Raw genomic sequence first — 113511 nt, forward strand, 5'->3', positions numbered from 1 at the left:
GGTGCGCAATGACGCCGTCGAACTTCTCCGGCGCTATCTGTAAAAACCTGGCCGCATGCCGGGAGACGTATTCGTGACTCGTCCCATGGAACCCGTAACGCCGAATGCCGTGTTTCCGGTACAACTCGTCGGTTAGCGTGTACCGCCAGGCTTCTTCCGGCAGGCTCCGATGAAAAGCCGTGTCAAACACCGCAACCTGTGGCAGATCTGGCCATTTAGCCGCAATAGCCCGGATTCCTAGTACATTGGCTGGATTATGCAGCGGCGCCAAAGGGTTGAGTCGTTCGATTGCCCGGGTAATTTCATTGTCAATAAGAACCGGCGCACTGAAACGCTCGCCACCATGAACTACCCGATGCCCCACCGCGTCGATTCGCAGCTGACCAATTTCGGTAGCCACCAATTCCAACGCCTCAGCATGGTCAGCAACTTCGGATTGACCAATCTTTTCAATTAGCCCCTCAAGCAAGACTTCACCAGCTTCGCTCGCAATCTCCGAATAGATCGCGACGCAACGAGCGTCGATTTCCTCGCGCTGGCCAGCGGCGAGCAAAGAGCGAGCTTCTTTTGCCGTAATGCCACCTCTGCAAGCATTCGGCGAAAGATCAAAAGTCCGCGCCATCATGGCAACCATCGGATCATTCGCGGTGTCTTCTTCGGCCACGATCGGTCTGAAGAAGCCAATCCGGTCTGCACGGCGGTGCATGGCATCAGCCAAACCCAAGGTAATGAGCGATTTACCGGATCCCGGCATGGTGGCACTGACGTAAATCCCCTGAGTCATGTAACCATCCTGCCAAACTCAAGGCTCAGATAGCTCGGATTGTGAGCAAATACTCGTCAATCAACCGATGCCCTTCAGCCACGAAATAGCTCAGCCGGGCGTGCAGTTACCGTTATTCGCTAGCAGGCTAACCAATGAATCGCTATTTCCGTTCCGCGCCAGCTGCTGCAAATACTGTTCGGTGACCGGTGGCGTAGAGGAGCTATTCGATCCACCTGGGGCCTGAGAAGTCGGCGGAACAGCCGGAGTCGAGGAAGCTCCGCCTGAGGCCTGCTGCGTAGGAGCACCCGATGCTGGCGTTGAATCTGCTGGCGGCGTCTTGCCTAGCAACGCTGAAACGCGGCTCTTGATCTGGGCAAAATCAGGATAGGTGGAAAACTCAATTCCGAAATCTGGTGGACCCAGGGTCAGTTTCTTGACCTCTTGGCCCTGAGATTTTAGAGCCAGCCCAACAAAGGTTCCGAGCTGTTCGGTAGTGATATCCGATTCCATGATCTGAGTACCGGCCTTGGCTAGCTCGCCGAATTTGGTGAGCACCTTGAGCGGGTCCATTTGCTTCACTAGCGCCTGAACCACGCACTGCTGCCGCGAGCTGCGTGCATAATCAGTGGTCCACTCACGGGAGCGCGCGTACCAAAGCGCGTGGTACCCGTCCAGAGTCTGAGCACCGGGCGCAATCCAACCCTCAGGCGGCAAATGCAAGCCGTTGATACCGATAGCCTCACCACTGATAGGTACCCAACCGCCAGCATTGATCTTGACGCCACCGAACAGATCCACAAGTTGCGAGAAATTGTCCATGTCCACAATGACAAACGCCTGCATGGTCAGGCCCAGGATTTCTCCGACGGTTTCCATCATTGCTTTAGCACTAGGATCAGCAGCTCCCGGGTACAACGAAGCATAGTTCTCAGAGACCTTGGAGTAGAGATTGCCAATGATGCATTCGTCGCCACAGCTAAATCCAGTGGGAAAAACCTTCTTCAGCGGCGAAGAAGCCGGGAAAGGGGCTCCTTGGAAATTACGCGGCAGGCTGATCGTTGCTGCGGCGCCAGTGGTCGCGTCCACGCTAATCGCCATGATGCTGTCCGGCCGACGACCGACCCGGTCTTCTCCGGCGTCGCCGCCCATAACCAAGAAGTTGTACCGGCCATCAATGGGATTCAAGAAGGGAGTAACCGGTTTATCGTCGGCACCTCCGGCAACAGGTCCGCTAAAAATATCCGCGAGCGCATTACGACTGAGATTGACCAGATAGGCCGCATAGCCGGTGCCGCCAGCGGTAAACAGCAGTAGTGGAACAAGCACGACGACGGTCCCGACTTTAAGCGCGGATCGCAGCCTGGGGAATCGGACTAAGCCGAAGATATCCAGATAAGTAATCACGTACCAGAGTGATAGCGAGGCCAGACCAACCAGAACGGCCATCGAGCGACCCGGGTGTGTGATGCGCGAAATTGCCGAGGTCTTGTCAACAAGTACCGAAACGCCAACGTACGCAGCCGCTGCCCAAAATATCGCGGGAATGACCAAAAAGAGCCAGCGTAACCAGGTGTTGCCACCGCGGATGAATCTCGGCGCACCAGGGAAAACTGCATTGAGCAAAAGTAACCCGAAGGTTGGTCCCGGCCTGGTGGGACCTTCCAGCGGTACCAGGTGGCGCGGTGATTCGCGCCGTCTGGATTGACGGCTCATATTGGCTTCCCTCACTGATCATTCCCCCGGAGTGGCTTAAGGGTTGAGAATACGCCATCGCATCAGTCCATCAAGCAGGCCTTTGTTTGGGCTGAGCAAAATGTCTCGGTCTTGACACAGTCCGATGAACAGGATTACCTAATGAACATTCAGTCAGTAAATAACCTGCTTGTTCAGCCTCCGGAGGCCACTATGACGCATCCAATGCTTGAAGGCGAGGCCGCCTCCGACTGGCTTGGTATCACTATCGACAAGATCAGCGACGGCCACGCAACGTTGTCGATGACGTTACGGCCCGAGATGATGAACGGTTTTGGCGTAAGCCACGGCGGCATGATCTTTGCCTTTGCCGACTCGGCATTTGCTTTTGCTTGCAATCCTGCGGATTCCGACGGCTCGACTCAAACAGTGGCGGCTGGCGTCGATATCAATTTTCTGGCACCAAGCCGGGCGGGCCAAAGACTGACAGCGGTAGCCAACAGACGGGCGCAGACCGGCCGTAGCGGTATTTACGATGTGCAAGTTTTTGCTGAATCTGATGCCAGCCCGGAACTCATTGCCGAGTTCCGCGGACGTTCCCGAACCATTCCTACTCGAGGGAGCAATGCATGAATAACGCTGAAGACCCGCAGTTTTTTGACCGCGAGCGCATTGAAGAACTGCAATTGGCCAGGCTCCAACAAACTGTTCATTATGCCTATGACCGCGTTCCGCTCTACCAACGAAAATTTGATGCCGCAGGGGTTAAGCCATCAGATTTGCGCACTCTAGATGATTTGGCGCTCTTCCCTTACACGACCAAGGAAGATCTACGAGCTGAGTATCCCTTTGGCATGTTTGCCGTTCCGCAGTCCGAAGTGGCCCGGATTCATGCCTCCTCTGGTACCACCGGCAAACCTACCGTGGTGGGCTATACCGCGCAGGATCTAAAAAACTGGGCTTCCCTAGTGGCTCGGTCAATAAGCGCTTCTGGGGCACGACCAGGCCACAAGGTGCACATTGCTTACGGCTACGGGCTCTTTACTGGCGGCCTAGGCGCGCATTACGGTGCCGAAGCGCTGGGCTGCACCGTGATTCCGATGTCTGGCGGGCAGACTGAAAAACAGATTCAACTGATCCAGGACTTTGAGCCGGATGTCATCATGTGTACGCCAACCTATTTATTGACCATCATGGATGCGATGGTGCGACGCGGCATCGAGCCACAGTCAACTTCGCTCAAATTCGCGGTCTGCGGTGCTGAGCCCTGGACCGAAGAAATGCGGCACGAGCTGGAAGCGGGGCTTGGGCTCAAAGCCAGTGACATTTATGGCCTTTCCGAAGTGATTGGGCCTGGAGTCGCCGGCGAATTCGTCGAAACACAGGATGGATCTCACATTTGGGAAGATCACTTTCGACCCGAGATTGTTGACCCATACACCTTGGATAATGTGCTGCCGGACGGTGAAACGGGTGAGCTAGTTTTCACCACGTTGACCAAAAAAGCCCTACCCATAATTCGATACCGCACGAAAGATCTGACCCGATTATTGCCCGGTACCGCACGGCCTGGCATGCGTCGAATGGCTCGGATTGGCGGCCGCACGGACGACATGATTATTTTGCGCGGCGTCAATCTTTTCCCTTCTCAAATCGAGGAAATCGCACTGCGCATCCCCGATCTCAGCCCACACTTCCAGCTTGAGATCACTCGCAGTCCCGGGCAACAGATGGATGAATTGACCGTCAAAGTTGAACCGCGAGAAGGCACTTCCGTAGCGCAACGAGACGCGGCGGTAGCCCTGCTGCGGAAGGAGATCAAAGTGCACATTGGCTCTTCGGCCGCGATCGTCGTCGTCGATCCTGGCACTTTGGAACGCTCCAATGGCAAACTTCGCCGCGTTTACGATCTGCGGGAGAAGCCATGACGGTCAACGCGGCGCGGCGCGGCAGACCCGGTTATGACCAAGAGACTGTCCTTCGAATAGCTGTTGAGGCGTTCAACCAGCACGGATATGAAGCAACCTCAATGGGGCTTCTGGCTGAACGGCTAGGTGTCTCAAAATCTGCTATCTACCACCACGTAGATTCCAAAGAGGCGCTATTGGAGCTCGCTTTGGATCAGGCACTTGGCGGTCTTGAAGCAGTTTTAGCGGCTTCTTCTGCAGCAGAAAAGCCTGACGCCAGATTAGAGCGAGTGCTTCGTGGCACGGTTGCGGTGCTCGTGGAGAAGCTGCCCTATGTCACGTTGCTGCTGAGGTTGCGCGGGAACACGGCGATGGAGCGCGAGGCGCTGCGCCGTCGTCGTGATTTTGACCGTGAAGTCTCAATATTGGTTTCGGCAGCTCAGGCCGGTGGTTCGCTTCGTTCAGACACTGATGCTCGAACGGCAGAGCGGCTGCTCGTCGGCACGATCAACTCAATAGTCGGATGGTACCGACCAGGCGGATCCCTGAGTGCGGCCAAATTAGCTGACCAGGTGATTGCCATGGTGTTTGACGGACTCCGACTCTAATCCGAAAGTCATGTCCCCGCTCAGACCGCTGTGCGGGGACATAAGTACTTATGTCCCCTCTTCGCCCCTATCGCTGGGACATAACTTTGGTCATTGCGCTGCTTACTAGTTGCAGAAACTCTTCGGGGTGGTAGAAAACGGTGCTGTACTTGACGCGGAGGGTTGGAATCCCGTTGACCACGTAGTAGTTATTCCGACGCCGGTCCTCATCAAAGGCGGTCTCCGTCGAATGGTGCTCGCGGCCGTCAAGTTCCAAGCCCAGAACGCCGTCCAGCAGCATGTCTAGCCGGCCCAGTCCTGGGAAATATTTTTGAATTTGCACCTGATAACCGGCGCTCTCAAGTTCGTAGCGGGCCACCGTTTCCAAAATTGACTCTGACGCCGGGTTGATTCGGGCAACAATCGCGTTGATTTTGGCATTTATTACGGCCCAAAGTCGCCGCGCGCAATTGCGCCAAAGTCAGTTGCCGGAGCACTACACTCGATTCCGCCACGGCGAATGCCTCGCGCTCCGGCAAACAGCGTAGACATTGAAGTACAACGTCGAGCACAGAAGGACGCCCTCGGCTTCGGTGCCGGATAAATGGCCCTGAGATCCGACTGTTCGGCGCACAAACATGCCACTTCTCGGGCTTACTGACAACCCATAATCCGCGGGTAACCGCTGCTGAGATACAGCCGAGCTCAGCACCCCGACGACGAGCGTCGATCCACCAGCTTGGTGTTCCGGTCACGGCATAAACGCCCCGCGGAAACAGCGCTATCTGACTAGATTCAACAGCATGCGCCATCATTTTCGGCGTCACCCCGGCACGCAACAGCTCAACCCGACGCACCGCGCCACCTTGCAACAATGCCAGTTGGACAATTTTTCGATCCACCATCTCATCCTGGCGTAATAAGCCCACGCCGTCAGGAGTTAAATCCGGACTGTGGATAACTTATGTCCCAGACAAAATGTCTGCGCGGGGACATAAGTAGTTATGTCCCCGCGCAGAGCCCAAAGATGGGACTCTACGAAACTTTGCAGCAGGCTAATTGGACACCGCTTGGCTAAGCTGCCTCACCAATGAATGCTTGCCTTGGGTAGCCATTGTTTTCGACGGACTCCCGGAGTAAGTTGCTGATGAGGCGGGGCTAATGACCGACGACGCCGTGCCAGGACTCAAGGAGGAGTACCGTGAGCAACGCGCTCAGCGAGACACCGAAGCCGATCCGGAGTGTGGTTGCGGCCCGGATGGACAGACTGCCGTGGACTAAATTCCATTGGACGGTGGTGATTGGCCTTGGTGTCTCCTGGATATTGGATGGCCTGGAAGTCCAAATCGTGGCTCAAAATGGCTTCCAACAAGCACTTGGTATGGACAGCGCTCAGATCGGTTTGACCGGCACGATTTACTTGATTTGGCAGGTCGCGGGGTCTCTAGTCTTCGGCCGCATGGCTGACCGATTAGGCCGTAAGCGGCTCTTCATCCTGACGCTGGCAATCTACCTGGTTGGCAGCGGCATTGCTGGTTTTTCACCGAATATGGAATTCCTCTGGGTCTTCAGATTCATCGCAGGGATGGGTATTGGCGGCGAAAATACCGCGATCAACTCGGCGATCGACGAATTGATCCCTTCGCACTACCGGGGGCGGGTTGATATTGCGATCAACGGAACATATTGGGCCGGTGCTGCCCTGGGCGCCACTGCCAATATCTTCCTCCTACCTGGCGGTTCTGAGGCAGCTGATTCATTTGCCAACGGTTGGGGCTGGCGCATCGGGTTCTTCGTTGGCCCCGTCTTGGGATTTATCATCATCTATCTGCGACGGCATATTCCGGAAAGTCCGCGCTGGCTGGTCACTCATGGTCATCAAGCCGAAGCCGAAGCCACGGTCGACAAAATCGAGGCGGACATTAGAGCTTCTGGCTGCGAGCTCAGTGAAGTTTCTGATGACCAGGCGATGCTGATAGCTCCGATGAAGAGCGTGCCCTTTGGAAAGGTGTTTCGAGTATTCGTCTTCCAATATCCAAAACGCACCTTCCTGAGCTTGAGCATGATGATTACGCAATCCTTTCTCTACAACGCAATCTTTTTCAGTTATGCGCTAGTCCTGGAAAACTTTTACGCCGTGCCTAAAGGCACAACTGGGTTCTATATTTTTCCTTTCGCCATTGGCAATTTGCTCGGACCATTGCTGCTTGGACCGCTCTTCGACACCATTGGCAGACGGAAAATGATTTTCACTACCTATGGTTTGGCTGGCGTGGTGCTCGCGGTGTCCGCCGCACTTTTCCAAGCGAACGTTCTGAACGCCACCACCCACGTCATCTTGTGGTGTATCGCGTTTTTCTTCGCCTCGGCGGGAGCATCCTCGGCTTACCTGACCGTCAGCGAAATCTTCCCTTTGGAACTTCGCGGCCAAGCAATCTCGTATTTCTTCGCTGTCGCGCAAATAGTTGGCGCGCTTGGCCCGGTTATTTTCGGCGCCTTGGTGGGCGACGGCACTAGCCGCGGCCCAATCACCGGCGGTTTCTATCTTGGCTCCGCGATTATGTTTGCCGGCGGGATCATTGCTTTGATCTTCGGCGTCAACGCGGAGCGACAATCATTGGAAATGATCGCGGATCCGCTGTCTAAAGTCAGCGAACCGAGCGATTCGAAGGGAGCATAAGGTGGGATTCGTCGTCGTTGGTGTCAGCGCGTCAAGTGGCTCGCCCGGTGCATTGCGAATGGCCGCACACGAGGCGCAGCTTCGCGAAGCGCAGCTAATCGCAGTTCAAGCCTGGTCTGCGCCTAGAGCTCCGTCAGCTTCAGCTGGCAGACCATCTGCGCTAACCGTCAACCCAGAGCGCCTTTTCCAAGCAGCGGAAAAGGCATTGCGAGATCAGGTTCTTGCGGTCCTCAAGTCTGAGGTTGAATGTCGCTTGGTGCGAGGCACGCCAGGCAAAGTACTCCTGAGCGAATCGGCCCATGCCGAGCTGCTAGTAGTCGATGCACCGCGCAGAAAGATCACTTCTACCTCACCGTTACTGGCGCACAAGTTGGTCTACCGAGCTAGATGCCCGGTGTTAATCATGCCGCCGTCGCAAGCAAATTGATCAGCGCAGTGCATCGCTAGCTAGGAGCGAGCGGGTTACTGGCTCAAAACAGCATTCTGCGAGCCGTCAACGCCGTCTTGAGTCTTGGCTGCCAGAGTCAATACGTCATAACTGGCGACGATCTCGTCGTGCTGATTGTGCAAAATCGCATCCCAGCAAACCTCGCCGTATTCCTGGTCCTCGCGCGGGGTAATTTTCTTTGCGGTCAGCGTTACCCGGAAGGAATCACCCGCGGCTAGCGGGGTGATGAAGCGCAGATTCTCTAGCCCGTAATTTGCCAGCACTGGACCCGGAGCCGGCTCCACAAACAACCAGGCGGCCCAGGACAACAACAAGTAGCCATGCGCTACGATGCCCGGGAAGAAGGGGTTTGCCGCTGCCGCAGCCTCATTGGTGTGCGCGTAAAACGTGTCTCCCGTTGAGTTCGCAAAATCGGTAACGTCCTGGAGCGAAACTTCACGCAGTTCGGAGCCAAAGGCGTCACCAATGCGCAACTCCGCCAAGGAATTTCTGAACGAGTGTACAGAGTCGAAATTTCGGTCCGCACCCGGATGCCAGACACCAGTAACTGCGGTGAGCATATTGGGCGAGCCTTGAAGCGCAGTGCGTTGCATGTGGTGGTGGACTGAACGAATACCTCCCAGCTCTTCACCGCCACCGGCCCGGCCCGCCGTGTACCAAATGCGGCACGGGTGAACCATGCCCGGTCGATGAACGCGCATCTTCTCGGTTGAGCACCAGCACTCGGCCATGGTGCGCGGCAATCCCCGTCACCAGCTGTTGCACGATGAGCGGGTCGTTGGAACATACCGACGCCACTAAGGAGCCTGCGCCCATAGCTGCCAGTTGAATCGCTTCGTCAAGGCTTTCATAACCAATAACCGAAGTCACCGGGCCAAAAACTTCCAGCTCATGGACTTCTTTTGCCCGAGAATCAGCCCATCTCAGCAATATCGGCGACATGAATGCACCTTGTTCCACGACGCCGACGGAGCCGTCGCGGCGGGTAACTTGTGGCGAATCCAGCGTGCCATAGACCAGCTCGCCGCCGGCATCAAGCATGGTTTGGACCGCGGCACGCACATCGGCCAATTGGTCCAGTGACGCTAGCGCACCCATGGTGACACCTTCAGCACGAGGGTCGCCGAGCACTACCTTTTCAGCAAGTCGCGCGGAAATCGCGGCAACGACGTCGCCCTTGAGCGCGTTCGGCACGATGGTGCGGCGGATGCTGGTGCACTTCTGCCCCGCTTTAACCGTGCGCTCGGTGGCCACCGAGCGCACAAACGCCTCGAACTCAGGGGTTCCAGGCCCGGCATCAGGGCCCAAAATCGCGGCATTGAGCGAATCGGTTTCCGAGGTGAATCGCACACCACCGAAGACCACGTTCGGGTGCCCTTTGAGCTTTTTTGAGGTCGAAGCGGAGCCAGTAAAGGCCGCCAAATCACGGTAGTCCAGGTGATCAAGGAGGTCGCGGGCAGAGCCGGAAATCAGCTGAATCGAACCTGCCGGCAGAATCCCGGAATCTACCATCAGCCGAACCATCGCCTCAGTGACGTAGCCGGTTGGCGTGGCAGGTTTGACGATGCTTGGTACACCCGCCAAAAAAGCTGGCGCAAATTTTTCCAGCATGCCCCAGACCGGAAAATTGAAGGCGTTGATCTGCACGGCAACGCCGGGGATTCGGGTATAGATGTGTTCACCCAGGAATGAACCGTCTCGGGAAAGCACTTCAAGTGGGCCGTCAATCACGACATTCGAGTTTGGCAATTCCCTACGACCTTTAGAGCCAAAGGTGAACAGCACGCCGATGCCACCATCAATATCGACCAAATTGTCGACTTTAGTGGCTCCCGTTTGGGCAGAAATTCGGTACAGCTCTTCGCGTCGCTCATTGAGGAACTGGGCAAGCTCTTTGAGCTTGAGCGCGCGCTGGTGATATAGTGAAGTCACCCAAATTGCGCTGGCCAGTTTCACGACCGTAACGCACGACGGCGGCCAAGTCCACGCCGTCGGAACTCACGGTGGCCAAGGCCTCACCAGTGTTAGCATCCCGAGCGATTGGCGCATTCGCGGGCGCAGTTTCCGGGGCCCACCAAGAACCCTCAAGGTAACTGGGAACAATGTTCAAGGCTGTAGCCGTGCTGGTCATCGTTGACATTCCTTCAGCTGGTTCTGGGAGCTTGCGTCCGTCACTGACGGCATTCTTCAGCTCTTTCTGGCGCTAATTACTGAACGAGTGGTCAGTAATTAGGATCAGCTTAGCGCACTGGGCTGAGTGCGATCCAGCCCTAACGCTCGCTGACAATCAGCACTAAAGAACCCTCAAAGAACGGCTGTGTTCGCAAGGCCTGATTTTTTTCGTCCCAGCGGCCAGATTTCAAGTCAGCGGCCAAGCTCGCTACCGCATCATGCCGTTCAGCTTCGGTAACAAAACTCCAGGCAGAATTTGCCGTGACAGCACCGGGATCTAGGAACATTTCTGGCCGGCTATAATAGGCTTCGCCAAAACCGTCACGGCAGTTGGGTGGAATCTACACCGGCTCGATCCGAGCGTTGCCAAGTATCGCAGCGATTCGCGCCGGATCCGGATAACGACGGGCTTCGGTGGCAATGACCGTCGGAGCGTACTCCGCCAGCCAAAAACGGTCTAGCAGCACCGGATCACAGCTCAGAATCGCAACCGGCCCTCGAGCGACCCTGCGCATTTCCGCTAAACCCGATTCCAGGTCTTGCCATTGGTGCACGGTGAAAGTAGCCATTGCCGCATCAAAATAATTGTCCTCAAACGGCAGGCTTTCTGCACTGCCTTCAAGAGCTCGACTCAAGTAATCAGGGCGCTGCGCACGCATAGTTTCGCTTGGTTCCACCGCGGTGACTAGCCGGTCTACTGGCTCGTAGGACCCGGCACCGGCCCCAAGGTTGAGAACAGATTCCGCATTACCAAGGGCGGCAAGAATTCGCTCAGCGATATATGGCTCGGGCTGGCGATAATCTGCGTAACCACGACCTATTGAACCGTAGTTTGCATCCCCGGCACTGCCATCGTCATAACCCATACTTCGATCCTATTAGGCTAACCACATGTGGAAAATAGTGTTGGGTGAGCTCGACGAAAAAATGGGCGTGCAGATTGTTGAAGAATCCGTGCAGCGCGTCGTCGCGACGATGCCGGTCGAAGGAAATCGACAATCATTCGGTCTATTACACGGTGGCGCCTCACTGGCGGTGGGCGAGGCAGTTGGCTCCTGGGCTGCGGTAATTTACGCCTCGACTTTGGGTCGCACCGCCGTCGGCGTGGATGTCTCCGCCACGCACCACAAATCCGCTCGAGAAGGCATAGTCACCATCACGGCGACTCCCCTGCAGCTGGGCCGCACCATGACCAGCCACGAAGTCTTGATCACGAATGAGGCTGGCGAAAGGCTTTGCACACTGCGGATCAGCAATTTATTGCTTGAGAAACGCTGAACCGACCTAGCGCTGCTTGGTTATCCGGTATTCCAGGCCTAATTTAACGCTTTCCCATTCGTTCGGCAGAATCGAAAAAACCACGGTATCTCGCAACATCCCGTTGACCTTGGACTGGTTGCGCAGCACGCCGTCTTGTTTTGCGCCCAAACGCGCAATCGCCGCGCGGGATTGATGATTGTGCCAGGACGTGCGGAACTCTACCGAGTTGCATTGCAGGGTTTCGAAAGCATGTTGGAGCAGTAAGAGTTTCGAATCAGGATTGTTTCCGGTTCCGGTTCCGTGCACGCTTGCGGAATTCCAGGTGGATCCAATTTCCACCCTGGGCACTGAGACGTCAATGTTCATATAGGTGGTCATGCCAATAATCTTGCCGTCGCTCAGCCGTCGAGCTGTGAACGGCAGCATGGCGCCCTGTTCTTGAAGCGCTAGCCGACGGTCGATTTCAGCGGCCATGCCCTGCGGCGTCGGAATTGAGGTGTACCAAATATTCCACATCTCGCCATCGGCTACCGCGGCCACCAGCCCGTCATGGTGCTCCTGGCTCAGCGGCTCTAGCTGAACGAACTTTCCGGTCAAGGTAATGGGCAAAATCGAAGTCATAAGCACATTTTAGGCGTCGATCAGTAGCCTGCGAATAGAGCCAATTTCACCTTTGCTGACCTTATTTCGCAAAAGATAGCTCTCGACGTCGTCGGTAGCCAAGGACGCCAACATGGCTTGTCTTGTGTGAATCACCCAGGCCTCAAGGCTCAGGTCATAGCCCTCCGGGCTATCAGTAAATTTCGGATCATAACTGGTGATACCTCGCACCGCTAGCTCATAGTCAGCCACGATCTGCTCCGCCGGAACACCCGCCAGTTGTAAAAGACCCATCACGATCATGCCAGTACGATCTCGGCCCGCCGCACAATGGATCAATACTCCACCCGGTTCAGTGGCCGCCTGGGCAATCGCCCGGTACACAGCAACCAGCTTCTCTGGCCACAATCGCATAGTTGGCCAGAAGCACTCCGGCGAGTTATGCGTGGGATAAATCTCCTGAAACTCCGGCACCGATTGGTCTTCAATCGGAACTGAAATCACCCGAATTCGTGCGTCCTCAACAACGTCAGTCGGATCGCTTTCTCGGCGGCCGTGCTCGTCGACATTGCGTAAATCAATGATGGTCCGCACGCCCGAGTCATACATTTGCTGCCAGCCCGCCTGGCTCAGGTATTCGCGTCGCGCGCTACGAAAGACTCGCCCAGGTTGCACCCGCACCAATCCACCCAAATCACGCGCGTTGACGGCACCGGACCAGGCCATTTCGCGATTGCTGGTTTCCTCGTCCATAGCGGGAACCACGCTTACCAGCTGAAGAAGCCTTGGCCGGATTTACGTCCTAGTTCGCCACGAGCAACTTTGTCCCGCAAAATCTGCGGCGGTTCAAAGCGCGGTCCCAGAGTGGAAGCCAGGTACTCCGCTATACCTAACCGCACGTCCAAAACCACCACATCAGTCGTCCGCAAGGGGCCCATCGGATGCTTGTAGCCAAGCTCCATTGCGGTATCAATGTCCTCCGGTGACGCCACACCTTCCTCGACCATTCGCATCGCTTCCAAAGCAATGGCCCCGCCTAACCGTGAAGAGGCGAATCCCGGCGCGTCTTTAACTACGATGGCGCGTTTGCCTAATGCTGTCACCCAAGCCTTGGCATCGGAAACCAGAGCGTCCGGGCTAAGCTCGCCGCGGACCAATTCGACCATCGTGGAAGCCGGGACCGGATTGAAGAAGTGCAGGCCAAGGAACCGTTCGGGCCGAGCCAAGACTGCGGCCAAACCGTTTACCGAAAGCGAGGAGGTGTTGGTTGCCAACACCGTACCCTCAGCTAACACTGCTTCTGCCCTTTGCAAGGCCGAGACCTTGAGCTCAAATACCTCAGGAACCGCCTCGACAACCAAATCAGAACCGGAGAGTTCCTCTACCGACGTAACTACGGTCAGACAGCTAAGGCACGCCTCCACTGATTCGGTGATTGAGCCGCGAGCTGCAGATTTTTCCACGGCCTCACTCACCCGCTCACGAGCCGCGGCCACAAACTCCGCAGAGGCCTCCGCGATAGTGACGACGGATCCTTTGGTCAAAAAAGCGTGTGCAATTCCAGCACCCATCCGGCCGCCGCCGATCACACCAACGGCCTTTGGCAACTCGGTCATTTCTGCTTCCTTTCCAAGAACGCCGTCATTCGTTCGAACTTTGCTGGTGACTCGAAAAGTACCGCCTGCGCGTCCATATCCGCTTGCGGGTGTGCTTCTGGCGACGCATGAAAAACGGACTTTGTGTACTGGATTGCTAACGCATCTTGTGCCGCAATTCGGTTCGCCAGGGCTTCCGCCGCCGCCAAAAGCTCATCAGCTGGATGCAATGAGGATACAAGTCGCACAGCGAGTGATTCCTCAGCGTTGAGTACTCTGCCCGCTAACAAAATTTCTTTCGCCAGCGGCTCCCCCACCAACTCGCGTAGCCGCCAGGAAGCACCCGCGGCAGCCAGAATTCCCAGCGAAGTCTCTGGATTACCGATTCGAATCGATGGCGTTCCAATCCGGAAATCTGCCGCGAAAGCCAGCTCCGCGCCGCCGCCCAAAACATAACCGTCCAAGGCCGCGATGACCGGCATGGGAAGCTTGGCGATTCGAATGAAAAGTTTGATGTTTATGCCGGCCAAAGCATCATCGCGACGGCGCTCCCATAGCTGAGCGATATCTGCACCCGAGGCAAAAACTCCTCCTTTGGCCGTTTGTGCGCCAGTCAAGATCAAAATTCGTGGCGTTTTTTCAAGCAGCTCGCAGAGCAAATGCAATTCGTCGACCATCTGCTGATCGATTGCATTGCGCACTTCGGGGCGATTGCGCCGCCGTCGGCATTGACGATCTCTGGATCTAGGCCAAGCCGCCGAATACAGGCGAGCGACTGGGTAGCAAATGCTTCATTGAGCTCCACCGCACCAATCGCAGAAATTTCGACGCCGGTACGCGCCAAAATCTTTTCGGTCGCCGGAACTGGGCCCAAGCCCATAATCGCCGGCTCCAGAGCAGCTGCAACGCCGTCGATAATCCGCGCTCGTGGCGTCAGACCAAAGCGTTCAAGCGCCGCCTCCGAAACCACCAGAACCGCCGAAGCACCATCATTCAGCGGTGAAGCATTTCCCGCCGTGACAATGCCACCGGCGCGAACCACCGGTTTCAACGCAGCCAGCGTCGCCAAATAAGAGTCCCGGCGAGGGCCTTCATCCGCGGTTACCTCGATAATGTTTCGGCCAGATTTTGCTTGAACGGGCACTATCTCGGCATCGAACTTACCTGCATCAATTGCCGCAATGGCCCGCTGATGCGAAAGCAAGGCAAAAGCGTCCGCATCTTCGCGGCTAATCCCGTCTAAGGCCGCGACCTCTTCAGCTGTTTCTGGCATCGAGAAGGTATCCCGTGCCGAGAAGCGCGGGTTCGTGAAGCGCCATCCGATTGAAGTGTCCAAGATGTCACCAGGTCGCGCAAAGGCTTTTTCTGGTTTCGCCATCACCCACGGCGCCCGGCTCATCGATTCAACACCGCCGGCGATCACCACATCGGCGGCGCCAGACTTCACCATTTGCGAGGCCAAAGTAATCGCGGACATACCCGAGGCGCAGAGCCGATTAACCGTTATGCCGGGAACCGTGTTGGGTAGTCCTGCCAACAGCAGGGCCATCCGGGCCACATTGCGATTGTCCTCACCGGACTGATTCGCATTGCCCAGGATCACCTCGTCAACCGTAGCGGGATCAATTCCGGTCCGCGCCATTAGGGCAGCCAAGGCCACCGCGGCAAGGTCATCTGGACGAACCGAAGACAGTGCGCCGCCATAGCGGCCTACTGGCGTCCGGACTCCATCGACAAGAAATGCTTGCGCCATTGCCACACCTTACTTTTGAGGACGAAGACCATTTACTGACCAATCGTTCAATAATTCCTGCTCCAATATTTCACAGCCTCGCGAGCACGGTCAATCGTCGGTCGAAGAACGCGTATGTTGGATGCGTGGCTTCAGTACCCCGATCAAGCATGCGCTTTACCGCGCTCGATCTGGTTGTTGCCGGGCTTTATCTGGCTAGCGTGCTGCTATTTAGCTCCGGACTCTTTAGTCTCGACAAAAGCGTAGGGTCCTGGCTACTCAGCATCTTTCCCAACCCAGAGGTTGCACAATTCGCGCTCAACGCAACACTTTCGGGCACATTTTTTATCCTTGCCTTGATTGCGGCTTGGCCAACACTGCGCAACAACACTGTTCTCTACCGAACCAAGCCATTACTGGCTGTAGGCATGATTCCGCTGGCTTTAGTGGCGATGGTGATTGTCACGGCCGCCCTAGTTTTGGTCACCGGCGTCAACCCACAGACCTCAGTCAATCAAAACGAGCTACAGGCCTTGGTACAGGTTTTACCGCCAGAGGCGATGGTTCTACTGGTTGTGATCGCCGGGCCATTCGTTGAGGAGTTTCTTTTTCGCCACCTCCTGATCGGCAAACTCAGTAAATACCTCAACGTCTGGGTTTGCGCTGCGATCTCGGTACTGGCGTTCGCCATGTTGCATTTAGTCGGAAAAGAAACGATTAGCTTTGCCGCGCTGAGCCCATATTTAGGTTTGGGGCTGGTGCTTGTTCTCGCCTATGTCTTGTGCGGCAAAAATCTGCTCTTGAACTACACCCTGCATTTAGCCAAAAACCTGCTCGCCTTGCTGGTCCTCTATGCGGCATCTTGAGTTTGGCGGACGGCATTTATTCGCCCCGAGACTAATTCAAGTTGGCGAGAATCAGCTAGACCAGAAAACCATTGCCGCAGCGCTCGATCGTGGCTAACCATGATCAGACACCCATGGTAATCGCTAAAAAGCTCTTGTAACTCATCGACTAATTTCGGTGCCAAATGGTTTGTTGGCTCATCAAGCATCAGCACTTCGAAGCCGCCCAATAGCAAACGGGCCAAGGCCAGCCTGCGGCTCTGACCCACGGACAACGTGCCAACTGGCAGGGCAAAATCGGCGCTCCGAAACAGCCCTAAGCGCAACAACGCCTCCGCCTGCTCATCGATCTCTCCCACACGTCCAGCGGCAAAAGCGGGCAACAAACGTTGCTCCGGTCGAGCCGGCGCAGGTAATTCTTGCGGAAGATAACCGATCCGAGCACGACGGCGAACCTCACCCCGGGTGAGCTCCGCACCGACGCCGGCCAAGAGGTTAAGTAGCGTGGTCTTCCCCGCTCCATTCGGACCGGTGATCAGCAGTTTGTCATTGGCAGCAACGCCTAGTTCCGGCACATCCAGCCGGTCCAAAACTGTGACCCTGGTGGCTTCAATGACCGTGTCAATTGCGCTCGGCACACCTAGATTGGCCGAAAGTCGCAACGGCACCGGTGGCCGATCAATGGGTTGCGCTTGCAACCGGCGAAGTCGTTCCTGGGCATTACGAATCTGCGAGCGGACTGCGGCTTCAACTAAGCCGGTGTACCGATCGTAGGACATCTTATTTTTGTCGGTCATCCGGCCATAAGCCACCCGCCCTTCAACCGCTAATGCCTTCTGCCGCTCGTGCTCCATGGCATCGAGCCATTGGTGGTACGCCTGTTCCCAACGCGCGCGCTCGGCTCGCTTCTGCGATATGTAGCCGTCATACCCGTTGCCGTAGCGGCGCACTTCGGTGCGATCCGCGTCAACTTCAATGACGGTTTGGGCAAGTCGCGAAAGCAGCACGCGATCGTGCGAGACCACAACAACCGTTCCACGGTGTGCTGATAATCTGGCTTCCAACCAGTCCAGGCCAGCAGCGTCCAGATGATTTGTCGGCTCGTCCAACAGCAGAACTGCGGCCGGGTCAGCAAGCAGACAAGCCAAACCAAGCCGCCCGGCTTCACCCCCGGAAAGCGTGTCTACTAGCCGAGAGTTGGCAATACCAGCCAGACCTAAGCGATCTAAGGCAGCGTCCATCAATGAGTCCACCTGAAAGCCGCCGCGCAGTGCAAAACGGGTAGCCAATTCGTCGTAACGATCAACAAGCTGCTCACTCGCGTCTGCTAATTGATGCCGCAATAACTCAAGTTCAGCCGCTATGGCCCGAATCTCCGCAAGCGCGGAATCAATCGCCTCCTGGATGGTGAATCCACTGGGCCAATGTTGTTCTTGGCCAAGATAGCCAAAGTTGGCGGCCAGGGTCACCGCCCCGGCATCCGGGGTTTCGATACCGGCGAAAAGACGCAGCAGCGTTGATTTTCCAGCACCGTTTTCACCAATGATCACGACGTGCTCGCTCGGTGCAATCGTCAAGTCAATTGTGTCGAGTAGGAGCCTGTCGCCATAACCGTGCGAAACGCCACGGAGCACTATTGGGCTGGCTAAATGTGTCGAAAAAGAATTTTCAGAAGATAAGGGAAAAGTCATACTGAACCTCGCAATCAAACGTGAAAAAGGACGTTTCGATGGGATTGCGATCAGTTATTCATGTTTCTAAGGTAGCAGGATGATGGCGCGTTAGTCCATCGTTTACTGAACCGCTGTAGTCCGGACCATCACGACTGATTCATTGGGTAGGCACCGGCAGAGTTCGCTGAGAACCCACTGAATTCCGGCCGGCTTTCCTCGATCCACAGATAGAGGTCCAGACTGCGTTCCAGCTCCAATCGGGTTCCCCAATCGATAGCTTCTGCTGGACGTTTACGCAGCTCGGCAACGATCCGGCCATCAACGAGCGAGGCCATCTCATTATTTTTGTCGTCAAGCGCCATCAGCGTGGCCTGTTGAAGAGCGCTCGTGTAACCAGGATGGTGAGTAGCCGGATAATAATTTTTTCTTCTCTGCAAAACTCGCTCCGGAACCTTATCGGCAGCCACCGCGCGGAGAATGCTCTTCTCGCGATTATCGAAGCGAATGAGTGGCCACGGCACCTGATACAGAAACGACACTAGGTCCGGATCACAAAACGGCACACGCACTTCTAAACTATTGGCCATGCTGAGTCGATCTGTTCGATTCAGCATGGCCAAGCCAACGCTTGAGCGAAATATATTGCAGCTGACGGCGCTTGGTGTTTTCGGAGTTATCGCCGTAGACCGTTGGTGCTTGCGACTCATCAAGCTTTTTTGCTGATTCTTGAATTTCCTGGATCGCCAACTGAGGCAAAAGCCCTTCAGCGAGGGGCAACGCTGCTTGATTCTTTCGAATCATTGTCCAGGGAAATCTTGAAAATTCTTGGGCGGCTGTGGAATTGAACCAAGGATAACCGGCAAAAATCTCATCGGCCCCTTCCCCGGAAAGGAAAACTTTATTTTGTTGGGCAATGTGTCTGAATAGGAGAAATAGGGAAGTGTTCATATCACCAACGCCAATCGGCGAATCTCTGGAGCGAACAACGGCCCGGCGATATTCGCCGTCCATCAGTTGCTCTGGATCCATCATCAACACATCGTGATTGGTAGCCAAAAAGGCTGCTGTTTCCGCGGCAAAGGGCGTATCGTGGTCCACCCGAAGTTCATCACCAGTAAATTCGTGGGCTTGATCAATGTAGTCGATGGTGAAAGTACTCAGTGGAAAATGCTTTGCGGCTACTGCACTGACCAACGATGAATCGAGCCCGCCAGAAAGCATCGATCCGACGGGCACGTCGGCATATAACTGCGCTTCGAGAGCTGAGATGGTCAGCCGCTCTGCTTCACTGACCGTCTGTTCTGTTGAAAGTTTCCAAGGCTGTTGAGTACCCTCGACTTCCCAATACTTCCGCCTGCTGATCTTGGCTTCAGAGATCACCACGACTTCAGCGGCAGCCACTTCGTCAACATTCGCCCAAATATCGCTGCCCGTGTTGAAGACCAGCGCCATCGAAGTGGCAAAGCTCTCAGCGGAGACTGTATTTCTTAACTCCCGGATGCCGAAAGATGGCTTTGGGCTCGGACCCAAATACCGCACCCGAGCCGACTTTACTGAAGAACAAAGGTTTGACCCCACCGCGTGTAAGCCGCCGCTATCACTGCTGCTTCTGAGATGACGGACAGGCTTAGTTCTGCTGCAAGCGCTTTGAAGTTGACTATCTCGCCAGTAAAAACGAGTTCAAGGGGGCTATTTGGAACCTTGAACGGCTGCCTACCGTCAAGAAGGTCCACGATGCTTAGTCTGCGATGGCCTAGGGCATAGTTCTGCCCGATTGAGGATCCGCTGCCGTCCGGTCCGCGAAAACGAAGGGTTTCTAATCATTTCCATGATCGTTTTTTGGGAATCTTGTCCGTCAATAAACGCCCACCCTACAAGTCCGCACATGAGTAAGACCCTACTGGGGATCTAGCCTTCCAGCTGAAACCAACTGGCTAAGCTGTCACGCCAAATCAAACAATGATGATCATCTTCAGGTCAGGCTCAGCTTGCCAGCCGGATCGCCGAAACGATTGAGGACCAAAAATGTCCGCAATCACATTTCGCTTCGCTCGCAGCGCGCGTACCGTGATGCCCATGACGTACTCAATTCAAATTGCGATAGATACCCGATTTCCGCACGAGCAGGCCGATTGGTGGGCTGAGACTCTTGGCTGGCAAGTGGAGCCAAGCGACGAGGGATTCATTCGTTCCATGATTTCGAAAGGCTTCGCTACGCAGGAGCAAACTAGCCTCCACAACGGGGTTCTGGTCTGGAAAGATGGCGCGGCGATTCGGAAAGCAGGCGATGACGGTCCCAGCCCCCGGGAGCGAATTCTCTTCCAAGCCGCCCTGGAAGCCAAAACGGTAAAAAATCGCGTCCATCTTGACGTTCGACTGGGCGAAGACTCAAAAGATGAGCTCCGCGCCCGGCTTGAAGCTCGCGGTGCGACTTTTCTTTGGGAAGCCAGTCAAGGTCCACACAACTGGTTCACGATGGCCGATCCAGAGGGTAACGAGTTTTGCATTAGCTAGCACCGGAGGCAATACATCAGATTAAAATTCGTGATTTAGCCCACATTCACGGGTTAATCGGATAACATCAGCAGAAATTTTATTAAACATCTGATGATTGGAATCTTCCGTGCATGATCAGAGTCTTTCCCAGCCCGCGCCAAATCGGCGGACCTTCCTTCGACTCGGTTCGATGGTCGCGGTAGCGCCGCTCATTGCGAGCGTGCTACCCGAATCGGCCTACGCAACGGGCACGCAAAGCGAAGCTTCCAACTCGCTGGCGTTGAACGTCGCAGCGGGCGCCGCTGAAGACAAGATTCTGATGGAAGGACTAGCACTGGGCAATGGCCGTTTGGGTGCGCTGGTCGGCGGCGCGGTAAATCGCGAAGTCTTAGAACTCAACCTGGACTCGTTGTGGAGCGGCGGCACCAATCCCGGCGGGGTCTTCGAGCAGATGGGCGAGTACCTCTCGCTCGCCAAGTTTTCTATTGACTTCAACCAGGATGCCAGTAAAGCGAGCGGCTACGCCAGAACACTCGACCTTAACACTGCGGTTGCCGTCGTCGACTACTCGCTCAATGGCGTCAACTACCGCAGACAAACTATCGCCAGTTACCCCGCGCAAGCCGTGCGCTCCGCTTACACCGCCTCTGCAAAAGGCAGCTATAGCGGCCGCTGGTAGATTGTTGATGGCGGCGCGGGCAAGAATCGCGGCGGCACGGCGCAGATTGCCTCTGGGATGCACAGTAATGGCCGCTCTTGCTGGATTACCTTGGCAAACAAACTTCCCAATGGCCGACTTTTTGCGGTCAACGTGCGCATTGAGCCGCAAGGTGGCACGGTTACCCCGTCCAACGGCTGGCTAGATTTCAACAATGTCGATTCATTCCTGTTGATCATCACGGCTGGCACGGACTATCTACCTGATGCGCAACGAAGTTTTCGCACTGGAATCAACCCGGCCGCCGATTGCAAAGCCCGCGGCGATGGCCTTTCCTGGAGCTCCTTCGACACGCTCAAGGCTGCACCCGTCAAGGACTACCAGCGGCTCTTCAATCGACAGAGCATTGACTTGGGCAGTTCAACCGATGTGCAATTGGCAAAAGACACTTTCCAACGAGTCACCGACAATAAGACCACGCCGGACCTCGCCTTATATGGCCTGTACTACCAGTTCGGTCGATATTTGATGATCTCCAGTTCCCGGCCAGGCTCCTTGCCAGCCAATTTGCAAGGGATCTGGAACAACTCAAATACTCCGCCCTGGAACAGGGACTATCACACCGATATCAACGTGCAGATGTGTTACTGGCTCAACGATCCAGCCGGACTTGGCGAGACCTTCGAACCTCTGCTTACCCTGTTAGAAAGCCAGATTCCCTCCTGGCGGACCTTGACCCAGGCGAAAGTGCGCAAGCCTCGCACCAGCACGCCGGTGCGAGGCTGGACGGTGCGCGTCTCGCACAATATCGACGGCGGTATGGGCTGGGAATGGGTGCCCAGCGGATCGGCCTGGTACGCCTGGCACCTCTGGGATCACTACACCTATACCTTGGACCAAGAATATCTAAAGCGGGTCTACCCGCTTTAGATTGAGGTTTGCCAGTATCTAGAAGACATCTTGGTAGATGACGGCAAAGGCAAGCTAGTGGTAACCGATTCCTGGTCACCTGAACAGACAATCGGGCAGGCTTGGCGGAACACCAAAGTTGGCTTCGAGACCGTGGCGTTTTATCACGAAGACGGCGTCAGCATGGATCAAGAATTCGCTTGGATGGCCTTCAACAACTACGTCCAAGCCGCGCAGATCCTAGGCCGAGACGCCGCCTATCAAAGCACCGCAGCAGCCCTTCGCGATCAGCTCCACACACCGTCAATAGGCTCTTGGGGGCAGCTCCAAGAGTGGTACAACGACAAGGACGTCAAAACCAACACGCATCGCCATCTGTCGCATTTAGTCGGGCTGTTTCCCGGCGACCGAATTTCCCTAGGAACCACGCCAGAATTAGCGGCAGCGGCAAGGGTTTCGCTCGCTGCCCGCGGCATCGGACCCACCGGCTGGTCCGCAGCGTGGGGTGCCAATTGCTGGGCGACTCTTGGTGATTCGCAAAAGGCGATGGCGGGGCTGAAAAATCTACTAAATCCGGTCCCTTCCAGCCGGGACAAAATCGAGATGTCCGGCGGTGGCTGCGTCTACCCGAATCTCTTTGACGCACACCCACCATTCCAAATTGACGGCAACTTTGGCGGCGCACATGCAATCATCCAGATGCTCATGCAAAGCACGTTGAACACCATCGATGTACTGCCCGCGATACCAGCCGAATGGCCAGCTGGCTCATTTACCGGTTTGCGCGCCCGAGGCGGATTCTCCTTGGACTTCAGGTGGAACGCGGGCAAACTGACTCAGCTGAAAGTAACTTCGCTAGCTGGCGGGGCCACAACCGTCCGCTACGCCGGGCTCAGCAAGACGCTCACTCTGACCAAGGGTGAAACGGTGATGTTAGATGGTTCGCTCAAAACCTTTTGATTGCGTCATTTGCACTGAGACGGCGTCAATTGCGTTGAGACGAAGCACCCCTCGTAGTCAGTAAACTAACCGAGTGAGCGAATCAAGCACCGAATCAATGTCAGACATCTTCGACGCAACCCGTTGGCGGGTTGTCAGTGGCTTCGGCGACTTCCAAGACCTGACTTACCACCGGCAACACGAGAACGGCGTTGATCTGCCCACTGTGCGGATAGCTTTTGACCGTCCGGAGGTGCGCAACGCCTTCCGTCCCGGCACCGTGGACGAGCTTTATCGCGCGCTCGACCACGCCCGGATGACGCCAGATGTGGCAACGGTATTGATCACCGGTAACGGGCCCAGTCCCAAAGACGGTGGCCACTCGTTCTGCTCAGGTGGCGATCAACGCATCCGCGGTCGCGATGGGTACCGGTATGCGCAAGGGGATACCCAGGAAACCATTGATCCGGCCCGCGCGGGCCGGCTGCACATTTTGGAAGTCCAACGTCTCATCCGAACCATGCCCAAAGTGGTTATTGCCGTGGTCAATGGTTGGGCAGCAGGTGGCGGGCATTCGCTGCACGTGGTGGCGGACCTCACGATCGCGTCGAAAGAACATGGCAAGTTCAAACAGACAGATGCCACGGTGGGAAGTTTCGACGCCGGCTATGGCTCGGCATTACTGGCTCGGCAAATCGGGCAAAAACGCGCCCGCGAAATCTTCTTTTTGGCCCGCGAGTACTCGGCGGATGACATGGTCGCCATGGGCGCAGTGAATGAAGCTGTTCCGCATGCTGAACTGGAAAACGTTGCACTGCAATATGCCGCAGATATTGCCAGGCAGTCACCGCAAGCGATTCGGATGCTCAAATTCGCTTTCAATCTGGCCGACGACGGCTTGGCCGGTCAACAGGTCTTCGCCGGCGAAGCAACTCGCCTGGCTTATATGACCGATGAAGCGGTAGAAGGCCGAGATGCGTTCTTGGAAAAGCGAGATCCGGACTGGCAAAACTTCCCGTATTACTTCTAAACGGGCGACTTCTAAGTGAGCATCACCATGCATACCGACGAAATACTCAAAGCCCTCGCAGCGGCGCTAGCTGGCGAAGGCCCTGCCGTCCGCTTCAGCCCAGAAGTCGCCGAACTCGTGCCCGCGCCCGAGGGCATCGCCGCAGTCGTCGGAACTTCTGGTTCAACAGGTCAGCCGAAACAAACCATGCTCAGCGTCGAAGCCCTTGCGGCTTCGAGCATGGGCACTGCAATTGCGCTGCGCGGCGAAGGACAATGGCTTTTGGCTTTGCCAACACATTATGTCGCTGGCGTCCAGGTTCTGGTCCGTTCGTTATTCGCCGGTACCCGGCCGGAAGTGATGTGTGGTGCGTTCAGCCCAAAGGCATTCATTACCGCCGCGCAGGAAATGATTGACCCCTTCCGTATTACCTCCTTGGTACCAACGCAATTGCAGCGACTGTTAGACGTACCCGAAGCGCTGCCGGTACTGCGACGTTTCAATGCGATTCTGCTCGGTGGCGCACCCGCTAGTGAGCGACTTTTAGCCCAGGCCCGGGAATTTGGGCTGAACGTAGTGACCACCTATGGCAGCGCGGAGACCTGCGGCGGTTGCGTTTACGACGGCGAACCGCTGGACGGCGTCGAAGTAGCGGTACGCGAGGGGCTACACGGCCACAACACGGTATGGCTCGGCGGCGCGACCATTGCCGATGGTTATCTAGGCGATCCCGAGCGCAGCGCCGAAGTGTTTGAGACGATCGAAGGCGCCCGGTGGTACCGCACCGGTGACCTTGGCTCCTTTGACGACGACGGCGCGCTGCGGATCCTGGGCCGGGCCGACGACGTGCTCATTTCCGGCGGGTTAAAGATTTCCGCGCGTTCAGTGGCGCAGGCTCTTCAGGCGATTGACGGCGTCCGCGATGTTTTCGTCGCCGGCGTCGCCGATCGGGACTGGGGGCAGAAGGTTGTAGCCGCCGTCGTCCTTGAAGAACACCTTAATATTCTCGCCTTGAAAACTCAAGCCGCTGACGTCCTCGCACGCCATGCAATACCGAAAACGTTCCTCGTCCTTGAGCAACTACCGCTGCTCCCACAAGGCAAAGTGGACAGGCTGAGCTTGCTATCGCAACTCGAAGCAGAAAATCAGCGAGAATAGAAGCCGATATTCTCCAGCAACACCAAGCAATCCGCTTAGATCTCAAGCAGTCTAAGAAAGGACTCCCGTGGCCAGCGCACAACGTCGACCAACTTTCGGCCAATGGATCGAGGGCGCTCGACTGCGCACGCTGCCAATGGCTGTGGCTCCAGTCATCATCGGCTCCGCAGCGGCCTACCATTTGGGCTCGTTCTTGCTCCTCAACGCGATTTTGGCCGCCGTCGTAGCGCTGTTCCTGCAAATTGGCGTCAACTACGCCAATGACTATTCCGACGGTATTCGCGGTACTGATGACGTTCGAGTCGGACCACTCCGGCTGGTTGGCTCCGGCGTCGCTTCGCCAAAGCAAGTCAAATATGCGGCTTTTAGCACCTTTGCTGTGGCCATGGTTGCCGGTCTGGGATTAGTGCTGCTCTCGCAAGCTTGGTGGCTTTTGTTGATCGGCGCAGGCTGTGCGCTCGCCGCTTGGGGCTACACTGGCGGTAAGAACCCTTACGGTTACCTCGGCTTGGGCGATGTATTTGTTTTCGTCTTCTTCGGTCTGGTCGCCACCTTGGGCACTACCTACACGCAGGCGGGTCGGCTTGGCTGGGAAGCGGTCATCGGCGCAGTGGGCACTGGTCTGATTGCGGTAGCGCTTTTGATGGCCAACAACGTCCGAGATATTCCTACCGACCAAGAAGCCGGCAAACGTACCTTAGCGGTCCGCCTAGGCGATCGAAACGCGCGCAGGTCTTATGTGCTCTTTTTAGCCATCGCGATCTTGCTACCACTGGTGATGCTGGGCGAGCATCCGTGGTTGCTCATCGTGCTGCTCTTAGTCCCAGCAACCTTGTTGCCCAGCTGGATTATGCTCTCTGGAAAAACTCGCAAGGCGCTTATTCCAGTTCTTAAACAGACCGGTCTGATCAATTTGGGTTTCAGCGTGCTTTACGGCTTGGCTCTGGTGCTCAGCAAAGGTTTCTGAACACGGTATAGCGCCGATTAGGCGAGGAAATCCTTTGGAATTCGGCCGGTTTGATCAGTATTTTTTGCCGGTTTCTTATCGGCATCGATCGTGAGGCCGGGATTTTCGGCAATCAACGAATCCTCAGCTGCGCCGTCTTTACTGCGCTTAAGGGCACGTTCTTTACGTGCGTCTGCTGAGAAGGCGTAGTTGATTGAGGCTGCTGCCGCATCACGCTGTTTGCGGAAGAAAAGATACGCCACGCAAAAAGCAATCAAGGCCCCGGCGATCGCTGAGAAGATCGCGCCCAAGCCAAAAATATAGAAGATGATGAAGAGCGGTACGAAGACCGCCACCCTGATCAGAAAATATTTCCAAAACGCCACCTGGCTATTCTACCCGCCTTCGCTGAGTAACGGCTTTGGCCGCTTGCTGCCGACTAGCGGTTAGCTCGAAGTGTCTGGAGTTTCAGCCAGCTCGGCTAGAATAGAGCATGCTCCGTTACTTGCCGCTCCTGATCGTCGTGGGAATCCAGCTCTATGCCCTGATCGATTGCATCCGCAGCGAAGCGTCCCATATTCGCAGCTTGCCCAAGCCCGCGTGGGCGCTGATTATCATCATCTTGCCGATCATCGGCTTTGTGCTGTGGTTTTTCCTGGGCCGCCTGCAATACGGTACTGCTTCTGCCGTTCGGAGCCAGCCCACCATAGTGGCACCCGATGACGACGCCGAGTTCCTGCGGAACCTAGACGTCACGCGCAAGCAAAAAGCCGAAGAAGCCCGACTCAAGCAACTCCGCGACGAACTCGAAGAACGCGAGCGGCAACTCCGCGACCAAGATTCCTAACGTTTAGCTGGGCGCGACGCCACCATACGAGTGCAAGCCCTGGAAGAAAATATTCACCACGGTGAAGTTGAACACCACGCAGGCCCAACCGACGATGGAAAGCCAGGCAGCACGGGTGCCCGTCCAGCCACGCGTAGCCCGGGCGTGCAGGTAACCGGCGTAAACGACCCAAATCACAAAGGTCCAGACCTCTTTGGTGTCCCAGCCCCAGTACCGACCCCAGGCCTTTTCAGCCCAGATTGCGCCAAAGATCAACGTCAGGGTCCAGCCCACAAAGGCGACGGCGTTGAGTCGGTAGGAGAGGTTCTCAAGGCTCAAAGCCGAGGGCGAAAGCCGCATGAACGGCAGCGAATCACGCCGACCGGAAGCCAGCGCAATTTCGCGGCGGGACTGAATCAGCTGCAACACACTCATGGCAAAGGTCAGCGTAAATAGTGCGGCAGAAAGTACCGCAATTGAAACGTGGATGACCAACCAGTAACTCTGCAGTGCGGGAACTAAGTGCCCCACCGGAACCCAGAATGCCACTGAGGCAGCAACCACCATGACCAGCACAAGACCAATAACGAAGGTGCCTAAGAAGCGCAGATCACGCCAGAGCAGTGCAATGAGGAAAACCGCGGCTACCAAAAACCCGCCGGTAGTACAGAACTCGTACATATTGCCCCACGGCACTCGACCAGCAGCAACACCACGGGTGATCACGCCAGCACCGTGAATGACTACTGCCAAGATCGTCAGCGCAACCGCTACCCGAGCAGCAGCTCGACGCTCGCCGCCGTACCGCATTGACTCATCAGCGAGTTGGCCGGCTTTTTCGGCTGAGCCGGTATTGCCATGGCTGGTGGGGCGCTCTGCCAGGTCCGTCGTCGTGCCGTTAACGGTCCTTGACTCGGCTGCGGCTAGCATAGTCGCTCTAGGCGCCGCAACTACCGATGCGCGAGCGTCTTCGGTACGCGTCTCAATTGCCCGGGTCGTCCGGCTTGAAACCACCAGATCCCAGGCAAAGGCGCAGAACGCCACCGCGTAGGTTACGCCGGCCAACAGCACAAAAAGCTCGCTGTACTGGCCCAATGATTCGTTAATCTCTGGCATTAGTCTTCCTTCGTTCCCGGGGCTTCAGCTGCTGTTTTCTCCGCCGAAGCCGCGTTGCCCTGTTCGCTATTCTCCGAGATATTCCACGCCTTGACCAGTTGAGTGCGTAGGCTGGCCGATTCTGCAGCTAGTCGATAGTCCTCGCCCCGAGCCAAAAAGCCGTACTCCACCATTACTCGACCGTCGCTGTGGGTACCGGTACGGACCCACACTCGGCGCCGAGACAAGAACAGCGAAACCAGCAAGCCGAGCAACGCCGTCATGGCAAAAACCAGCGCATACGACTGTCCGGGGTTGTCTCGAACTTCGATGCCGATGTACCGAGTCAAGTTGTCGAAAGTGATTGAACCTTTGCCATCCGGAAGTTGATACGTCTGCCCACCAGTCAGGCTGATCCCACCAGTCGGGAGTTTTCGGTCGTTCAACGGGGTGAGCTTTGAGGCGTCCAAGATGAAAACGTTCTGCGGTGTACCAGAATCTAAGCCCAAGTCGCCGAAATACGAGTTGAGCAACACCTTGGGATTACCAGGATCAGGATCCATTGAGATGTCTAGACCGTCAGCGTTTTTGAAAGCCGTGGGCAAAAACAAACCTGAGAAGGCAAGCTGATCAGGTTTCGCGTCTGGCGCTTTGATGGTGAGCGATGAGGTGTAATCCGGATCTTGGAGCTTTCCGACGACCCAGTCTGAAAATGCCACATTGCCATTGCCATCTTTGACCGTGAAGTGCGGTGCGTAGCCATTGCCCAGCAAGTAGATCGAGGTGCTGCCAATCTCGATTGGCTCATTGACCTTGAGCTCCTGCTTCTCGGCCGGTGCAGTGGGTGAATCTTTGACCGTCACCGCAGCGGTGAAGTCCAAGGGCTGCACCTTTTTCGATGCCGCATTGCGGTCAAATTGAATATTGAAACTATCCAACTGAACCGAGAACGGCTTGAGCCAATCCGGGTTGAAGTTGGTGCCCTTAGTGAATGAGTCGATCGAGGTCAGGTTATTGACGAAAGTATCTCCCACCGCCAGAACCCGCTGATAGGAAAAACCAAAAAGCCCCCCAACAGCAACCGCGACCAATACACCGATAAGGGAAACGTGGAAAAGCAGGTTTCCTACTTCTTTCAAAAAGCCGCGCTCGGCACCAACACTAGGCCGCTCACCAGCTCGGATATCCACCCGATAACCACGCTTCTTCAGCGCGGCTGCGGCTTGTTCAATCGCTTCTTGCGCGTTGAGGCCGGTAGCGGCTGGGATCTGCAGCGTGCCATATTCAGGCAGCCTAGAAAGCCTGGCTGGCGTGCGCGGCGGTACGGAGCGTATCGCTTTGTAGTGTTGCCTTGCCCGCGGTACCACGCAGCCGATAAGTGAAATGAAAAGCAGGATGTAGATGGCAGAGAACCACGGCGAAGAGAAGACGTCGAAGAGTTTGAACCAATCCATAATCGGCCCAGAGACCGGATTGTCCTTAATGTACTTCGTCACCACCGAGGCGCCCTGAACCCGTTGCGGGAAGAGCGATCCTGGCACAGCCGCCACGGCCAATAGGAGCAGTAAGAACAACGCTGTTCGCATGCTCGTCAGCTGGGTCCAGACCCAACGCAGCGTACCCCACAAGCCCAATTTTGGCAGTGCGACGTTGTCCTGAGTTTTCTCCGTTGACGGCTCAGTCTTTTTCGAACTCAATGCCCTACCCATCAGATCGGAAACTTAACTACGATGATCCAGCCTTGCAGCTGGTTGATCAGGTAGTTCCAAATTCCACTCAACATCAATGCCCCCACGAGGATGAGCATGCCACCACCGATTCGTTGCAGCAGCAGCTTATGTTTGCGGAAGAAATCCAACGCCCCCATGCCGCGCCGGAAGCCAAGTGCAATAAGCAAAAAGGGTAGTCCCAGGCCCAGGCAGTAGACAAAGGTCAACAATGCACCTTGTGCCGCCGTAGTTCCACCCGAGTAGGACAGCAATTGCACGGCGCTCAACGTTGGCCCGATGCACGGCACCCACCCTAGACCAAAGGTCAGACCCAAGATGGGCGCACCCCATAGCCCGGCGCGCGGCTTGGCATGAATTCGCGCTTCACGTTGAAAAAGGCCGAATCCACCGATAAACACAATGCCCAAGACGATGACGACGGCGCCCATCGCCTGAGTGATCCAGCCAGCATTAGTGGAAAACCAGACGCCGATCGCACCAAGCGCGGTGCCAAGCGCCACAAACACCACAGTGAATCCCAAGACAAATAGGGATATTCCGAGCAGCATCCGGCCACGACGTTGTTGTGCCAAGTCGACGCCGGTCAGTCCCGTGACATATCCGAGGTAACCGGGGACCAGCGGCAGAACACAGGGTGAGAGGAAAGAAACTAGGCCGGCAAGTAACGCAACGGGCAAGGCTAAAAGCAAGGAACCGCTTTGAATCGCTTCAGCGAAAGGGTTATTCACTTTTTTCCGTTGGCGAGGCAGCGCCGCTTTCAGTAGCCCCGGACTCTGCAAGCGTGCTGGTGATAAGGGCTTTGAGCGTGCTCTTGTCAGCTAAGCCTAAGATCCTGGCCGCAACGCGACGGTCCTTATCTAGCACCAACGTCGTGGGCACTGCGGCTGGTGGAACTTGCGCTGCAACAGCTAGTAATACCGCGCCGTCTTTATCGTTGAAGCTTGGGTAGCTCAAGTTGAAGGTACGCATAAACGGCGTCGCAGTTCCTTCAGAATCGCGAATATTGACGCCATAAAACTCTGCCCCCTGAGGGCTCAGTTCTTTGTTTAGCGCTTCAAGATCTGGCGCTTCTACTCGACAGGGGGCACATGCTGCATACCAGAAATTGAGTACGGTAACTTTGCCCTCAAAGCTCTTCGAGGCAATTTCCGTGCCGTCATAAAGTTTTCCGGTGAAGTCAACCGGATCGGTCCGCTTGCCTAGCGCGTATTCGGTCACGGAGCCATCGCCGGCTATGTAGTTTTTGTCATAGCCAGCTTTGGCTTGTTGCGCCAACGGATCGTTCGCGGTGCAGGCGCTCAAAACCAGAGCCGCTGAGACCGCCGCCGCGGCAAAAATGGCACGGCGTCTCAGGGTGCCGCGCCTACGCGAGGTCGTGGTTTTCGAAGTTTCGGCCACCGGGTCCTGCCCATCCAAGTTCATCGGTCTATCGAGTATTCTACAACGCGTCGAAATTCAATTGTCCCGCATGGCTAGACCGAGCCCAAACCCTGAGTCATTTGCGCAGACCGGCAACCGAAACGGGGTACAAGGCGGCCGCGGGCTCCTGGTAACGCACCGTCACAATGCGATCGCCGTCGAAATCGATCGAGGTGACCGAGGCCAGATTGCACTCACGCCGGCGCGGATCGTGAAAGAGCCTGCGACGTTCGGCGCTGAGCCTACTGACCAAAATCGGCAGTTGATGACTGACCAAAATCGATTGTGCCCCCGATCCACCGAGGGTCAGCGCCCGGTCGCGAGCGGCGTCGATCGCCAACCGCATCCGATGTGCTTGCTCTGTATAGGGCTCGCCCCATGACGGCTTGAAAGGATTGACGAGTTGCTTCCAATGAACAGGCTTCAGCAACTCGGACGGCGAAACCTTAAGGCCTTCAAAGTTATTTCCGGCCTCAATCAAGTTCTGGTCGGTACCAATTTCTAGGCCAAGCGCCGTGGCCGTTGGCTGCGCCGTCTCTTGTGCTCTGGTCAGCGGCGAGGCAGCAAGATCGACAATCTTGGCACCTTTTTTTCTTTGCGCTTGAAAAAATTCGGCGGCGAGCACCGCCATGGCTACGCCACGATCGGAGAGATGAAATTCGGGAAGTCTGCCGTAGAGCACACCGTGCGGATTGAAAACTTCGCCGTGGCGCAACAGATGGACGGTGGCAAGGGGCATGTTTCTAGTATCGCAAACCAGTTGCACCTCATCTTGCCGTTCAGCACCTAGTTTACTGAGAACTTTCTCAGACACTGGAATAAAAGATGCGTTTGCATGATTCTAGTAAGCAATGAAGGCGAATCCGTCGGCACAGAAAGCTTCGATCGCCCGCGATTGAACACTGTCAAGGAGTTATTGCATGACTATCGAAAGCATCCCCGCAGGCCTAAACACCGGCGTTTGGAACTTGGACAACTCACACAGCGAAGTGGGCTTCTCCGTTCGGCACGCTGGAATTTCAAAAGTTCGTGGAAAATTTGGCGAGGTCACGGCAACGGCAACCGTAGGCGAAACCCTGGGCGACTCCTCCGTTACCGTGAGCATCAAGGCGGAGAGCTTCTCCTCCGGCGATGCAAACCGGGACGCGCACGTGCGCAGCGGCGACTTCTTGGACTCCGAGCAGTTCCCTGAGCTAACTTTTACCTCCACCTCAATTTCCTGCCAGGGTGAAACCTACGCCCTCAACGGTGACCTCACCATTCGCGGCGTAAGCCACCCGGTGACCTTTGAAACTGAATTCAACGGCGCAGTGGTAGATCAGTTCGGCACCAGCCGGGCAGGATTCAGCGGCCAGACCACCATTAGCCGGAAAGAATTCGGCCTGACTTGGAATGCTGCGCTGGAAGCTGGCGGCGTACTAGTCGGCGATAAAGTCACCATTAGCATCGAAGCGGAATTCGTCGCGGACTAATTCGAAATATTTCGCGACTTTTTTGTCAACCGTGCGTCGAATCCTGGCCTACCGGGGTTCGACGCACGGTTTTCTAGCCTGAAGCAACGGAATTTGCCAGATTCGTGCCAGTTGAGGCATATTTTCGGGGCGCCACGTCAGTAAATGAATGCCATTCCAGTCAATATTCGAGCAATGGCCGGAGATAATTTCGGGAAAACCCCGTAAATTAGCGAAAATTTTTTGCGCTAATGCGGCTCCCGGACTCTATGCAAAAGCTACATTGCGCAATACAGTAATTGCCATGAGTACAACCCCAGAAAACCCTAACGAAGGCCAACCGGCTTACCAGCCTCCTCAACAGCCAGGCGAGGGCGCTCCGGCGTACAACCCCAAACCGCAGGCGCCGCAAGCCCCCGGGTACGGGACGCCCGAGCAACCTGGTCAAGCTGCTCCGCCACCACCGCAATACCAGCAACCTGTTTACGGTACTCCGCAGCAGCCCCAGTATCAGCAGCCGGGTCAGCAGGGCCAGCCAGCAACCCAGGGCAGCGAGTTCAAGTTTGAAATGCCTGCTGATGCACCGAAGTCCATTAATGATGTGATGCCAAAGGGCGGATTCTCCGGAATCTTTAATGTCAATGGACTACCGACGATGCTCAAGGTCTCGTATCTGATCTGGATCATTGGCGCGGGCATTTGGCTCCTCACCACGATCTTCGGCTTGATCTTTTCCTTCGCGCTATTGGGTAGAGGAACAGACACCATCTTTGGCGCCTCATTCAACTACACCGCAGAAGGCATTAAAGGCATCATTGTTTCGATCATCGCCGTGGTGGTGATCGCGGCAATTGTGGTCAGCGCGATGAAGCTCAAAGAAGGCTTGCAGTGGCCCCGGATGGCATTGACCATCTTGGCCGTAGTCTCCTTCATCATGTTGTTCTTCGGCGCAGGACTTGGCCTGATTGGCATTGTCGCTACCGTCTTCATGTGGCTTCCGGAATCCACCGCCTGGTTCAACGCCCGAAAGGGAACTGCAGCCTAACGGCAGCACCTCTAGTACTTGAGCGGGTCGAGGTAAGGTTGAATAACCTGCCTCGGCCCGCTTTTTGTTGCCCGGAAGGTGCAAAGCAGCCAGCAAGCGAACAAGCAAGGACAAGCTATGAGTACGCCTCCACAGCAGCCCCAAGTACCTGAGTCACACGAGCCAGAATCCCAGCGTCCTGCCGCCGAAGATTCGGGTACTACAGCAGCTACGCCATCCGTTCGCGGTCATTACGCAGAAATTGCCCCTGGTGTGCCAAAATACGGCCAGTATGCTCCGGAAGGCTTCGTGCCGCCGAACCAACAACAAGTATCGAGCCAACAGCAAGTGCCTGCTCAGCAGCCGAGCCAAGCCGCGCCGTTCAATCAGCCGAATTACACCCCGCAAGCTGGCCAATTCAACCAAAGTTCGGCTCCGACCGGCTACCCGAACTACCCGCAACCGAATGCCCAGCCAAAGGTGGCTCCGCGTTTGGTGCAACGTGCTTTCGTCATGATTTTGCTTGCCGGGGTTATCCAGTTCGCTGCGGCATTGTTCGCCGTGCTTAATATTTCGCAGCTTCGCGACATTGCGAAACAAACAATGGTCCAGTACGGCGAATCAGGGCTTGGTGATTCTGTTGTCAACATGGCTATAGCGTTCAGCTTTGTTTTTTACGCGATCAGCATTGGCCTCTACATCTGGATTGCGGTCAAGATCAGGGCTGGACGGAACTGGGCCAGAGTTCTTGGCACCGTGATGGCTGTTTTGTCGCTGCTCATGTTGATCTCGCTAAGCCCGTTGTCGATTGTGCAAGTAGCCTTAGGCGCAATTGGCATCGGTTACTGCTGGATGGCCGCGAGTAGCGAGTACTTTAAGCGCTAGTCGCGCTGCTTTCGCCCGGCTCCGGGAGGCTTTGGGCGTGATACGCCAAAATCTGTAGCTCGGTAGCCATATCGACCTTGCGCAAATTCACATAGTCCGGAACTTGCAACATCACCGGCGCAAAGCTGAGTATGCTGTGCACGCCAGCGGCTATGACCCGATCACACATCTCTTGGGCGACTTGCGCCGGTAAGGCTAGCACCACCATATTGGCTTTGGTACGAGCAAATACTGACTCCAAATCGGTCACATCGCTCACCCCCAGCCAGCCAACTTCCTGGCCAACAACCATTTGGTCCGCGTCGAAAAGTGCGACGACGTCGAACCCTCGGGTTTCAAATCCTGCGTAGCGTGCCAAGGCTCGCCCCAAGTTACCGGCACCGACAATGGCAACTCGCCAATCCTGGCTCAAGCCCAGCGCTCCAGAAATCCGTCGACTCAAATATGGAACTTCGTAGCCCACTCCCCTGGTCCCATAAGAGCCTAAGTACGAAAGATCCTTACGAACATTCGTTGAGCTGACGCCGGAGCCTTCGGCGAGTTCCTCGGAGGAGACGCGCTCCACTCCTTCTGCCAGCAAGTTATTCAATGCCCGTAAATAGAGCGTTAGCCGGGCCACAGTGGCCGGCGGCAGGGCTCGCACCTCAGCATCCGGTCCAGGGCTGACAGAGCCCGTGATGGCGCTCTGCGAGGCTCCCGCCGGGATCTGTTCGGCCACGAACGCTCCAGACATATAGATAACGACAATGACTAGCACCCGTTCAAACGCAGAGCGTATGCAGCTACCAGAGACCGCAGAGGGTTTATCCAACTTTAGATCCTGGGCGCACCCAATCCCAAAAGGCTCTAGTTTCGAGCCGCAAGCAACCTTCGCAGCCGAACGGGGTCGATCGTCCAGAAATCACGTTGTATCCCGTCGATCAAGAGCACCGGTACTTCATCGACATACTTCGTAGCTAGGTCAACGTCTTCGGCGATTGAGAGCTCGCTGAAGGCTACGCCGAATTCTGCGGTCACCTCGTGCACTACCGCTCGGGCATCTTCGCACAAATGGCAATTGGGTTTTACCAGCAAAATCACGGCGTCTTGGCGCATCTCATCACACTACTTCAGGCCGACTCCAGCGCGGGAACTTTAGGCACAGCGCAAAGACTGACTAAACTCAAAGCATGCCCGAAGTGAATACCCAAGTCGCCGAGCAGCCCTCGGCTACCGTGGGTCACTCCGGTGAAGCCGCCTTTTTCGACGTCGATAACACGCTGATGCGCGGCGCCAGCCTCTTCCATGTAGCCCGCAAGATGTACCAAAAAAAAGCGTTTACCTTGCGTCAGGCCAGTGGTTTTGCCTGGAAGCAGCTGAAATTTATTTTGCGCGGAGAGAATATGGAAGACATCCATTCGGTGCAGAACTCGGCCCTGACACTTGCCGCAGGAATCACCACGGACTTTATTGCCAACGTTGGCCAAGAAGTTTACGACGAGATGATCGCATCTAAGATCTGGCCCGGCGCAAGGGCTCTTGCTGAGCAGCATTTACGCGTGGGCCGCAAAGTTTGGCTAGTCACCGCTACCCCGGTGGAGGTGGCCGAGGTCATTGCTTCGCGGCTTCACCTCACCGGAGCGCTGGGGACAGTCGGCGAGGTTGAAGACGGCGTTTACACCGGCAGGCTAGTGGGCGATATTCTCCACGGACCAGCGAAAGCTGTGGCCGTTGAAAATCTAGCTAAAGAACATCAGCTCGATCTAGCCCGAAGCTGGGCTTACAGCGACTCTTTCAATGACGTTCCGTTGTTGTCGCTGGTAGGGCACCCGGTGGCAATCAACCCGGATGCTAAGTTGCGTCGCCATGCACGTGACAACAACTGGCCGATCTACGATTTCCGCGCCGGACGGCGTGCAGCCACTTTGGGCTTGCGCATTGCTACTGGAGCCGGGGCTATCTATGGACTATGGCGAGGGTTCAGCCGAATCCGCCGGCATTGACCTAACCGACGCCATCTTAAGCAATAAAGTCAGCGCACGCTGAAAAGGCCCGCCACTAGGTGACGGGCCTTAAGCGCTCTTACGCCGAGCTACTTCTTATTACGGCGCTGGTGACGGGTCTTACGAAGCAGCTTACGGTGCTTCTTCTTCGCCATCCGCTTGCGGCGCTTCTTAATAACTGAACCCACAAAGTCCTCACAAACGTCTATTCTGGCAACAGCTTGACGCTGCATAGGCCAGATGTCTTACTTAATGTCCGACTGGATCCTTAACAGGGTACAGCCTTCAGGCACTGTCCGCCGAACCTTGGATTCCTAATGACCCTAAGTGCTCGTTTACCGCGTTCTCTGGAACGCGAAAAGAACGCCCGAATCGGATGGCTGGAAGCTCACCCGAATGAGCCATCCGGTAAACAGTCATTTTGGACACGCGCATGACATCGGCCACTTCGGCGACTGTCAGAAATCGCACGTTCGAGAAGCTATTCGCCTCAGCCATATCATGAATCCTTCGCTGGAAGATTAAAACCGCAACCCTAGACGGTGCGGTCCTCAACGAGTCAACCAACCGTTCAGAGATACTCTAGATGCTGGAGTGACTAAAGTGAAAGTTTTTACCATAACTTTACACAGCAAATGCTTAGCGACACGACTTCCAGCTATCAGACGCTGGCCCCAGCTAACCGCTAGTATCGCTTCATTTGTAACATTCCAGCGACCTCGTGAGGTCCGTTTGCCTCTTCCTGGCCCCGAGCTGTGGTTAACCACCAAGCACAACCGATTTGGTCAATCTTGAAGGCTATAACTGTAAGTCAGCTAATAAAACGAGCATTTCGCAATCCGAATCGCTGTTCCACCTGCGAACCTCGTCGATTTAGCCTGGCTGAATTCCTTCCTGGCGGATATTGGGGGCGAGGAAGTAATTCAAATGCGCACATTGTTTGGCGTGCGGTGGTTGTTAATAATTCGGTTGCCAACCACCGCACCCTTCACACCGCCAGCTACCGCGTCTCGCTTGCCAAGGACACGAGGTGGGCTCGCGATGACGCTCCAGTTTTCTTGTAGACATTAGTCAGCCGAGTTTCCACAGTTCGCAATGACACCTCCAGCAGCGCCGCAATCTCTTTATTTCGCAGCCCAGCCAAAACGTGAACTACTACCTGCCGCTCACCGTTGGTTAGCGAAGCCGTCAGTTCAGCACCCTCAAGCACCCGTTGGGTAACCGCCGACGTCGGATTCAAGGAGTTAGCTGCCGCAGACACCGGGAGTGCCAATTGCCTCACCTCGATGCTCAATAGCGGGCTTGTTTTACCAAATCGTTTCAGCCGCGAGTTCTTTTTGCCTTCAGCACCACCCCAGCGACGTTCGGGCCAAGCTGGTGCACTGAGCTCGTCAAAGAGGGCCTTTGCTTTGATCCGCTGCTGATCGCTCTGACTCAAATAGCCCAGCTCCTGCAACCGCTCAGCGAAACACAAGACTGTTCGTCCCTGCTCATAATCGGTAGCAAGCTCTCTGCCGATCTTGATCGCTTGTCGGAACAGATCCAGTGAAAAGTCTCCGCTAGCTGCCAGCGCTCGGCAACGGCTGATCGCGATGGCCGCCCAAGATGAATGGGTCTTCCGGGCAAGAAGTTCAAAATCTGCCAAGAATCGTTTCGCCTCGGCAAAACGCCCCCTGGCAACCAAGACCTCGATCAGATCCGCCTCATACCGCAAAAATGAGGGATTGAGCTTCGAAGATTCGGATTCACGCACACGTAACAAATGCCGCAAATGCAGTGCTGAAATCAGCGCGGGAAAGCGCGGATCGCCCCAATAGAGCCGAAATACGGCTGGCATTTATCGAGTTACGGCTACCGCTGGCGTCTTTAAATACTGCGTCGATAAAGGGTTGGGCTCGTGCTAGTTCATTTTGCGCTAACCAGTACCAAGCGCGCATCGAAGTGAGGTAATTGACATGGAACTGCTGCACATCACTTGAAGCGTGCAAGGTCTCGATGCTTTTGACGGCTCGGCGCAAATGACCAGATCTAATCTCATTCTCAGCCTGGGAAAACCTCGCAGTTTCGAGCCAAAGCGGATCCAACGTTGGTGATCGGCTCAACAGAGACTCGAAGAGCATCCGAGCTTGTTCGTAACGCTCGGCATAAGTCCACGATCGAGCTAACAGGATCGCAAACAGGGGCGAAATTAGCGCTTGCTCTGCGCTAGCTTCTGAGACTCGATCACCTGCGCGGTAATCCCCTGTCAGCGCCCCAACCCAAGCAGAAGCTATTTCGAACTCAAAAGCCACCGCTGGGTTGACCTGAGGTAGCAATGGCAGCGCCAAATTGAGCATCTGCTGCGCCTCGTCAACTTCCCAGCGCTCGCCGTGAAAGACCGCCACCATCGACAACAACTGAACGCAGAGCCCAGGCTCTTGCGCACCAAATTGCCGCATTGCGCTCGGGATGTACTGGCTGTCTAGCTCATGGCTCCGCATAAATTCGCTACGAATCTGCTGATGCAATGTGGCTACAATTACTGCGGCATCGCCCCGAACCAGTTCATTTGCCTTGCGCAGATAACGTTCGGCATAGGCAAGTTCACCCATATCGACCATGGCGGAACCAAGTGCGCAGAGTAAGTCGGCGAGCTCTTCAGCTTCAAAGCTCAGTAGTAAAATGGCCCTGTCCGCAAAAGCCGTGGCGAGCCCTCCGCTGCCCTGTCTCACTAAGTGCAATCCGGTTTCTAAAAGCATTCGTGGCGACGCTTCGCCGTCGTGTAAGAAACTTGAATGCCATTGCGCCAAGCTGGACCCGTACTTCCGGTGCACTGTGTGCAACTGGCTATGCAGCTCCTGACGGTTCACAGCGGCTAATGCAATATAGATTGCGCAACATAAAACCGCCTGCCTCATGGCGAGGTATTCACCAGTGCGCACTAGGACTCGTTGTGCCAATAGATCATCGATTGCGCTTCGCTGCACGCCAAGCAGCTCTCGAACGGCCAGTTCGTGATGCGCAGGCGCAGTGCTAACAAGTTTCAAGGCCGCCCTTGATTCTTCAGCTCTGCCCGGCAAAGAGCGCACGAGCAGCCGTCGCCGCTCGTGGACCAAACTGTAACGGGTACGCCAGCGGGTCGCGCCCCTGCCGTTCGGCCTCAGTGAGTGCTTCCAAGCCCTCCCGCAAATAGACCGGTACACCAGCCGCAATGTTCGCCACAATTTGAATGGTTGCCGGATCAGTTCCTGGCTTGGCAATGCGCGTTGCAAGTTCAACGCTTTGAACTGGGTCGAGTTCAGTGAGTGATAAGGTGCGGCAGCGAGCCAAATGGGCCCGATGGATCCACAAAATTCATGCCAAGAATGAACCTGAGCCCGGTTCCATGCAATATTCGCGCCAAGAACCCCAACAACGCTTGGCTTGATTGGTCCATAACGTCGACGTCGTCGATCATCACCGTCGTTGAAGGAAATCGCATTTTGACCAAATGGGCTAGCAACGACCGAGCCGCCGCAAACGCTCCGTCGGACTCAGCCCAGGCCAAATCACTTGACAATAATTGCGCTTGCGGGTCATCGATCGCCGCTAACATCGCTGAAACGCCCGAGTACTCCCAAGCCAGCTCTGCCGGATTTGCCCGCACCAGAACTGCTCCGTCAAACTCGCGCGCAGCCAGCTCTAGTAAAAAGGTTTTGCCCATCCCCGTTTCACCAGTCACGATCAAAATCTGATCGGCCTGGCCGATGTGGGTCTGTTCAAGCCTGCTTAGTTCTTCTGCTCGATCAACCCGTGTCATGCGCCGTCACCCAGTCCCCATTGTGGTTCAAACGGTATTGGTAAATATTTGCACGCCTAAGCCTGAACCGGCTGAATTGAGATGAATCCGTTAGCTGAACTGTTCGACGTCAACGCCCGGAGTCTCTGGGCCCGCGCACTTCGGCGTAGAACCCTTCGATGTGCGAGGACACCAAGCTAGCGGCCTTAGCGTTTTCGCCGCGCAAAAGCGCTGTCAACAGCTCACTGTGCTCTTGGTGCAGCCGGACGGCGACCTCTGGGGCATTAATCAACTGAGCCGCATTTCTCGCTGTGTAATCTCGAATCGCTTCTCGTAGCGAAAGCATGACAGCACTCACGACAGAATTCCCGGCGGCCTCGGTTAGTGCGTAATGGAATTGCACGTCCAGAAACAAGAATTCCTCCGGGTTTGCTGGCTGGACTTGGGCCATCTCAGCCAAAAGCCTGGCCGCCTCGGCGAGGGCCGGCGATTCTGGATCGGCATGAGAACAAGCCCAGCTTTCCAACATAATTCTGGTTTGAACAACATCAGTCACCGGTAAATGCGAGCTAGCCACGTGAAACCGCAGCATTGAGCCAAGAGCTTGCGATGGTTCAGCGGTAATAATCGTGCCCGATTCGGGGCCGGAACCAACGCCGGCCAGGGCTACGCCAAGCGCTTCAAGCACACGAATAGCTTCTCGAATCGATGTTCGGGGAAGGCCAAATTTCTCGGCTAGAGCTCGTTCTGCCGGCAGCCGATCTCCTACCGCCAATGCGCCTGAGGCCAGCTGCTCTTCAATCCAGCCGAGCACCATCTGATGAGTCCGCACCGTCAAATCATACCTGTGGTAGGACCACATAAGATAAAGTGCTCCTAAAGCTATGGTCCAACCACACTAATCGGAGGAGAATCGTGAGCATCCCCCCAGCCCTACGTCGCCGGGTACCCGACGTCGGCAGTCTGACCGAGCTGATGAAATTCAAAGCGCCGCAATTCGGCACTGACGCTCGCCTCGCCAAAGCCAGCACCATTTGGGACCTTCGCGCAATGGCGAAACGCCGAACGCCCGCTGCCCCGTTCGACTACACCGACGGTGCCGCAGACCGCGAGATTACGATGAATCGGTCCCGGCAGGCGTTCGACCATCTTGAGTTCAACCCCGAAGTGCTCCACGACGTCTCCAAGGTGGATCTCAACACCAAGATCTTTGGCAAAACCTCTTCGATGCCGATCGGTATTGGCCCCACCGGGTTCACCCGATTGATGCAATCCGAGGGCGAATATGCTGGCAGCGCCGCCGCCGCGGCAGCTGGGATTCCCTATACGTTGTCCACTCTGGGCACCGCTTCAATCGACGATGTTGCTGCACACGCGCCAACGGCTCGGCGCTGGTTCCAGCTTTACGCGACGCGAGATGTTGAAAGCAATCTTGCGCTCATCCAACGGGCGGCCGCCGCTGGCAACGACACGATCATTCTGACTGTGGACACTGCGGTTGGCGGCATGCGATTACGCGACGTTCGCAATGGCATGACCATTCCACCGCAGTTGACCTTGAAAACCATTGTTAACGCATCGTATCGACCCGCCTGGTGGTTCAACTTTCTGACTAGATCGCCCTTGGAATTTTCTTCGTTGAGCAGTTTCGACGGCACTGTTTCAGAGTTGCTTAGCAATACCTTCAACACCGGACTGAATTACCAAGATCTAGACTGGCTCCGCGCAAACTGGCACGGAAATCTTTTGGTCAAGGGAGTTCAATCCGTCACCGATGCCCAAAAAGCAATCGACCACGGTGCCGATGGCGTAGTGCTTTCCAATCACGGTGGCAGGCAATTAGACCGGGCGCCGCTGCCATTTCATCTGATTCCGAAGGTCCGTGCAACGGTTGGCACCGAAGCGACAATCATGATGGATACGGGCATTATGTGCGGTGGTGACATTATTGCCGCGATAGCCAGCGGCGCCGATTTCACCCTCATCGGACGCGCATACCTGTATGGCTTGATGGCCGGCGGTCAGCGCGGAGTTGCGCGCTCATTGGAGATTCTGCGCACCGAGATGGTTCGCACCATGACGCTGCTAGGCGTGACGAAAATCAGTGATCTCAATCCAGACCACGTCAATCAACGGGCCGACTCGATCTGACTTCTAGCGAAGACTAGATCAGCAAAGTTAGTTTTGGGTCTCTTTGCGGCGACCGAACTTCGGCAGGTTTGCAATAAGATCGGCCGCCTTTGTTGCGGCTCGACCAACGCTGCGGCCAATCTGTTGCGGCATCGACTCTGGATCTTCGACCTCTGGAGATTCAAAGTTGGCCGGCGCAGTCGAAGCTGAGGCGGGGTGCCTAGCGCCGGTTAATCCGGCATTTACGCCCTGGGCCTCGCTTGCCGTCAAAGACCACCCCGGCGTCGCAACACCAAAGTCTTCAAGCCAGTCAGCGACAGTTGCCAGTGGTGCCGGCACGAGTTTGTAAAAACGTCGTTGCCCTTCAGCGCGCATCGAAACGAGACCAGCCTCGCGGAGCACGCGTAAATGTTTGGATACTGTTGGCTGACTCGCGCCGAGTTCTTCGACCAGTTCGCCAACTGCCTTGTCGCTCTTTTGAAGCGCCGTAAGGATTTCGCGCCGCGTGCGTTCAGCGAGCACGGTAAAGACATCTTCGTTCACCATGGAACTACCCTAGCGATATATACGCCAAAAGGCATCAATCAAACCACGGATCCAAGCCGTAGAGCGGAAAAATTTCCTTGCGCGTCGCCATAATAGCTCGATCCACCGCGTCCGCAGGGTTGTAGCCAACTTCCCAGGATCGCCACCAAAGATCCGCATCATCGCCCATTAGATTCGGAGCTTCTTCGCCAAAAGCAGCTTTCACTCGCTCCCGCCAAAGCTCCGGGACCTGCTCTCGGAGCGGAATTGGCCGGCCAGAAACAATCGCCACCAGATGCGCCCACACCCTTGGCACAACATCTGCCACACTGTAGCCGCCACCGCCGGTAGCCAACCAGCGCCCTTCGCAAAGTTCATCCGCGAGCGCAGCAATACTCATGGCGGCTTCGCGCTGCGCATCCACAGTAGTGTTCAGATGGGTCAAAGGGTCAGATCGATGTGAATCGCAGCCGTGCTGGGACACAATAACCTCTGGCCCAAAGGCCCGCACTACCTGTGGAACCACCGCATGGAAGGCACGCAACCAACCGCCGTCGCCGGTATATGCGGGCAAGGCAATATTTACTGCCGTGCCGACCGCCCGCGGCCCACCAGTGTCATTAGCAAATCCGGTGCCTGGAAAAAGCGACAGACCTGATTCATGCAGCGATACGGTCAGAACGCGTGGATCGTTATAGAAAATGTTCTGAGTTCCGTCGCCATGGTGAGCATCAATGTCTAGATAGGCGACGCTGTTGACGCCAGAGTCGAGCAACAGCTGAACCGCTGCGGCAGCGTCGTTATAAATGCAGAACCCGCTGGCGGAGCCACGGTCCGCATGGTGCATACCGCCGGAAAAATTCACGCCACGCTGCGCCGTTCCAGCCAAAATCGCCTGCGCTGCTCGCAGCGACCCACCAACTAGTCGGGCACTTGCTTCATGCATGCCGGCGAAAGCCGGGTCATCAACGGTTCCCAAACCACGTTCTGGCACCGGATGCGGATTTGCGCTGACTGAACGCACGGCCGCAATATATTCGGCGTCGTGCACGCTCAGCAGCTCCAAATCGCTGGCGACATAGGGTTCAGCCACGGTCACAGCATCGCGGTCAAATAGCCCTAGCTGCTCGGAAAGCTCAGCCGTCAACGCCAATCGAGCCGGCGCCATCGGGTGGCCCGGACCAAAGTTGTAAGCAGTCAGCGAAGGAGCCCAGACCACGCAAGTGTTGGGCAGTGGAGTGTTTGCGGCAAGAGATGGAACCATCTCTGACAGGCTACGTGATCTGCCGCACAGCCGCGCAATTGGCTCATGCTTGCATGAATATGCCGCAAAGGTGATTTACTACTTGTCAGATCAACAAATTCCGCAGGCAGAAAGTTTTACCTACGATGGCCAAGGGTCAACCTGGCTGGCATCCGCCAACCGAGCGCGGGCGCTTTGCTTTCATTGGCGTACTCCGAGACTTCATTGACTCGGTGGCGAACTCGTCCCCTGCCCGCTTGGCACTCATCGTCTTCGCCTTGGTGATCATGTTTTTCACCACGCTGCTCACTTTGCCAATCTCTTCGGCAAAGGGCCAGGTCACCGCGCTCCACGATGCTCTTTTCACCGCAGTCTCCGCAGTCTGTGTCACCGGCTTGACCACAGTTTCTACCGCCCTGCACTGGTCGTTCTTCGGCCAGTTGGTGATCCTCATCGCAATCTTCGTCGGCGGTTTGGGCATTCTGACTCTGGCCTCGCTGATGGCTCTCATGGTTTCTAAACGCTTGGGCGTCCGCGGGAAGCTCATTGCGCAGGAAGCGATGAATGCCAGCAAACTAGGCGAAGTTGGCACGCTGTTGCGGATCGTCATCACCACCTCAGTGGCGATTGAAGTTTTGCTGGCGTTAGTGCTTGCGCCCCGGTTCATGATCCTCGGTGAATCCTTTTGGCAAGCGATCTGGCATGCCGCTTTCTATTCAATTTCTGCATTCAACAACGCCGGCTTCACCCCGCATAGCGACGGTTTAGTGCCTTATGAAGCAGATCCCTGGATTTTGACGCCGCTGATGGTAGGCGTGTTCCTTGGTTCGTTGGGCTTCCCAGTGATGATGGTGCTGCTCTCCAAGGGTTTTCGAATCTCGCGCTGGAATTTGCACACCAAGCTCACGATGCAGGTTTCAATCATCTTGGTAGTGGTCGGCATGCTGGGATTTGCGGCCTTCGAATGGAGCAACACCATTGGCGGCCTATCCTTCGGCGATAAGCTGCTGCATTCGGTATTTGCGTCAATTATGACCAGATCTGGCGGCTTCAATCTGGTGGATATGAACTCGATGGAGCCAGTTTCCAGGCTTTTCACCGATGCGTTAATGTTTGCTGGCGGTGGCTCGGCGTCCACCGCCGGTGGCATCAAGGTGACCACCCTTGCGGTGATGTTCTTGGCCATTGTCGCCGAAGCTCGCGGCGACTCGGATGTGAAAGCTTACGACCGGACCATTCCGCAGGGCACCATGCGAGTGGCAATTTCCGTTATCGTGATGGGCGCGACTTTTGTACTGCTGGCAACCGGAGCCCTGATCATGATCAGCGGCGCTCCACTGGACAAGGTACTGTTCGAGTCGATTTCCGCTTTCGCAACCGTTGGCCTCAGTACCGGCTTGAGTAGCAACCTGCCACCCGCGGGCGTCTATGTGCTTTCACTGCTGATGTTTGCCGGTCGCGTTGGCACCATTACGCTTGCCGCTGCATTGGCGCTACGTCAGCGTCGACAACTGTTCCACTACCCAGAAGAAAGGCCGATCATTGGCTGAGAAATCAGGGTCGCAACGACCCGCGCACAATGCACCGGTTCTAGTCATCGGACTGGGCAGATTTGGCTCCGCCACCGCAGAGCAGCTGGTTAAACAGGGCCGTGAGGTGCTGGCCATCGAACACGATCCGGCACTCGTACAGAAATGGGCTGGCGTGCTAACCCACGTCGTCGAGGCAGATGCGAACAACATCGACGCGCTGCGCCAACTTGGTGCGCAAGACTTCAACTCCGCCGTCGTTGGTGTGGGAACCTCCATCGAATCCAGTGTGCTGATCACGGTCAACCTGGTCGATCTAGGCATTGAGCACCTCTGGGTCAAAGCGATCACCCAGTCGCACGGCAAAATCCTGACCCGGATTGGTGCGAACCACGTGATCTACCCCGAGGCCGACGCCGGAGTCCGCGCCGCGCACTTGGTCTCCGGCCGGATGCTGGACTTCATCGAGTTCGACGACGACTTCGCGATCGTCAAGATGCACCCACCAAAAGAGACGCAGGGCTTCACTTTGGAAGAGTCCAAAGTTCGGTCCAAGTACGGCGTCACGATTGTTGGCGTAAAGTCGCCCGGCGAGGATTTCACCTATGCGCAGCCAGACACCAAGGTGTCCTCCCGCGACATGCTGATCGTCTCTGGGCATGTCGACTTATTAGAACGTTTTGCTGCCAGGCCCTAACTTCGCAGCGAAACCCAGCTCAGGCCTGATTGAGCTCTGCTGTGATCACATCAGAGCGCGCCGCGGCGGCCCTGGCACCTGCCAGCACCACGCCAGGCAGCCCCTGGGCGTCAAAAGTGGCGATCGCTTGCTCAGTGGTGCCGTTGGGACTCGTCACTGCCTTACGCAGCGCTGCAGCGTCGGCTCCTGGCTGACTCAGCATGATTCCCGCACCAGCAACGGTTTCGTTGGCAAGCGTTTTTGCAGTTTCATGATCTAGGCCAAAATCGCGAGCCGCAGCGGCCATCGCCTCAGCCAGGTAGAAGGCGTAGGCCGGACCGGATCCGCTAATTGCACCGATTGCTTGCATTTGCGACTCTGGCACCTCTAAAACAACGCCAGAGTCGGCAAAGACTTCGCGGGCCAGCTCTGCCTGTGTCTCGGTGACAGATTCGCCGCGGGAAAGTCCGACGACGCCGCGGCCCACCATCAGCGGGGTGTTTGGCAAGGTCCGCACAACGGGCTGCCCAGCCGGTGAGGCATTTTCGATCTGTTCAATGGCGACAGCACCCGCGACACTTACCAACACCGTCTCCGGGCTGAGCGAAGCGGCAATTTCACGGCACAATGGGACTACCTGGGCCGGCTTCACACCCAAAACCACAATATCAGCACCCGCAACTGCCAGCGAATTTGCATCGGCCTGCTCGGAGTTCGCTACAGCAGTGATCCTATGCCTTTCGGCAAGCTCTTCCGCGCGTTCTGCTCTGCGGACGGTGGCTATAACCGAAGAGGGGCTGAGCGGGCCAGATAACAGCCCGGCCAAGATAGCTTCGCCCATAGATCCGCAGCCCAAGAATGCAATTCGATTGATCATGATTCCATCCTGTCATTCTTGGTCAATACGCGCAGAATGCGTTCTTTCATTTTCATGATTCTGAGTCAAACTTTGCTTTATTTTCAAGGATTTTGGCTATTTTACGAACTTCACCTTCTCGCTACCGTATTACCAGGTTATTCCCAGGTTAACAGCAGGATACGCCCAGAATCCGGACTTAGATTCGTAAGTACCTCATAAAGGTGCGAGTGATTGCGGACTGGCTAGGTTTCCTAGCTAGTTGTAGCACCGGAGAGTCTGCCAGCGTCCCCCCCCAACCACTGGCAACGATGACTCTCCGGTGCTTTCTCGTTTAACCCCACCGACGTTTGCGACAGCAAGACAGCATTGCGATAGCTAGAACTCGCGAAATCTGGCTATCCGAAATCCGCCTGGCTATCCGAAACGGGTCAATCTCGCGCTAAGTGCTTGCGAGCAAATGCCAAGGTTTCTTGGAGCCACTCTTCACGCTCACCGGGGACTTGAGTCTTCCGGGTGGAAATCTCGGCCACCACGACGCCGTCAAATTCCGATGCCGCGAGGAACTGCAATACCTGCGCCGCTTCTTGGTCGCCATGGCCCGGAATTAAATGCTCGTCTCGATTGGTGCCATTGCCATCCGTCAGATGCAGGTGCCGCAATCGCGAGCCAAGCGAGCGCACGCCGTCCAAGGACGAGGCTCCAGCAGTGGAGGCATGTGAAAGATCCCAGGTGACGTCGTCGTACGCTTGGTCGATCGGGTCCCAATGCGGAAGGTAGGCCTTTGCCTCACGCCCACGAACCCGCCAGGGGTACATATTCTCCACGGCGATCCGAATCCCGGACGATTCAGAAAGATCGCGCACGCCCTGGACAAAGCTCTCTGCGTAGTCACTTTGCCAGCGAAATGGCGGATGGACCACCACGACGTCGGCCCCGAGTTGGGCGGCCATATCCACCGAACGCTCCACCTTGGTCCAAGCGCTCCCCCAGACTTGCTGGGTGAGTAATAATGTTGGCGCATGAATCGCGAGCACCGGAAGCCCATAACGCTCGCTCAACGCTTGGAGCGCCTGTGGATTCTGGCTCGTAGCGTTGTTAGTCACCATCACTTCGAGTCCGTCATAACCCAGATCGCGAGCGATAGAGAAGGCATCGTGAACTGACAGCGGATAAACAGAGGCGCTAGAGAGTGCTACCGGAATCGGGGCAATTGCTGGCTTCGGTTGACTTGTCATTGTGGTCTATTTTGCCACGGGCTCCACCGCGGCCGGGCTACCGATCGCGGCCAGCTCGGCAGCAGGACGGGCTGTAACGTGCCGTGGCGGGTCTAACGGCCCATCGAAGACTAGTTGGTCTAGCCGCCGTAAAATAAGTCCTTCACGCAGCGCCCACGGGCAAATTTGTAACGTCTCACCCTTGAATAACTCCAAGGCTGCCTCCGCAACCAACGCCCCAGCAAGCAGTTGCGTGGCACGTGCTTCCGAGACACCCGGCAAATGCAGGCGATCAGCCGCGCTCATGGCGGTAAGCCGCTGCGTCCACAACCCCAGATCAATCGCATGTAACTCCCGCCGCACAAATGGCCCCATTGCGCTCGGCGCGGCACCGGTCACGCGAGCCAGCGAACGGAAGGTCTTCGAGGTGCCAGTGATCAGCGTTGGTGCCGCGAGGGCAGAGAACTCTTTGACGTGTGGCTTTAGCGTGGAACGAATGTATTTGCGCAGATCTTTGACGCTTTTGGCACTGGGTGGATCCTCTTGCAGCCAGTCCCGAGTGAGCCGCTGCGCGCCCAGTGGCACCGAAACAGCTTTGGACGGGAGTTCGTCGGCGCCCAGGGCCAGTTCAAATGAGCCGCCACCAATATCTAAGTCCAAAATGGTGCCAGCACCCCAGCCATACCAACGCCGCACGGCAAAAAAGGTCATTGCGGCTTCTTCGGCGCCGGTCAGCTCGCGCATTTGCACGGTAGTTTCTTGCTGCACGCGCGCCAAGACCTGCGCGCCGTTACTTGCCTCGCGAATTGCCGAGGTACAAAATGCCAACAAATCTTCAACCCGGTGTTTAGCCGCGAATTCCCATGCTTCCAGTACAAACTCGACTAACTCGCGCTGGCCCGCCTCGGTGATTGCGCCGTCGTCGTCCAGGTATTGCACCAAGGAGAGCGGGCGTTTATGCGAGGCGAACGGAATTGGCTGGCCACCTGGATGCGCATCAACCAGCAAAAGGTGGACGGTGTTTGAGCCAATGTCGAGCACGCCAAGTCGCATGTTGCCATTATGTCGTAAACCCTCTGGAGAATTACTCCGCACGCCTGCAGCCGTTGGACTGATTCGCCTCGCAACCATTGATTGCTGAGGCCAACGGGTATAGGACTGAAGATATGACCGAAACCTTGACTGAAGCTCGCCGATTGACGTCCAAAAACATCAGCATGAATCATTTCAACCGAATGTCATCAGACTTCGACAATGATCCGACCGCGTTGCGTGCGCAAAATGCCGCGACCAGAACTGCGATCAACGACTTTTCTGTCAATCACCAAGTCATTGCCTCCAGTTCACGCTCCACCTCTGTGCAGTTGGACGACTGGAAAGTGACTAATCAGAAGAAATCCGGCCGTTGCTGGCTGTTTGCCGCGCTCAACCTATTGCGCGCTGATGCTCGTCGAATCTTGAATCTCAAAGATTTCGAGTTCTCGCAAAACTACCCGATGTACATCGACAAGTTGGAGCGAGCTAATTACTACCTGCAGTCGATCATTGAGACGGCAGACCGGCCGCTTGGCAGCCGGGTAGTTGCGTTCTTGAGCGAAACGCTCATGGGCGACGGCGGTCAGTGGAACATGGCCGCGAGCATCTTCAAAAAATACGGTGCGGTGCCGAAAGAAGCCATGCCGGAGACGCAGTCCTCTTCGGACACCGGCCAGATGAATGCCAGGCTGCAGACACTTTTGCGCAAGGCAGCTCTGGAATTGCGCTCAGCCGTAGCCGCGGGTGCCGACGAGGCTGCGCTGGATGCCGCCGTCGAGCGCGGTCTGGCTCAAGTTCACCGGGTGCTGAGCATTCACTTAGGCACGCCGCCGAGTTCTCTTGACTGGCAGTGGAACGACGACGATAAGAAATTTAGTCGGGTAGGCAGCGTCACTCCGCAAGAATTTCTGGCGAAATACACCGAACTCAACTTGGACGATTACATTTGCCTGGTTGATGATCCGCGGCGTGAGCATCCCAAAGGCACGCCGTTGACGGTCGAGTACTTGGGCAACATCATTGGCGGCGACCCTACCGTCTACTTGAACGTCGATATTCAGGTGATGAAAGACTTGGCGCGCGAGGCCTTAGAGAACGGCTCCCTGGTCTGGTTCGGCTGCGATGTGGGACCGCAAATGCTGCGCGCCGAGGGACTTTGGGATGCGAAGGTTTTCGACTATGACGGCGTCTACGGCGTAGATCTAGGTTTAGACAAGGAACAACGCGTCAACGTTGGCGAATCGGCCATGACGCACGCGATGCTTTTCACTGGTGTTGATGTGGTTGACGGCGCAGCGGGCGCGAAAGACACACGGCGCTGGCGGGTGGAGAACAGCTGGGGTGAAGGCAACGGAGACATAAGGCTTCTTCACCATGAACGATTCTTGGTTTGACGAGTACATGTTCGAAGTCGCGGTGGACCGAACAAAACTGAGCCCTGAACTGCAGGCCGCCTTGGCTAAGGAACCGATTGTCTTACCGGCCTGGGACCCAATGGGCGCCCTGGCCTAAATCCCCCGCTCCCGCCACCCCTAGCCCAAACGCTGCACCACTTTTCGGGCTTAAAACCATGGTTTAAGCCCGAAAAGTGGTGCAGCGTTTGTGATTCAGGCAGTTGCGAGCAGGCTCTTCATTTCGTCAATCTCAGCTTGCTGACCAGAAACGATGCTGGCTGCAAGCGATTTGGCCTCGGAACTCTTGCCTTGCGCCTGCTCGGTTTTTGACGACTCGACGGCGCCCTCGTGATGCGCGATCATCTGGCTCAGAAACAACTTGCCCGCATCTGCACCAGAGGCATCCGCCAAGGCCTTCAACTGAGATTCATCCATCATGCCCGGCATCGACATCGAACCGGTCATCGTTTCCGGTTCGCCCCAAGCAACCAGCCAAGACTTCATCTTTTCAATTTCCGGCCCCTGGGCAGCTTTTATTCGCTTCGCCAGATCAATAACCTTCGGATCGACGTCGGGCTTGCCCAGCACGGCGTCGCTCATCGTGACCGCTTGCTGGTGGTGCACGGCCATCATCTGCGCAAACATCGTGTCCGCGGAGTTATTCGCTTTTGCCGCATCACTCGACGCGGAGCCATGGTTCATCCCAGACATTGAATCTGGGTTCGTAGAACAGCCGGCCAAAGCCAAGGTCACTGCGATAAGCGCGGCGGGGATAATAAAAAAACTTTTTCATACGATTTCCTCGTTTTCGGTTTCAATTGAGCAATTTCAAAAGGATATACGCAAGAAAATGCTCAGGTCCGACTGATCGAGAGTTCGTCCAGTGAAGGTGTCGCGGGCTCAAAATAATAGTTTTTGCTCGGCAACTTAGTCTCGGCCCAGCGATCTCCAACGAATTCAGACGGCGAATCCGGGGCGCTGCCATCAGGCGCCTGCGGCGCAGGCAACGGAATGCAGATGCTCATGGTGTTAGTTGAGCTCTGTTCGCAGCACGGCATCTGTACGTTATCGATGCTGGCCATCGGCATTGAATGCATGCCGATGAGGCCAAAAAACAGTAAGGCTACAATCATGCCCATTCAAACCAGTCCTTGATCAAAATGACAAAAGGTCTGTTGTGGGGGGCCAACAGCCGTGGCTACCGCAAACCGGCAGCGACAAGAAACATCACTGGCAACACGAAGAGCATATCCTGCTCAACTGAGAAAACGCTGCACCACTTTTCGGGCTTAACCCATAGTTTTAAGCCCGAAAAGTGGTGCAGCGTTGTAGAAAGTGTGGGTTAGCGGCGGCTGCCGGCTTTGGCTTTGGCGGCCGGGCGCTTGGCGGGCCGTTTGACCGGACCCTTGGCGCGCTTGTCCGCCAAAAGTTCGACGGCGCGTTCCCGGGTAAGCTCCTCGATCGACGTCGAGCGCGGCACCGTGATGTTCGTTTCGCCGTCGGTGATGTAGGGCCCGAACCGGCCTTCCTTCACCACAATCTTCTTGCCCGACGTCGGATCGTCACCGAATTCTGCCAGCGGCGGCACCGCTGCGCGAGCGCCACGTTGCTTAGGCTGCGAGTAAATTTCCAAGGCCTGCTCAAGAGTGATCGTAAAGATCTCCTCTTCAGAGCCGATGGACCGTGAGTCGCTGCCCTTTTTCAGATACGGACCAAAACGACCGTTTTGCACCGTGATCTCATTGCCTTCAGCGTCTGCGCCAAGAACTCGGGGCAAGGACATGAGCTGTAACGCCTCGTCCAGGCTGACATTTTCAACACTCATCGAGGCAAAGAGTGAGCCAGTACGCGGCTTTGCTTTGACCGGTTTCTTGGCCGGTTTGGGCTTGCCGTTCTTGTAGTACTCCACCGGGGCATTAGCCAGGTCTTCTGCCGTAGGCTCCGGAATCAGCTCGGTGACGTAGGCACCGTAGCGACCGTTTTTGGCCACCACTGAATGCCCGGAGATTGGATCGACACCCAGCACCCGTTCTTCCGGTGCAGCGGTGTTGATGAGTTCAATCGCTTTTTCGGCGGTCAATTCATCCGGTGCCAAGTCTTCCGGTACGTTCGCCCGCTCTGGTTCGGTACCTTCTGGCGCATCGGCCGGGACCGGTTTTTCCAAGTAGGGGCCAAATTTGCCAACGCGCAGCGTGATGCCATCAGAAATCGGCACCGAGTTGATCTCACGGGCATCGATCTCGCCCAAGTTGTTCACAATCGGCAGCAACCCAGAGCCATCTTCGTCGCCGAAGTAGAAGAGCTTGAGCCAATGCGGCCCAGTTTCCTCGCCGCGAGAAATTCGGTCCAGGTCTTCTTCCATGCCAGCGGTGAAGTCGTAATCCACATAGTTTTGGAAATACTGTTCCAACAACCGCACCACAGAGAACGCCACCCAGCTGGGCACTAACGCAGAACCTCGTTGGCTTACATAGCCACGGTCCATGATGGTGGAAATCGTCGCAGCGTAGGTCGATGGACGGCCAATTCCACGTTCTTCCAAGGTCTTGACCAATGACGCTTCGGTGTAACGCGGCGGCGGCGAAGTTTCGTGTCCCAGCGGCTCAATTTCGGTCGCGGTCAAGGCATCCTGAGCAGCCAGATTGGGCAAGCGACCGCCGTCGGAGTCGGCGTCGTCCTTGTTCCGGCCTTCGTCTCGGCCTTCTTCGTAAGCAGCCAAGAAGCCTTGGAAGGTAATCACGGTGCCCGAGGCGGAAAATTCTGCGTTTTGACCACCGGTAGCTACGGCACCCAGCCGAACAGAGGCCGTTGAACCCTTGGCGTCCGCCATCTGCGAGGCGACGGTACGCTTCCAGATCAATTCGTAGAGCTTGAATTCATCCGAGCTGAGCGCTTTTGCCACCTGCGCCGGAATCCGGAACGAGTCACCAGCCGGTCGGATTGCCTCGTGCGCCTCTTGGGCATTTTTTGCTTTACCGGCGTATACCCGCGGGGCATCTGGTACGAAGGACGGATCGTAAAGCTCAGCGGCCTGGCGTCGGGCAGCATTGACCGCTTGCGAGCTCAATGCCGTCGAGTCGGTACGCATATAAGTGATGTAGCCGTTTTCATACAGGCTCTGCGCAACCCGCATGGTGACGCGCGCGGAGAACCACAGCTTACGAGCGGCTTCCTGCTGCAACGTCGAAGTAGTAAAAGGCGCGGCGGGCCGGCGGGTGTACGGCTTATTCTCCACCGAACGCACAGCGAACTTGGCTTGCTGCAAACCTGCGGCAAGCGCTGCGGCAATGGCTTCATCCAGGTGTGCCACGTTCTTTGACGTCAGCACACCGGTGTCATTGAAATCTCGCCCCGTGGCGACGCGCGCGCCGTCGAGCGCTACTAGCTTGGCCTTGAAGGCCTGAGCAGAATTCTCTGGCGTGAACTCGCCGGACAGATCCCAATAAGAAGCCGAGCGGAAAGCCATCCGCTCACGTTCACGCTCTACCACCAGCCGGGTTGCTACCGACTGAACTCGTCCGGCAGACAAGCCTCGGGACACCTTGCGCCAAAGCACCGGTGAAATTTCATAACCGTAGAGCCGGTCCAGAACGCGGCGGGTTTCCTGCGCATCGACCATCGGCATGTCAACATCGCGCAGCTCACCCATGGCACGTTGAATGGCTTCTTTGGTGATTTCGGGGAAGGTCAGCCGGTATACCGGGACCTTGGGTTTGAGCACCTCAAGTAAGTGCCAGGCAATTGCTTCACCTTCGCGGTCACCGTCAGTTGCCAAATAAAGTTCATCGGCATCTTTGAGCGCAGCCTTGAGCTCAGCGACGCGCTTCTTTTTGTCGCCGGGGACCACGTAGTAGGGCTCGAAGTTATTGTCCAGATCAACGGCAAATTTGCCCACGGAGGACTTTTTCAGCTCGGCTGGCAAGTCTGAAGGTTGTGGCAAATCGCGGATGTGCCCGTAGGAAGCTTCCACCTCGAAGCCCTCGCCAAGGTAGCCGGAAATCGTCTTCCCCTTAGCCGGGGATTCTACGATTACCAGCTTCTTGCCGGTCAATGCGCGCTTGCTAGATGCCTTGGTGGGCACGTTTCTCCTACAGTTATTACTGGTGATTTAGCTATCGATACTGCTCACGGATCGGCTTCATCAGTCTCAATCCAAAAACCTAGTTCACCATACATTAGGCGAACTTGGCGCACGCCGGGTCTGCTGCACCAAGACTATTTGGGCAGCCAACTCAACACAGCCAATACTCTGCGATGGTCCTCGGAGGACGGCGGAAGGTCAAGTTTGGTAAAGATCGACGAGATATGTTTTTCCACCGCACCGGCTGAAATGACTAGCTGTTTGCCAATGCCAGCGTTGCTGCGGCCTTCCGCGATCAGACCCATTACTTCCCGTTCCCGGCTGCTTAGTTCTTGCAAGGAATCCCGGCCATTTCCATTGCCAACGAAGAGCGCCGAGACCACCTCTGGGTCCAGTACCGTGCCACCAGAGTTAATTCTTTGCAGCGCGTCGGCCAGCTCATCAACATCGGTAACCCGATCTTTGAGCAGGTAGCCCACGCCGCCGCCCTGGCCTGCAGTAGCCAACAAATCCCGTGCATAACTTAGCTCCACAATATTGCGAAAGCACCAAAATTCCGGTCAAAGGAGCAAGCGATCTAATCTTCAAGGCGGCCCGTAAGCCTTCGTCACTGTGCCCCGGTGGCATTCGAACGTCGGTAACAACCAATTCGGGTGTCAGCTCGGTAACCGCGCGGAGAAGCTCCTCCGCGTCGCCCACTGCACCAACGACGTCGTACCCGGCCTCACCCAGCAGCCGGACTAGGCCTTCTCGTAGCAGCACAGAATCTTCGGCAAGCAGAACTTTGATCGCAGTCACGCATCACAGCGTAGCCCGTGTGCTGGTACTGAGATTGCCTAGAACGCTCGGAGCGGAAGGGAGACCTTGATCGTGGTGCCCTTTTCGCTGGAATCCAAGGCGAATTCGCCGCCGCCAGCCAAGGTGCGCTCTTGCAAGCCCACCAGTCCATGTCCTTTACCCAGATGCGCGCCGCCCTGGCCGTCGTCGGCTATCGAAAGCTTTAGCGTCTCGCCTTCAAGCAGCAGTTGGACGTCGACTTGGCTCGCGTTAGCGTGTTTGGCCACATTGGTCAGCGACTCGGCAACAATGAAATACGCGGTATTTTCAACGCTGGCCGCCAATCGGCGGGTTTCGTCCAGACCCTCAATGCGCACGATGACTGGCAGCGGTGTTCGAGCTGCGGCTGCCTCAACAGCGGCCGGCAAGCCTCGGTCCACCAGAATTGGCGGCGCGATTCCGCGTGAAATCGCACGCAGCTCACCCAGGGTATCCTGCGTCTGTTTGAGCGCCTCGGCCACCAATTCCTCGGCACCGGGCTCGCCACGAGTCAACCTGCGTTGCGCAGATTTGAGATCCATCGAAACCCGAACCAACCGCTGTTGCGGTCCATCGTGGATGTCCCGTTCCAAACGGCGCAGATTTCCGGCTTCCGCCGACACCGCGGAATCCCTGGATGCCTCGGCTCGACGAACTTGTTCTTTCACAACTGAGGATTCATTGGTCAGCATGCCACTGGCCAAAACGCGCAGCAGTAACGCGGAACCTTTGAGTACAAAAGGCAGCGTCAGGATGAAAAACACCCCAACACCAAAATCGAGCCAGAAGTGTGAATTCTTTTCCAGGCCAATCAGGTCCCAAACATCCTGGCTATCGTTGGGCAAATAACGCTTCCAGAAAAAGGCGGTAAGTTCGCCCGGGCCGGTGACCAGCCAGGTCAGCGCGACGGAAAATACCGTTACCCGAATGGGGAAGATCAAGATTGCGTGCAGCATCTCGCTCCAGCGCAAGGGGTCAGTCAACGGTGTAAAGATGCCTTTTTGGCCGCTAGCCACTCGTGCTTTGTACACGTGCGCCGGCAACTTACCGCGATTCCATTCAGCCATTGACCGCTCACCGGCGGCGAAGAAGCTTGCGCAGAACAAGCAAGCAATCAAGGCGAAGAGGCCAATATAGATCACTGCAGTACTGACCCCGAGCGTGAACAGGGACACTGCAGCGGTAAAGGCCGGAATCGAGACAAAAAAATGAACCCAGACTGTAGCCCAGATCTCTACCGAACTGGCTAAAAAACCCTATATCCCAGTGTTCAGATGCTGCTGGCATTGGGGCGTAATTTGGACTGGGAATTAGGTCAGGGTTGGGCGCATCAGTGCGATCCACGGGAAGTTCCTCAAGGTTGGGCTCAACGGCTGTATTCATATATCTAATCGTGCCGGTTAGCTCCGCGACGCACATTGGGGTCATCGGGCGGAAATTTCCCGGATTTCCCCCTGCGGAAAGGTAGGGAAAACCCCCTCAGCAACGGGTGAAATCAGTTCACAATACGTCTGGAATCAGCACAGTGTGCAAATACATCATCTGTTCGTCAGAGCCTTCACTAATAACTCGGTACCGCTCGACTAAGTCATGGAATTCTGTGGTGAACTCATCTTGCTGCGCTCGGCTTAGTTTCAGCTTGGTGGTGGAGATCAGCGTTACCGGCCGTTCGGAAATCGGATTGCCGGTAACAGCTTCCATCGCCGCGACGATTCGGTCACGAAGCTGGCCAATGTGAAGATCCGGCAAGGTTTTTCGCAACACTGCCGAGCTGCCAGCTTCATCGTAATTGCCACCGACGTTCAAGCTATCGGCGGCTGCTCGCCAGCGCCGTTCGCGGCCGTCCTCAGACTCTGAACTGCGTTTGAGATATCCCCACTTTTCTAACGCTCGAAGGTGATAACTCATCGCACTGGGCGTGCCGCCAAAACGATTCGCTAGCTCTGTTGCCGTATAAGAATCCGCGGAGCCGAAAAGTTCATCAATAACATCCAGCCGAGTCCGATGCGCCATCGCCCGGATCGCTTGGGGGTCGGTGATGACAACTTCCGTCCGTTCTGCTTTAGCCATTTTTCAATCGTAACAAAATTGTGAAACAACTCTTTGACAAAATACTTATGAAGCATTAGTTTCATAAGTATGAAAGCAACGCTTCAGACTTCCTCGATGTTCGGCCTCTATCGCAATCGGGATTTCGCCATCGCCAGTTCCGCCCGATTTATCTCCAGCGTGGGTTACGGTGCGGTGGTCATTTCCATCTTGCTGCACCTACAAAGCACTATCAGTGACCAAGTAACTGCTACCTGGACCGTCACCTGCTATCTCTTGCTAGCAACTCTGCCCACGGTGGCTTTAGCTCCTTGGGCCGGGAAACTGGCTGACACGATGGACTCCAAGAAACTAGCGGTGGGCGCCTCGATCATCTGCGCGACCGCCGTCGTTTTGATGGCCTTGAGCACTTTCGTCTTTCAAAATTTCCTGCCAGCGTTGTTTGTGCTGACCTTGGTTCTTGAAGCCGGGCTAGCGCTGGCAACGCCAACTTGGCAAGCCTTATTGCCACGCATTGTGGGTGAAGCCCAGACGCCCAAAGCGATGGGGACCATGCAAGCCACCTTGATGCTAGCTGGCATGATTGGCCCTGCTTTGGGCGGCTTTCTGGTCAGTCAAGGCGGTCTAACGCTCAGCTTCTGGGCAGCTGGCTTCTGCTACTTTGTGCTGGCCTTCGGTGCGGCATCGATTAAAACCCGTCGATCGGTTCGAGCCGAATCGCTGGCCGCTGGAATAGAATCCACACCACAAAAATTGCTTGACGGCTTGCGCATCTTACGCAGCGACGCACTTCTTTCACTTGTCGTGGCGAGCGCCTTGCTGATAGTTCTGCTCGCTGAAGCAATCAACGTTCTTGAAGTCTTCCTGGTCAGAGACTCGCTGGGGGCAAGCGAACTGCAATACGGCTTGGTGTCGGCAACCATGAGCGTTGGCCTGGTGGCAGGATCGCTCTGGGCTGGCACTATTCGCACCGAACGGCGCAGACTACGGGCATTTTTGTTCTCTGCACTGGGCGCATCGCTAGCCCTAATTCCCACCGGAGCCGCGCCTACGATGTTATGGCTCTATTTCTGGGCCGCCGTTACCGGGGTGGGCATAGGCGCGCTGAATGCGACCTTCGGCGCCTTGGTGATGTTGCGCACTGAAGAGCAGCACCGAGGCCAGGTCAATTCCATTGTGCAGGCCCTTATGCGGGCATCATCCATCGGGGCGCTCGGCCTGGGTGGCCTATTAGGCAGTCTCTTCGGCCCCCGGATTGGCTTCATCGCCGGCGGCGGATCGGCCTTTCTGGCTTGCGCGGTCATGGCCGTGCTCATCCTCCGAGCTGATCGGAGAGCTAACGATCAAAAAACCGTCGAGAACAAGCTGACGGACGTGACCGAGGAGGTCCAGATCCTCACCGAGAAGCGCCTCTAGGGCCGCAATAATTTGGGCAACGGTCAAGGTACCGTCGCAAGCGGAAACGAAACCAGCAAGTTCGCTACTCAGCAAAGTGGTCCGGCGTAGTCCTCCCCCTTGCCGCAACAGAATCACCCCTGGGTGCTCTGCACCCGGACGTTGATGACGTTCCTCCGTGACGTCCTCAGCAACATCAAGCTTGGCCGCGGGGAGATCCCCTTGCGCTAACCAATCAAAACGTGCGACGGCGGCCCCCAGGTGGGCGCCGATGGGCTGTTCAATCGGGTGGGTGAGTTCTTCAAACCGGCGAAGGTTTGGCGGGGAGGAAGCCCGTCGCAACCACACCATGCCAAAACCAATCGAGTCAACGTCTCGAGCCGTGAAATCGCGCAGATAGTCTCGATACGCTGCGCCATAAAGCTCCGGATCACGGCCTTCCGAGGCGTCTTGCAACCATGTCTCAGCGTATTGTTCCGGGCTCAATTGCTCGCGCTGGATGACCCAAGAGTCCAGTCCGAGAGTAAACCACTGTTCAATTCGGCTATGCCAATCGGGCGCGTCCACGCGTACTTCCCAATTGCCCAGAAGCTGTGCTGTGCCGCCTTCGACCAGCGCGTCCGGCAGCGCACGAACCAGCGACGAAACAATCTCATCGCCCGGCAATCCGCCGTCACGGTAAGTGAATTGATCGGCGCTCAACTCGCCATCGTACCGGGGCGTGATCACAAAAGGTGGGTTCGAAACAATCAGATCGAACCGTTGCCCGCGCACCGGCTCTAAGAGACTGCCTAGTCGCAGTGACACCCGATGCTCAAGATCTGTTGGATCGACGGCGAGCGCGGTGGCGTTTAACAGCAAGTTAAAACGGGTAAAAGCCAGGGCCCGTTCCGAAATGTCCGTTGCGGTGACGTGGCGTACATGCCGGAGCAAGTGGAAGGTTTGAATACCGCAACCGGTACCGAGATCAAGCGCCCGATCGGCCGGGGCTCGTGTGGTGGTCTGCGCCAAAGTGAGTGATGCTTGGCCGATGCCCAGCACATGGTCGTGGCGCAAAACGCCCGGGCGTTGGTGCGCTGCCAGGTCGCTGGCCGCCCAAAGGCGCACCTCGCCGTCGGCGTCTTCAAAAGCGTATGGCCGCAAATCGACTCTGCAGCGGTAGCGACCGTCGTGTAACTCGGCTAAGCCCAGTGCGGCGAGGCCTGCTGCGCCGGTGCGCGGCAGCGCTATCTGCAGCCGCTCCGCTGCCACCGGAACGGCGAGCAGGAAGAGCCGAATCAGATCGGCCAACTGTCCCTCAGCTAATTCGGTGACGGCTAACGCTGGGATAAATTGTTCCCGGTCCATCGCTAAATAGGCTCGTTCGCCAAGAAATTCGGCTATTGACTCAACGGTGAATCCCGCCTCATCTAGATCCAGGGCTAGACGCAATATCAGCTCGGAGTCGCTCCGCGGTGCTTCAGATTCCACAACCCCACTATAATGATTCCCTCGGGTTATCGATGCCGATCCGGAGGTATGCTGTAAGTATGCAGCGCATACAGCGATTTATTAGCCCTCGGCCGTCCGGTCGTCAGGGCTCTTTTTGTTCGCTCACGTAGCGCTTAGCCCGGCTCCACGGTCGAGGGCGTTGATCCCCTTTTCAGACCGAATTCAGGAGCTTATTGTGAAACATTTTTCAACTCACTATTTGTCGTTAACCGAACTCAATGCCGCGCTCAGCGTCCGTGATTTGGCTGATCCGGCAGCCGGCACGCACGCAATGCAAGAGCTGCTCGCAGAACTCTTGGCCCAACTCAATGTCCAGTGGCAGGTGCCGCAAGAGCTCCATCGGCTGAATCCGCTGGTTGCTACCCGGGATAACTACGACCGGCTTGGTTACAGTGCTGGTGCGATTACTCGAGATTCGCGTTACTCACGCCATGTCTCACCAACCGTGATGCTCCGGAGCCATACTTCAGCAGGGATCCCGGCGCTTTTGGAGTCTTTGCAATCGACTGACGATCGATACGACGTACTGCATGTGCTTCCAGGGCTGGTTTATCGACGCGATGCGGTGGACCAGCAGCACGTTGGCACGCCGCATCAGCTTGATCTTTGGCGGGTGAAAGCTCGGGGTCTGCTTGGCCTAGACGAGCTGAAATCGATGATGGCGGCGGTTGCGGAGGCGGCGCTGCCTGGTTGCCGTTGGCGCGCGATTCCTACCAGCCACCCTTACTACTGTGCACGGCCACCAATTAGACGTCGAGATAGTCCTGCCCGATGGCACCAGCCAATGGCTTGAACTGGCCGAATGCGGCCTGATCGCCTCGGATATTTTGCGCGGAGCGGGCTTGGACCCTCGGCGCTGGTGCGGTTTGGCCATGGGGATGGGTTTAGATCATGCGCTGATGCTGCGTAAGGCAATTCCGGATATCCGGTTGCTGCGTTCTGAGGACCCTCGAGTTGCGGCACAAATGTTGGATTTGTCACCGTGGAGACCGGTATCGATGATGCCGCCGATGCGTCGCGACCTGTCTTTAGTGTGTTCAGCCGACGTCGATCGTGAGACGCTTGGCGATGCCGCGCGGATGGCTTTGGGCCAAGCTGCGGAGGTGCTGGAGTCGCTTGAGGTGTTGGCCGTCTCGCCACTCGCGGAGCTGCCTGCTGAGGTTGTGACGCGCCTTGGGCTTCGCAGCGGTCAGGCAAATTTCTTAGTGAGGCTAAACCTTCAGGCGCTGGACCGAACGTTGACTATCACCGAGGCGAATGTGTTGCGCGATCAGGTTTATTTGGCGCTGCATGAAGGCCCGTATACCGAGCTCATTTCGGGCTAACGCCCTCAAGGCGACCACTTTATGGCGCAGCGCCGTCTATAACTCAGGGAGAGGGCGCACAGAATCTCCATAAAGTGGTCGTTCGAGCACATTAGCCGGCCGACCAGTGATTTCGCTTTCCGTTGGGAGTGCAGATCATTCGAACACCTTTCTTGGAATAGCCGACGGCGCCAGCTGAGCCACAAAATGCGCCGGGAGTAACCGCGCCCGCCGCCGGTTCAGGCGCCGGCTGGGGAGCCGGCGCTGGCTGCTGTACCGGAGGTACAGGTTGAACAGGTGCTGGAGCTGGTGCTACCGGCTGCACCGGGGGAACCTGAACCAGTGGCGCTGGGGCAGGAGCCGACGAAGTAGTTGGGGTTGAATCTTTTCCCACCGTCAGATCGATAATCGTTCCCGGCGCCACCTTGGTGCCCGACGCCTTCGATTGGCTAAGCACTTTCCAATTGCTTTCAACCAGGATTGATTTTCCATCGACCGACTTTGCGCTGACCTTTAGATCGATCTGGCTCAGCTTCGTTCGCGCTACATCTAAGCTCAGGCCGACGACATCCGGAAGGGGAATCGACTGCGCTGCGATCGGAGTCTCGGCCGTTTCACTCGAAACCGCTGAGGACGTACTCGACGCTGCCGTCGAAGCGCAACCTCCAAGGACTAACATCAACAAAATCGCCAACGGAACTATTTTTTCATCTTCGCCTCAGCCCATCAAAATCAGGTATTGGAACGATAATTCCTGAAAATCAGCTGAGTGTCACGCGAAACTTCCTCTTGGAGCAAATAAATCCCAACACAGCCCACCAGGTTTAGCCGCTTTCAGCTGGCTGGAATCCATTAGTTCTAGCGCAGAGATTCTAAAACTGGTGACCTGTGTCGCCGCCTCGGTCTGGTCAGGCCGCGGGGCAGCCCCCGGCACAACGCAACGTATCCTCCGAGGCAGCACATTCGGCACAATAAAGGCTCAAGTGTCGGCACGCCAGGTTTGCGCAATTGTGAAAATCGCTAGTGGGTGCGCCGCAACGGCTGCATTCGCCGATGGTCTTGGCTTCGTCGCTAAATTCAAGGTGCATTCGCTTATCAAAGACATATAACGATCCCTCCCAAAGCCCAGCATCCCGATACTTCTCGCCGTACCGGACTATGCCGCCGTCGAGCTGGTAGACCTCTTTGAACCCTCGCTTCACCATCAAGCTGGAGAGCACTTCGCAACGAATTCCGCCGGTGCAGTAGGTGACGATGGGCTGATCTTTGAGCTCGTCGTACTTACCAGAGTCGAGTTCAGCGATGAAGTCTCTGGTGGTTTCGACGTCGGGCACCACCGCGTTTTTGAACTTACCAATTTGGGCTTCGAAGGCATTGCGTCCATCAAAAAAGACAACGTCCTTCTGAGCAACTAATTCATGCAGCTCTTCGGGTTGCAGATGCGTTCCACCGCCGACGACGCCGTTTTGGTCCACTTCAAGCTCTCCGGGGGCGCCGAAACTAACGATTTCATCGCGAACTTTGACGCTGAGCCGTGGAAAATCTGCTGCCGAGCCTTCCGACCATTTCACATCGATGTCGTTGAACGCCGGATACTCTTTGGTGGCCTTAACGTACTGTTTGACCGCGCTCAATTCACCACCAACGGTTGCGTTGATGCCGTCACGGGAGATCAGAATCCGGCCAGTCAGCCCATGTTTTTCGCACAGCGCACGTTGCCACAGCCTGACCGATTCAGGATCAGCGACCGGTGCGAAAGCGTAGAAGAGCACAATTCGATGTATTGCCACTAGTCGATTTTAGCCGCGATTGGCCGTGGCGGCGGCCAGCAGATTCATGATCGCCTCAACAAGACGGTAGTAAATCAACGCCAGGATAAGCACCACTGCCCAGCTGAGGACGATCGCTATTGCGGAGGGGACCCCTTCCGCAAAGAGCCCATTGCGCAACCAGGTGCCCACAATTATCCCGAGCACAAAGGCAAGCAGGAAGAGAATAAACCCAGCTACACGCAGCACAATTCCGCCAGTTTTCTTGCCGCCAAACCACGGTCGCTCTGCGCCATATTTGGCACCCAGAACTCGCAGGATGATGAACATCACGACGGCGGCGGCCACTGCGATCACCGGGAACCAGATGAACTGGCCGTTGGCCCAGATCAGGGCGACCTCGAAAGCGGCGAATCCGGCCGAGCAGACGGCAAGCGGCGCCCAAGCTACGCGGTAAGCCGCTTCCTCGTCGTTGGGCTGATCATCCAAGTTTTCCGCCATGCCTCAATTGAACGGCACACGGAGAATGCTCGCAATCTCTGCAGTGCTTTGCCAGATTGCTCCGAGCACTCTACGAGGTTCCCTGAAGCGCTCTGTCAGATTCACCTGGCTCAGTTAACGCAAGTCCTGTTCCGGATTGGCACGGGCACATGTTTCTTTCACCTTGCAGAAAGGTCCATCATGAAATTGGCACCAATTGTCGCCGCTATCGGTACAGTAGCGGTCTTGTCTCTCACTGGCATGTCAGCTGCTACCGCGGCAACGACGCACGAATCCGCGCCGGTGGCGAAAAGCGCCAGCGTTTCGCCGCGGGTCATTGACGGCAGCACGGCAGATTTCTCCACCGTGCCGTTTGCTGCTCGGGAATTTGTCAGCGGCAACTTCAACTGCTCAGCGTCAATCATTTCGCCCACCTGGATTATCTTGGCAAAGCACTGCGTCGAGGGCCACAGCGCAAGCGACATCACCTTCAAATTGGGCAGCGCCAGCCTTAACGGCGGCACCACTGTTTCTGTCAGCCGGGTAGAGACCTGGGACAGCGGCGATGTTACTTTGGCTGAATTCACCAGCTCATACAACGGTAGCTACGCCTCGCTGGGCGGCACGACCCCTGATGCAGGAACCCCCGCTAACCTCTACGGATGGGGCCGAACCGCAGTAGGCGCTCCGGCATCATCGACGCTGAAAACCGCCAAGGTTTCCATCGTTGGCACCGATGACCAGGGTTGGTCAGGACCGTCCATCGTGGAGAAGCGGGTCGATGGCCAGGCTTATAAGGGCGACTCCGGCGGCCCTTTGATCGCTAACGGCAAGCTCGTTGGCGTTTGCTCCGGCACCAACTCATACAACAAGCCAGACGAAGCAGAATACGCTTCGGTCCCGGCTTCCGCTGACTGGATCACCAGCACCTCAGGTGTTGCGGTCAACTAGTTAGAACAGTTCCCCTCGAAAGGGCGCCGACATCGATGTCGGCGCCCTTTCGTGCTCTTCCGACCAGTATTTCTCACGGTGTTACGGTCGCTTGAGCCGCCGGCGGCAGAATGGCACGGTGGATGTTGCGTCGTCGTTGTTGAAGTATTTGGGCCAAGGCCCAGATTCAGAACAGCTACGCCACGTTCGCTTTTTGCCGGCACGAAGCGCGGTCACCGCTCCTTGGCCGAGCTGGCTGCATCCAGGCGTCATTGATGCGTTTTCAGAAGTTGGTGTCCAGGAGCCCCGGCAGCATCAGGTCGAGGCAGCTGAACTGGCACATTCAGGTCAGCACGTCATCTTGGCCACCGGCACTGCTTCTGGAAAGTCGCTGGGTTATCAGCTGCCCGCCTTAGACGCGATCTACCGGGCCGAACTGGGCCAAGAAGCTAGCCCTGGACGCTTTCAAGCCGAAGGTGATGACGCCGTCGTGCTTTACCTCTCACCTACTAAGGCGCTCGCGGCTGATCAACTGAGCTCGCTGCGCGCACTCAAGTTACCCGGTTTGAGAGCTGAAACGTACGACGGCGATACAGATCCATCCGCACGCCGCTGGATCCGCGAGCACGCCAATTTTGTGCTGTGCAATCCGGACATGCTGCATTTTGGTGTACTGCCCAACCATGAATGGTGGGCCAAATTTTTCCGCAGGCTCCGTTACGTCGTCATCGACGAAGCACATGGCTATCGAGGCGTATTCGGCTCACATGTTGCTGCTTTGATGCGTCGTTTGCGCCGAGTTTGCGCTTACCACGGTTCGTCGCCGGTATTCATCGCCGCCTCTGCCACTTCGGCACAGCCGCAGACTTCCTTTGGCCGGCTAATCGGCCTGCCAGTAACCGCGGTGGTCGAAGACGGCTCACCACACGGCAGCACGACGGTAGCGTTTTGGGAGCCAGCGCTGAGCGAAGTCAGTGGCGAAAACGGTGCACCGGAACGCCGCACCAGCATCGCCGAGACCTCACATCTGCTTGCCGATTTGGTGATAACGCGAGTACGAACGATTGCCTTCATCAAATCCAGACGCGGGGCCGAGGCCATTTCAGGTAATACCAAACGGCTCTTGGAAGAAATTGATGCGGGGTTGCCTCATCGGGTGGCCGCGTATCGGAGTGGTTACTTACCGGAGGAGCGGCGGGAGCTAGAAACGGCGTTGCGCTCCGGAAAATTACTCGGCGTAGCCAGCACCTCGGCGTTAGAGCTCGGCATTGATATATCCGGCCTCGATGCCGTTTTGGTCGCAGGTTGGCCGGGCGCCAGGGCCTCACTTTTCCAACAGTTTGGCCGGGCTGGGCGAGCTGGCCAAGAAGCGCTCGCGGCCTTCGTTGCAAGCGATGATCCGCTTGACACGTATCTGGTGAACCATCCGGAGGCGATCTTTGATGTGCCGGTAGAAGCTAGTTTTTTCGACCCAGGAAATCCTTTCGTGCTAGGCCCGAAATTGTGTGCGGCAGCCGCAGAAATCCCGCTGGGGCAAGCAGATTTGGCACTGTTCGGCGACAGTACCGAAGCGCTTTTAGCCGAGCTAGTCGCGCAGGGCTATTTACGACGTCGGCCAGCGGGCTGGTTCTGGACGCATCCGCAGAGTGCAGCTGGATTGGTGAACCTGCGTGAAGACGGCGGCGTGCCCATTAACATCGTGGAAGCCGACACCGGGGCGGTCTTGGGTACCATGGGATCTCCGCAGTCGCATTACCAAGCTCATGCTGGTGCTGTCTACGTGCATCAAGGTCTGAGCTATCTCGTTGAGGAGCTCAACGAGGAAGACCATTGCGCCGTAGTTCGACGAGCTTGGCCTGACTTTTATACGACCGCCAGGGACGTCACTCAGATCGAGGTGCTCAACAGTTTGCGCCACGTTGAGTGGAGCCCGGTGGAGCTGCACTTCGGGGAAGTTCAAGTAACTACTTCAGGTGGTCTCTTTCCAGCGAAAGGCTTTGGTTTCCAACGAAATCCTCGGTGAAGAACCCCTCCAATTAGGTGCACGTGATTTGTTTACCAAAGCATTCTGGTTCACTGTTGACGCCGCATTTCTTGCTTCTCAGGGATTAGTCGCGGCCAGATTACCTGGCGCGCTCCATGCTGCCGAACACGCCGCGATCGGGCTGTTACCGTTGGTAGCCTCCAGCGACCGTTGGGACGTTGGAGGCGTGTCAACGGCATTGCACGCTGATACCGGCCAACCGACGGTCTTCGCCTATGACGGGCATCCAGGAGGTGCCGGCTTTGCCGAACGAGGATTTGAAACAGCCGAAATCTGGCTAAAAGCGACCCGCGACGCTATCAAGTCTTGCGATTGCGACTTTGGTTGTCCCTCCTGTGTTCAGTCGCCAAAGTGTGGCAATAAGAACAACCCGCTAGATAAGGCTGGTGCCGTTGAGTTGCTGAGCATCATCTTGGCATCGGCGGCAAATGCCGCTCCCACCGAATCCGGTGAAAATCCGGCGGACTAGCGCTCTGCGGGCGGCTAGCGCTCTGCGGGCGGACCCGCCCGTGCCGTTCCGGTGGCAGCGCCAATCAGAGCCGAAACTTTCAGCACCGTTCGTACTTCGACCACGTCCTGGAAATCGCCGCCTACGTCACATGCCACCAAATCAACGCCAGCTCGGATAACAACTTCGGCAGCAATTCCACAAGGATCGCCAGCGCTAAGTCCCCTAGCCGCATCGGCGGCAGCCAACGCCGCCATGTCTGCTGCCGTTGCGGCACGCTGTCCAAGCTGCGGCAGATTGAACCAACCAAATCTATTGACACCAGCAACAGCAATGCCACGAGTCCTAGACCCGTAATCAGAACCGTCCCAGAGCCGCGTTCGCGGTGCGTTCCTTTCTCGTCCATGCGGTCATTGATAAATCCATCTGTTGTCATGGCGCGTCGCTCGGATCAAGGTCTTCAGTTTTTGCGATTGCTTTCGCCGTTAGCCTCAAGCTCAACCAGCTCGCCAGCGCTCCATCCACTAAGCTAGAAACCGATATTGTGCTAAAACCGTCCGAAGAACTAAGCGACACATCAGCACCCGCACCAGCAATCTGCTGCTCGATTAGTAGTGCATCTGAATCGCCTCTAGCAGCTTGCCTGGCCGAAGCATGTGCGGCGGCCTCGAAGCGTAGCTGAGTGATGCCCAGCTGCGCACCAAAAGCTAATAAACCCAATAACAGGGTCACTACCGGAAATACGACTGCCAACTCAGCAGTCACCGTTCCGCGCTGCTCGAAAAAGCCTTGACTGAGCCATCGTGATCCGGACAATTTTCCAACATATTTTGTAGCGACCCTCCCAGCGCGACGCATCATTAGCCGATGCTCAAGGCACTCCGAATGATGCCTAAGAGAAAGCCACGAACTTCATCACTTCGCATAATGACCACAAGCAACCCTGCAAAACCAACGGCCGCGAGCGTCGCGATCGCATACTCGGCGGTTGCCATCCCTAGCTCAGTACTACGTAAGGGATGAACCGTTTCCGGCCTTAGCCGCGAATCATCCGTTTTGCCAGAGTCCTTCGCTGGGAAAAGTTCAATCACATTACCCCGATCGGCTTGTGCCGCCGAACGACCGGTAAAATTTCCTTTCATTCCTTGCTCCTTTTGCGTTGGTGTTGTTGATCAATTGCTCCGCGACGTTCCGTGGTGATCCTCACCCGAGGAAAAACGCCGGCTTTACTGCGCAGGTAAAAGCGCTAACAGCACTGGCACTACCCCGAGACAAATAAAAGCTGGCAGCGCACACAGCCCCATCGGTAAGACAAGCTTTACGCTCAACACTGCTGCTCGCTGCTGAAGCTCCCGATGGGCCGCTCGACGAATCCGCCGGGCTTCAGCACGCAAGAGAGCGGAAGACGGCGCCCCGGTCGAAGCGGTAAATTTCAGCGCTAGTTCTAGCTGCTGTAACGGGCCGTCTCTGGCTTTTACCGGGACATGCGCCCATGCTGCGGACCAATCCATCCCCATCGCTAACGCCGTGCTCACCGTGGCTAGTTCAGTCGAAAATTCCATCGAGCAAACTTGGGCCTGTCTGGCCAGCGCGGTCGATAGCGAGGCACCAACTTCTAGAAGGCTCGCCAACAAATCTAATAACAGCGGCACATCATCAATGCCTTCGAATCTCGCTGCTTCAGATTTCCCTGGTGAAATGGTCCGAAGAATTCGCGAACTGGGCGTTGCCCAAAGCAGAAAGCTCGCCAACATAGACAGCACAAATACCACAGCAGTCATCGGTGGCCAGCTGCTGACTTGGCCAACCAGGACATCCACAACCGCGCCAAGAGGGTCAGGGTGCCGCCCGCCAGGAGCGCCAGATTTCCCGCCGGGGTGCCGAAGAGTATTGAGATTGGGCTTATCCCCATCAGGTATCCAGCCCCGAGGCCAAGCAGCGGCAGCCAGCTCAATAGGCTGGCCGTTGCTTTGGGCCCGGCCAAGGCGGTATTTCGGAGCGCCTGCATGTCAATGGAATCGTCAAAATGTTCTGCCGCGCGATCCAGCACTTCAACTAGCTGAGCGCCACTTTGTTCAGCAACTTCTAAACAAGCAGCTAGTTCAACCAGCGCTCGCTGAGACGGGTTATTTGATAGGGATTTGTTTGGAACCGGGCGAAATGCTGCCGAAGGGCTCAGTCCAAGCTCGGCCAATGCAGCTGCTTTTGCAAGTGCGGGCCAAAGGTTCGAAGACTCACCAGCGTCCCGTGCCGCTCGCCAAAGAGCCTGCTCATGACAACCAGAGCGCAGAAGGGCAATCACTCGGCGAGTGAGCACAGCTATTTCGGATATCGAGACGACTTGGTTCCAGGCACTTTGCTCGCGAAAGGAACTTGCCCAGGGGGACTCTCCCCTGCTCAACGCGCTCGAGCGGAAAGCTAGCCTTTTCCGACTCGGCCGGCGCAGCAGGCCCGACGAAATAGGCAGCACAGCTAGCCAACAGCCCGCACCACTAAGCAGCAAGATCAGATAAATCATGGCGTCAACCTTCGCTGCAAACGCCGCCAAGCTGGCCCGGACTCGAGCCCAGAGTTACCGCAAACTGCTGCGATTTCAACGCAGAGTTTTCCGTTGTCTAGGCTAAGCAGGCCTATTTCACGAAGCACCCTGCCATGCCCGGTGTTTTCCAAGTGAAGCACCACATCGATGGCGCTAGCCGCCTGGATTCCAACCGCATCCGAGCTCATGCCTGCCAGCGCACCCAGCGCTTGAAGACGGGCCGGTACATCTACGGCACTGTTGGCGTGAATCGTGCCGGCTCCACTGTGCCCGGTGTTCAAAGCGGTAAAAAAATCTTGTATCTCAGCACCACGACATTCGCCAATAAACAGCCTAGAGGGATTCATTCTGAGGGCTTCGCGCACAAGTTGGCTAAGATCAACTTTGCCTTTACCCTCAAGATTTACTGCGCGACTTTGCAAAGCTAAAACATGCGCGTGATTTGGCTTTAGCTCGGCAGTGTCCTAAATCAACACGAGCCGTTCGAACTCCGGGCACAGCCCAAGCACCGTATTGAGCAAGGTCGTCTTCCCCGAGCCAGTTGCACCGCTGATCAGCAGATTCAACCGCGCCGACACTGCTTCTCGCAGCAGCTGGGCCGCAGCGGTGGAAATCATCCCCGAGCCAATAAGTTCGTTCAACTCAAACGGCCTAGCCCGATGCAGCCGAATCGATAGCAGCGTCCCTTGGCCCGAAACTGGCGGTAAAACAGCATGAACCCGAAGCCCACCAGGCAACCTAACGTCGACGAATGGCTGCCCATCATCTAAGCGCGAGCCCGCACTTGTTATCAGACGGCGGGCTAAAGCACGGACTTGGCTCTCATCGCTGAATTCAACGGCGCAACGTTCTAAACCATCACGTCGTTTTACCCAGACGGAGCTCGGAGAATTAACGAAGATGTCAGTTAGCTCAGGGTCAGCTAACAATTTCTGCAGTGGACCAAGACCAATCAACTCGGCATTGATTCGTTCCGCTGCTGCCAACGAACCCGATATTCCTAAGACTTGCCCGCTAGCATGGATAGCCGTGGCAACTAGACTCGGCTCGAACCTCGCCCCAGCGGCAAGTACTTCATCTCGAATGTGCTCGAGTAAAGGATCTGTCTTTTTCGGGTTCATCGACGAACGTCCTTTAGCGTGCTGAGCGTCTGGCTAAACAATTTGCCCAGCTCACGATTTGATGCGCAATCCGAAAGTCGACCTTGAGCTGCAGCTGTGGAAACGCCACGTAATTTAGGCATTTCGCCAACCAATGGCAGCCCCAATGATTCAGCAATGAGCTCCGCGTCTAGCCCTTCTGGGGCGGGACGACGCACCACTAACTTGGTACTTCGCGGCACCATAGGCAGCATTCGATGCACGGAAAGCATCGCCGGGACTGCTGCTGGCACCAAACAAAGTACTTGATCGGCCGATTCACAAAATGTTTCTAGACTTTTGACCATCCGACCGACGTCGATCACAATCAATTCGAATGCCCTGCGAGCAGCTTCTAGAACCTCTATCACAAGGGCCGGGTTCAACTGCTGAGCCGCCTGTGCCGCCCGGCCAAAGCCAAGCACCGAACAATGCGCAATTTCCGGCAGAGCTGCCGAGAATTGCTGCGAATTCAAAACGCCTACACTTTGCGATAATTCATGCCGCTGCAGGCCCTCGACGGGATCCGAACTGAGCGCCCCTTCTAAACCGAACCCCCACGGGTCAGCGTCAACGAGCAGAGTTCGGATCTTTTCTCGGGATGCTTTCAAGGCAAGCAATCCCGCCGCGGTGGAAGCACCCGCGCCACCGCAGCCACCGATAACCGCGACGACGCTACCGCGTTCGGTGCGATCTTGAAGTGTATTCAAAAACTCAGCCAACCAAGCGGTACCTTCTGGCAACGAAACCACATGGTGAATCAGCTCGCGTGCCGCGTTAGCCCAGAGTGCTGATTCGGCCAAGCTGTGCCCCACCAAAATCAGAGGGCACGATTGATGAGAAAGAATCTCGGCCACTTTACGTCGATCCATCAAGACATCAGGGCCGATGAGAACGGCAGCAACCGCAGTCTCAGGAGGTACCTGATGTACCAACTGCGCACCAGCCACAGCCACCGCCGTGGCTACATGCTCGTATAACTGCCCAGCAATCTCCAGGACACAGACCAGCGCTGGGCCCGCAGGGAGCCAATTTGGCTGATTTGTTGACCCAGTAAAAAGATTCATAACTCCACGTTCCCGCCATGTGGTTCAATGCCACGACCAGATGCCGCCCAACGCTGTCATCTGTGGGGAAAGGCGTTGAGCACAATGCTGTGCAGGAAAAGTATGCCGAGGACAAACTCAGCATCAGGACCAAAGCTGTCCTGAATCTTCGCCCTGAATGGCGCTGTTGGCGCAGCAGCTTCTGCCAAGGCGGCAGAATAGAACTATGTACATACTGCTGGCGGATGCCCCGAACTCCGGGCCTGATTCCGCTGCTGTTCAGCCTCTGGACGCGGCCGGCCAGCCATCGGCGGAAACTAAGATCGTCCGCAAATCTGAGCTGACCGACGTCGTCCGTTCCGTTGAAACACAGCGACACCCCCGCTGGGTCTGGCAACGCACTCAGGCTTGGTATCCCCAGCTGCTGGCCGCCGGCATCACGGTCGAACGTTGCCATGATCTGGGCCTGTCCGCGCTGGTGCTGGCGGGCTCTGAGTTCACGCTGACCACTGGTTACCCCCGCGAAACTCCAGCAGTCGAAGAGGTTTTTGAGGCGCGAATCTTGGTTGATTCTGCGCAGCAGAGCCTTTTTGATGAGCCCGTCAGGCGAAAGGGTGCAAGTCTGGACCAACTCGCTGAAGAACTACGCGCGCAACTCACTGCCGTCCAAAAGTCATCTCAACCGAAACGATTGCAATTACTGCTCGCAGCAGAATCTGCAGCTTCGCTCGTGGCAGCTGAGATGCAGCATGCCGGAGTGCCCTGGCGGGTGGATATTCACGAGCAGCTCCTTGAAGATGCGCTGGGTCCGCGACCAACCGGCATGCAACGTCCGGAGAAAATGGACCGGCTTCTTGCCGAGCTGCGGGCAAAATTGGGGGCAATTGGCCTCAACCCCGACTCACCCCAAGACCTGATGCGCGCGTTACATCGAGCCGGGATTGAAACTAAAAGTGCCCGCACTTGGGAACTGCAAAACATCAAGCATCCCGCGATTGAACCGCTGTTGGCCTATAAAAAACTCTCCAGACTCTTCAGCGCCAATGGCTGGGCGTGGCTAGATCAGTGGGTTCACGACGGTCGATTCCGGCCAGAATATGTAGTTGGCGGTGTAGCTTCTGGCCGATGGGCTTCCCGGGGCGGCGGCGCATTGCAAATTCCGAAACAGGTTCGCGGCGCGGTGCATGCAAATCACGGCTACAAACTCATCGTCGCCGATGCAGCGCAGCTGGAGCCTCGAGTCCTCGCAGCGCTGGCCCAGGATGCAAAGATGGCGGAGGCTGCCCAGGATCACGATCTATATGCCGGTATTGCAGCTCAAGGATTCGGCGGCGATCGCGCAAAAGCCAAAGTCGCACTGCTCGGGGCAATTTATGGTGCCACCACTGGCGAATCCGGCCGGCTTATGCCCTAGTTGACCAGAACGTATCCGCGCGCAGTGGCACTGGTTGAAAATGCCGCTCGAGCTGGCGAGCGAGGTGAAATCGTGAGTACTTTTCTGGGTAGGAGCTCGCCGCCGCCTTCGGAACGTTGGCTTGCCGCACAGCGAAGCACCACAGAGCAAGAGCAACACTGGGCAGATAATCTCGCACGGTCTCGCGGCCGATTCACCCGGAATTTTGTCGTGCAAGGTTCTGCGGCAGAGTGGGCCTCCTGTTGGCTTGCCGAACTGCGCAGAAGGTTGCGGGCTCAGCCCGGCCTCAATGCCGAAATGGTGTTTTTCCTGCATGACGAAGTGATGGTGCACTGCCCGGAGAGTGCCGTTGAACAAGTGAGCGCACTGATTTCAGCGGCGGCACAGTCCGCCAAAGAGCTCATCTATGGCCAAGCACCCATCAACTTTCCGGTGACTATCGCCGTCGTCGATCATTATGACGAGGCTAAGTAGCATTTGCGATAGCCTGACGACTCTACGTTAGCCAGAATACCGGTCGTCTTGCTAACGCAATGTTGCCTAGCTATCGCAGCTGCCGAAAAACCGCGCCAGCATCAGAGCGGTGCGAGCATCTCTTGACGGCGGTCCCAGTCTTTGGTCCAACCCAGCTCGTCAAAAAGCTTGTTCAAAATACTACCGGTAAATCCCCAGACAACAGCATCTTGCACTAGGAACGCCGGGCTGCGGAACGTGCTTTTGCCACGACTTACCGTCGCCATCTTGCGCAGATCAGGATCAAGCAACTCACTAACCGGCGCACGGAAAACTCGGGCAGACTCAGCAAGATCCACCGCAAAAACGGGCGACGGCGCAGCCCACCAAGCCAGCACCGGCGTCACCATGAAATGACTCACCGGCAACCTCGTCTGCGGTAGCTGACCAAGAATTTCGACGCCGGCCGGGTCAAGACCAGTTTCTTCGACAGCCTCACGGATGGCGGCAGCCACGACGTCGACGTCGTGCGGCTCCACCCCGCCGCCTGGAAAACCAAGCTGGCCCGGATGATCTTCTAAAGTCGTGGCTCGTTCGACCAAAAGCACATCGCAGTCTTCTGGTGCGCTCAACCGCCCCTGCTCACCAGAGTGACCCTCGCGGTTTCCAAACAGGATCAGCACCGCAGCTTGCCGAGCAGTTTCGGGATTGATACTCATATCTCGAATTTCGTCGCGCATCGCGGAAACTTGTCCTGCTGCAGACTTGGTTGCTAGCGCTTTGAGCTGCTGATACGCGTTCTGATTCTGATTCACGTAGGTGTAACGCTCCGATCGGCCAAAAGCTGCCGCTGAGATTCTTGTCGCAACTCTGCCGCGGCACCAACGTCGGCCAACATCGCCGCTAAAAGTGTCTCCTGACCTGGAGCTAGCTCATATTTGAGCAGCTTCTTGGCCTTTTCCGGATCCGTCTCACCCATGCCATACGAGGGGCAAAGTGAAGCGACGGTGCAAGCGCCACAAGCCGGCTTGCGCGAGTGGCACACTCTCCTGCCATGAAAGACCACACGATGTGAAAGCATCGTCCAATCAACAGGCTCAATCAGCTCGCCCACGTCAGATTCCACCACACCCGGATCTTCCGAGTCGGTCCAGCCGAATCGACGCGCTAAGCGGCCAAAATGCGTATCAACGGTAATCCCAGGAATCCCAAAGGCGTTCCCCAACACCACATTGGCGGTTTTGCGGCCCACACCCGGCAACGTGATTAATTCGTCGAGGGTTCCAGGGACCACGCCGTCGTACTCATCAACAATCCTATTCGCCAACCCGATCAGCGACTTTGCCTTCGCCCGGAAGAATCCAGTGGGCCGAATAATTTCCTCAAGCTCCAAAGATTCCGCCTGCGACAAGGAGACCGGGTCCGGGTAACGCCGAAACAGCATCGGACTAATCTGATTGACCCGGACGTCGGTAGTCTGCGCTGAAAGCACCGTGGCAACCAACAGCTCGAACGGATTCCGAAAATCTAGCTCCGCATGAGCATACGGATAGGATTCGGCCAGAATCCGATTAATTTTGCGCGCACGCGGTTTAAGGGCGAGCTGCGATTCAGCCATTTTCGGGAGCACGCTCAATGTTGCTCAAATCGCGCAGAACGCCGACTCTTCCGTCCGAATTTTGCACAATAAAATTGTGCCCACGGTCCTGCAACGCCAAGAACCAAACCCCTGGCTCGATGTTGAAAAGGAATCCACCGGTGTGCTCGTCCAGGCATGAATCGCCCCGGTGTGTCCGGAGGGTTTCTCAGACGATGAGCCTGTCGGCGGCTGCCGTGCTCTGGTAGTGATTGTAGTAGTGGTTTTCTAGCTCTACTGGTGGGATGTCTCCGCAGTACTGGTAGAGCCTTCGGTGGTTGTACCAATCGACCCATTCAGCGGTGCCGATTTCGACTTCTTCTAGAGTCCGCCAGGGCTTGCCGGGTTTGATCAGCTCGGTCTTATAAAGCCCGTTGATGGTTTCCGCCAAGGCGTTGTCGTAACTATCACCCACAGAACCGATCGAGGGGCGGATACCGGCCTGGGCCAGGCGTTCGGTGAAGGCCAAGGAGGCGTATTGAGCCCCGGCATCGTGATGATGAATCACCCCGGAAATCTCAGCCCCGGCCCGTTCACGACTCCAGATTGCCTGATTAACTGCGTTGAGCACTAGCACGGTGTTCATAGAAGCACTCGCTGACCAGCCCAGGATCCTCCGAGAGTAAGCATCGATCACGAAGGCAACATAGACCCACCCGGACCAGGTCGAAACATAGGTGAAATCATCTACCCATAGCCGATCCGGTGCCGTTGGTGTGAAATCACGGCGGACCAAGTCCTTCGCTCGGGCCGCCTTCGAGTCTTTGATCGTGGTGCGTTTGACCTTGCCACGGACCGCACCCTGTATGCCAAGTAACCCCATGAGCCGTTCTACCGTGCACCTGGCCACCGGCACACCTTCACGGTTCATCGCCAACCAGACTTTCCTGGTGCCGTAAACCCCGTAATTAGCGGCATACACCTTCTGGATCACGGGCTTGAGCACCTCATCACGTTGTTCTCGGTGAGATCGTGTTTTATCCACCCATTCGTAGTACGTGGACGGGGTGGTCTTCACCCCGTCCCAGTAAGCACCTGGCAGATCGACTCGACACCCCACCGCAATCCATTATTCTCGCGGTGACCGGCATGGTCCTTGATGTATTTCACGATCAGTGTTGTGGCGGTCGAGTTCGACCGCGAAAAAAGCTGAAGCACTCCGAAGGATCGCGTTCGCCCGTTTCAGCTCGGCCGATTCCGTGCTCGTTGTTCCAGTTCTAGTACCAACATCGATCTCGGCTTGCCGGACCCATTTACGCACCGTTTCCGGCACACCCACACCCAAAAGCTGGGCAACTTTTTGCATCGCCGCCCACTCCGAAGATGCACCCTCCATCTCCGCCACCATGCGCACCGTACGATCCTTCAACTCCTGCGGATACCGTGTCGTAGTTTTCCCTGCCATGTCCTGATCCTCTCAAACAAGAAAGTCTCCGGACACACCGGGGCGATTCAGCTCCGGTGCCGCGGCGAAGGACGGCGGCGGCGCTACGGCCGGGGCCACCTGCTCTGGTTGCTCGGGCTGGCCCGAAATTGTCTCAGCCACAGGCGACTCCGTTTGCTGGTCGAAGACAATTGGCTGCTCGGCTTGTCCAGCAGGATCTTCTTCGTTCGACGCCTCCGACGCCTCCGGTGTCTCCGGCGCTTCCGATTCAGCAAATGTTGACGCGACTACATCAACTTGCTCGACCGGGGCCGGGTGCAAATTTTCCGCCGGAACGGCGCTGCCAGCTCCTATCGCGGCAATTGCTGGCACAACAACTGGCGCTGCACCGAAGAATGGTAGCCATTTTGCAGCAACGGTCGCGGCGAGCAAGCCCAGAGCGCCAATAAAGGAAATCAGAAAGCCAACTTTGAAGCCGCCAACAACCAACAAGAAGAAATAACCCGCGGCAAAGGAGGCCACAACCGAAGCAAATTGGTCCTGCGTGAGCATACCCACCCGAAGCTCATCCAACTTATTGAGCCGACGAACCAAGAACGTCCCGGCGACGATCAACAGCAGCAGAATGCCGATAATCAGGAAGTAGATACCTGAGGTGTTCCAAAAATTTCCGGCACCATTCGTGGTTACCGGGATGACCGAGCCGATAAGCATCAGCAACACAGAGCCGAAAATTACCAATTCACGCAGGTTAAACGGCCCTAAGACCGATCCGCCGCGCTGGCCAATCGGGCCACCATGCGCACCCAAATTCGTTGCCTGTGTCACCGTGCCAACCACCGTAGTGGGCTGGATGTTGCTCACGTTCTCTCCTCGCCGGCCCCCAATAGAGTCCGATTCTCGGTGAATATCCCCACCTGAGAATAATGAACGAGACTCCACAACCAAAGTCAATCCGCGCAAAATCCGGGTTTTATCTGCGCATTGTTGGGTATCTTGATGCATTTGAGCGCACAAATGTGACCGCTGAGCGCGCTGCCTGACGTCAAATTGTGAGCTGGCGCACGCATTTTGGGCACCGCGCGCTAGGGTAGGAATCAATCCGAAATATCGCGTGGTGTTCGCCACGAACAGGGACCGCAAAGGAAAAAGAATGCCCGAAAATGAAGCCGGCGAAGCTCTCGAAAACCTGTTGCATGAGAACCGTAAGTTCCCGCCGAGCACAGAATTCGCCGCCAACGCGGTAGCAAAAGCTTCACTCTACGAAGAGGCCGCAGCGGACAGGCTCGGGTTCTGGGCAAAACAGTCTCGCGAGCTACTCAGCTGGGGCAAGGACTTCGACCAGACTTTGGATTGGTCCGAGGCGCCGCTGGCTAAATGGTTTGTTGGCGGTGAGATCAACGTCGCCTACAACGCCTTGGACCGTCACGTCGAAGCCGGCAACGGCGAGCGAGTGGCAATCTATTGGGAGGGCGAGCCGGGCGACACCCGCGAATTCACCTATGCGCAGCTCACCGAAGAGGTCAAAAAGCAGCGAATGCCTTTGAAACACTTGGTCTGGCCAAAGGCGACCGGGTAGCGATCTACTTGCCGATGGTTCCAGAAGCTGTCATTTCCATGCTTGCTTGCGCTCGAATTGGCGCTATTCACTCAGTGGTATTCGGCGGTTTCTCTGCCGACGCGCTGCGCAACCGCATCGACGACGCCGAGGCGAAGCTCGTGGTCACCGCCGATGGCACCTATCGCCGGGGCGCGCCGAGCTCGCTCAAACCGGCCGTTGACGCTGACCTTGAGGAGCCCGGGCACACGGTGCAACACGTCGTCGTTGTGGTCAAACGCAATGGCGAACCGGTGGCATGGCCCGAAGGCCGCGATGTTTGGTGGTCAGATTCAGTCGGCACGGCCAGCGCAGAACACCAAGCAGCGCTGCACGACTCTGAGCACCCGCGGTTTATCCTTTACACCTCTGGAACTACCGGTAAGCCCAAAGGCATCCTGCACACCACCGGTGGCTATTTGACGCAGACTGCGTACTGACACAAGAACGTCTTTGATTTGCGCCCGGAATCAGATGTCTATTGGTGTGCCGCTGATATTGACTGGGTTACCGGCCGCAGCTACATTGCTTATGCTCCGCTAATCAATGGAGCTTCGATTGTGATGTACGAAGGCACCCCGGATACTCCGCATTAGGGTCGCTGGTGGGAAATCATCGAGAAATACAAAGTGACGATCCTGTACGCCGTGCCAACGGCAATCCGCACTTTCATGAAGTGGGGCCGAGATATTCCCGCTAAGTACGATCTGAGTTCACTCAAGGTGCTCGGTTCGGTCGGCGAGCCAATAAACCCAGAAGCTTGGATTTGGTACCGCGAAATCATTGGTGGCGGCAAGACCCCGATCGTGGACACTTGGTGGCAGACCGAGACCGGCGGCATGATGATTTCGCCGTTGCCAGGTGTAACAGCGACGAAACCCGGCTCAGCTCAGGTTGCACTGCCTGGCATTGAAGTGGACGTTGTTGACGATCTAGGCGTGCCGGTAGGCAACGGGCAAGGTGGTTACCTTGTGGTGAAGTCGCCGTGGCCCTCGATGCTCCGCGGCATCTGGGGCGATCCGGAACGGTACAAGGACACCTACTGGAGCCGTTTCGACAATATGTACTTCGCCGGCGATGGGGCCAAAAAGGACGACGACAGCGACATCTGGTTGCTCGGCCGGGTGGACGATGTGATGAACGTGTCTGGGCGCCGCCTGTCCACCACCGAAATCGAATCCGCTTTGGTGAGCCATCCCTCGGTGGCCGAGGCCGCCGTCGTCGGTGCTGCGGATGAGACTACCGGTCAGGCGGTAGCGGCCTTCGTGATCTTGCGCGGATCCGCGGTGGATGATCCCGACGTCGAACAGACCCTGCGCAATCACGTAGGTAAGGAAATCGGCCCGATTGCGAAGCCCAAGCGGATCTTAGTGGTTCCGGAGCTGCCCAAGACCCGCTCGGGCAAGATTATGCGTCGATTGCTCAAGGACATCGCTGAGGGCCGTGACGCAGGAGACGCAACGACCCTCGCGGACGCTGGGATCATGCAGCTCATTTCGGACAGCCTCAAGAAGTAGCACCTCTAACGCACTTGGGCGCAGTTGCGCCGGGTATTCATGATGAATACCCGGCTCAACTGCGCCCAAGTGGATTCGGTTTGCGTGAATTGTGATTCAGGACGCTAATCGTCCGCAATTAGTTGTAGAGTTTGAGTATGACTATCGCACGGATTCCCCAGGTGGTTCTTGACTGCCCAGACCCGCGAATTCTCGCTGAGTTTTATGGCGCACTATTAGATTGGAAAGTCACCGACGAGGGCGATTGGTATACCGTTCGCGCTGACTACGGCGATGCCCTACATTTCCAGCAAGTTAGTGACTTTGCGCCACCGCAGTGGCCCGGCCAGGCCAGACCGCAGCAAATACACCTCGATTTCACTGTAGATGACCTCGACGCCGCAGAAGCCGCGACGCTAGAGCTCGGTGCTACCAAGCATGAGTATCAGCCGGGTAGCTCGTTTCGGGTTTTCTTAGACCCGGCAGGTCACCCATTCTGCCTCTGCCTAGACTAAAACCCGGCGGGTCAAAGACTTACAACACGATTTCCCGGCCTAGCTCGGCGGATTCGTAGATCGCCGCAATGATCTTCATCAGTTCCAGCCCATGCGCGGCCGGGGCTGCCTCAGCAACCTCACCCCGCACGGTCGCCAGGAAGTAGTCAATTTCCTTCCGATAACCCACAGGATCGAAGCTCAAGGAATCTATCACCGGGGTAATGTCCACCAAAGTGTCGTGTTTCGCGGTGAAAATCTTCAGCGCGGGCTCAAGGGTTGCGCCACCATTCTCGCCGAAAACCTGGACCTTCACCTCGTCCGCTCCGTGCAGTGAATAGCTGGTGTCAAAGTGGATCACGGCACCATTTTCGAAGGTCACCAAGGCCGAGGCCAGGTCTTCCACCGAGTTCTGTTCTGGGTCATAGTCCGCCGAAAGGTACCGGCTCAAATTCTTGATATTGGCCCGGTTGCCCAGCTTGTGGAACACCGCACCAGAAACGCGGGAAACCTTGGGGCAACCCATAAAATACCAGCAGATATCCAAGAAATGCACGCCCAAATCGGTCAGCGGCCCGCCACCGGACTTTGACTTATCCGCGAACCACCCACCGGGGTTGCCCGCACGACGTAAGCAGGACGCTTTCGCGTAGTAAATTGGCCCGAGTTCGCCGGCATCAATGAACTGCTTGAGCACCGTTGCATTGGGCGAGAATCGCCGCACATAAGCCACCTGAAGTTTGCCTGTCGAAGCATCTGCCACCGCAGCAACTTCCTCAGCCTGCGCTAGCGTCGCCGTCATCGGTTTTTCAATCAGCACATGCTTGCCTGCTCGCAAAGCAGCAATGACTAATTCAGCGTGCGTATCGTTCCGCGTGCAGATGCTCACCGCATCGATCTCCGGATCGGCAAAGATCTCCGCCGGATCGGTCACCGCACGGGCGCCGTATTGCTCAGCACGTTCTGCGGCCCGCGGCGCAAAAATATCGCAGACAGCGACCAACTCAGCTTCGGGCGAATCCAGGTAAGCCTTCAAATGCTCGTCAGCAATGGTGCCCAGCCCGACGACGGCGACGCGTACCGCCGCGCTCATGCTGAGACCTCCGAATCTGAGACCTCGGCGAGCAGCCGGCGGGCGTTCGTCAAAGCCTGTTCGCAAGCGCTCAGACAATCTTGCGCACCTTCGTACTCAATCGACAGCGCCCCCGAGAAGCCTGCCTCCTGCACCGTCCAAAGAATCCGGGACAAATCCAAGTCGCCAAAGCCCAAAACGGAGCCCTGAATAAAGTTTCCGGCGATGGTTTCCAGCCAGCCTTCGCCCGGGAAATTCTCGCGAATGAAGAAATCTTTGAGATGCACCACCGAAGCCTGCGGGGCCAGTTTCGCAACGGCCGCATACGGTGAGTCATCGACGCAAAGAAAATTTTCGACGTCGAGCGTGGTCTTGAAATTCTCCCGATCCACCAGGTACAACAGCCGCGCAATCCGCTCACTATGGTTGATGAAGAAGCCGTGATTTTCCACTGATGTGGTGATGCCTAAACCAGCTGCATAGTCAGCGATTTGCTGGCAGGCTGGCACAATCGCGGTCAAAACCGATTCGAGTTCCGCTTGCGAAGACTCACGCCAAGCCCATTCGACCACGTCGTGCCGGAAGAACTTTGTGCCAAGCGCCGCCGCAATGTCTACCTGGCCGCACACCCGTTGCACCTCAGCGGCAACATCGCCTTACCGGAAGTCGGCAGCGACCACGTAGTTGAGAATGGGCAAACCCAATGACTCAGCGTGCGCACGGACTGCCGCCGCAGACTCAACGGTTAGCGGCTCAATCAGACCCGCTTCGGAAATTTCGATATGTGCAGCATCTCGCTCGGCCGCCCAACTGAGCACTCCCGGCAGATCAAGCCGACCGTCGGCCATAGCGCCAGCAAAACTGTACGAGCTGAACCCGATCTTCATAAAGCTCCTTTGCGATTCAAAATAGTTTTATACGAGCATATTGGCGCACATGAGTGACTGTCAGCACCGGAATTTTATTCGTCAACGAAGAAACTCTCGGATCAACCACCCAAGCCCTAGCGCAGCCTATGCTGGCAGGCGTGAACTCACTGTCTGCTACACCGCAAGAACGGCCCAGAATCGCCATTGCTGGTATTGCTCTTGAAGCCAGCACCTATTCGCCCGCCCGCACGCCAGAAAGCGGATTTGTTCGGCGAAGAGGTCAAGAAATCCTGGACTATTACGACTTCTTTGCCCCGGGCGCGCCCATCAGAGAAGCAGCCGATTGGCTTCCGCTGCTGCATTATCGGGCGATTCCGGGCGGTGCGGTGCCACTAGCAGAGTACGAAAACATGAAAGCCGCAATATGCGCCGCCGTTCAAGAAGTTCTGATCGACGGCCCCCTAGACGGCTTTTACTTCGATATCCACGGTGCGATGAGCGTTGTTGACCTCGATGACCCCGAGGGTGATCTGATCCTAGCGCTGCGCAAACTCACTGGCCCAGAAACGGTGTTTGCCTCCGGCATGGATCTACACGGTAATGTCTCGCAAACACTGGCCTGGCAGCTGGACGTACCAAACTGCTATCGGATGGCCCCACATAAAGACTGGCTAGAGACCAAAGAACGCACTGCGAGCAATCTGCTCCCAGTCATCGCCAGCGGCAAACGTCCGCTCAAAGCCTGGGTTCCGGTGCCAATTTTGTTGCCGGGCGAGAAAACTAGCACTCGTGACGCACCAGCAAAGAGCCTGTACCAGCGAGTGGCGCAGGTAGCCCAGTTGGACGGCGTGCTCGACGCCGGGCTATGGATAGGTTACGCCTGGGCTGATGAGCCGCGCAATCATGCGGTGGTCATGACCACCGGCAGCGATTGGCAGCAGATCTGCACCGAAGCCGAAGGCATCGCGGCGCAAATGTGGAGTCAACGCGCTGATTTCCAGTTCGTGGCACCAGCCGGATCCCTCGAAGAATGCCTGGATACGGCGTTGAGCAGCACCGCGCGGCCATACTTCCTCAGTGATTCCGGTGATAATCCGACGGCGGGCGGCGCGGGCGATGTGACCTGGACGCTAGCACGCCTACTAGATACAACGCAGCCAGGCGGCCGCCGAGAAACCCAGCTCGCGGGCAAAACCATCATCTATGCATCGATTCCAGACGACCAGGGTGCGAAGTATTGTCAGCAGGCTGGCGTCGGCGCTGAAGTTGCCGTCACCATTGGCGCCCGGGTTGACGACGGGCCGGAGCCCCCCGCGACGGTGACCGGCGTCGTGCGACACGTTTGCGATACCGATCCGGTGGCCGGCGTCGAAATTGTCTTGCAGGCTGGACCGCTGCATATTCTGCTGACCGAACGGCGCAAGCCCTACCACTTATAAGAAGACTTCACCCGAAACGGTTTAAATCCACGCGAAGCCGATCTAGTTCTCGTGAAAATCGGCTATCTAGAGCCTGAACTCTTCGACATGGCCGCCGGCTGGATGCTGGCCCTCACCCCCGGCGGCGTCGATCAAGACTTACAGCGCCTAGGCCATCATCGGATCCTCCGACCGATGTTCCCTTACGACGACAACTTCCTTCCGGACCTCTCAGCACGCCAAATACCAGCCTCCAATGCAAGCTGGCCAGCAGCGACCGAAGAGGAAACTTCGGCACCGAACTAACCAATTGCTATTCCGCCCGGCCTCCGCCCTGTGGTTCTCTTCGATATCAAGTCAGCAACAGGTCGAGAGCCGAGGAGCCCACTATGGAAAATATGTCCCGTCGCGGTTTATTGGGATTGGGCGGCACCCTAGGCGCTGCCGCATTGTTGAGTGCTTGCGGCGGTGGAAGCGGGGGCGATGCGAGTAACGACTCCACCTCCACACCCGCCAAGCTGCGAGTCTGGTTCATGAAGGACTCGGTTTCAGACCAGGCACAAAAATGGCTTACCGATGCATTTGCGAAAAAATTCCCCGGCTCCTCTCTGGTCATTGAACAGCAGGACTGGGACGGCATCGTGCCGAAGCTGCAGACGGCTCTAGCGAGCGCCGAATCAACACCAGATCTCATTGAGCTAGGCAACACCCAAGCACCGACATTTTGCGCGGTGGGTGCGCTGGCGGATTTGACCGATATGAAGGACCAGCTTGGCGGCAAAGACCTCACGCAGTCGCTGGTTGATCTGGGTAGCTTCAACGGCAAGATGTTCGCTGCCCCGTTCTACGCTGGCAGCCGGATTTTCATTTACCGCAAAGATTTCTTTGAGCAAGCCGGCATTACCGTCCCCCAAACTTTGGACGAGCTGACACAGGCAGCAACTAAACTGCAAGCCGCCAACCCACCGAAAAATTCGCACTTCACCGGTCTGTTCTTACCCGGCATCTCGAACCAATCTGCCTTTGCTTGGCTCTTTACCAATGGCGGTCGCCTAGCAACCCAGGACGGTAACAGCTGGAAAGGCGGCTTGTCTTCAGCCGAATCCCAAAAGGGTTTGAGCCAGTTGCAGGAAATCTGGCGGACCGGTTCAACTACCGGAAATGTGACTGATACTTCGATTTCTACCGCCCCTTACACAGCTTTCAACGCGGAAGAAACTGGAATGTTCTTCGGCTTCAATTTCCACGTCAAGAAGCTCACCCCGGAGCTGGTATAATCCGGCAAAGTAGGCTATTTTGGCTCCCCGCCCGCTACGGTTAGCGGCGAAAGCCACCCGTTCGCCGGTGGCTCAAACGTCGCTATATCCGCCAAATCCAAAAATCGCGGCTTGGCCAAAGAAGCACTCAAGCTGAGCTTCAGCAAGGAATTCCAGGAAGCTTTCGCAACCGACGGCGGCTGGGTACCAGGAAATCTCAAATATGCCAGCGCCTTGGGCAACGACGACCTGTCCAAGTTGACGGTCGACGCCGTCCGCGGCTCAGTGGGCACTCCAGCGGCAAAGAATTGGGCCTTGGTGGAAAGCGCCAAGACAATTGACGACTTCTTCGTCGCGATGGGCTCCGGCAAGGATCCGGTCAGCTTGGCGAAGACCGCGGATGAGAAGATCACCTCGATCCTGAATGGCAAATAGATGAGCTTGCGTTCTGCAGAACGGCGAAAAATCCGGCAGCTGGTGCCGCAACAACTGCACCAGCGTAAGCGGAGTAAGCTCCCGTTGCTGCTCTTACTGCCAGCGGTTGCCACAGTCGCTTTGGCGATGGGTTACCCCTTGGTCCGCCAAGTCATCATGGCGTTTCAACAGTTTTCGTTGGCGCAACAGTTTGGCGCGGAGCCGGAGTTCATCTGGTTTGGTAATTTCATCACGGTGCTCACCGACTCGGCTTTTTGGCTGGTGTTGGCCCGGTCGTTACTGTTCTGCCTAGTTTGCGCCACGGTGACCATGCTGGTTGGTGTGGGCGGCGCTGTGCTGCTCACCAAACTCTCCCGACCAGTTTCCGTGCTGGTGCAATCCGTCATGTTGCTGGCTTGGGCTTTGCCGGTACTGTCCTCGTTGCAGGTCTTCCAACGTATTTTCGACGCCCGTTCGGGGGTTGTTGATTGGGTACTCACCAAATTGGGCTTCAGCGGGATGGAGAATTTCAATTGGTTTTCAAACCCCTTGACCTTCTTCATCATGGCGGGGTTGTTGGTGATCTGGATGAGCGTTCCGCTGGTGCTGTTCATGGTCTACGCCTCGATTACGCAGATCGACGAGTCAATGCTCGAAGCTTCGACAATCGACGGCGCCAATGGCTGGAAGCAGTTTCGCGAAATCACCGTGCCAACCATTGCGCCGGTTTTGCTACTAGTGGGCATTCTGCAAGTGATCTGGGATCTGCGCGTTTTCACCCAGATCTATATCTTGCAAAAAAGTAGCGGAATTACCGACCAAACCAACGTACTAGGCACTTACATCTACCAAGTTGGACTGGCCGGCGGTGACTACGGTGTTGCCTCGGCTACGGCCCTGATCATGCTGCTGATACCGCTCCTGCTGACCTGGCGTTACGTCCGACTCGTGATCAAACAAGGAGACCTCTGATGGCCCGCAAAGCGCCGTTGTCCCGGCGGATCAGTCTGAACACACTCGGCGTCGTCTTCGCGCTGCTCTGGGTGTTCCCGGTCTATTGGCTAGTTAGCAGCGCCTTCTCCCCCGAGTCCGCGCTACAGTCTCGGACGCCGTCGTTCTTTCCGGTGCCCTTCACACTGGAACACTTTCAATCGATTCTTGCCGACGGCGCCTTCTACTCAGCGTTACGCATGAGCTTTTTCACCGCGCTCTTGGTAGTCCTAGCCGCGATTGTCTTCGCCTTCTTTGCCTCGTTGGCTTTGAGCCGGTTCCGATTCCGTGGCCGGCGCGCGCTGATCGTCTCGGTGTTGGTCATCCAGATGATTCCGGCCGAAGCGCTGTTTATTTCGCAGTACAAGATGATCGACGGCTGGCACCTACTCAACTCAATCTTGGGCTTGAGCATCCTCTACGTCGGCGCCTCGCTGCCCTTCACCATCTGGATGTTGAAAGGTTTTGTTGACGGTATTCCGGTGGAACTTGAGGAGGCCGCCATGATTGACGGCTGTAGTCGAATGGGTGCCTTCTTCCGCGTGAACTTCCCGCTTTTGGGTTCGGGAATTGTTGCTTCCTCGATCTTCGCGTTTTTGGCGTCCTGGAATGAATACACACTGTCTTTGGTGCTACTCAGCAGCGACAACGCGAAGACATTGCCCCTGTGGATGCAGGGCTTTAGTACCCAGCTGGCAGGCACAAACTGGGGCGGAGTCATGGCCGATTCAACGTTAATGGCGGTGCCGGTCATCATCTTGTTCGCGATCGTCCAAAAGCGGATGGCCCAAGGTCTTGTGGCAGGAGCCGTCAAAGGGTGAATGAAGCAACTTCCCGGTCCTTTGGGGCCGGGGCGCGCGTTATTGCGCTCGATATTGGCGCGAGTTCAGTCAAATTTGCACTCATTGACGAGTCAGGCCAGTTAGGTGGAACCGGGGTTGAGGAGCTCGTCCTGAACCAACAGCGGCTAGCTGCGAGTCAATTGGCGCAACTAATTCGCACCCAGTTCGACGGCGGCCCACCCGCGGCTGTAGGCGTGACCGCGCCCGGCATCGTGGACGCCTCGACCGGCGTAGTGCGGCATTCTGCAAATCTTGATTGGCAGAACTTCGCCCTTGGCGATGAGCTCTCCGAGCTACTCGATATTCCGGTAGTGGTCAGTCATGATGCGTATTCGGCCGGCGTCGCTGAACACCATCTTGGTGCCGCACGCGGGGTTCAAAATGCGATCATCACCGTGCTCGGCACCGGAATTAGCAGTGCTCTGTGGTGGATGGTGCGATCCTTGCCGCGGGTGGTTATGCGGGCGAAATGGGCCATGGCCGCATCCCACCGGTGGGTAGCGCCGAGGCGATTGACTGTAGTTGCGGTGCTGCTGGTTGTTTACAGACACTCGCATCCGCAAGTGGGCTGATTGCAGGTTATGCGCGGCGAAGCGGGCAAACGTTGCCGAACGCACAGCGGGTTTTCGAAGCCGCCGCGTCCGGAGATCCAGCTGCTGCAGAAACCATCGCGGCTGGCATTGATGCCTTGGCTCTCTCCTTAGCGCAGTGCGTAGCTCTGCTTGGGCCCGAGGTGATTGTGCTTGGCGGCGGAATGGCCCAAGCTGGGCCAGCGCTCTTTGACCCATTGGCCCGCACTGTGGATAGTTTGCTCAGCTTCCATCGACGTCCCCGATTAGTCAAAGCTGAGCTGGGTCGGTGGGCTGGCACCTTCGGTGCGGCCTTGGCAGCACGAGCCGCTCTCGGTTCTATGACGGGCGATTCTTCGGAAACCAGCAAAAACACACTAACCTTCTGATACTTCTCCAAGAGAAAATGCAGGGTGCTAACACTATGGGGTACCGTCCGTCGTACGCCAAACACACACGTAAATCCGGACCTAAAGATGGTGGCGCTTTCCGAGTTCTCATCAGCGATCCTTTCGCTGATTGCGAGCAACCCGGCCAGCTCTCGTGCCGATTTGGCGCGCAAACTCAATTTGGCGCCGTCGACCATCACACAACGGATTAACGAATTGATTGAGGCAGGTTTGATCGCTGAATCTGGTGCCGGCGGGCATACCGGCGGCCGACGCCCAACGCTTTTGAGCCTGGTTGCCGACGCTGGTTGCATTTTGGCGGCTGATTTGGGTGCCGCGCATGCCTGGGTTGGCCGGCTAAATATGTCTTGCGCGCTGCTGGACTCATCGCTGATCAGCATCGATATTTCGGCCGGCCCCGAAGCAGTTTTACCGATCATTTCCGAGGCAATGCGCTCCTTGATCGAAGATGACACGCCACCGCTGCGCGGGGTTGGCTTAGCGCTGCCTGGCCCCGTGGATTTCACCCGCGGCATGGTTGATTCGCCTTCTCGAATGCGCGGCTGGCACCAGTATCCGGTGCGTGATTGGCTCAGCCGAGAATTCGACACCGCGGCAAGCGTGGACAATGACGCAAATATGATGGCTTTGGGTGAGTATTCACTGCGTCAGCGGCAAAACCCAGACACCAAAAATCGCACAGATACTTTGTTTCTGAAAGCCGGCGCCGCAATAGGTTGCGGACTCATCCTGCAAGGACAGTTGTACCGAGGCGCTTCTGGAACGTCCGGCGATATTGCCCATGTCCAAGTGAGCGCCGCGGGCGAATTGCCCTGCGCCTGTGGCCACCGCGGTTGCTTGGAAACGGTAGCGAGCGGCACCGCGATTGTCAGCCAACTGATTGAGGCCGGGGTCGAGGTCAAAGACCTGGCCGACGTGATCCGCTTTGCTCTTAATGGTGACACTCAAACCACAACGCGGTTGCGAGCGGCGGGTCGGTTGTTAGGCCAAACGCTCAGTACGGTGGTCAATTTCATCAATCCGTCGTTGGTCGTTCTAGGCGGCGGGCTATCCCAGGTGGAGCCGTATGTAGCGGCGATCAGGTCGCAACTATACGCAGGCTGCCACCCGCTCGCTGCCAAGAATCTGTTGATCGAGCCGTCGCAGGCCGGTTCGCAAGCCGGGTTGTTGGGTGCTGGCCAGCAATGTTTGCGGGCAGTCCTAGCGCAAGGTTGAATCCACAGCGCAAACATAGCTATTCTTATATTTAGATATGTATATTTATAAATATAAGAATATAAGGAGTGCAACTCATGAAGTGCCCCAAATGCGGCGAGACAATGCGCAGCTACGAACGCAATGGTGTGATGATCGATCAATGTGAAGGTTGCCGCGGCATCTTCCTCGATCGCGGCGAACTCGAGCAACTCATGGATGCCGAGTCCCGTTTTGGCTCGGCGCAGCAAGGTCAAAAAAATCAAGGCTTCGGCGGTGGGTACGGCGGTTTTTCCGGCGGGCACAGCGGTGGGCGCGGAAATAAAGGCGGCGGCCACGGCAACAATTCTGGCGGTCACGGCAACAACGGGAACAATGGCCGACGGTGAGGGTTTCTTGGCGGACTTTTTGACTAGGTAGCAGCTCAGCCACCACACGCTTCGAAAGGACCCCGCTGCACCAATGAACGATCCGGGAATAGACGGACCAGTCTGGCTACCTCTTGCACCGCCAAGTATTGCGGAGTATCTGGCCCCAAATCTGCAGCCCATCCCACTGATACCGACCATCGCAGCCCTAGCCGGCGCCCTTTACCTGGCTGGGGCTATTCGGCTGTGGCGGCAAGGGCGCAGCTGGCCGATTGCGCCAACGATCGCCTTCCTGACCGGCTGTCTGACGATCGTCGTCGTGATGGGTGCCGGCATTGAAGGCTATGGCCTGCGAATGTTCTCGATCTTCATGTTTCAGCAGCTGACGCTAATGATGGCAGTGCCACCACTTCTTGTCTTTGGCTCCCCTGGCAGGCTGTTGCTTCACGCAATGCCGCACCGCGGGCTTGGCCGCTACGTTTTGAAACTCGCAATCGGCGGCCTCAGGTCCCGCTGGGGTGCATTCGCGCTGCACCCCGCCGTTATGATTCCGCTGTTTCTACTGAGCTTTTACGGTTTGTATTTTTCGGGGATTGCCGATGCGATGCTCCGCTCCTGGTACGGCCACGTAGGCCTGGAGCTGCTGTTCCTGATTTCCGGAATCCTCTTCACGGTTCCGCTAATTTCTACCGATCCGCTGCCGCGCAGACAAAGCCACCTTGGCCGAATGGTCGACGTTTTTTCGGAGATGCCGCTACACGCCTTCTTCGGCGTAGTGATCATGATGGCCACCGTGCCGATGGTGAAGTTCTTTGGCACCATGCCTGAGTCCTGGGGAATTGATCCGATGAAGGATCAGGGAGTGGCCGGTGGCCTGGCTTGGTTCTACGGCGAGTTACCCACGGTGCTGCTGTTGATGCTGATCCTCTTCCGCTGGCAACGCGACGACTCACGCACCGCGCGCGCCAAGGACCTAGCAAATCATGTCAAAGGCGGCGAACCGTCAGATCTGGAGCAATACAACGCCTATTTGAGCGACCCCGCCCGACGACGCTAGTCGCAGCAGACGCCTTCGTCCGCTCGTCGCCACTCCCCAGCTTTACCCATCCCGAAATGGGGAGAAACTAGCACACCCCAGGAACATACCCTTTGCCGCGGGGAGGAATATTCGCATCGACCAGACCTCGGGCAGCTTTCTTGCAAAATCTGAGCTGAGCCGACGTCGCGCAGCCCCAATTTGAGCAACCTGCCCGACGGTGCTCGTTGCAGCAGATGTTCCAAATCGGAAATTTGTGCAAAGTTTGTGATTTTTTTGTTCCTTAACGATCTTTATTGATCTAGCCTAGTGAGATAGATCACTGCTCGTGCTGTCAAAGGGGACATCATGCCAACCAACGAAAACTCATCTTTCATCAAAAACGACCTAGGATTGGACCGCCGAGATCTGCTTAATGGCATTGGCTTAGGCGCCGTGGCCCTGGCCGGGATACCGCTGCTAGCTGCTTGCGGAAGCGGCGGCACTAATGCCAGCTCGAACTCCCTCGCCCTTAGGCTCGAACGCCTCCGACGACGTCCCGAAACGCGCGGTAGAGGCCGTTGTGGCCGCGTTCAAAGCCAAAAAAGGCGACAGCGTCACGGTGAATACCGTGCCGCACAATGATTTCCAGGAAAAGATCAACTCTTACTTGCAAGGCAGCCCTGATGATTCGCTGACTTGGTTCGCTGGCTACCGGATGAAGTACTACGCGCAGAAGGGATTGGTAGCGCCGTTAGATGATATTTGGGACAAGATTGGCGGCAACTTCTCCGACGCACTCAAGAAGGCTTCAACTGCCGGCGACGGCAAGAAGTACCTAGTGCCGAACTACAACTACCCCTGGGGCTTCTTCTACCGCAAGAGTCTGTGGCAAGAACGCGGTTATGCCGAGCCGAAGACCTTCGATGAGCTCAAGACGCTTTGTGCCACAATGCAAAAAGATGGCTTGATCCCGATCGGTTTTGCAGACAAAGACGGCTGGCCCGCGATGGGCACCTTTGATTACCTCAACATGCGACTCAACGGCTTTCAGTTCCACATGGATCTGTGCGCACACAAAGAAAGCTGGGACCAGAAGAAAGTCGGCGACCTCTTCGATACCTGGAAAGCGCTGCTGCCCTATCAGGACCCCGCTGCACTAGGCCAAACTTGGCAAGATGCCGCTAAGGCCCTGGAAGCGAAGAAGACTGGCATGTACCTGTTGGGCTCATTCGTCACCCAGCAATTCAGCGATCCGCAGGTGCTTGCAGACATCGAATTCTTGCCATTCCCGGCGGTTGCGGTGGAAGGCCAAGATTCAGTCGAAGCGCCAATTGACGGTCTCATGCTGTCCAAAAAGGTGGTCAGAATCAGGCCGCTCGAGATTTTGTCGAGTTCATCGGCACCCCGGAGGGTCAAAACGCTTATGCCTCCGTGGACACCTCAAACCTGGTCACGGCCAAGGGCGCTGACACCTCGAAATATTCACCGCTCAACACAAAATGCGCCTCGACCATCGCCAATGCGAAAAACATCAGTCAGTTCTTCGACCGAGACGCGTTACCGGCTATGGCTAGCAACGTGATGATTCCTGCCTTACAAAGCTTCATCAAGGACGGAAGCTACGACGTGAAGAACCTGGATTCCCAGGCCAAATCGCTCTACGCAGCACAATAAGCGAGCAAATCACCATGACCAGCACCGCCGCCAAACATCGACCGCTGGCACCCTCTGGCGCGCCGTCAAACCCCAAAAAACCCCGCAAAGGTAGAGTCAAACGCCTCACGCGTCGCGACGTCGTGGTGCTCTCTTTTATGGTTGGCATCCCTACTCTCGTCCAGGTTCTGCTGGTTTGGGGGCCCACACTACTTTCGATCGCACTTTCCTTCGCGCGTTGGAACGGCTTGGATCTCTCCGACCTCAAAGCGGCCGGAGCGGATAACTATCAATATGTGAGCCAGGACTACCCGCCGTTTTGGCCTGCCGTGGGCATAACGTGCTTTGGTTGCTTTTTTGGGCATCATCGGCACGCCGTTGGGTCTGCTGCTAGCGGTGCTCTTGGATCAAAAGATTCGGGGCAGCAGGATCTACCAGAGCGTCTTCTTTGCGCCGGTAATGCTCTCCATGGCGCTGATCGGGATCATCTGGCAGCTGTTCTACAACAAGGACAACGGCCTGCTGAACTTCTTCCTTGGCACCGCCGGAACCCCGCAGGCCGTCGACTGGTTCGGCGATTCAAACGTCAATATTTGGGCCGCGATGATCGCAGCAACGTGGCGGCATGCGGGCTACGTCATGATCCTCTATTTGGCTGGCTTGAAAGGTGTTGATCCGACCTTGCGGGAAGCGGCCTCTTTAGACGGCGCAAGCGCTTCGCAGACCTTCTTTCGAGTCGTGTTTCCCGCGATGAAGCCCGTCAACATCATCATTGTGGTCATCACGATTATTGAGTCATTACGAGCTTTCGACGTGGTCTGGGTGATCCACAAGGGGCGCAATGGCCTGGAGCTACTCGGCGCCTTGGTTATCCAAAACTTAGTCGGCGAAGGCCAAGTCATTGGCGTCGGCTCCGCGCTGGCGGTAATTCTCTTGATCATTTCGCTCGTGCCGATTGTCTGGTACTTGGTCCGAACCTTCCGAAAGGACAGCCGAGCATGAGCACCGACGTCGCGCCAGTAAATGGCCCAGTAAAGACCCCGGTAAAGAATCGCAGCAAAGATTCGCAGAAAAAGCGACATACCGGGACGCACTTGTTCCTGATCGTGATGGCGGTGATCTGGTTGATCCCGCTGTTTTGGAGCATCTTCACGGCCTTGCGGCCCAAAGAATCAACCGATAAATACGGCTATTTCAGCTTTGGTGGCAGCTTCAATTTCCAGAACTTCATTGACGCCTGGACGCAAGGCGGCATGTTGAAATACTTGATCAATTCGGCGGTCATCACCATTCCCACGGTAGCCATCACCTTATTCTTGGCATCGATGATGGCCTTCGCTGTCAGCCGAGTCAATTGGAAATTCAATTTGACTCTGCTGATCATGTTCACCGCTGGAAATTTGCTCCCACCGCAAGTCCTGGCCGCTCCGCTTTTCGAGATCTTCAAGCACATAGAGCTGCCGTATTCGATCAGCCCCTCGGGCAGTCTGCTCAACACCACGTTCGCGGTGATCGCGGTAAATACTGCTTTCCAAATTGGCTTCTGCACCTTCGTCTTGAGCAACTACATGAAGGCGCTGTCCAGTGATTTGACCGAGGCCGCGTTGGTCGACGGCGCTGGCATTTGGCGGCAGTACTGGTCAATCATCATGCCGTTGTGCAGGCCAGCCCTCGCTGCGCTAGCTACTTTGGAAGTCATTTTCATTTACAACGACTACTTCTGGCCGCTGTTGCTTATTCAAAGTGGTGATCTGCTGCCCATCACCGCAGGGATTAACAATCTACAAGGGCAATTTTTCAACAACTACAATTTAATTGCGGCCGGTGCAATCATCACGGTGCTGCCGACGCTGCTGATCTACCTAGCGCTGCAGCGACAATTCGTCGCGGGGCTGACTCTCGGCTCGAGCAAAGGGTGAGCCATGTTGGCTGAAGCGCGACGCAGCGTCATCACGGACACTGTCAAACGCGAGCAGGTCGTCCGAGTTGCAGATCTCGCTGAGACCCTGGGTGTCTCGCTCATGACCGTGCGGCGAGACATCGATGCGCTACATGATGCTGGCGAGTTAGAGAAGATTCACGGTGGCGCAAAAACCCGATCTCAATCAAGCATGTATGAGCCAGGTTTTGAACTAAAGTCCACCCAGGCCGCGCCGGAAAAGGAAGCTATCGCCAGATCCGCAGCTTCCTTGGTGGAAGAAGGCATGGCTGTGGGTCTGAGCGCCGGGACCACCACCTGGACGCTGGCAAAGTATTTGGTGCCCGCGAAACGGCTAACTATTTTCACCAACTCGGTTCGGGTGGCCAACGTCTTCCATGAAGCACATTCCAGCAATACCGTGCTGCTGACCGGTGGTGAGCGAACGCCGTCGGACGCATTGGTTGGACCGATGGCTACCCAATCATTGCAACACCTACATTTGGACATGCTTTTTATGGGGGTGCACGGAATGGATGCGCACGCCGGCTTTACCACGCCAAACATGCCCGAAGCTGAAATGGACCGCGCGCTCATTGCCACCTCACATCGAGTGGTGGTCCTTGCCGATCACAGCAAATGGGGCACCCTTGGCGTCTCCTCAATTGCTAGCTTTGACCAGATCGACGAAATGATTTCCGACGAAGGGCTGCCAGCTGAGGCTGTCTCTTTTTTGACTGGCCAAGTTCGCCGGTTATGGCTGGTCTCAGTCCCGCAATAAGGCATACTGAAGCCATGACTTCCACCGGCAACTTCTTGGTGCTCAACGGGCCTAATCTGAACCTGCTCGGCACTCGCGAGCCCGCGGTCTACGGCACCGCGACTTTGGACGAAGTGAATGAGCTGTGCATCGAAACGGCTGAGGCTTTAGGTTTTTCGGTGGAATGTATCCAGTCGAATCATGAAGGCGATCTCATCGACGCGATTCATGCCGCCCGCGGAACTGCTGATGGCATTGTCATTAATGCTGGCGCATACTCACATACCTCAATTGCATTACGGGATGCGATCTCCTCGGTGCAACTACCCGCCGTCGAGGTGCATATTTCCAATGTGCACGCGCGGGAAGATTTCCGGCAGCATTCGCACCTTTCGGCCGTCTCCACTGCCGTGATTGTTGGCGCCGGGATTAGCGGATACAAATTCGCAATTGAGCGCCTGGCCGCCTTGCAGCTCTAGCTTTTACTTCTTAGTGCATTGGCCGGAAGAAACTTCCCGGTTGAGCCCTGCGGCTTGTTCAACCACCGGCGAGACTTCCTTCAGCGTGAAGGCGTAACCCACCTGCTGATTAGAATCTGCTTTAGCGAAGACCACGCCAACAACCTTGCCGTTCATGTCCAGCAATGGACCGCCAGAGTTACCTGGTTGCACATCACCGGCTAGTTGGTACACCTCTTCAGGGTGATTATTGCCGCCGTAGATATTTGGCACTAACACGGTGCCTTTGCTCTGCACAGAGGCTGGCTTCGATTGGAATGGTCCGCCAAAGGGGAATCCTTGAAAAGCGGTTTGCGATCCGTTGGCCAGCTCAGCTCCCAGAGCCAAAGGTTGCACGCCGAGCCCGTCCACGGCGAGTACCGCAAGATCCTGCTCCGGGTCAAAGAAAACAATTCGCGCAGGCATGGCGCCGTTCGGCGTCTCGACGACGGGCTGGCTCACCCCGGCAACAACGTGTGCGTTAGTAATCACTCGGTTGGGCGCGGCAACAAAACCTGAACCGGTCTGGTTTTGGCCACATTGGAAGGCCGTTCCGGTGATTTTCAAAACCGACTGCGCCGCGTTGTTCAATGCGGGGGTATCAGTGCGGGCATCAGGCGGCGTCTGAGTGACCGGGCCCAGCTGGTTGAAGAGCTGCGGGATGCCCTGGCTGACTACTGCGGAACGCCACTGCGCAATCGCCTGTTTGATCGGCGTCGGGGTGAAGGAATCAATTGTCCGGATCACGCCGGATTGGCTAATCACTTGCGATACAAAAGGCACGCCCAAGTTAGACAAGCTGAACGCAACTGGTGAAATCAGCAACGCCGCGATGACAAACGAAGCAACTGCGCCAAAGATTCGGTTGATTGCCTTCAGCGGCTTCAGCCGGACGCCCCGACTCAGCCAACTGCCGATGCCAACACCGATTGAATACCCAACCACAATAAAAGCCAGGGCAGAACCGACGACGGCGGCCAGTCGCCAACCAGAGTCTCCCACCCAGTTGCTGACCAAGGGGACCGCGAAGAAGGCGCCCACCGCACCCGCGGCAAAGCCAAGAATGCCGCAGAGGCTGATCAGAAAACCAACCCGCCAACCATAGAAGAGCTGCCAGATCAACAAAATAAGCAGCGGAATATCGAGCCAGCTCAGACCGAACATGCACCATTCCCGTCTCGATAAAGTCGAACTTATAGTCTACCCGGCCACCTTGAGAGCGGGATTTGCAAGCGCTTCGAATCGAACATTGCACCGCCTCGGCATCCCGGGAATGCCAAGTTAGTCACATTTACGCCAATTATCTGAAAGAATCGAAGAAATATCGAATCAAACGCGCTGAATTTTACACAGGAGATTTCATGGATATCGAAGTACTTCGCCGGGCACCGCTCTTCGCCACGTTGGACGACGAGGCTTTTAGGCTGCTCACGGATGAGCTCACCGAGGTGGACTTGTCCCGTGGCGCATCGGTCTTCCATGAGGGTGATCAGGGCGATCAGCTGTATTTCATCGTCTCTGGCAAGGTGAAACTGGGACGAACCGCGCCGGATGGCCGTGAGTCATTGCTGGCCATCCTCGGCCCGGGTGAATTGTTCGGTGAAATGGCGCTCTTTGATCCGAGTCCGCGCACCGCAACTGCCACCGCCGTTTCGGAGACCCGCCTTGCCGGTCTGCGCAACGAGAGCTTGCGTGCGCTGCTGCAGACTAGTCCGGAAGTTTCAGCCCAGCTGCTGCAGGCGCTTGCTCGTCGGCTACGTCGCACCAACGACAATCTCTCTGACCTGGTGTTCTCCGATGTTCCTGGCCGGGTGGCCAAGGCGCTTATCGACTTGTCCGAGCGCTTCGGCCGGCCGGCTACCGACGGCGTCTTGGTGGCGCACGAGTTGACTCAGGAAGAATTGGCGCAACTCGTTGGCGCTTCGCGCGAGACGGTCAACAAGGCACTAGCCGAGTTCGTCCAGCGCGGTTGGTTGCGCCTCGAAGCGCGCGCCGTCGTCATTCTGGATATCAACCGGTTGCGCCAGCGCAGCCGCTAGTCCTCGCTTGCAGCCGTTAGTCCTCGTTTAACGTACGAATGCCACCGTTATTGGTTGGAGCCGCCGAAATTTCGGCGGCTCCAACCAATAACGGTGGCATTCGCTGTTTAAGGTTTAGCGTTCGCGGCAAATGCCGTCCGGCATCGCGGCCACATCTACTTCAAGCCAAAATTCGCCGTCTTCCACCACGAGGCGTGGTTTGTAGGCGGCACCGGAACGTTTGTGGTTCAAGTAGGCGATGCAGCCGCGCGAGATAGCGATCTTGCTCAGGATCAGATCGAAACCGGAGCTAACTAGCTCGAATAACGGGCGACCGACGGTGTTGGGTAGACCGATTTCGTCACCGAGGGCCGTGCTGTTCGGCTCCGCGACAAGCTTTGGTGGACAGGCCCAGCGGCCCCAGAGGCTTTTACTCTCCAGCGGGGTGGGGGTTTGGTTCACCGGAGCAGCTGCAGCAAAGTAGCGGGTATTGAAGCGTCGGTGCGCAAAATCCGGGCTAATCCAGTTGACCACTGGCTTAAGCAGGTCGGTGCGCAGCACCAGTCCGCGTTTGCTCAGGATGTCTTGGAAGGAGAATTCCTGTGCGGCCAGCGCCTCACGCTTCTTCATCCATTCCGGCGAAGGTACGACGTCGATCAGTGACGAGGCGTCGGTGCCCGCCAACAGGATGCCGGTCTCTTCAAAAGTCTCCCGAATAACCGCGACTACGTGCTTGCGCGCGAGAGCGATGTCTTCGGTGCCCATGGTCTTAGCCCAAGCCGCTGGGCTGGGGCCGGCCCAGCGGCTGCTGGCGTCGACGTCGTCGGTTGCTTCCACCAAGCCGCCGGGGAAGGCCACCGTACCCAAGGGCGAATAGTGCTGGCGGTAACTGAGGAACGTCTCCGGGCCGTGCGCGCTATCGCGCAAAAGCACTAGCGAGGAGGCGAAACGGGCTTTGGTCGGAGTACGCTCGCCGTGTTCTACCCAGCTTTGCGCAGCCTCGAGCTCGTCTTGCCAGACCCGAAACCGGCTTTTGAAAGCTGGTTTCGCTAGTGCGGATCCTGTCGCTGAATTACTGGAACTCAACAATCAAATCAACCTCCACGGGTGCGTCCAATGGCAATACTGCCACCCCCACCGCTGAACGGGCGTGCACACCGGCATCGCCCAATACTTTTCCTAGCAAATCTGATGCACCGTTGATCACTCCGGGCTGCCCAGTAAATGCTGGATCTGAGGCGACGAAGCCGCCAACTTTAACCACTCGCGTTACCCGGTCAAGATCGCCGATGACGCTCTTGACTGCGGCCAAAGCATTCAGGGCACAGATCGCGGAGAGGTCATAAGCGTCATCTGCCGAGACACCAGCGCCGACCTTTCCGGTTGCTGTGAGTTTTCCGCTCACCGTAGGCAGCTGGCCCGAGGTGTAAACGTGGTTACCGCTAATCACCGCAGGCACGTAAGCGGCGACCGGTGCAGGCACCGGCGGCAAGGTAAGGCCGAGCTCTTCCAGGCGCTGCTCGACGGCGGAGGTTGCGGCAGCACTCGCCTGTGTTGACGCGCCAGTTTGGGCTTCGCTCACGATTACTGCTTCTCCCTCTTGAGGTAGGCCACAAGGCCCTTTCCGTCCGGGCCAGTGATGACCTCCACGAGCTCCCAGCCATCTTCACCCCATTGGTCGAGGATCTGCTTGGTGGCATGAATGATGAGCGGTATAGTCGCGTACTCCCACTTGGTCATACCCTCAGATTAGCCTGCCCCCGGTAGACTGGGAAAATGGCTGTGCGAAAGAATCCGATCATCAACACTGCCACCACGCTGGGGAAGCTCATCGGCTTCCTTGCGGTGAGTGTGCTCTGCGGCGTCCTGGTAGCGGGGCTTGTTGTGCCCGTAACCGCTCTCGGTGGTAGCACCGTCAGCAATTCGATTACGGCGTTTGACAACCTGCCAGCAGAGCTGCAGGTTGGCGCACCGCAAGGTGTCACCAATATTTACGCCTCAGATGGCACCACGGTGATCGCCCGCCTGTTCAACCAGAACCGGGTTGAGGTGGGCATCGATCAGATGTCGCCCAATATCAAGAACGCTGTCGTCGCGATTGAAGATTCGCGTTATTACGAACACGGCGGCGTCGACCCGACCGGCATCTTGCGTGCCGCAGTTTCGCTCTTCTCCAAAGGTGGCCGCCAGGGCGCCTCCACTATCACGCAGCAATACGTAAACAACGTGATCATTCAGAACCTCGAAGCAGCAGGTAAGGGTGATCAGGCAAAGCTAGGTGGCGACAAAACTGCGGGTGACAAAATTCGCGAAATGAAGCTCGCCATTGCGGTGGAAAAACAGTACTCCAAACAGGACATCCTGAAGGGCTACTTGAACATCGTGAACTTTGCCAACGGAACCTATGGCATTCAGGCTGCTTCACAGTTCTATTTCGGTATCAATGCGACCGATCTAACGTTGGCGCAGGGCGCACTTTTGGCCGGCGTGGTAAATAGTCCCAGCTTTTACGATCCGGTCAAGAACCCCGACAATGCGAAGAGCCGCCGGGACCAGGTCTTGGATCGGATGCTTCAGCTGAAAATGGTCAACCAAGCCGACCACGATGCGGCTATTGCCACTCCGGTAGCTGTCACCCCGCACCCGAAGCCGCAGGGTTGCGCTACCGCGTCGATGGCGCCGTTCTTCTGCGACTATGTGCTCCGAACTTTCTTAAACAATCCCGATTACGGAGCTACCGAGGCCGACCGAGCACAATTGCTCTATCAAGGCGGGTTGAGCATCAAAACCACGTTGGATCCCAACGCACAAAAAATTACTCAAGACCTTGAAGATCAAACGAGCAGCCCCGACGATATCCAACGATTGAACCGTGGCTCAGCGATGGTGAGCGTGGAACCCGGTACCGGGAAAATCCTCACTATGGCTCAGAACTTTAAAATGTCTGATCAAGCCGCAAATGGTCAAACTTCATACAACTTCAGCGTCCCCAAGACAGACTTAGATGGAAACTCGTTAAACGGCCTCGGCACGATGCAGGTCGGCTCTACGATGAAACCATTCACCTTTGCTGCTTGGTTGCAAGCAGGGAAATCCATGAATGCGACCGTCGATGGCAGTCAGCGAAGGTATCCAGCAGGCTATCCTTGGAAAAATAGCTGTGGAACTACCTCTAGCAACTATGCGGGAACAGCTGACAACCCCCTGCTTTCAAATGACAGCCTCCGAGACTACAACAACTGGAATGTCCTCGACGGTCTAGTAAGCTCAATCAACACCGTGACATTTGCGGCAGCAGCCCAGCTCGATTTCTGTAACATCAAGAAAATTACCGAGGCCGCTGGCATTCTTACCGGTGATACTCGGAAGCCTTTGTCATTCGAATATGCGTCGGACCTACTAGGTTCAAACAGTATCGACCCACTGACGATGGCGAATGCTTTTGCCACGTTCGCCAACAAGGGCACTTATTGCAGCCCAATTGCGATTGCAAGTGTGTCCGATCCTTCCGGGAAACAGCTGCCAGTGCCATCAGCAAACTGCAAATCAACGTTCATCACGCCGGACGTAGCAGCTGGAATGCTTTACGCAATGCAGCAAGTTTTTGCCCGAAGAGATGGATCCGGTTCGTTGATAAATCCGAATTTGCGCGCCTTCCAATCCACAGCCAATATTGGCGGTAAGACTGGTACTACAACCGGAAACCAGGATACTTGGGTGGTTGGTACCACCAGTGGAATCGCTACCGCGTCTTGGTTCGGCAACCCTACGGGATCCTTGTCAGACAACTACGTCAACCAAGGTGTCACGATCAATGGCGTCCCATACGCCCAACTAGACGGTGCAAATATTGCCGGTACAGCGTTTAGTAAATTGATGCAACAAGTGGCTCCCAATTACAACAAAGCCGCATTCCCAACGCCACCGGCAAAAATGGTCAACGGAACTCCACCGCCGGCACCACCGAAGCAGAACACCTCACCGTCGAGCCCACCGGCTAGCCCACCCGCAAATACGCCAGCTCCGCCCGCAGACGGCGGCACCAAGCCCTGATGAGCGCTGCTGAACCGGTCCGACGTCGGAATCCTTGGCTGACCGGCGTCGGAACCATGGCTGGGGTTGGCGCGGCCTGCGTTGCCTACGGAGCCTTGATTGAGCGCAACTGGTTCGATCTTCGCCGAGAGACCGTACCGGTCTTGCCCGCTGGCTCCGCGCCGGTCAGGGTGCTGCACCTTTCGGACATTCATATGGATGTCCGGCAGAAACGCAAAACGGATTGGTTGCAGAGCCTCGCTGATCTGAAACCAGATTTGGTAGTCAATACGGGCGATAACTTGACCAACCCCAAAGCAATTGCGCCGCTCCTCGAAGCGCTGGCTCCTTTGATGGATTTTCCTGGTGTCTTTGTGTCCGGGTCGAATGACTACTACGCCCCGATTCTTAAGAACCCGGCAGTGTATTTGCAGCGCAAGCGGAAAGCGCCAAAAAATCAGCCGATTCATCTGGATACCGCCAGGATGCATGCGGGCTTTGGCGCTGCTGGCTGGGTCGAAATGACCAACCGAAATCAGTCGTTGGCCATCAATGGAATCCGCTTCGACTTCAGCGGCGTGGACGACCCACATCTAAATCGCGAACGCTACGCTGGCTGGCCGATGGGGTCCTCCAGCCAGGATTCGTCCCCCCATGTGAAGATTGCGCTGACACACGCTCCTTATCAGCGCGTATTGGACCATTTCACCGCCGACGGCGCAGATTTTATCCTGGCCGGCCACACTCACGGCGGCCAGCTCTGCATCCCAGGCTACGGAGCTTTGGTGAGCAATTGTGATTTGCCAACCTGGCGCGCCAAAGGCCTCAACGATTGGCAAAGCAACGGGCGTTCGACGCCGGTCAATGTCTCCGGCGGAATCGGGACTTCGCGCTTCGCGCCAGTGCGGTTTGCCTGCCGACCGGAAGCTGTTTTGTTAGAACTAGCCAGCCGCGTTGGGTGACTAGTATCTCATTTGATTGAAATCCGAATCACCTAATCGAAACAGCGCTTTGTACGCTTGACTAAGCAGGCACACGATAATAATCTACTGAAATGATTATTAGGTCGAACTCGTCCTTGAAAAGAATCCTTCTTTCGATTTTCGCTGCGCTGGGCTTGCTCTCAGGCTCGCTAGCATTGGCCTCAGCGGCTAGCGCCGCCTCCTGATATTACTCGAGCTGCTACCATCAAGATCCCCAAAATTCAGGCTGCGGCAATGATGCCATAACGATTGGCTGGGTCCATAGCGGGCTTGAAATTAGGTGGTCTAGGGCATGTCAAGCCACCTGGCTGAGAGTCGCTACTGGTGGAACTTACCATCTTCAAACGTATGATGGAGTATACGGGGGAGGTCATTTTGGATGGGTAAACCCGCGCTCATATTACGTATTTGGCGGACCCACCGCAGGAGCGCCAAACTGGACGGCGATGGCACCCAGGGGAACTGGAGAAGGCGTTAGAGTGGCGACTGGGCCCTACTCCTGGAGCATAATTTTGACACGTCAGCGTCTAAGTCCGGTCAGTTCGTAAAGACGGGAAAAGCCGTCCTTGGATCATGGGAGTCATGCGGTTATGGTCGAGCGGCATCGGGGAACCTCATTCCTTCGGGGCTGGACCTGCGGATCCTAGAGTCAGAGTTGTCGTAACTTCTCCAAATTCGGGTTGATAAGAACCCCTAGCAAGCTCCAGCCATCAATCTCCAAAGATGTCGGAATTGATCCCAGCTACAAATACGCCATGCAAGTTAACCTTGATGGTCCGGCATGTTAGTGACAAGTATGCAAAATCTCATTTAGGTCATAGCCGGTTATGGACCTAGAACGCTAGCTGTCACCAGTATCGAAGAAGAGGCAAATGTCGATGGTCGATGAAAAAGTACTCAAGGCTCAGAAATGGCTGAATTCCAAATACCGTGGTGTAGTCGGATTTGACGTCGTTCCTGAGGACGGGCGGACTGGCTGGCCAACGATCTTCGGGCTCATTCGGGGACTGCAAAATGAGCTGGGCATCTCTCCTTTGGTGGATAGTTTCGGCGCTAACACGACCCGGTTGCTTAACGATTACCTCAATCAACATGGGAATATCGACAAAGACACTCCAAATAAAAATCTCATCTATATCATTCAATGCGCTATGTACTGTAAGGGGTATGAAGCAGGGGATATCGACGGCCAGTTCAGCCTGCAGACTCAGTCTGGGATAATAAACCTCAAGGCCGATATGGGCATACCTGGAAGCAGTAAACTAGACCTAAAAACTTTCAAGAGCCTGCTTAGCATGAATGCCTTCGTTCTTGTACCTGGCGGCCGGTCCGCGATTCGTGAAGTGCAGCAATGGCTTAACTCGAATTTTTCCTCTAGACGCGACTTCGATATCTCCCCCTGTGACGGATACTTTTCACGTGGAGTGCAACAGGCATTGATGCTGGGCATTCAGTTTTCGCTTGGTATGGGTGACGGTGTAGCAACTGGCAACTTGGGACCAGGAACTCGAAACGGAATCAAGTCACAAGGAGTCCTCCAGGTAGGGACTACTGATTCGACTTCCCATATGGTCCAATTGTTCAAAGCTGCAATGATCTTTAACGGTTATGAATCAGGCATTGATTTTGGAAACCGGACGTACACCTCGACTAACGCATCAGCAGTTAGCGATTTTCAAGACTTTGCTTTGCTCCCCAAAACGGGTCAAGGCGATTATCAAACCTGGTGCTCGCTTCTAGTTTCAACTGGTGATCCAGACCGCCTCGGAAAAGCCGCCGACTGCATGACACCTCTCACTGAATCGCTCCGGTGTGTCCGGAGGGTTTCTCAGACGATGAGCCTGTCGGCGGCTGCCGTGCTCTGGTAGTGATTGTAGTAGTGGTTTTCTAGCTCTACTGGTGGGATGTCTCCGCAGTACTGGTAGAGCCTTCGGTGGTTGTACCAATCGGCCCATTCAGCGGTGCCGATTTCGACTTCTTCTAGAGTCCGCCAGGGCTTGCCGGGTTTGATCAGCTCGGTCTTATAAAGCCCGTTGATGGTTTCCGCCAAGACGTTGTCGTAACTATCACCCACAGAACCGATCGAGGGGCGGATACCGGCCTGGGCCAGGCGTTCGGTGAAGGCCAAGGAGGCGTATTGAGCCCCGGCATCGTGATGATGAATCACCCCGGAAATCTCAGCCCCGGCCCGTTCACGACTCCAGATTGCCTGATTAACTGCGTTGAGCACTAGCACGGTGTTCATAGAAGCACTCGCTGACCAGCCCAGGATCCTCCGAGAGTAAGCATCGATCACGAAGGCAACATAGACCCACCCGGACCAGGTCGAAACATAGGTGAAATCATCTACCCATAGCCGATCCGGTGCCGTTGGTGTGAAATCACGGCGGACCAAGTCCTTCGCTCGGGCTGCCTTCGAGTCTTTGATCGTGGTGCGTTTGACCTTGCCACGGACCGCACCCTGTATGCCAAGTAACCCCATGAGCCGTTCTACCGTGCACCTGGCCACCGGCACACCTTCACGGTTCATCGCCAACCAGACTTTCCTGGTGCCGTAAACCCCGTAATTAGCGGCATACACCTTCTGGATCACGGGCTTGAGCACCTCATCACGTTGTTCTCGGTGAGATCGTGTTTTATCCACCCATTCGTAGTACGTGGACGGGGTGGTCTTCACCCCGTCCCAGTAAGCACCTGGCAGATCGACTCGACACCCCACCGCAATCCATTATTCTCGCGGTGACCGGCATGGTCCTTGATGTATTTCACGATCAGTGTTGTGGCGGTCGAGTTCGACCGCGAAAAAAGCTGAAGCACTCCGAAGGATCGCGTTCGCCCGTTTCAGCTCAGCGTTCTCACGCCGTAACCGTTTCAGCTCGGCCGATTCCGTGCTCGTTGTTCCAGTTCTAGTACCAACATCGATCTCGGCTTGCCGGACCCATTTACGCACCGTTTCCGGCACACCCACACCCAAAAGCTGGGCAACTTTTTGCATCGCCGCCCACTCCGAAGACGCACCCTCCATCTCCGCCACCATGCGCACCGTACGATCCTTCAACTCCTGCGGATACCGTGTCGTAGTTTTCCCTGCCATGTCCTGATCCTCTCAAACAAGAAAGTCTCCGGACACGCCGGGGCGATTCAAGAAGCACTAAATGCTTGAGTACCATTCCGCACCGTCGTGGCATTGTGCGCCGCATCGTAGCCATAGGACAACGACGTGGGTCCGGAAGTTTCCGAAGTCACTTCGTTCACCGAGTTATAACTGTATTTCTCCGCGGCGCCCGGCAAGCCCGTTGGCGTTTGCCCGGTTAGTTGATTCGCGTTATCTCTGGCGTACGAAAGGGACGCCAGCGTTATCGATCCTTTGACCAACGCAGAACTGCTCAACTGATCCGCATCATCAAAGACACTATTCACCGCGGTTCCGTTGGGATATCCCAGCGAGGTCACCTGACTGTTGTGGTTGTAGCCAACCGTAATCTTGTTGCCAGAAAAGTCAGTGATTGACTGCAACCGCCCGGCATCGTCGTAGCCCTGCTGAACCGGGGTTTGCTGCCCCGGGTACGCGATGCTCGACTCGTGCCAATCCGCGTCATAGCCATAGAGAACTCGCGCTCCGGCACCATTTCGGTGCGAAAGCAACTCGCCAAAAACGTCATAGGACCAGACGCTTGCCCCGGTGCCGTCGGTAAGGCCAGTTTGCCGCCCGTCCAAGTCATAGCTCACTGCGCTAACGCCTGCTGTGCCATCCGAATATTTCAGCGAAGCCATCCGACCTGCGGAGTCATAGCCAAAGGTGGCTACAACATTTCGGGGATCGGTACTCGGCTTCTTGAGCCCAGCGGGATCGTAAGCAGTCGAAGTCATATGGCCATCAGCATCGGTCAAAGTTATTGCCCGATGCTGCCCGTCATAGCCATATTTCGTGTGCTTGCCTAAACCATCAACCTGTTCCAAGACCTTGCCGGATGCTGTGTAACTGGTGCTGGTGTTACTGCCATCGGCCATTGTGACCGATGTTGCCTGACCAATCGGATCGAAAGTAGTCGTCGTAGTGTGCGAATTGGCATCAGTGTCAGACACTTTTCGACCGTTGGCATCGAAGACAGCGCTCGACTTATGTCCCAGCGCATCAATGACGCTGGTCTGTAAACCCCACGCGTTGAAACCGAAGCTGGTGCAACCCTTTGCTGGCGGCGAACAACCAGCGGCAACTCCAGCAGCGAAACCTTCCGGCGTCACCATCGAGGTGCGACGCCCCGTAAGGGTGTCGTAGCGGAACAAGGTCTTGTTCCCCAATGGATCGGTATTACTCACCACATCACCAAAGTTGTCATAGCCCGACGTCGAAGACTTCCCCAGCGCGTCAGTGGTCGAAGTACGTTCGCTGGGGTGAGCAGCATCGGCATAGTCGAATTTAGTCACCCGCACATCCGGATTGCCGACCGTGCCGGTGGAATTTCCGACGTCGGTCCCCAACGCTGTATCGCTCAGCGAGACCTGCGAAGGCATGCCGGCGGCGGTGTACGTGGTCGCTGAACGCAGACCAGAGGGTGAAACGCTCAGCACATTGTGCCCGGCGTCGTCATAAGCCATCGGGGTGGTATTTCCGGCCGGGTCTGAGCTGGAGACCTTATTGCCGTGATCGTCATAAGCAAACGTCTGAGTATGGCCGTCAGGATCCCGGCTAGTTGAAATACCCAGGGAAATCGGATCATAGGTGTACGTCCACGTACCAGCGTCCGCCGTCGACCAACCTTTAGTCTCGCTGGTGAGCAAGCCATTGGCGTCGTAGCTGTCTAGAGTCTTATGCCCCGCCGGGTCAGTGACCAAGGTCTGACCGGCCACCAGATTATTTGCCGAATCCGGACCGTAGACAAACTTTGTTACCTGGCCAATGGCATCAGTTTGGCTTGTCACTCGTTCTTGCCCGTCGTACACCATCGACGTCACCGGAGCCGGGGTGGCGCTCTTGCCGAAGTTGGCCGGCTTCGTCATTGAGGTGATCAGGTCTGCAGCCGAATAACCGAAAACTGCGTGGTCATCGTCGCTTCGCGACGTACCGACCCCGTAAACATCAGTGAGGTTGCCACTCGCGTCGTAGCCGTAATCCACCTCGCGATTAGCCGGATCTTTCACACTGGTTATGTGACCAGCAGCCCAGCCGAAGGTGTAGCTGCGTCCAGCCGGATCAGTCACTTGATTCAACAGCCCGGCCGAGTCATAGCTCAGTTTCGTCCAATAAGCGGGACTTGCCTTAGTGCCAGCAAGATCTGTCTCTTGGCTAAATCGGCCCGTGCTGGCGTCAAAAGTAAAGAACGAGGTTCCGCGGCGCGCATAGCTATAAGTGGACCCGCTCTTGCTAAGTGTGGCGTCAAAGCGCGGCGCAGCGGTCGTGTACGTGGAACCAGAAAGCTTGAATGCCACCTGCGAACCGTCTTCTTGATGAATGACGACGTCGCCGTTCGCCGCAGTCGTCGCGGAAAGCCCGTATGAATAACTCCAGCCCCAACCAAACGGTCCGTTCTGCGCGAGCGTCTTATTCGGCCCATTCGGATCAGCCACGGCCGAAGCATAGGAACGGCTCAAGTTCAGCGCCATTCCATTCCCAGGGGTGCTCAAGTCAGTGATGCTTTCACCAAAGTAGCCGGTCTGCGTACGCACTGGGTCACCAGCGGTACGTTGCACACAACCACAGTTAACGAATGCAGGATTTGATCCCTTTGGCGCGTCCTGAATTCCTTGCGGGCCGCCAATTGGCGTTCCCGGTGAGCCACCCATCGGGATAAAAGCCACAGCGTCATAGGCGACGTCGAAGATTCCGCCGTCCATATTGCTGGCATTGTCCAGGCTGATACTGCCGCCATTTTGCATCGCGAAAGTGCCGATAGTCGCCCACTGTTCCGAGCCCCAATCCTGATTCACTCTGATCTTCCAGGGCGCCACACCACCGCCAGGATTAATGGTGTAGACCACGTCGGTTGCGGTTGCCCCTGCTTCCGGTAGGTGCAGCTTGATCTTGTAATACTGCAAACTTGGCAAGTTCGGTGTCCAGGTACCTTTATCGATCACCGCAGTATCCGACGCCGATTCGGTGTGCGTAAACAGAATTCGGCCACCGAATCCAACGCCTAGTTGATGCATATCGATCTGCCCCACCGTGACGCCTTGCGCTTTCTTACCGTAATCCATCGTGAAATTACCATTGCTGGACCAGTTGATCTGACCGCAGCCAGCAATATGTAACGGTGGTGAAGGTTCATCATCAACAATGATCGGCGCGCCGCCCGGCCCGCTGGGAACTGTCGGGCCCAATGAACAAGTAGGCGGATGCGGATCGGCGTGACTTGGCTCGGTCGTCCCAGCGCCATAGTCATAAGCAGAGGTCGCGCACGACGTCGCACAATCGCTTACCCAGGTGACCGGCTTGTGCCACCAGCACTCATAGTCCGACAGCGAACAGTATGAACCGCTGGCGTCGTTGGGATTGCAGTGATTACTGTCATCACACATTGCGTTAACACTTGGGATCTTGACCCAGGAACTCCCGTGATAATCCGGGGTGCCATAGCCAAAATAGCCATAGCGGATGATCGGGCTAGCCATCCAGCCCAATACCCGCTCCTGATACGGCCAGTCGCCCGGGTGCGCCGCGTCAGCGTAAGTACTTTGCAGGAAAGGTTTACGGTTCGGCGGATAGGCCGGATTGCGCGGGTTGTTGCTCCAGCCCAACCCCCAGGTGCCATCGGTCCCAGTACAAGTAGCGCTCGGCGTACAACCTGTGGTGTTGCCGTAGGCAGCTGTCGGCTGGATGCCCGAGTTGTAAGCCCACAAGGCAAAATACCAGTTCTCCAACTTTGACGGATCACCGTTGTTGGCGATGATTCCGGATTCGTAGAGTTGGTTCCAGGTGGATTGCAGAATTTCCAGACCGGCGGCAATGTTCTCCTGGTAATCCGCCGCGATTTTCATCTGGCCGTGATGCGAGAACGAACCATCGCCGGCGCGCATGCCGGTGGTGACCTGCGCCAGGCCGTAGCCACAATCCGCGTTCGGGTAATCGATCTGATCAATGGAACCAGCGACGCCGTAATAGTTGGCGATCAGCGGATCAGCAGGAACGCTAGGCAGCGCATGCCAGGACGCCTGGTTGAAGTTGGATTCTTGAGCTAGAATGCCCAGCATTACTGATCTGGGAACTAGATCGGTTGTTCCAGCCGGGTGGTCAAGTGAGATCGGCGGAAAGTCATCACTCGGTGAGTACGGCACTAAGCCCATATTCTCGAAATTCTGCGGCCTCGCGTAGGCAGAGCCAGTGAGCAGCCCTTGCTCGGCCATTTGCGCAGCCCAGGTGACCTGAGAATTTGATGGCTGCATCACCTGCATTGCTGGATCGAGCCTGGCTACCGAACAGATTGGGGCGTCATTCGCTAAGGATTGTGAAGATTTCTGCTCTGGCGCTGCATCCGTCGATAGCTTTTGGGCATCTGGAGCGAATAATTTACTCCCCTTTGGTGCAATCGTGTTTCGTTCGGCATTATTACCGTCGTCAGCCACGCCTGCCGGGATCTCGGCCGATGCTTCGGTGAAGACCTTAGTCGCAGTCTGGTCATATTTTTGATCTACGTACTTACCGGTGGCGGTGGACACCATGCGGGTAGCTTGCGGAACAGTTGCCGCGGTTGTCGAAGAAGGCTTGTCCAGGTGATCCGTTGGCAGAGGAAAAACAATGGCATCGCCATCCAACGATGACGATGCCATTGATTGCCCTTGCTGTGCAGGGTTGACCGTTTTGACGCCAGGCGCATTGGCGTCGACGCCACTAACTACGTTTTTGCCATTACGTCCGCCGAACAATCCAACTGTCGCGGTTTCGCCCTGGCCAAGCGCTTCGACAGTCTTGCCATTCCAACGAAACAAGGAGGTCTTGGCATTGTCCGGCGTCGTAGTGAGGAAATCTATCATGCCGGCTCGATTGGGGCGCAGGTTGAAGGCGGCTCCCGCAACACCTGCGAGTTTAGTTGGAAGCACCGGTTTGTGATCGGTTGAGCTGTGTGGCAGCGAGATGAGCTCGTTGCCCATCACGCCGATGAAGGATCCAGAGCTTTCGACGGCGGACGTTACCTCACCTTGTGCAATTGCGCGTGCACTGATCGTGGCATTGGCCAAGTCGACGGACAGCAGCTCGGTGGACTGCTGGTTTTCACCCAGGTAGACCGAGAAGACCGCACCATCGACGTCGTCACACGCTGGCGAGAAGTATTTCAACGCCACGCCGCTCGCTATTGGTAATACATTGCCGGTGGCGATCTCTACTGAATTAGGCGAAAGCGCCACGGTCACGTGCCGCAGAAATGTCAACGGCAGATGAGGGCAATATTGCGACCGCTGCATATTTTCCGTCCCCCGAAAGGCATTGATACCCGGTCCAGGAAGAACTGTCTTTGCCTTGTGGTTTGATAACTGCCAGCGACCGCCAGGCAAAGCCGTCCTTTTCGGAGGCAATCTGCAGGTGGTAGCCAGAACCGTCCCCGTAAGCGCCCAGCGTTATGTCTTGTGAGACGGCAGCGTCTTTTCCAAAACTATTAGCCGGTACGGAGGCCGCCGAGATACTAGCGCCAGCCGCGCCTTCGGCCGCTGTGGCCTTGCCCGGCAGCAGGAAAACGACTGCGGTGACAGCAATGCAGAATGCCACCAGTAACGAAACAAGGCGCAACGGTTGAATTAGTTTCACTCAGGTTCTTTCGGTACAAGGCTCTGCCCAAGATTGGCATCTGGATTTGAGTTCGCTGCGGCCCCCAGCTGAGTCGAGCTCGAGATTATCCTTCTCCTTGATTTATCCGCTGTCAATCTTTGAATGCGGTGAGGGGTCGGCTCGCTGCCTTCACATAAATCGCACTAAGATATTCACAAAACACACAACCAACACTAAACTCACAAGATACACGCGAACTCACAAGGACCTTTGATGCAAAACCCATTCCGGCCTTCCGCTGGCGCTACTCCACCGGAAATAATCGGACGCGCTGGGGTCCTAGACGAATTCGATTACGGCATGTCCCTCGGTTCAGGGGCACCCGGACTGCTGACCATTTTCACCGGAGCGCGGGGCATCGGGAAGACAGTTATGCTCGGGGCCGCGCAGGACATGGCTAGAGAGCGCGGGTGGCTTGTCATTTCAGAAACCGCGACCGCCGGATTCATGGGGCGGATTGGCGAGGCCGTACATCAGGCCATCGAAGAACTCGGCAGCCGTTCACAAGGCCGACGAGTTACCGCAATTGCTTCGCGTTCGTGGCACGGGCTTGATTATTACCGTCGATGAAATCCACGCCGCTGATCGGAATGAACTAGCCCAGCTAGCCGCAAGTGTCCAGCACTTCATTCAGGGCCAACTTCCGATAGGGCTTGTGTTCGCCGGACTGCCAGCAGCAGTGTCGGATCTACTCAACGAAGGTGTTGCCACTTTTCTTCGACGAGCCGACAAGATTGACCTCACATGCAGCTGCAGTGCGAGATGTGGAGAGCTCATTTACTGAAATCTTCAATCAAGCCGGCTTCAAAATCTCATCTACACTAACCCACAAAGCCGCAAAGGCGACCGGTGGATATCCTTTTCTCATTCAACTCGTTGGTTACTTCCTTTGGCGTGAAGCAGAAAATCACGGTGGGGAAATATCGGCACAGGCAGTCGACAACGCGATCAATGCCGCCGGGCGGCGGAACGCGCGCACAGTAATTGAGGCCGCTCTTTCCACAATTTCGCCGAAAGACTTAGCTTTCCTCAACGCAATGGCTGAAGATAATGGCCCCTCGATCGCAGGAAATATTAGTGTGCGGCTGAATGCCAAAACGAATGTCACCGCTAATTACCGGACCCGGCTCATCGCCGCTGGATTAATTGAGTCAAAAGGACATGGCCAAGTAGATTTTGCCATTCCTGGCCTGCGTCGCTATCTCAGATCACAATCTGATTTAAAACAGGAATGATTAGCTCTCGCCAATGGTCCGCATGCACTACGCTCCCAATCTCCGCCCGCGGTATGACGCTTTAGCCCATCGATTGGGGCATGCTGTCCTATGTGGCAAGTATTGAATCCTATTTAGCGTCTGTCCCAAAGAATGATCCTGAAGTTGCGAAGAAGCCGAGCTGGGAAGCCTTGTGCTTGGAAATCCTCCTGAACGTGGCCTGGCTCCTCACGCCGACAGCTAGCTTGGTGGTCGCCACTTAAATATTCGCCTTCGGTCCGCCTACTTGGGTTTCGAGCAATGCCTCAAGCTGGCTTGGATATGCCTTCGGCGCAGTGGTCCTTTTAGGCTTTTGCTTGATTGGTTCCTGGTGGCTGCATTCAGATCGCATTTCGTTCTGGAACAGC

107 protein-coding genes and 14 pseudogenes (2 of these 121 only partly in view) are annotated in these 113511 nt (G+C 56.3%); 54 read left to right on the forward strand and 67 right to left on the reverse strand.

Translation table 11 applies throughout. The features are described from left to right. Positions 1-784 carry the 5' portion of an acetate kinase gene (locus RSAL33209_RS11825; protein ID WP_012246050.1) on the reverse strand. The gene continues 566 nt to the left of window position 1, outside the view, so only the first 784 of its 1350 coding nucleotides appear in the window; the start codon lies at positions 782-784; the stop codon falls past the left edge of the window. 90 nt (positions 785-874) lie between these two features. Beyond that, entirely contained in the window at positions 875-2479 is a 1605-nt protein-coding gene (locus RSAL33209_RS11830; protein ID WP_012246051.1) for an LCP family protein, read from the reverse strand. 141 nt (positions 2480-2620) lie between these two features. Between RSAL33209_RS11830 and paaI the strand changes: the two genes are divergently transcribed. The 3 genes from paaI to RSAL33209_RS11845 are packed head-to-tail and all read left to right on the forward strand — an operon-like array spanning position 2621 to position 4973. Beyond that, positions 2621-3091 (forward strand): hydroxyphenylacetyl-CoA thioesterase PaaI, encoded by a 471-nt coding sequence (gene paaI, locus RSAL33209_RS11835; protein ID WP_049758979.1) that lies wholly within the window; start codon positions 2621-2623, stop codon positions 3089-3091. Continuing rightward, positions 3088-4386: a phenylacetate--CoA ligase PaaK gene (gene paaK / locus RSAL33209_RS11840; RefSeq protein ID WP_012246053.1), complete on the forward strand. Its 1299-nt coding sequence runs from the start codon at positions 3088-3090 to the stop codon at positions 4384-4386. The genes paaI and paaK overlap by 4 nt, the downstream gene beginning before the upstream one ends. Beyond that, complete coding sequence (locus tag RSAL33209_RS11845) at positions 4383-4973, forward strand: TetR/AcrR family transcriptional regulator (protein ID WP_012246054.1); 591 nt, start codon at positions 4383-4385, stop codon at positions 4971-4973. The genes paaK and RSAL33209_RS11845 overlap by 4 nt, the downstream gene beginning before the upstream one ends. Positions 4974-5040: 67 nt before the next feature. Here the strand turns inward: RSAL33209_RS11845 and RSAL33209_RS11850 are convergent, their stop codons facing one another. Both RSAL33209_RS11850 and RSAL33209_RS11855 read right to left on the reverse strand, forming a co-directional pair. After that, positions 5041-5331 carry a hypothetical protein gene (locus RSAL33209_RS11850; protein ID WP_049758980.1) on the reverse strand — a complete coding sequence of 97 codons (291 nt, stop codon included), beginning with the start codon at positions 5329-5331 and terminating at the stop codon, positions 5041-5043. Further along, on the reverse strand, positions 5312-5854 hold the full coding sequence (locus tag RSAL33209_RS11855) for a type IV toxin-antitoxin system AbiEi family antitoxin domain-containing protein (protein ID WP_145962079.1): 543 nt from the start codon (positions 5852-5854) through the stop codon (positions 5312-5314). Before RSAL33209_RS11855 ends, RSAL33209_RS11850 begins: the two co-directional genes overlap by 20 nt. Positions 5855-6153: 299 nt before the next feature. Between RSAL33209_RS11855 and RSAL33209_RS11860 the strand changes: the two genes are divergently transcribed. Both RSAL33209_RS11860 and RSAL33209_RS11865 read left to right on the forward strand, forming a co-directional pair. Then, positions 6154-7632 carry an MFS transporter gene (locus RSAL33209_RS11860; protein WP_012246058.1) on the forward strand — a complete coding sequence of 493 codons (1479 nt, stop codon included), beginning with the start codon at positions 6154-6156 and terminating at the stop codon, positions 7630-7632. Between the two features lies 1 nt (position 7633). Further along, a complete protein-coding gene (locus tag RSAL33209_RS11865) occupies positions 7634-8059 on the forward strand; it encodes a universal stress protein (protein ID WP_012246059.1) in 426 nt (141 codons plus the stop codon). A 35-nt stretch (positions 8060-8094) separates the two neighbouring features. On the opposite strand, the pseudogene paaZ reads toward RSAL33209_RS11865, so the two are convergent. The 3 genes and pseudogenes from paaZ to RSAL33209_RS11880 all read right to left on the reverse strand — a co-directional run bounded on the left by paaZ (position 8095) and on the right by RSAL33209_RS11880 (position 11118). Continuing rightward, positions 8095-10211: pseudogene (gene paaZ, locus RSAL33209_RS11870) on the reverse strand (phenylacetic acid degradation bifunctional protein PaaZ). Between the two features lie 139 nt (positions 10212-10350). After that, the gene (locus RSAL33209_RS18835; RefSeq protein ID WP_012246063.1) at positions 10351-10539 is read right to left on the reverse strand and encodes a hypothetical protein; all 189 of its coding nucleotides are present in this window, start codon (positions 10537-10539) and stop codon (positions 10351-10353) included. 54 nt (positions 10540-10593) lie between these two features. Next, positions 10594-11118, reverse strand: a complete 525-nt coding sequence (locus RSAL33209_RS11880) for a class I SAM-dependent methyltransferase (protein WP_012246064.1) — start codon at positions 11116-11118, stop codon at positions 10594-10596. Between the two features lie 25 nt (positions 11119-11143). Between RSAL33209_RS11880 and RSAL33209_RS11885 the strand changes: the two genes are divergently transcribed. Beyond that, positions 11144-11530 carry a hotdog fold thioesterase gene (locus RSAL33209_RS11885; RefSeq protein WP_012246065.1) on the forward strand — a complete coding sequence of 129 codons (387 nt, stop codon included), beginning with the start codon at positions 11144-11146 and terminating at the stop codon, positions 11528-11530. Between the two features lie 6 nt (positions 11531-11536). Here RSAL33209_RS11885 and RSAL33209_RS11890 read toward each other — a convergent pair whose 3' ends face one another. From RSAL33209_RS11890 to RSAL33209_RS11910, 5 genes and pseudogenes are all read right to left on the reverse strand, one after another. Then, the gene (locus RSAL33209_RS11890; RefSeq protein ID WP_041684754.1) at positions 11537-12133 is read right to left on the reverse strand and encodes a GNAT family N-acetyltransferase; all 597 of its coding nucleotides are present in this window, start codon (positions 12131-12133) and stop codon (positions 11537-11539) included. 9 nt (positions 12134-12142) lie between these two features. Then, a complete protein-coding gene (locus tag RSAL33209_RS11895) occupies positions 12143-12865 on the reverse strand; it encodes a tyrosine-protein phosphatase (RefSeq protein ID WP_049758981.1) in 723 nt (240 codons plus the stop codon). Between the two features lie 14 nt (positions 12866-12879). Continuing rightward, on the reverse strand, positions 12880-13728 hold the full coding sequence (locus tag RSAL33209_RS11900) for a 3-hydroxyacyl-CoA dehydrogenase family protein (protein WP_012246068.1): 849 nt from the start codon (positions 13726-13728) through the stop codon (positions 12880-12882). Further along, positions 13725-14420: pseudogene (locus RSAL33209_RS11905) on the reverse strand (enoyl-CoA hydratase/isomerase family protein); the annotation flags it as partial. The pseudogene RSAL33209_RS11905 and the gene RSAL33209_RS11900, both read right to left, overlap by 4 nt. Further along, positions 14327-15460 (reverse strand): thiolase family protein, encoded by a 1134-nt coding sequence (locus tag RSAL33209_RS11910; RefSeq protein WP_041685717.1) that lies wholly within the window; start codon positions 15458-15460, stop codon positions 14327-14329. The pseudogene RSAL33209_RS11905 and the gene RSAL33209_RS11910, both read right to left, overlap by 94 nt. Before the next feature lie 125 nt (positions 15461-15585). Between RSAL33209_RS11910 and RSAL33209_RS11915 the strand changes: the two genes are divergently transcribed. After that, a complete protein-coding gene (locus RSAL33209_RS11915) occupies positions 15586-16305 on the forward strand; it encodes a CPBP family intramembrane glutamic endopeptidase (protein ID WP_158539316.1) in 720 nt (239 codons plus the stop codon). Here RSAL33209_RS11915 and RSAL33209_RS11920 read toward each other — a convergent pair. The 3 genes and pseudogenes from RSAL33209_RS11920 to RSAL33209_RS20065 form a co-directional block, all read right to left on the reverse strand. Further along, positions 16290-17975 (reverse strand): ABC-F family ATP-binding cassette domain-containing protein, encoded by a 1686-nt coding sequence (locus RSAL33209_RS11920; protein WP_114597639.1) that lies wholly within the window; start codon positions 17973-17975, stop codon positions 16290-16292. The genes RSAL33209_RS11915 and RSAL33209_RS11920 overlap by 16 nt on opposite strands. A 128-nt stretch (positions 17976-18103) precedes the next feature. Further along, positions 18104-19409 (reverse strand): annotated as a pseudogene (locus RSAL33209_RS11930) (asparagine synthetase B family protein). 98 nt (positions 19410-19507) lie between these two features. Continuing rightward, positions 19508-19741 (reverse strand): annotated as a pseudogene (locus tag RSAL33209_RS20065) (hypothetical protein); the annotation flags it as partial. Between the two features lie 292 nt (positions 19742-20033). On the opposite strand from RSAL33209_RS20065, the gene RSAL33209_RS11940 reads away from it, so the two are divergent. The 7 genes and pseudogenes from RSAL33209_RS11940 to RSAL33209_RS11960 all read left to right on the forward strand — a co-directional run bounded on the left by RSAL33209_RS11940 (position 20034) and on the right by RSAL33209_RS11960 (position 26093). Next, positions 20034-20471, forward strand: a complete 438-nt coding sequence (locus RSAL33209_RS11940; RefSeq protein ID WP_041684757.1) for a VOC family protein — start codon at positions 20034-20036, stop codon at positions 20469-20471. 109 nt (positions 20472-20580) lie between these two features. Continuing rightward, positions 20581-21132 (forward strand): glycoside hydrolase N-terminal domain-containing protein, encoded by a 552-nt coding sequence (locus tag RSAL33209_RS16430; RefSeq protein ID WP_114597640.1) that lies wholly within the window; start codon positions 20581-20583, stop codon positions 21130-21132. A gap of 132 nt (positions 21133-21264) precedes the next feature. Beyond that, positions 21265-22713: pseudogene (locus RSAL33209_RS20070) on the forward strand (glycosyl hydrolase family 95 catalytic domain-containing protein); the annotation flags it as partial. 12 nt (positions 22714-22725) lie between these two features. Beyond that, complete coding sequence (locus RSAL33209_RS20075) at positions 22726-22980, forward strand: glycoside hydrolase family 95-like protein (RefSeq protein ID WP_411740999.1); 255 nt, start codon at positions 22726-22728, stop codon at positions 22978-22980. A gap of 97 nt (positions 22981-23077) precedes the next feature. Further along, a complete protein-coding gene (locus RSAL33209_RS11950; RefSeq protein WP_041684758.1) occupies positions 23078-23989 on the forward strand; it encodes a 1,4-dihydroxy-2-naphthoyl-CoA synthase in 912 nt (303 codons plus the stop codon). Between the two features lie 27 nt (positions 23990-24016). Further along, complete coding sequence (locus RSAL33209_RS11955; protein WP_041685721.1) at positions 24017-25126, forward strand: AMP-binding protein; 1110 nt, start codon at positions 24017-24019, stop codon at positions 25124-25126. A gap of 67 nt (positions 25127-25193) precedes the next feature. After that, a complete protein-coding gene (locus tag RSAL33209_RS11960) occupies positions 25194-26093 on the forward strand; it encodes a 1,4-dihydroxy-2-naphthoate polyprenyltransferase (protein ID WP_012246082.1) in 900 nt (299 codons plus the stop codon). Positions 26094-26110: 17 nt separating this feature from the next. Here RSAL33209_RS11960 and RSAL33209_RS11965 read toward each other — a convergent pair whose 3' ends face one another. Then, positions 26111-26458 (reverse strand): DUF4229 domain-containing protein, encoded by a 348-nt coding sequence (locus tag RSAL33209_RS11965; RefSeq protein ID WP_012246083.1) that lies wholly within the window; start codon positions 26456-26458, stop codon positions 26111-26113. Positions 26459-26565: 107 nt separating this feature from the next. Here RSAL33209_RS11965 and RSAL33209_RS11970 point away from each other — a divergent pair, with 107 nt between their 5' ends. Then, positions 26566-26919 (forward strand): PLDc N-terminal domain-containing protein, encoded by a 354-nt coding sequence (locus RSAL33209_RS11970; RefSeq protein ID WP_012246084.1) that lies wholly within the window; start codon positions 26566-26568, stop codon positions 26917-26919. 3 nt (positions 26920-26922) lie between these two features. On the opposite strand, the gene ccsB is transcribed toward RSAL33209_RS11970, so the two are convergent. From ccsB to RSAL33209_RS11995, 5 genes are all read right to left on the reverse strand, one after another. Continuing rightward, positions 26923-28014 carry a c-type cytochrome biogenesis protein CcsB gene (ccsB, locus tag RSAL33209_RS11975; RefSeq protein WP_012246085.1) on the reverse strand — a complete coding sequence of 364 codons (1092 nt, stop codon included), beginning with the start codon at positions 28012-28014 and terminating at the stop codon, positions 26923-26925. Continuing rightward, a complete protein-coding gene (gene resB / locus RSAL33209_RS11980; protein ID WP_012246086.1) occupies positions 28014-29702 on the reverse strand; it encodes a cytochrome c biogenesis protein ResB in 1689 nt (562 codons plus the stop codon). The genes ccsB and resB overlap by 1 nt, the downstream gene beginning before the upstream one ends. Then, the gene (locus RSAL33209_RS11985) at positions 29702-30451 is read right to left on the reverse strand and encodes a cytochrome c biogenesis CcdA family protein (protein WP_041684760.1); all 750 of its coding nucleotides are present in this window, start codon (positions 30449-30451) and stop codon (positions 29702-29704) included. Before RSAL33209_RS11985 ends, resB begins: the two co-directional genes overlap by 1 nt. Further along, positions 30444-31145: a TlpA family protein disulfide reductase gene (locus RSAL33209_RS11990; RefSeq protein ID WP_012246088.1), complete on the reverse strand. Its 702-nt coding sequence runs from the start codon at positions 31143-31145 to the stop codon at positions 30444-30446. The genes RSAL33209_RS11985 and RSAL33209_RS11990 overlap by 8 nt, the downstream gene beginning before the upstream one ends. Before the next feature lie 73 nt (positions 31146-31218). Next, entirely contained in the window at positions 31219-31881 is a 663-nt protein-coding gene (locus RSAL33209_RS11995) for a histidine phosphatase family protein (protein WP_041685725.1), read from the reverse strand. 181 nt (positions 31882-32062) lie between these two features. Here RSAL33209_RS11995 and RSAL33209_RS12000 point away from each other — a divergent pair, with 181 nt between their 5' ends. The 3 genes from RSAL33209_RS12000 (at position 32063) to RSAL33209_RS12010 (ending at position 34502) form a co-directional block, all read left to right on the forward strand. Next, positions 32063-32614: a YceI family protein gene (locus tag RSAL33209_RS12000; protein WP_012246090.1), complete on the forward strand. Its 552-nt coding sequence runs from the start codon at positions 32063-32065 to the stop codon at positions 32612-32614. Between the two features lie 283 nt (positions 32615-32897). After that, positions 32898-33638 carry a hypothetical protein gene (locus RSAL33209_RS16445; protein ID WP_080503880.1) on the forward strand — a complete coding sequence of 247 codons (741 nt, stop codon included), beginning with the start codon at positions 32898-32900 and terminating at the stop codon, positions 33636-33638. 117 nt (positions 33639-33755) lie between these two features. Further along, entirely contained in the window at positions 33756-34502 is a 747-nt protein-coding gene (locus RSAL33209_RS12010) for a DUF6264 family protein (protein WP_145962082.1), read from the forward strand. On the opposite strand, the gene RSAL33209_RS12015 is transcribed toward RSAL33209_RS12010, so the two are convergent. Together RSAL33209_RS12015 and RSAL33209_RS12020 are read right to left on the reverse strand one after the other, a co-directional pair. Further along, complete coding sequence (locus tag RSAL33209_RS12015) at positions 34492-35313, reverse strand: redox-sensing transcriptional repressor Rex (RefSeq protein ID WP_012246093.1); 822 nt, start codon at positions 35311-35313, stop codon at positions 34492-34494. The two genes, RSAL33209_RS12010 and RSAL33209_RS12015, sit on opposite strands and share 11 nt — an antisense overlap. Positions 35314-35348: 35 nt before the next feature. After that, positions 35349-35597, reverse strand: coding sequence for a glutaredoxin family protein (locus tag RSAL33209_RS12020; protein WP_012246094.1), 249 nt, complete (start codon positions 35595-35597; stop codon positions 35349-35351). A gap of 74 nt (positions 35598-35671) precedes the next feature. Here RSAL33209_RS12020 and RSAL33209_RS12025 point away from each other — a divergent pair, with 74 nt between their 5' ends. Beyond that, positions 35672-36484: an HAD family hydrolase gene (locus tag RSAL33209_RS12025; protein WP_012246095.1), complete on the forward strand. Its 813-nt coding sequence runs from the start codon at positions 35672-35674 to the stop codon at positions 36482-36484. A gap of 89 nt (positions 36485-36573) precedes the next feature. Here the strand turns inward: RSAL33209_RS12025 and RSAL33209_RS17180 are convergent, their stop codons facing one another. The 7 genes from RSAL33209_RS17180 to RSAL33209_RS12055 all read right to left on the reverse strand — a co-directional run bounded on the left by RSAL33209_RS17180 (position 36574) and on the right by RSAL33209_RS12055 (position 41103). Next, positions 36574-36672 carry a 30S ribosomal protein bS22 gene (locus RSAL33209_RS17180; protein WP_003792170.1) on the reverse strand — a complete coding sequence of 33 codons (99 nt, stop codon included), beginning with the start codon at positions 36670-36672 and terminating at the stop codon, positions 36574-36576. Between the two features lie 97 nt (positions 36673-36769). Beyond that, positions 36770-36982 carry a helix-turn-helix domain-containing protein gene (locus RSAL33209_RS12030; RefSeq protein WP_041684762.1) on the reverse strand — a complete coding sequence of 71 codons (213 nt, stop codon included), beginning with the start codon at positions 36980-36982 and terminating at the stop codon, positions 36770-36772. A gap of 502 nt (positions 36983-37484) precedes the next feature. Then, complete coding sequence (locus tag RSAL33209_RS12035) at positions 37485-38237, reverse strand: response regulator transcription factor (protein ID WP_041684763.1); 753 nt, start codon at positions 38235-38237, stop codon at positions 37485-37487. Continuing rightward, positions 38230-39552 carry a tetratricopeptide repeat protein gene (locus tag RSAL33209_RS12040; protein WP_012246099.1) on the reverse strand — a complete coding sequence of 441 codons (1323 nt, stop codon included), beginning with the start codon at positions 39550-39552 and terminating at the stop codon, positions 38230-38232. Before RSAL33209_RS12040 ends, RSAL33209_RS12035 begins: the two co-directional genes overlap by 8 nt. Continuing rightward, positions 39527-39685, reverse strand: coding sequence for a hypothetical protein (locus tag RSAL33209_RS17605; RefSeq protein WP_155116084.1), 159 nt, complete (start codon positions 39683-39685; stop codon positions 39527-39529). Before RSAL33209_RS17605 ends, RSAL33209_RS12040 begins: the two co-directional genes overlap by 26 nt. 76 nt (positions 39686-39761) lie before the next feature. After that, positions 39762-40262, reverse strand: coding sequence for an ATP-binding protein (locus tag RSAL33209_RS12050; protein WP_012246100.1), 501 nt, complete (start codon positions 40260-40262; stop codon positions 39762-39764). Positions 40263-40371: 109 nt separating this feature from the next. Continuing rightward, the gene (locus RSAL33209_RS12055) at positions 40372-41103 is read right to left on the reverse strand and encodes a FadR/GntR family transcriptional regulator (protein WP_012246101.1); all 732 of its coding nucleotides are present in this window, start codon (positions 41101-41103) and stop codon (positions 40372-40374) included. Between the two features lie 113 nt (positions 41104-41216). Between RSAL33209_RS12055 and RSAL33209_RS12060 the strand changes: the two genes are divergently transcribed. Beyond that, a complete protein-coding gene (locus RSAL33209_RS12060) occupies positions 41217-42392 on the forward strand; it encodes an alpha-hydroxy acid oxidase (protein ID WP_114597641.1) in 1176 nt (391 codons plus the stop codon). Between the two features lie 27 nt (positions 42393-42419). Here the strand turns inward: RSAL33209_RS12060 and RSAL33209_RS12065 are convergent, their stop codons facing one another. Both RSAL33209_RS12065 and RSAL33209_RS12070 read right to left on the reverse strand, forming a co-directional pair. Then, positions 42420-42917, reverse strand: coding sequence for an ArsR/SmtB family transcription factor (locus RSAL33209_RS12065; RefSeq protein ID WP_012246103.1), 498 nt, complete (start codon positions 42915-42917; stop codon positions 42420-42422). Between the two features lie 34 nt (positions 42918-42951). Then, positions 42952-44160: an acetoin utilization protein AcuC gene (locus RSAL33209_RS12070; RefSeq protein WP_012246104.1), complete on the reverse strand. Its 1209-nt coding sequence runs from the start codon at positions 44158-44160 to the stop codon at positions 42952-42954. Between the two features lie 125 nt (positions 44161-44285). Between RSAL33209_RS12070 and RSAL33209_RS12075 the strand changes: the two genes are divergently transcribed. After that, complete coding sequence (locus RSAL33209_RS12075; RefSeq protein WP_012246105.1) at positions 44286-45689, forward strand: TrkH family potassium uptake protein; 1404 nt, start codon at positions 44286-44288, stop codon at positions 45687-45689. After that, positions 45682-46365, forward strand: a complete 684-nt coding sequence (locus RSAL33209_RS12080) for a potassium channel family protein (RefSeq protein WP_012246106.1) — start codon at positions 45682-45684, stop codon at positions 46363-46365. Before RSAL33209_RS12075 ends, RSAL33209_RS12080 begins: the two co-directional genes overlap by 8 nt. 19 nt (positions 46366-46384) lie before the next feature. On the opposite strand, the gene proC is transcribed toward RSAL33209_RS12080, so the two are convergent. From proC to RSAL33209_RS12095, 3 genes are all read right to left on the reverse strand, one after another. Continuing rightward, positions 46385-47221: a pyrroline-5-carboxylate reductase gene (gene proC / locus RSAL33209_RS12085; protein WP_012246107.1), complete on the reverse strand. Its 837-nt coding sequence runs from the start codon at positions 47219-47221 to the stop codon at positions 46385-46387. Between the two features lie 410 nt (positions 47222-47631). Next, entirely contained in the window at positions 47632-48438 is an 807-nt protein-coding gene (locus tag RSAL33209_RS12090; RefSeq protein WP_012246108.1) for a sugar phosphate isomerase/epimerase family protein, read from the reverse strand. 6 nt (positions 48439-48444) lie between these two features. Then, positions 48445-49470, reverse strand: coding sequence for a Ppx/GppA phosphatase family protein (locus tag RSAL33209_RS12095; RefSeq protein ID WP_041684770.1), 1026 nt, complete (start codon positions 49468-49470; stop codon positions 48445-48447). Between the two features lie 113 nt (positions 49471-49583). Here RSAL33209_RS12095 and RSAL33209_RS12100 point away from each other — a divergent pair, with 113 nt between their 5' ends. Further along, positions 49584-50846 carry a C1 family peptidase gene (locus RSAL33209_RS12100; protein ID WP_199533173.1) on the forward strand — a complete coding sequence of 421 codons (1263 nt, stop codon included), beginning with the start codon at positions 49584-49586 and terminating at the stop codon, positions 50844-50846. After that, complete coding sequence (locus tag RSAL33209_RS19305) at positions 50827-50964, forward strand: C1 family peptidase (protein WP_012246111.1); 138 nt, start codon at positions 50827-50829, stop codon at positions 50962-50964. Before RSAL33209_RS12100 ends, RSAL33209_RS19305 begins: the two co-directional genes overlap by 20 nt. Before the next feature lie 95 nt (positions 50965-51059). Here the strand turns inward: RSAL33209_RS19305 and RSAL33209_RS12105 are convergent, their stop codons facing one another. From RSAL33209_RS12105 to RSAL33209_RS12130, 6 genes and pseudogenes are all read right to left on the reverse strand, one after another. Further along, the gene (locus RSAL33209_RS12105) at positions 51060-51557 is read right to left on the reverse strand and encodes a DUF305 domain-containing protein (RefSeq protein WP_114597642.1); all 498 of its coding nucleotides are present in this window, start codon (positions 51555-51557) and stop codon (positions 51060-51062) included. A 143-nt stretch (positions 51558-51700) separates the two neighbouring features. Continuing rightward, on the reverse strand, positions 51701-51985 hold the full coding sequence (locus RSAL33209_RS12110; RefSeq protein WP_012246113.1) for a hypothetical protein: 285 nt from the start codon (positions 51983-51985) through the stop codon (positions 51701-51703). 203 nt (positions 51986-52188) lie between these two features. Beyond that, on the reverse strand, positions 52189-54927 hold the full coding sequence (gene topA / locus RSAL33209_RS12115; RefSeq protein WP_012246114.1) for a type I DNA topoisomerase: 2739 nt from the start codon (positions 54925-54927) through the stop codon (positions 52189-52191). A 134-nt stretch (positions 54928-55061) separates the two neighbouring features. Continuing rightward, positions 55062-55716 (reverse strand): annotated as a pseudogene (locus RSAL33209_RS12120) (response regulator transcription factor). Between the two features lie 47 nt (positions 55717-55763). Next, the gene (locus tag RSAL33209_RS12125) at positions 55764-56975 is read right to left on the reverse strand and encodes a sensor histidine kinase (protein ID WP_267895946.1); all 1212 of its coding nucleotides are present in this window, start codon (positions 56973-56975) and stop codon (positions 55764-55766) included. Between the two features lie 268 nt (positions 56976-57243). After that, a complete protein-coding gene (locus RSAL33209_RS12130; protein ID WP_012246119.1) occupies positions 57244-57813 on the reverse strand; it encodes an ArsR/SmtB family transcription factor in 570 nt (189 codons plus the stop codon). Positions 57814-57909: 96 nt separating this feature from the next. Here RSAL33209_RS12130 and RSAL33209_RS17185 point away from each other — a divergent pair. Further along, positions 57910-59100, forward strand: a pseudogene (locus RSAL33209_RS17185) (MFS transporter); the annotation flags it as partial. Here the strand turns inward: RSAL33209_RS17185 and RSAL33209_RS12135 are convergent. Then, the gene (locus tag RSAL33209_RS12135; protein WP_012246120.1) at positions 59023-60657 is read right to left on the reverse strand and encodes a N5-glutamine methyltransferase family protein; all 1635 of its coding nucleotides are present in this window, start codon (positions 60655-60657) and stop codon (positions 59023-59025) included. The pseudogene RSAL33209_RS17185 and the gene RSAL33209_RS12135 overlap by 78 nt on opposite strands. Positions 60658-60853: 196 nt before the next feature. Here RSAL33209_RS12135 and RSAL33209_RS19310 point away from each other — a divergent pair, with 196 nt between their 5' ends. Further along, positions 60854-61471, forward strand: coding sequence for a tRNA ligase subunit PheS family protein (locus tag RSAL33209_RS19310; RefSeq protein ID WP_267895899.1), 618 nt, complete (start codon positions 60854-60856; stop codon positions 61469-61471). Beyond that, entirely contained in the window at positions 61410-62003 is a 594-nt protein-coding gene (locus RSAL33209_RS12140; RefSeq protein ID WP_267895900.1) for a tRNA ligase subunit PheS family protein, read from the forward strand. Before RSAL33209_RS19310 ends, RSAL33209_RS12140 begins: the two co-directional genes overlap by 62 nt. A gap of 91 nt (positions 62004-62094) precedes the next feature. Here the strand turns inward: RSAL33209_RS12140 and RSAL33209_RS16450 are convergent, their stop codons facing one another. The 3 genes from RSAL33209_RS16450 to RSAL33209_RS12155 all read right to left on the reverse strand — a co-directional run bounded on the left by RSAL33209_RS16450 (position 62095) and on the right by RSAL33209_RS12155 (position 64252). After that, positions 62095-62676 carry a PASTA domain-containing protein gene (locus RSAL33209_RS16450; RefSeq protein ID WP_012246123.1) on the reverse strand — a complete coding sequence of 194 codons (582 nt, stop codon included), beginning with the start codon at positions 62674-62676 and terminating at the stop codon, positions 62095-62097. Positions 62677-62890: 214 nt separating this feature from the next. Then, a complete protein-coding gene (gene trhO, locus RSAL33209_RS12150) occupies positions 62891-63772 on the reverse strand; it encodes an oxygen-dependent tRNA uridine(34) hydroxylase TrhO (protein WP_012246124.1) in 882 nt (293 codons plus the stop codon). Positions 63773-63781: 9 nt separating this feature from the next. Next, entirely contained in the window at positions 63782-64252 is a 471-nt protein-coding gene (locus RSAL33209_RS12155) for a hypothetical protein (RefSeq protein WP_012246125.1), read from the reverse strand. A 180-nt stretch (positions 64253-64432) separates the two neighbouring features. Here RSAL33209_RS12155 and RSAL33209_RS12160 point away from each other — a divergent pair, with 180 nt between their 5' ends. Together RSAL33209_RS12160 and RSAL33209_RS12165 are read left to right on the forward strand one after the other, a co-directional pair. Continuing rightward, positions 64433-65182 (forward strand): S1 family peptidase, encoded by a 750-nt coding sequence (locus RSAL33209_RS12160; protein WP_049758983.1) that lies wholly within the window; start codon positions 64433-64435, stop codon positions 65180-65182. Positions 65183-65300: 118 nt separating this feature from the next. Then, positions 65301-67674: pseudogene (locus tag RSAL33209_RS12165) on the forward strand (DEAD/DEAH box helicase). 14 nt (positions 67675-67688) lie between these two features. Here the strand turns inward: RSAL33209_RS12165 and RSAL33209_RS18840 are convergent. From RSAL33209_RS18840 to ssd, 7 genes and pseudogenes are all read right to left on the reverse strand, one after another. After that, entirely contained in the window at positions 67689-67910 is a 222-nt protein-coding gene (locus RSAL33209_RS18840; RefSeq protein WP_012246129.1) for a hypothetical protein, read from the reverse strand. A gap of 175 nt (positions 67911-68085) precedes the next feature. Further along, positions 68086-68469, reverse strand: a complete 384-nt coding sequence (locus RSAL33209_RS12175) for a TadE family type IV pilus minor pilin (RefSeq protein ID WP_145962085.1) — start codon at positions 68467-68469, stop codon at positions 68086-68088. Positions 68470-68513: 44 nt separating this feature from the next. After that, a complete protein-coding gene (locus tag RSAL33209_RS12180) occupies positions 68514-68795 on the reverse strand; it encodes a DUF4244 domain-containing protein (RefSeq protein WP_012246131.1) in 282 nt (93 codons plus the stop codon). Between the two features lie 84 nt (positions 68796-68879). Further along, the gene (locus RSAL33209_RS12185) at positions 68880-69434 is read right to left on the reverse strand and encodes a type II secretion system F family protein (protein ID WP_012246132.1); all 555 of its coding nucleotides are present in this window, start codon (positions 69432-69434) and stop codon (positions 68880-68882) included. Next, positions 69431-70171, reverse strand: coding sequence for a type II secretion system F family protein (locus tag RSAL33209_RS16455; protein WP_012246133.1), 741 nt, complete (start codon positions 70169-70171; stop codon positions 69431-69433). The genes RSAL33209_RS12185 and RSAL33209_RS16455 overlap by 4 nt, the downstream gene beginning before the upstream one ends. Further along, a pseudogene (locus tag RSAL33209_RS12195) lies at positions 70168-71313 on the reverse strand (TadA family conjugal transfer-associated ATPase). The gene RSAL33209_RS16455 and the pseudogene RSAL33209_RS12195 overlap by 4 nt, the downstream one beginning before the upstream one ends. Continuing rightward, on the reverse strand, positions 71310-72398 hold the full coding sequence (gene ssd / locus RSAL33209_RS16460; protein ID WP_012246136.1) for a septum site-determining protein Ssd: 1089 nt from the start codon (positions 72396-72398) through the stop codon (positions 71310-71312). The pseudogene RSAL33209_RS12195 and the gene ssd overlap by 4 nt, the downstream one beginning before the upstream one ends. 205 nt (positions 72399-72603) lie before the next feature. On the opposite strand from ssd, the pseudogene RSAL33209_RS12205 reads away from it, so the two are divergent. After that, positions 72604-74265 (forward strand): annotated as a pseudogene (locus RSAL33209_RS12205) (bifunctional 3'-5' exonuclease/DNA polymerase). Positions 74266-74366: 101 nt separating this feature from the next. Here RSAL33209_RS12205 and RSAL33209_RS12210 read toward each other — a convergent pair. The 4 genes and pseudogenes from RSAL33209_RS12210 to RSAL33209_RS12230 form a co-directional block, all read right to left on the reverse strand. After that, positions 74367-75059, reverse strand: coding sequence for an NUDIX hydrolase (locus tag RSAL33209_RS12210; RefSeq protein ID WP_012246139.1), 693 nt, complete (start codon positions 75057-75059; stop codon positions 74367-74369). Continuing rightward, positions 75056-75862 carry an endonuclease III gene (nth, locus tag RSAL33209_RS12215; RefSeq protein WP_041684776.1) on the reverse strand — a complete coding sequence of 269 codons (807 nt, stop codon included), beginning with the start codon at positions 75860-75862 and terminating at the stop codon, positions 75056-75058. The genes RSAL33209_RS12210 and nth overlap by 4 nt, the downstream gene beginning before the upstream one ends. 187 nt (positions 75863-76049) lie before the next feature. Further along, a pseudogene (locus RSAL33209_RS12220) lies at positions 76050-77285 on the reverse strand (IS3 family transposase). A gap of 12 nt (positions 77286-77297) precedes the next feature. Further along, entirely contained in the window at positions 77298-78128 is an 831-nt protein-coding gene (locus RSAL33209_RS12230; RefSeq protein WP_041684779.1) for a hypothetical protein, read from the reverse strand. 289 nt (positions 78129-78417) lie between these two features. Between RSAL33209_RS12230 and acs the strand changes: the two are divergent. Then, positions 78418-80378 (forward strand): annotated as a pseudogene (gene acs / locus RSAL33209_RS12235) (acetate--CoA ligase). A gap of 137 nt (positions 80379-80515) precedes the next feature. Continuing rightward, positions 80516-80872 (forward strand): VOC family protein, encoded by a 357-nt coding sequence (locus RSAL33209_RS12240; RefSeq protein WP_041684780.1) that lies wholly within the window; start codon positions 80516-80518, stop codon positions 80870-80872. A gap of 19 nt (positions 80873-80891) precedes the next feature. Here RSAL33209_RS12240 and RSAL33209_RS12245 read toward each other — a convergent pair whose 3' ends face one another. The 3 genes from RSAL33209_RS12245 to RSAL33209_RS16465 are packed head-to-tail and all read right to left on the reverse strand — an operon-like array spanning position 80892 to position 82810. Then, positions 80892-81944, reverse strand: coding sequence for a Gfo/Idh/MocA family protein (locus tag RSAL33209_RS12245; RefSeq protein ID WP_012246150.1), 1053 nt, complete (start codon positions 81942-81944; stop codon positions 80892-80894). Continuing rightward, entirely contained in the window at positions 81941-82561 is a 621-nt protein-coding gene (locus tag RSAL33209_RS12250; protein WP_012246151.1) for a sugar phosphate isomerase/epimerase family protein, read from the reverse strand. Before RSAL33209_RS12250 ends, RSAL33209_RS12245 begins: the two co-directional genes overlap by 4 nt. Positions 82562-82579: 18 nt before the next feature. Further along, the gene (locus RSAL33209_RS16465; protein ID WP_012246152.1) at positions 82580-82810 is read right to left on the reverse strand and encodes a hypothetical protein; all 231 of its coding nucleotides are present in this window, start codon (positions 82808-82810) and stop codon (positions 82580-82582) included. 140 nt (positions 82811-82950) lie between these two features. On the opposite strand from RSAL33209_RS16465, the pseudogene RSAL33209_RS12255 reads away from it, so the two are divergent. The 11 genes and pseudogenes from RSAL33209_RS12255 to RSAL33209_RS12295 all read left to right on the forward strand — a co-directional run bounded on the left by RSAL33209_RS12255 (position 82951) and on the right by RSAL33209_RS12295 (position 92853). Then, positions 82951-84516 (forward strand): annotated as a pseudogene (locus tag RSAL33209_RS12255) (M81 family metallopeptidase). Between the two features lie 83 nt (positions 84517-84599). Next, entirely contained in the window at positions 84600-85487 is an 888-nt protein-coding gene (locus RSAL33209_RS12260) for an extracellular solute-binding protein (protein WP_012246155.1), read from the forward strand. 111 nt (positions 85488-85598) lie between these two features. Further along, complete coding sequence (locus RSAL33209_RS16470) at positions 85599-85901, forward strand: type 2 periplasmic-binding domain-containing protein (protein ID WP_012246156.1); 303 nt, start codon at positions 85599-85601, stop codon at positions 85899-85901. Further along, positions 85902-86852: a carbohydrate ABC transporter permease gene (locus RSAL33209_RS12265; protein ID WP_012246157.1), complete on the forward strand. Its 951-nt coding sequence runs from the start codon at positions 85902-85904 to the stop codon at positions 86850-86852. Beyond that, entirely contained in the window at positions 86852-87691 is an 840-nt protein-coding gene (locus RSAL33209_RS12270) for a carbohydrate ABC transporter permease (RefSeq protein ID WP_012246158.1), read from the forward strand. The genes RSAL33209_RS12265 and RSAL33209_RS12270 overlap by 1 nt, the downstream gene beginning before the upstream one ends. Further along, a complete protein-coding gene (locus RSAL33209_RS19315) occupies positions 87688-88284 on the forward strand; it encodes an ROK family protein (protein ID WP_012246159.1) in 597 nt (198 codons plus the stop codon). Before RSAL33209_RS12270 ends, RSAL33209_RS19315 begins: the two co-directional genes overlap by 4 nt. After that, positions 88182-88670 carry an ROK family protein gene (locus tag RSAL33209_RS19320; protein ID WP_080503882.1) on the forward strand — a complete coding sequence of 163 codons (489 nt, stop codon included), beginning with the start codon at positions 88182-88184 and terminating at the stop codon, positions 88668-88670. Before RSAL33209_RS19315 ends, RSAL33209_RS19320 begins: the two co-directional genes overlap by 103 nt. Positions 88671-88694: 24 nt before the next feature. After that, complete coding sequence (locus RSAL33209_RS12280) at positions 88695-89906, forward strand: ROK family transcriptional regulator (RefSeq protein WP_012246161.1); 1212 nt, start codon at positions 88695-88697, stop codon at positions 89904-89906. A gap of 77 nt (positions 89907-89983) precedes the next feature. Then, a complete protein-coding gene (locus RSAL33209_RS12285; RefSeq protein WP_012246162.1) occupies positions 89984-90274 on the forward strand; it encodes a TFIIB-type zinc ribbon-containing protein in 291 nt (96 codons plus the stop codon). Between the two features lie 73 nt (positions 90275-90347). Beyond that, positions 90348-91310, forward strand: coding sequence for a cytochrome c oxidase assembly protein (locus RSAL33209_RS12290; RefSeq protein WP_012246163.1), 963 nt, complete (start codon positions 90348-90350; stop codon positions 91308-91310). 466 nt (positions 91311-91776) lie between these two features. Further along, positions 91777-92853, forward strand: a complete 1077-nt coding sequence (locus RSAL33209_RS12295; RefSeq protein WP_012246164.1) for an ABC transporter substrate-binding protein — start codon at positions 91777-91779, stop codon at positions 92851-92853. Between the two features lie 24 nt (positions 92854-92877). On the opposite strand, the gene RSAL33209_RS18850 is transcribed toward RSAL33209_RS12295, so the two are convergent. Then, positions 92878-93093, reverse strand: a complete 216-nt coding sequence (locus RSAL33209_RS18850) for a hypothetical protein (RefSeq protein WP_233496559.1) — start codon at positions 93091-93093, stop codon at positions 92878-92880. 176 nt (positions 93094-93269) lie between these two features. Here RSAL33209_RS18850 and RSAL33209_RS12300 point away from each other — a divergent pair, with 176 nt between their 5' ends. The 4 genes from RSAL33209_RS12300 to aroQ are packed head-to-tail and all read left to right on the forward strand — an operon-like array spanning position 93270 to position 96081. Beyond that, entirely contained in the window at positions 93270-93926 is a 657-nt protein-coding gene (locus RSAL33209_RS12300) for a carbohydrate ABC transporter permease (protein WP_012246166.1), read from the forward strand. Continuing rightward, positions 93923-94843, forward strand: a complete 921-nt coding sequence (locus RSAL33209_RS12305; protein WP_012246167.1) for a carbohydrate ABC transporter permease — start codon at positions 93923-93925, stop codon at positions 94841-94843. Before RSAL33209_RS12300 ends, RSAL33209_RS12305 begins: the two co-directional genes overlap by 4 nt. Positions 94844-94846: 3 nt before the next feature. Continuing rightward, positions 94847-95623, forward strand: coding sequence for a DeoR/GlpR family DNA-binding transcription regulator (locus tag RSAL33209_RS12310; protein WP_012246168.1), 777 nt, complete (start codon positions 94847-94849; stop codon positions 95621-95623). A 14-nt stretch (positions 95624-95637) separates the two neighbouring features. After that, positions 95638-96081, forward strand: coding sequence for a type II 3-dehydroquinate dehydratase (aroQ, locus tag RSAL33209_RS12315; protein ID WP_012246169.1), 444 nt, complete (start codon positions 95638-95640; stop codon positions 96079-96081). A 3-nt stretch (positions 96082-96084) separates the two neighbouring features. Here the strand turns inward: aroQ and RSAL33209_RS12320 are convergent, their stop codons facing one another. Beyond that, entirely contained in the window at positions 96085-97263 is a 1179-nt protein-coding gene (locus RSAL33209_RS12320) for a MarP family serine protease (protein ID WP_012246170.1), read from the reverse strand. A 197-nt stretch (positions 97264-97460) separates the two neighbouring features. Here RSAL33209_RS12320 and RSAL33209_RS12325 point away from each other — a divergent pair, with 197 nt between their 5' ends. After that, positions 97461-98138, forward strand: coding sequence for a Crp/Fnr family transcriptional regulator (locus tag RSAL33209_RS12325; protein ID WP_041685747.1), 678 nt, complete (start codon positions 97461-97463; stop codon positions 98136-98138). A gap of 114 nt (positions 98139-98252) precedes the next feature. Here RSAL33209_RS12325 and RSAL33209_RS12330 read toward each other — a convergent pair whose 3' ends face one another. The 3 genes from RSAL33209_RS12330 to sp36 are packed head-to-tail and all read right to left on the reverse strand — an operon-like array spanning position 98253 to position 99857. After that, on the reverse strand, positions 98253-99206 hold the full coding sequence (locus RSAL33209_RS12330; RefSeq protein WP_012246172.1) for an NUDIX hydrolase: 954 nt from the start codon (positions 99204-99206) through the stop codon (positions 98253-98255). Beyond that, complete coding sequence (locus RSAL33209_RS12335) at positions 99190-99699, reverse strand: RidA family protein (protein ID WP_012246173.1); 510 nt, start codon at positions 99697-99699, stop codon at positions 99190-99192. The genes RSAL33209_RS12330 and RSAL33209_RS12335 overlap by 17 nt, the downstream gene beginning before the upstream one ends. Positions 99700-99701: 2 nt before the next feature. Then, a complete protein-coding gene (gene sp36, locus RSAL33209_RS17615; RefSeq protein WP_012246174.1) occupies positions 99702-99857 on the reverse strand; it encodes a Sp36 family protein in 156 nt (51 codons plus the stop codon). Positions 99858-99893: 36 nt separating this feature from the next. Between sp36 and RSAL33209_RS12340 the strand changes: the two genes are divergently transcribed. From RSAL33209_RS12340 to RSAL33209_RS12350, 3 genes are all read left to right on the forward strand, one after another. Continuing rightward, positions 99894-102170 (forward strand): transglycosylase domain-containing protein, encoded by a 2277-nt coding sequence (locus RSAL33209_RS12340; protein ID WP_012246175.1) that lies wholly within the window; start codon positions 99894-99896, stop codon positions 102168-102170. After that, the gene (locus RSAL33209_RS12345; RefSeq protein ID WP_012246176.1) at positions 102170-103111 is read left to right on the forward strand and encodes a metallophosphoesterase; all 942 of its coding nucleotides are present in this window, start codon (positions 102170-102172) and stop codon (positions 103109-103111) included. The genes RSAL33209_RS12340 and RSAL33209_RS12345 overlap by 1 nt, the downstream gene beginning before the upstream one ends. Positions 103112-104004: 893 nt before the next feature. Further along, positions 104005-105000: a hypothetical protein gene (locus RSAL33209_RS12350; protein WP_049758987.1), complete on the forward strand. Its 996-nt coding sequence runs from the start codon at positions 104005-104007 to the stop codon at positions 104998-105000. Here the strand turns inward: RSAL33209_RS12350 and RSAL33209_RS12355 are convergent. The 3 genes and pseudogenes from RSAL33209_RS12355 to RSAL33209_RS16485 form a co-directional block, all read right to left on the reverse strand. Further along, positions 104961-106226 (reverse strand): annotated as a pseudogene (locus RSAL33209_RS12355) (IS3 family transposase). The gene RSAL33209_RS12350 and the pseudogene RSAL33209_RS12355 overlap by 40 nt on opposite strands. 47 nt (positions 106227-106273) lie before the next feature. After that, positions 106274-111472 carry a DUF6531 domain-containing protein gene (locus RSAL33209_RS12365; protein ID WP_169305782.1) on the reverse strand — a complete coding sequence of 1733 codons (5199 nt, stop codon included), beginning with the start codon at positions 111470-111472 and terminating at the stop codon, positions 106274-106276. After that, positions 111456-111869 (reverse strand): hypothetical protein, encoded by a 414-nt coding sequence (locus tag RSAL33209_RS16485; protein ID WP_012246180.1) that lies wholly within the window; start codon positions 111867-111869, stop codon positions 111456-111458. The genes RSAL33209_RS12365 and RSAL33209_RS16485 overlap by 17 nt, the downstream gene beginning before the upstream one ends. Before the next feature lie 234 nt (positions 111870-112103). Here RSAL33209_RS16485 and RSAL33209_RS18855 point away from each other — a divergent pair, with 234 nt between their 5' ends. The 3 genes from RSAL33209_RS18855 to RSAL33209_RS12375 all read left to right on the forward strand — a co-directional run. After that, on the forward strand, positions 112104-112460 hold the full coding sequence (locus RSAL33209_RS18855) for a hypothetical protein (RefSeq protein WP_233494197.1): 357 nt from the start codon (positions 112104-112106) through the stop codon (positions 112458-112460). Positions 112461-112591: 131 nt separating this feature from the next. After that, positions 112592-113125 carry a hypothetical protein gene (locus tag RSAL33209_RS18860; protein WP_233496561.1) on the forward strand — a complete coding sequence of 178 codons (534 nt, stop codon included), beginning with the start codon at positions 112592-112594 and terminating at the stop codon, positions 113123-113125. Positions 113126-113460: 335 nt separating this feature from the next. Beyond that, positions 113461-113511, forward strand: partial view of a hypothetical protein gene (locus tag RSAL33209_RS12375; RefSeq protein WP_145962087.1) — the 5' end (the start) only. The gene runs 345 nt beyond the window's last position; only the first 51 of its 396 coding nucleotides appear in the window; the start codon lies at positions 113461-113463; its stop codon lies off the right edge, out of view.

It is taken from the genome of Renibacterium salmoninarum ATCC 33209 (genome assembly GCF_000018885.1).
Classification (GTDB): domain Bacteria; phylum Actinomycetota; class Actinomycetes; order Actinomycetales; family Micrococcaceae; genus Renibacterium; species Renibacterium salmoninarum.

What these genes read in the sequence shown, in the direction of transcription:
- RSAL33209_RS12100 (WP_199533173.1), top strand. Translation starts at nt 49,584, where the DNA reads ATGACCGAAACCTTGACTGAAGCTCGCCGATTGACGTCCAAAAACATC.
- RSAL33209_RS11995 (WP_041685725.1), bottom strand. Translation starts at nt 31,881, where the DNA reads ATGCCCCTTGCCACCGTCCATCTGTTGCGCCACGGCGAAGTTTTCAAT.
- RSAL33209_RS12130 (WP_012246119.1), bottom strand. Translation starts at nt 57,813, where the DNA reads ATGGCTAAAGCAGAACGGACGGAAGTTGTCATCACCGACCCCCAAGCG.
- RSAL33209_RS19305 (WP_012246111.1), top strand. Translation starts at nt 50,827, where the DNA reads ATGAACGATTCTTGGTTTGACGAGTACATGTTCGAAGTCGCGGTGGAC.
- RSAL33209_RS12340 (WP_012246175.1), top strand. Translation starts at nt 99,894, where the DNA reads ATGGCTGTGCGAAAGAATCCGATCATCAACACTGCCACCACGCTGGGG.
- RSAL33209_RS12260 (WP_012246155.1), top strand. Translation starts at nt 84,600, where the DNA reads ATGGAAAATATGTCCCGTCGCGGTTTATTGGGATTGGGCGGCACCCTA.
- ccsB (WP_012246085.1), bottom strand. Translation starts at nt 28,014, where the DNA reads ATGCCAGAGATTAACGAATCATTGGGCCAGTACAGCGAGCTTTTTGTG.
- RSAL33209_RS19320 (WP_080503882.1), top strand. Translation starts at nt 88,182, where the DNA reads ATGGGCCATGGCCGCATCCCACCGGTGGGTAGCGCCGAGGCGATTGAC.
- RSAL33209_RS20075 (WP_411740999.1), top strand. Translation starts at nt 22,726, where the DNA reads ATGCAAAGCACGTTGAACACCATCGATGTACTGCCCGCGATACCAGCC.
- RSAL33209_RS12000 (WP_012246090.1), top strand. Translation starts at nt 32,063, where the DNA reads ATGACTATCGAAAGCATCCCCGCAGGCCTAAACACCGGCGTTTGGAAC.
- resB (WP_012246086.1), bottom strand. Translation starts at nt 29,702, where the DNA reads ATGGGTAGGGCATTGAGTTCGAAAAAGACTGAGCCGTCAACGGAGAAA.
- RSAL33209_RS11940 (WP_041684757.1), top strand. Translation starts at nt 20,034, where the DNA reads ATGACGTACTCAATTCAAATTGCGATAGATACCCGATTTCCGCACGAG.
- RSAL33209_RS12240 (WP_041684780.1), top strand. Translation starts at nt 80,516, where the DNA reads ATGACTATCGCACGGATTCCCCAGGTGGTTCTTGACTGCCCAGACCCG.
- RSAL33209_RS12020 (WP_012246094.1), bottom strand. Translation starts at nt 35,597, where the DNA reads ATGCGCCAAGACGCCGTGATTTTGCTGGTAAAACCCAATTGCCATTTG.
- RSAL33209_RS12010 (WP_145962082.1), top strand. Translation starts at nt 33,756, where the DNA reads ATGAGTACGCCTCCACAGCAGCCCCAAGTACCTGAGTCACACGAGCCA.
- RSAL33209_RS16465 (WP_012246152.1), bottom strand. Translation starts at nt 82,810, where the DNA reads ATGAAGATCGGGTTCAGCTCGTACAGTTTTGCTGGCGCTATGGCCGAC.
- RSAL33209_RS12180 (WP_012246131.1), bottom strand. Translation starts at nt 68,795, where the DNA reads ATGAAAGGAAATTTTACCGGTCGTTCGGCGGCACAAGCCGATCGGGGT.
- RSAL33209_RS12265 (WP_012246157.1), top strand. Translation starts at nt 85,902, where the DNA reads ATGAGCTTGCGTTCTGCAGAACGGCGAAAAATCCGGCAGCTGGTGCCG.
- RSAL33209_RS11910 (WP_041685717.1), bottom strand. Translation starts at nt 15,460, where the DNA reads ATGGCGCAAGCATTTCTTGTCGATGGAGTCCGGACGCCAGTAGGCCGC.
- RSAL33209_RS12325 (WP_041685747.1), top strand. Translation starts at nt 97,461, where the DNA reads ATGGATATCGAAGTACTTCGCCGGGCACCGCTCTTCGCCACGTTGGAC.
- paaI (WP_049758979.1), top strand. Translation starts at nt 2,621, where the DNA reads ATGAACATTCAGTCAGTAAATAACCTGCTTGTTCAGCCTCCGGAGGCC.
- RSAL33209_RS11955 (WP_041685721.1), top strand. Translation starts at nt 24,017, where the DNA reads ATGCATACCGACGAAATACTCAAAGCCCTCGCAGCGGCGCTAGCTGGC.
- RSAL33209_RS12345 (WP_012246176.1), top strand. Translation starts at nt 102,170, where the DNA reads ATGAGCGCTGCTGAACCGGTCCGACGTCGGAATCCTTGGCTGACCGGC.
- RSAL33209_RS12105 (WP_114597642.1), bottom strand. Translation starts at nt 51,557, where the DNA reads ATGTCTGGGATGAACCATGGCTCCGCGTCGAGTGATGCGGCAAAAGCG.
- RSAL33209_RS12270 (WP_012246158.1), top strand. Translation starts at nt 86,852, where the DNA reads ATGGCCCGCAAAGCGCCGTTGTCCCGGCGGATCAGTCTGAACACACTC.
- RSAL33209_RS11880 (WP_012246064.1), bottom strand. Translation starts at nt 11,118, where the DNA reads ATGGGTTATGACGATGGCAGTGCCGGGGATGCAAACTACGGTTCAATA.
- RSAL33209_RS12320 (WP_012246170.1), bottom strand. Translation starts at nt 97,263, where the DNA reads ATGTTCGGTCTGAGCTGGCTCGATATTCCGCTGCTTATTTTGTTGATC.
- RSAL33209_RS12075 (WP_012246105.1), top strand. Translation starts at nt 44,286, where the DNA reads ATGGCCAAGGGTCAACCTGGCTGGCATCCGCCAACCGAGCGCGGGCGC.
- RSAL33209_RS12025 (WP_012246095.1), top strand. Translation starts at nt 35,672, where the DNA reads ATGCCCGAAGTGAATACCCAAGTCGCCGAGCAGCCCTCGGCTACCGTG.
- proC (WP_012246107.1), bottom strand. Translation starts at nt 47,221, where the DNA reads ATGATCAATCGAATTGCATTCTTGGGCTGCGGATCTATGGGCGAAGCT.
- RSAL33209_RS12305 (WP_012246167.1), top strand. Translation starts at nt 93,923, where the DNA reads ATGAGCACCGACGTCGCGCCAGTAAATGGCCCAGTAAAGACCCCGGTA.
- RSAL33209_RS12110 (WP_012246113.1), bottom strand. Translation starts at nt 51,985, where the DNA reads ATGGGCATGATTGTAGCCTTACTGTTTTTTGGCCTCATCGGCATGCAT.
- RSAL33209_RS12055 (WP_012246101.1), bottom strand. Translation starts at nt 41,103, where the DNA reads ATGTGGTCCTACCACAGGTATGATTTGACGGTGCGGACTCATCAGATG.
- RSAL33209_RS18850 (WP_233496559.1), bottom strand. Translation starts at nt 93,093, where the DNA reads ATGCCAACCATAAAAGAGAGCACCACGACGTCGCGACGCGTGAGGCGT.
- RSAL33209_RS12060 (WP_114597641.1), top strand. Translation starts at nt 41,217, where the DNA reads ATGAAATTCAAAGCGCCGCAATTCGGCACTGACGCTCGCCTCGCCAAA.
- RSAL33209_RS12350 (WP_049758987.1), top strand. Translation starts at nt 104,005, where the DNA reads ATGTCGATGGTCGATGAAAAAGTACTCAAGGCTCAGAAATGGCTGAAT.
- RSAL33209_RS11970 (WP_012246084.1), top strand. Translation starts at nt 26,566, where the DNA reads ATGCTCCGTTACTTGCCGCTCCTGATCGTCGTGGGAATCCAGCTCTAT.
- RSAL33209_RS11920 (WP_114597639.1), bottom strand. Translation starts at nt 17,975, where the DNA reads ATGACTTTTCCCTTATCTTCTGAAAATTCTTTTTCGACACATTTAGCC.
- RSAL33209_RS12185 (WP_012246132.1), bottom strand. Translation starts at nt 69,434, where the DNA reads ATGACTGCTGTGGTATTTGTGCTGTCTATGTTGGCGAGCTTTCTGCTT.
- RSAL33209_RS12245 (WP_012246150.1), bottom strand. Translation starts at nt 81,944, where the DNA reads ATGAGCGCGGCGGTACGCGTCGCCGTCGTCGGGCTGGGCACCATTGCT.
- RSAL33209_RS12295 (WP_012246164.1), top strand. Translation starts at nt 91,777, where the DNA reads ATGCCAGCTCGAACTCCCTCGCCCTTAGGCTCGAACGCCTCCGACGAC.
- nth (WP_041684776.1), bottom strand. Translation starts at nt 75,862, where the DNA reads ATGGCTGAATCGCAGCTCGCCCTTAAACCGCGTGCGCGCAAAATTAAT.
- paaK (WP_012246053.1), top strand. Translation starts at nt 3,088, where the DNA reads ATGAATAACGCTGAAGACCCGCAGTTTTTTGACCGCGAGCGCATTGAA.
- RSAL33209_RS18835 (WP_012246063.1), bottom strand. Translation starts at nt 10,539, where the DNA reads ATGTTCCTAGATCCCGGTGCTGTCACGGCAAATTCTGCCTGGAGTTTT.
- RSAL33209_RS12155 (WP_012246125.1), bottom strand. Translation starts at nt 64,252, where the DNA reads ATGGCGGAAAACTTGGATGATCAGCCCAACGACGAGGAAGCGGCTTAC.
- sp36 (WP_012246174.1), bottom strand. Translation starts at nt 99,857, where the DNA reads ATGACCAAGTGGGAGTACGCGACTATACCGCTCATCATTCATGCCACC.
- RSAL33209_RS11830 (WP_012246051.1), bottom strand. Translation starts at nt 2,479, where the DNA reads ATGAGCCGTCAATCCAGACGGCGCGAATCACCGCGCCACCTGGTACCG.
- RSAL33209_RS12030 (WP_041684762.1), bottom strand. Translation starts at nt 36,982, where the DNA reads ATGGCTGAGGCGAATAGCTTCTCGAACGTGCGATTTCTGACAGTCGCC.
- RSAL33209_RS11950 (WP_041684758.1), top strand. Translation starts at nt 23,078, where the DNA reads ATGTCAGACATCTTCGACGCAACCCGTTGGCGGGTTGTCAGTGGCTTC.
- RSAL33209_RS11990 (WP_012246088.1), bottom strand. Translation starts at nt 31,145, where the DNA reads ATGAACTTGGATGGGCAGGACCCGGTGGCCGAAACTTCGAAAACCACG.
- RSAL33209_RS12050 (WP_012246100.1), bottom strand. Translation starts at nt 40,262, where the DNA reads ATGACACGGGTTGATCGAGCAGAAGAACTAAGCAGGCTTGAACAGACC.
- RSAL33209_RS11845 (WP_012246054.1), top strand. Translation starts at nt 4,383, where the DNA reads ATGACGGTCAACGCGGCGCGGCGCGGCAGACCCGGTTATGACCAAGAG.
- RSAL33209_RS12285 (WP_012246162.1), top strand. Translation starts at nt 89,984, where the DNA reads ATGAAGTGCCCCAAATGCGGCGAGACAATGCGCAGCTACGAACGCAAT.
- RSAL33209_RS12160 (WP_049758983.1), top strand. Translation starts at nt 64,433, where the DNA reads ATGAAATTGGCACCAATTGTCGCCGCTATCGGTACAGTAGCGGTCTTG.
- ssd (WP_012246136.1), bottom strand. Translation starts at nt 72,398, where the DNA reads ATGAATCTTTTTACTGGGTCAACAAATCAGCCAAATTGGCTCCCTGCG.
- RSAL33209_RS12290 (WP_012246163.1), top strand. Translation starts at nt 90,348, where the DNA reads ATGAACGATCCGGGAATAGACGGACCAGTCTGGCTACCTCTTGCACCG.
- RSAL33209_RS11890 (WP_041684754.1), bottom strand. Translation starts at nt 12,133, where the DNA reads ATGACTTCGATTTTGCCCATTACCTTGACCGGAAAGTTCGTTCAGCTA.
- RSAL33209_RS12090 (WP_012246108.1), bottom strand. Translation starts at nt 48,438, where the DNA reads ATGACAAGTCAACCGAAGCCAGCAATTGCCCCGATTCCGGTAGCACTC.
- RSAL33209_RS12095 (WP_041684770.1), bottom strand. Translation starts at nt 49,470, where the DNA reads ATGCGACTTGGCGTGCTCGACATTGGCTCAAACACCGTCCACCTTTTG.
- RSAL33209_RS16445 (WP_080503880.1), top strand. Translation starts at nt 32,898, where the DNA reads ATGAGTACAACCCCAGAAAACCCTAACGAAGGCCAACCGGCTTACCAG.
- aroQ (WP_012246169.1), top strand. Translation starts at nt 95,638, where the DNA reads ATGACTTCCACCGGCAACTTCTTGGTGCTCAACGGGCCTAATCTGAAC.
- RSAL33209_RS12310 (WP_012246168.1), top strand. Translation starts at nt 94,847, where the DNA reads ATGTTGGCTGAAGCGCGACGCAGCGTCATCACGGACACTGTCAAACGC.
- RSAL33209_RS18855 (WP_233494197.1), top strand. Translation starts at nt 112,104, where the DNA reads ATGCAAAACCCATTCCGGCCTTCCGCTGGCGCTACTCCACCGGAAATA.
- RSAL33209_RS16455 (WP_012246133.1), bottom strand. Translation starts at nt 70,171, where the DNA reads ATGATTTATCTGATCTTGCTGCTTAGTGGTGCGGGCTGTTGGCTAGCT.
- RSAL33209_RS12070 (WP_012246104.1), bottom strand. Translation starts at nt 44,160, where the DNA reads ATGGTTCCATCTCTTGCCGCAAACACTCCACTGCCCAACACTTGCGTG.
- RSAL33209_RS11900 (WP_012246068.1), bottom strand. Translation starts at nt 13,728, where the DNA reads ATGACCGAGTTGCCAAAGGCCGTTGGTGTGATCGGCGGCGGCCGGATG.
- RSAL33209_RS12065 (WP_012246103.1), bottom strand. Translation starts at nt 42,917, where the DNA reads ATGGTGAACGAAGATGTCTTTACCGTGCTCGCTGAACGCACGCGGCGC.
- RSAL33209_RS11885 (WP_012246065.1), top strand. Translation starts at nt 11,144, where the DNA reads ATGTGGAAAATAGTGTTGGGTGAGCTCGACGAAAAAATGGGCGTGCAG.
- RSAL33209_RS18840 (WP_012246129.1), bottom strand. Translation starts at nt 67,910, where the DNA reads ATGGCGGCGTTGGCTGCCGCCGATGCGGCTAGGGGACTTAGCGCTGGC.
- RSAL33209_RS11895 (WP_049758981.1), bottom strand. Translation starts at nt 12,865, where the DNA reads ATGGACGAGGAAACCAGCAATCGCGAAATGGCCTGGTCCGGTGCCGTC.